This window comes from Paenibacillus solani (assembly GCF_050475945.1).
In the GTDB taxonomy this organism is placed as follows: Bacteria; Bacillota; Bacilli; order Paenibacillales; family Paenibacillaceae; genus Paenibacillus_AQ; species Paenibacillus_AQ solani_A.
Genome location: NZ_JBCMXJ010000005.1, coordinates 57,672 through 173,014 on the forward strand (window position 1 = coordinate 57,672; position 115,343 = coordinate 173,014).

Genomic DNA, 115,343 nt, shown 5'->3' on the forward strand with positions numbered 1-115,343 from the left:
AGTATCTGCCGGTCAGCCGCCATTTCATCGCTTCTGTTCCCCTAAGACAAGCTTATATCCCAGTCCCTTTACGGTCACCAGATATTGCGGGTTTGAAGGATCCTCCTCAATCTTTTCCCTCAGCCTCCGAATATGTACCATAACGGTGTTATCATAACCGAAGGATTCCTCCCCCCAAACCTGATCGTACAGGCTTTCCTTGCTTATAATCCTGTTCGGATGCTTTAGCAAATAGCTGATAAGGCCAATCTCTTTCGGTTTGAGCTCGATGATTTGGCCGTTCTTCTTCAGTTCGAATTTGTGTTCGTCAAGCTCGAAAGGCCCAGCTTTCACGGTGTGATCGTCCTTGTTCTCCTCCGGGGCAGCCTCCGTTCTTCTGAAACGGGCTTTGATTCGATAAGCCACTTCCTTCGGACTGAACGGCTTGGTGATATAATCGTCGCCCCCGATGGCAAATCCGAGTATCTTATCGATTTCTTCGTTTTTGGCTGATAAAAAGAATATCGGCACGTTTGAAACGCTGCGAATTTGTTTGCATACGTCATACCCCTCGCCATCTGGAAGCATAATGTCCAGTATGACGAGATCAGGCTGCTTGTCCTGAAACCGAATCCAGCCTTCTTCGGCGGAAGAAGCGGTATATACATGCCCGAAACCTTCCTTAACCAGCACGGTTTTCAGAAGCTTTACGATATCCTCTTCATCGTCCACGATCAATATTTTTTGATTTAGCGGCAATCGGTTCAACCTCCTTTCTGCAAGCAGGGAAAAAGACTGGCAGCCAGAAACTGCCAAGTCTTTAGTAATTATCTTCCCCGCTCTTCCATTACTATAACCATATATTGAAAAGGACGCACTGCTCAGAAACTCAATAATTCTTATTCTTCAGCAAAAAACTTCGCCATCGGGTTGGCCGTCTTTTTGCCGGATGCTATTTTGCCTGATTTGTCTAGTACGTAGTATTGATAAAAGTCGCCGCTAAAACCGAGCGATTGCAGCATCTGCTCCGCAAACGGCTCGACCGCATTTTCGCTCAAGGCGTCACCGTCCCAGAAAAAATGCAGCAGCAGGCGATTTTGATTGTAAGGATGCTTAATAACGTATGCGCCGGAAGTCGCTTTTTGGTTCATCTTGCTTTTCCAGTCGAAGCTGATTGCCTTCGATTTTTGTATGATGCCGGGTTTAAGCGCCTGAATGAGTCCGTTTGTTTTGGAACTGCCAATGGCGATGATGTTGCTAGTTCCGAGATTCTTTTTCAGCTTTTTCTTGAGCGTCTGTCGATCGGATATCACCTCGTATGGAATACCCATGATCCCTAGAGTCCCTTCAAGCTGTGTCAAGATTGTCTGCTGCTGCTTTTTCGCTAGGCTGCCAGCCTGATCACTCACCACGATCGTCAGCGGTTCGCCTTTCAGTGCCTTATCCATGATACGGCTCATCGTTTCCGCCGGAAGATTCGAAACTTGGGTTAGGGACGAATGGTACATGTCTTTGAACTGCTCATGCCAATATGCAGTCGTTTCCACCTCGGACAACTGATATTCGGGTTTCAGGACAAAATGCGGATCGTGCAGGATCTTGTCCATTTCCTTTCGCGCTTCTTCTCCTAGCGTATCCTGGATTGTTTGCAAAAGCCCACTGATCGTCGCGTTTTTGTACTCGTACCGTTTGAAATATTCTTTCATGAACATGTCGAATTTCTCTTCGCCCACTGTTCGGTACAGCTGGTAGATCGCCTGACGTCCTTTATTGTAAAAGGTTGGACTCTCCAAGTCTCTCACTTCCGTATTGGTTGCGGCAATCGGCTTGTCAACCGAAGACATATCATCGATTTGGATCGATTTAAACCCGTTCAGGTCGTCACCTTGTTTATCAGCGAAATAAACCTTTGAAAAATCGGCAAATCCTTCATCCAAAAACGATTCTGTCTCCGAGTTGTTGCCGATCAAGGCATGGAACCATTGGTGGGCGATTTCATGCACGAACACATAATCATGCGCAGGATCGCTAACCCGCGCGATTTGTCCCATTTGAATGACTCGGGCAAACTCGACCGCCACACCCTCTACGTACGACTCTGCGATTCGGAACTCAGGATAAGGGTATTTCCCGTATTTCTCACTAAAAAACGAAATGGCCGCAAAAGCCGTATCAATGTACTCGTCAACGAGTTTTTTCTTGTCTGGCATATTGTCAAAATAATAATATTCAACCGTCAGTCCATCACGGGTAACGCGCTCAACCTTATAATTCGGGCTGGCAAAAAAGACGAGCTCCCGGGTGTTATCGGCAACGGTGGTTACGATTTTGCGGCCTGCCTCCTTCGGATCGGTCTGCGTCGTTATGTTCCCAGGCATCAGCATCTGATAGGCTTCCGGCACGTTAAAATGCACTTCGAAATCCGATGAATCATAATAATCGGTCTCGAACGACTGGCTGTAAGGTGTTTTGTCCCAGGCATGTTTGTTCTCGTCGTAGACTGACATGACCGGGAACCAATGCGCCCCGTTGATGATGTCTTTGTAATAAGACAGGCGCTGCATGCCATACGGGATCTTCACTTCAAAACCGATTTCGACTGTGACTGTTTCGCCAGGTTTTAGTTCCTGCTGCAGTTTAACGGTCAAAGCCTGATTGCTGTTCGTAAAGAGCAAGGGTTGTCCGTCAGCCGCCGCACTTTGAATGTCGATGCCACCCAGATAGTCCTCCGGCTTTTTTTCGGGATTTTCCTTCCGGATCTCCTCATTGTTTCGCTTAAACATGGAAGTTTGAGTCGCTTTGGACCGGTTGGCGTCGGCAAACGTATGAAAGACGATTTCCCTCAGCGTATCGTTGGACGTATTACGGTAAGTGACGGTCTCGCTTCCTTGGATGCGCATATTCTTCTCATCTAGCCTTGCATTGATCAGGTATTGAACCTGAGCATGAGCTTGCGTCATTTCTATGAATTCAGCGGATACGGTGGTGGCTGGTTTTGCAAGCGCTTGGCCAGCAGCGATAACCGGACAGGCCATAAGCGTAATAGCCAGCGAGTAAGCCAGCGTTTTTTGTGATACTGATTTGAAGTTTATTCGATACATTGGATTCTCTCCCTCATACACATGTTTAGTTGACTACATTCGGGTTTCCATATAATAGTTATTGCTCGGAACCCTCGAGCTTTTGTTTTGCTTGCTCGGGCATTTCGCCGACCTGTACTTCCTGGTAGGAGCTGACGTCATTCCCCTTCACATAGACTCGAAGGTATGCGTCCTTACGCAGTTCCTTATTTGCTGTAAAAGTCAGGCTTTTTTCCTCACCTTTTGAATTAAAGCCCTCCAGGGTGTATTCGTAAGAAACATACTTCTCTCCACTATCCGACTTATTTTCCATTCTCTTTCCGTCTTGGTTAATCTGCACGTAATATTGGTTTGCACCGATACGGTTCAAATTCACGTTTTGGATGAATACAACAAATCCAACCAGAACGATCACTACAACCGCTAAAGTGATAATCGCCTTTTTCATTACAGTTCGACTCCTTATTTTGTATTGGTAACGATCTTGCAGTACGCATGTACAGTCAATAAATAATAGATCAGATAGATGCAGACATAGACACCCATGCAGCTCACGACGGGAACGACCAGATTGGTCATCATCAGCTTCGACAATGCCGTCAGAGCGACAGCACAGTGGCCGATGCCGAAGGCAAGCGGCAGGGCAAAAATGAACAGCACCTGTTTAGCGACGGATTTGCGGATTTCCCGTTTTTTAACGCCGATTTTATGCAAAATCACATAACGGGCTTTGTCACTGCCGGCTTCCGTTAGCTGCTTGAAGTAAATGATGCTGCCCGTTGCTGCCAGGAACACGAGGCCGAGGAATCCACCCATAAACATCAAGAGGCCAGAAGATTCCATTCCCTGTGAATATACGCTGTAAAAGCTCGAAAGCCCGGCTTTCTCCGGTAAAATCTCTTCCAGCTGCTTTGTCAGCTCTTTCGCCTTGTCCTGATGCGTGATGCTGTAAGCTTCGGCAGCCATGGACTTGACATTCGACTTAAGATCCTCAAACATGTCATCGCTGACGACAATGGTGGAGTAGACCGTTCCAAGATTCAGCACATTGTATTTTTTTAATGTTTTGAATTGGAGGCTTTCATTGATCCCTTCACCCTTAAGCTTGATCGTCGAACCGACATACTCTGGCGAAAATCCTTCCAGATAGGCAGGTTCGAGCGCTGCGGCCTCGCTGCCTTCAAGGCTTATGGTGTCGTCCCGCCCCTGCAGCTTGGCCAACCGGTTAAAATCTCTGCTTGATATGACGGTAAACGACTGCTCATCTGATCCTTGAGCATGATTTAGGCCGGAGGTGTCCGCATCTACCTCAAGGAGAGGAATGGACTCATGGTACAGCACTTTATGCCCCGCAGCCTGCTCGATCGCCTTATCAACTTTTTCTGTGACCGTACTGTCCACCCCGATAAACATATAGCTGTTCGGATTCGCAACTGCCGCGTTCGTCCGGGTGTTGTAATACGTGCTGTACGCCGTTCCAACTGCTGTCAGCGTCGTTGCGCTTAGCACAGCGATGATGGTGAGCGTCCGCGCGTTGCCTTTCATCCGATACAGCAGCTGGGAAGTCCCGATCAGGTTCAGGCCACGCCAGTAGCTCGTTTTGTGTCTGCGGGCCAGCTTCAGCAGTGTAACGGTCAAGGTATTAAACAGTAGGTATGTGCCCAGAATGACTGAGATCAAAATAACGAGCGGCGTGAGCATATACCCGATGGTCGCCCATGCCTTGGACGTAAGCATATTTTGCAGCGCAAGCCAGTAGCCGAACCCGATGAGCGCTATGGATAATAACGCAATGATCAGGGAAGACTTGGGCTCTTTCTCACGCTCTTGATCTGCCCTGAACAGCTCAATCAACTTGAAACGGTAAATCAAGCGATAGCCTTGGACCGACGTGATCAGCGAAATGATCATGAACACCAGGAACGTATTCAAGATCGCAGCCGGGGAAATGGAGAAGTTCGCCACGACGGCGTAACCCATCACCTTCATCAGAATCATCACAAAAAACCGGCTAAGCACCGCTCCAAGCGCGATTCCCACGATCAGGGCCAGAATGCCCATCAGGAAATTTTCATAAAACATCATCCGTCCGATCTGTTTTTTACGGACGCCAAGCAGCGAGTACAGCCCCACCTCTTTTTTGCGCTTGCGTGTGAAAAACGAATTCGAATACCAGATGAACACCGCCACGAAAACGATCAGCACGACCGCCGCCCCGCTGAAAGCCGAGCTAATCTTCTGCGATCCTTCCGATGCGGATGCGATGGTGCTGTCGTATTTCAAGGACACAAACGTAAAATATATGACAATGCTGAATATCATGGAGGCGAAATAAAGAAAATAATTCGTGAAGTTCTTTCGGATGTTCTTCCCGGCGATCTTAAATAGCGTCATGATGACCACCTCCGAGCGTCGCCAAAACTTCAATAATCTGTCCAAAAAAGTCTTGCCTTGTCATGCCTTCTTTATGGAGCTCTTTGAACAGCCGGCCGTCGTTGATAAAAATGACCCGCTTGCAGTAGCTAGCCGCGTAGGCGTCGTGAGTAACCATCAGGATGGTCGCTTGATTGTGCTGATTTAGCTTGCTCAAGCTTTCCAGAAGACCGGTCGCCGATTTCGAATCGAGCGCACCGGTAGGTTCGTCCGCCAAAATCAGGCTCGGATTCGACACGATTGCCCGTGACGCCGCTGCACGCTGTTTTTGACCACCCGAAATATGGTACGGGTACTTATCGAGAATCTCGCGAATGCCAAACGTATCGGCGATTTCCTCAACCCGCTTTTCGATCTCAGCCACAGGAACTTTGGAAAGGGCCAGCGGAAGCAGGATGTTTTCCTTGACCGTCAACGTATCTAGCAGATTGTAGTCTTGAAAAATAAATCCAAGCTTATTGCGGCGGAAATCGGACAGCTTTTCCTCGTTCATGGCAACGATGTTTTGTCCATCAATTGTGATCTCGCCGGTGCTCGGCGTATCAATCGTCGAGAAGATGTTCAGGAGCGTTGATTTCCCAGCACCGGATGGGCCCATAATGCCGACATACTCCCCTTCTTCAATGCTCAGGTTGATGTTTTGGAGCGCCGTATATAGATTTCCTTTTGTGCCAAAGGTTTTGTTTACGTTTATTGCTTGCAGTATGGTTTTCATGGTGTCTCTCCTTAATCCTTGGGTTTCATGAATGTAAATCCAATCTTAAAGGCCGAATCTTACACCGTCTTAATCCCAACCTTACAACAACCTTAAATTTATACAAAAAACCCTCAGAGAGCCTTTGCGGCAACCTGAGGGCTATGAAATCAATGCTATCCAAACTATAAGAAAAGTTATGTAATCTATGTAGGTAGTAGCAAGAGCTATAAACAGAAGCCATGGGTCACAGCGTGAAAAACAACGCTGCTCCCATGGCTTTCATTAGGAATTGTAATTTATTGTGCATCATAACGCGACAGCGTTTTTGTGGAATTCTCTACTGTTGCCGGATGCCCGGTGTTTACGGCTTCGGCGGCAAAACTACGGCTCCATTCACCTTGCCGTCAAGGCCAAGAATTTCAATTTCATCAAGGAAGACCCAGACGTCGACCGGAAATTCGACCTTAACGTAGCGGGCATACACTTTATCGGCTCCCGCTTTCCCCGGCACGCCGTCTACTGATCCACTCCATCTCAGGAATTCGGCCGAAGCGTCACCTTGTGCCTGCGGCGGAGAAACGGTTGCCAGTTTGCTCCACGTTTGACCGTTAGTTGAAACGGAATAAGTAACGTACTGAGGGAAATAGATGCCGGGACCTTGATCCTGAAGAAAATGAGCCCTAATTGATCCGATCGATTTGTTGCGGCCCATATCCAATGTGATGGTGCGGCTTCGTTCCTCTGGATAGGCGCTTCCCGCATGACCCTGCCACTGCTCGTTGCTGAAATCCGTTCCGCCGAATAGGCCGTTCGTCAGTTCATTTCCTGAATCGGGATAGCTGCTGTTAGGCGGTCGTGAAATGGTATAGCTTAGACCTTGAGCCAGATTACTAAAGCCCCAGTCGTCAGACCAAGTTTCCATGAGAATTTTGGCGTAAGTATCAATTACCGTTGCTGCCGGTGCCGAAATCAACCCTTGCGCTTGCACGGCCGGATCATGAATGTGTGCGAGGAAATCCTGCAAATATGTTACGGCGTCCTTCGGCTTATTTTGCCCTAGAAGCAGCTTAATGTTCTGCAAACGATACAACAACTCATTGCCAAAAACTGAATTGATTTCATTCGCCGTGATATAACTCTGTACAAGCTCCTCCATCGACTCCATCGTCGGGCTGCTGTCAATCTTGTACGTTCCGTTCACGAACTGGTACAGCCAGTCATACATTAGACGGAGGTCGGGATCCTTGCTTACCCCTAAATTATAAATGGCATTATTGCCTTGGTAATAAGCTCTAAATCCATTCTGCATCAAGCCAGTTTCAACACCGCTGTTCAAATAATCGATATAGCGGTTCCGGAATACACTGTCCGTCAGCATCCGATCATCAAACTCAAGCTCGTTTGACATCCCATATTGCTTAGCCAGGTTCGCGGCATCTTCCAAGCGGTCGGAATCCGTTCCGCCGAAGAAATAGTTAGGCTGAAGCGCCACAGCGTCAAACCCTACTTCTTTCCACATAAAGCTTTTATAAGCCAAAGAGTGAGGAATCCAGAAAAATTTCAAGTTCATGTCATGGACTTTGCTGCTTACAGCTTTGATCAAATCCGGACCTGTATCGCTTGTGCTAATTTGTTCTTCCAGCCAGTACATCCCGACAAGCTCCAGATTGGAATAGTTCGCCTCCTGCCACCTTTGACGGACCTGATCCAGCCACCACTGCATCACTTTTATCCGGTTTTCGAGCGCTTTCTCTTTGCCGACAACCGAGTCGTTAAAGCTTTCGGATACCCCGTCACCGTCAACGTCGCCAAAGTCATTTACGTATTCCCCCGGGTTCGGAATCATGAGCACAACCTTCATTTTATGATCAGGCTGGTTCAGCTTGGCTCCGACTTCCACTGTAGCCTCATTCAACTGCTGCATATCCCCCGCGGCTGCGAAGGTTTTATCCAAATACCAGTTCCAGTCCTCCAGGATCGTTTGTCCGACACCGAAGTCACGGCCGGCATGCGAAGCCAGTCCGAGATATAATATCCCGTCAAAAAGCCAGTCGACAGGCTCGCCATCTTGATTTACATAACTGATGTTAGGGATGATCCGTTCCTTGTTCCAATCACCTAAACCATTTGCATATTGTCCGTTATACAGCAAATTCAGATTTCGAATACCCGCGGTAGCTTCACTCGGCTCCAAAAAATGAGGCTGCTCGGCTGAAACCTTTACGGCCTCTTTTGCCTTGCCGTCTGTACCCATAATTTCGATTTCGTCAATGTAGCTCCATTGCGAAGGATGCATGGTAAAGGTTACTTTAACATAACGGGCATAAGCTAGCTTGCCGCCTGTATTCCCGCTCTTGATTCCATCCCGGCTGCCGTCCCATTCAAAGGTCTCCTGTCTTGGCGGTCCCTCCCCCCAGAGCAGCTGGGTGGCGTTATGGGATAACAGTCCCCAATGTTCTTTATCGTCGGAGACATACATCGATACCGTCAAAGGTACGAGGATCGAGTTGGTAGGATAGTCTTGAAAGAAATGAGCTGTGATCTTTCCGATTGACTTTTCCTCACCGAGATCAAAGACGACTTCCCGCGTTTTTCCACGCACATGCCCTACCCATGCCGGATCATTCATATCCAATGTGCCGTATTTTCCGTCCGTGAGCTTGTATCCGTCATCGGGATGCGAAGCTTCCGGAGCTTCAGACCATTCATAAGGGAGGTCGGCTGCAAGATTGCGGAATTGCGCCTCCTTCACAGGCGAAGATGTCGCCTGGTCTGCATCTCCCGCCTGCGCACTAACCGGAACAGGCGATTTTGCCTGCACCGTAGAAATCGGTGCAAGCAGCAATACAGCTGCGAACAGGGCGGATCCCCATTTCCTATTCGAAATCATCTGGGTCAACTCCTTTTTTATTCTCGAGTGTAGAACTACCTAAATCTTTAACCACTTTGTGATGAATACCTAAATGAATCCCCCCTTTCACATATTCGGCACACGCTTAACTTGTAATCGCTTTCATAAACCATGAAATCTCATTCCCCACTCCCTTCTTTGTCGCGAACTTGTGCGGCGTCCGGGGTACGCACTTCCCAACCCCCGACGCCGCGGATGTCCGCCATGGTTACTGCACGGCAAGTAATTCTGTTCTATTTTGTCTTTGCCGCATAGTTCCGCAGACTTCAACAATTAAACGCCCGCTTCTTCCTTCTCATACATCTCGGTCAGCTTGATGCTTCTGCCTTGCTGCAAACGGGATCGTTCGGAAGCGAAGGCAATTAAATGGCTTTGCAAGGAAGCTGTAGCCGATGTAAGGCCTTGAGACGGGTTACGGTCGAACTTATGTACATTTTTGAGGAAGGAGCTCACCATGCGCTCATCGCCTCCGCCGTGGCCGTCTCCCTGCACGCTGCATTTAATTTCAATCTCTTCACCCGTCGTATAGCGGTACAGCGTAAATGAGCCCTTATCCATGTCGCCAATGATCTCTCCTTGCGTGCCCATAATCTGCACACGGCGAGTACCGCTCTGGGTTAATCCCGACATAATAAAATTAGCGTTGGCGCCGCTGGCAAATTCCATATTGACGACCTGATGATCGACAACATTGTTATCGCAGCGATAGACGCAGCGGCCGAACGGTCCTTCCTTAAGCGCCCGGATAATGCCTTCCTGTGATAAATCGTGCGTCATATAGCGCGCCCAATGATCAGCAGGTTGCTCCAAATACATTTTAATTGCAGAAAAAGCACATTCCCTCTCCACTTCACAACCATCAATGCAGCGGTCGGCAGCACCCTCCGGCGCGTTCTCGGCTTTAAAATGAAGCAATGAGCCAAAGGAGCTGACCGCTGTGCACGGCTCATCCATCAGCCAGGAGATGAGATCCAGGTCATGGCAGGATTTGGCCAGAATCATCGGGCTTGTTTCCTCGGAATTGCGCCAATTGCCGCGAACGTAGCTATGAACCATATGGTGATAGCCTACGTTCTCTGTCAGCTGAATGGTGCCAATTGCCCCGAGCTCCCCATCCTCGATGCATTTCTTGATACCCGACCAGAACGGGGAATATCGAAGCACATGCGTAACCACCAGCAAACGCTTAAGCTTAAGGGAAGCTTGCTCCAATTCTATGCATTCCCGAACATTCGGCGACATCGGTTTCTCCAGCATGACATGGTAGCCAAGCTCCAGCGCTTTCAAAGTCGGTATATAATGCATACGATCCAGCGTGCAGATAATCATCACGTCGGCCATTTTTCCCTGCTCGAATACTTGTTCCCAAGAATCATAAACATGCTCTTCAGCGATTTGATGAATCTCTGCAAAACGTTGTCTGCGTTCATCATCCGGCTCGGCTACTGCAACAAACTTCAGCTCATTCGGAAATTTCTCCGCATATGGTCCATAGATGTATCTACCTCTACTGCCTGCGCCTAATAGTACAGCCGTTAATGTTCTCAATGTTAGTCCCCCTTGCATGTACAATTGCATCCTAATTTCATTGTAAGGGGTGACTCCGTGCATCAAAATAGATCATTGCTTACATTCCATATACATTTATTGACCTTGGTGCATGGTTTCGGTGCGAAGCGTTCGAAAATCCTGCGGCGTCATATCATTTTGCTTCTTAAAGAAGCGGATAAAGGCAAGCGCTGAATTATAGCCGAGCTTGGCCGCAATTTCATTGACCTTCATGGATGTATTGAGCAGCATGTCTTTTGCAATGACATTACGGTAATCATTTACGTATTTAGAGAGCCCAATTCCTGTGATCTGTTTGTAAAGCCTTGATAGATAGGATGGATTCAAGCTGACATAATCCCCAATAGCAGTTAGGGATATATCATCCGCAATGTGCTCCTCTATATAACGATGCACCTTATTGACGACCTCCATCGGAAGCTCGGTCCCTCTAATCGCATTCCATTCAAAAAAGCAGTCCGCAATTTGCCAATAGTATGGAATGAGATCTGTCCACGAAGCAGTCTCCTCTTGGCGGAACAGTTTATCCAAATTAATCTGAGTATTCATATACTCTCGCATATCTTTATTTTTGTGCAAATGCGCCAGAAATACGGCAGATAGAAAATGGTACAACTCAACCTTGCGCTCATAGGGGCTATCCGGATCGTTCCAGATGTCTGTCAATTCAACAAATAGATGATGAAACTGCTCGCGGTGATTATTTTCAAGACAGCTCATAAGCAGCTGTACGCGAGCGTGAAAAAAGCTGTCATGATAGCCTTTCGCCTTCTCTTTTTCAACGGACTTCTGAAGATCTTGATCTGTCATGATGACCTCATGGAACAAGCCATGACCTTGCATAAGGCCGTATTTCATTGTATGAAAACGATCCGACAGCCGATTCCATGGGACTGCCTCGCTGCCAATAAGAAAAGATATGGAGAGGCTCAGCAACTTTTTGCAGGTCGCCTGGATCGTCTCCAAATTCCCGCTCACATAGCGGTATGCTCTGGTCCATTCCATCGTACCGGTATCCGCCGTTAACTCCGGTCCGGCTTTAGGTTGAAAGATCCATACCATTTTGTTCATATCAAAGACGACGGAGAAGCAGCGTACATGGGCTGATAAATACTCATCGCTGATATTCTGAATAGCGTAAGCGAGCAAAGCCTTGTCCGGCGCCGTGAACATTTCTTTCCATGCATCAATCCGGCAAATCAGCAAATAGACAGGCAGCAATGCGTCGAGCGGTATGTCCATTTCCGCAAAAGCGTCCCCAAGCTGCGGCTCCGTCATCGTCTTGCCTTGAAGCAAGCCCCAAATATACTCCTTCTGCAAGGAAGGCATCGCTTTCCTCATTTTGGACTGGGCCCGCAAGATCATTTGCGCCTGACCCTGTTCCACTTCAATTTCATCTATCGCCCGTTCAACGGTATGTATGATCTTCTCATCGCTTTCCACTTTCAGCAAATAATCAAAGGCACCAAATGTAAGGGCGTTCTTCGCATAGTGAAAATCGTTGAACCCTGTCAATAAAATAACTTTGCACGCCGGCCACTGTGATTTGATTTCCTGCAGCAGCTCAATGCCTTCTATACCAGACATCTTAATGTCCGAAATCACAATATCCACCCGATGATGGGACAGCACCTCAAGCGCCTCTTCGCCGGAATAGGCCTTCATGACTTCAAGCTCCAAATGCTCCGTCTTCTCGAACAATTCCAGAAGACCATCTACAATGATCGGCAGATCATCCACGATTAAAAGCCTGTACATGGCGATTCCTCCTTAGTTCAAACTCAGTTTAATAATAGCTTGAAGCCCGCCAAGCTCAGAACGTGATACGGTAATCCCATACTCTTCTCCATAACGAAGCCGAATTCTGCGATGAACATTTAGGAGGCCGGTTGTCTCCTCCATCAGGTTAGTTGAATAACGAAGCCTCTTGTCAAGCGCTTCAATCTCCTCGTCCGTCATGAACTCGCCGTTATCTTCTACGTAAATGTAAAAAGCATCATTTCGCAGCTTGCTGTGCACCCATAGCTCGCCCGTGCCGCGCATATTACCGAGGGCGTACTTGTAAGCATTTTCAATAATAGGCTGCAAGATCAATCGGGGGACTTTAATCGGCTGGGCTTCGACTTCAAACAACACTTGGATGCGATCCCCGTAACAGATCGACTGCATCTCCACATACGTGCGGGAATGCTCAAGCTCCATCTCCAGCGGAATGTCGTCATCATGATGACGGGTAATGAACTGAAAATATTGCCCGATGTATAAGCAGAACTGGTAGGCTTTTTCCTTCTGGCTATCGGATTTAATCAAACGGCAAAGGACGAAGAAGCAATTATATAAAAAATGAGGATTAATTTGCGATTGCAATCGTTTCAGCTCCGAACGCTGATTGCGAATTTGCTGCTCATAATTTTCCTCAATCAGTGTCTTCAAAGATTTCACAGTATCGTTAAAAGCCTGGTATAAATAGCCGAACTCATCCTTCCTGCGGTCGATCAAGATCGGCTCCAGCTCGTTTTGCTGCATGCGGCGGAAAGAACGCACCAGCTTGATCAACGGACGGTATATCAGCCGGATTAAAAAATAAGTAAAGAATAAAAATATAAAAACAGCAAGCGCGCAAGCCCACCAAAACAATGCTTTATATACCTGCAGCGAACCGAGAATCATCTCTTCGGGTATGCTCGTTACCATGTATGAATTCCAGAGACTGGAATACTTGAATACGGTTAGATATCGTTTATTTTTATAATGGATGGTATCATAGCCTTCATCCACTTTCCCTGTCTGTTTTTCAAGAGCCAGCTGCTTCATCAATTCATGTAATTCAAGATCGGAACCGCTATCGATTTCCCAGCCGCGCTCCAGATTAAATAATACAGATTGGCCTCCCCTGTTATTGCCGATTTGCGCTAATGTTTCTTTCATTTTGCCGGTTGAGAGCTCTACGCCTACCACATAGAGCGGGTCTTTTTTGCTTGCAGGGTACTGCATCGTAATAAACAGCCGGTCCTTCCAATAAATAAAGGGCTCCGTATAAAGCTTCTTGTCTGACTGCATCGCTTCATATTCTTCCGAATTCAGCCTGGTTTCAAAGCTGTTGCTCAGCACGGTGCGCTCAATAAGCGGAATGTACGCCTTCGCCTCGCGAATAAACGGACTGGAATTTTTCATCAAATCCAGGCGGTGCTGAATATCCAATATTTTATACGACCGGTCATAGGAGTTCATCTGTTCGCCTGTCGCCGCCACCTCCATTAAATCCCTGTCCATGACGTAGTTAGGTAAATATCGGCTGATCCGCTCTACTTCCTGATCCAGAGAATCTAAATAAAACCGCGTCGTATTCAAAATCGAATCGGATATTTCACTCCGGATATGATTGGCTCCTTGCTCATTGATCATCCAGGTAATCGCCATAAGCGGCAGTAAGGCCGCCAAAAAGGCAGCCATGATCTTTTTGAATATAGAGGAATCCTGTAACAAGAATATACTTTTCATCGTTTGTTCTCCTGTGCCTGAGATCTACGACCTTCCTGTCTATTCTTTTACACTTCCCATCACAATGCCTTTGATGAAAAACCGCTGCAAGAATGGATAGACAATAAGAATAGGGAAAGCCGCAACGAAGATTTGTGCTGCTCTGCTTGTACGGTCAGACAGCTGGAGCATGAGTTCCACATTTTCTGATTTTAGAAATCGGAAGTCCATCTTAATAATAACGGTTTGCAAGAAGGTTTGCAGTGGATAATTTTCCGGATGATTCATATAAAGCATGCCATCGAACCAGCTATTCCAATGCCCGACCATCGTAAACAGCCCCGTTGTTGCCAGTGCGGGCAACGATAGCGGAACATATATTTTCCAAAGTGTTAAAAAATGTCCGGCTCCGTCTATCCGTGAAGCATCCTCAAGCTCTCTGGGCAAATTGCGGTAAAAGTTCAATAGCAGAATGACGTTGAACACGTTAATCGCCATCGGAAACACTAGCGCTCCGAGAGAATCAATAAGTCCCAAGCTTTTAATTGTTAAATAGGTAGGGATTAATCCGCCACTGAATAAAATCGTAAACACGAAGATCCAGGCATAAACGGTTCTTAAACGAAACGTATTGCTGTCTTTGGATAAAGGATACGCCGTAATAATCGTTAACAGCATGCTTAATGCCGTCCCGACAACAACCCGTTGAAAAGAAATGCCAAAAGCTCTTAAATATTCAGGCTTGCCGAACACGTTATCATAAGCTGCCGTTGTAAATTCTACAGGCCACAGCCCCACCTTGCCGGCTGCCGCAGCTGAACCCGAGCTAAAGGAAATTGCCAAAATATGAATAATAGGCATTAAGCATAAAAACGATATAAAGGCTAGAAAAATTAGATTGCATACGAGAAAAGCTCTTCTTCCGAATGACGGTTTAATGACCACGATCTGTCTCCTTTCTGAATCACCGACTTTTTCGCTATTAGAAAATGCGGTAATTCGCTAGTCGGTATGCGAGTACGTAGGATACGGAAATGAAAATAAAGGATACGACGGATTTCAATAAACCGACAGCTGTGGCAAATCCGAACTGAGCTTGCTGGATCCCCATGCGGTAGACAAAAGTATCAATGATATCAGCACTTTCATAAACCGGTGCACTGTACAGGTTAAATATTTGATCAAATCCGGCATTCAGCACATTGCCGATATTAAGCGTAAGCATAAGGATAATGATCGGCATCATGCCCGGCAGCGTCACGTGAAGCGTTTGTTTCCAGCGGCCTGCGCCATCGATTTGAGCGGCTTCATAAAGCGTAGGATTGATTCCTGTTAGCGCCGCCAAATAAACTATGGTGCCAAATCCAAATTCTTTCCATACATCGGAGATAACCATGACATAAGGAAACCAGTTATTATCGCCAAGAAAGAAAATCGGCTTCATGCCGAACCATCCAAGCAGTTGGTTCAATATGCCGGAGGAAGGAGATAAAATGTCGACCAAAATACCGCTCAGCAGCACCCAGGATAAGAAATGGGGCAGATAGACCAGGGTTTGGAACGTTCTTTTCATCCACTCTCTACGTAATTCATTAAGCAAAATAGCAATGGTGATCGGCACGAACAAACCGGCAAGGATTTTCATTACGGCAATATAGACCGTGTTAAAAAAGATACGACCGATATCCGGATAATCCATTAACAGCTGGAAGTTCCTCCATCCGATAAATGGAGAGCCGAACAACCCTTTATTCGGTACATATTTTTGAAAAGCCATCATGATTCCTGACATCGGAATGTAACTAAAAATAACAATAAAAGCTAAACCTGGCAGCAGCATCAAATGAAGCGGCCATTCCTTCTTCCATATGCGCGTCAGTTTCATATCTTCACCTCGCTGATTCACTTTTCATGCTGTGCATTCCTTGCTCAAGAACCTGATTGTTCTTGAAAAAAGGAGGGATTGCATAGAATCAATCCCTCCCACCGCCACAGATTCTATTGAAGCGATTTATACCACTCGTTCACTTCTTTCGTGATTTCATCGCCGCCAAGCTTCTTCCACTCTTCAACGAATTTATCGAACTCGTCTACGGATACTTGGTTCATCATGATCTTGATGAATATCTCATCACGTTTCTTCGTCAAGATTTCTTGACGATCTGCCATCGTCGGAGTAGGCGCGCCGTAGAACTTGTTTTGCAGGTATTCTTTATTTTGCAGGATTTTAGGGTTATGCGATACCGCACCGTTCGGACCCGAAATCAGGTACTCCCACCACATGGTGATATCGCTGCCGTCAACATATTTCATTGCACGCTCATAACGCGTTTTTTGGTCTTTTGTTTCCAAAATGCTAGCATCTTTTGTTTCGATCGCTTTCGGCAAGATCTCCCCATTATTATCGATTTGTCTACCTACACGAAGCGGGTTAAGCAACCAGTAGTTAGCTCCTTTTTCTACCCCATCTTTACCGTATTCGTAAACCTTTTGTTCTTCTGTTGGATTAGACTGCGTTAAAACGATGTATTGGTTCAGCAATTTGATAACGCCTTCCGGATGCTTGGCTTGTTTGGAGATTACATAGTACTCGTCAACGCCAAGGCCGATTTGATTCAAAGTAGGCTTATTATCGATTGAAGGGATCGGGAACGCTCCCCATTCTTGAACAACCTTGCCGTCTTTCACAGCGCCCTGCACAAGCTGCGCCGGTGTCCAGGAAGCGCCGAATACCATGCCGATGCTGCCGTCATAGATGAGCTCAGCGGCTTTTTCCGTATCTTTAACGGCAAACTCAGGATCGATCAACCCTTTTTTGAACATGTCTTGCAGCGCTCCAAGAGCCTGCTTCATCTCGGGCTGAATATCACTGTTCATCAAACCGCCGTTCCCGTCCTCCATCCAGATATTTTCATAAGCATGGTAGCCGTTCAAGAACGCTCTCAGACCGGTAACGCCTGTCTCTGTGCTAAATGGATTCTTGCTAACCGCAATACCGTAAGCTTGTTTTGTACCACCAGGATTTTTCGCTTTGAACGCTTCGGCAATTTCAATGAGATCATCCATCGTTTTAGGCTCAGGCAGGTTCAGTTCTTTCAGCCAGTCCGTACGAACGAACAAGTACTGATAGTTGAACGGGTTATATGAGCTTGGAATACCCATCATTTTTCCGTCGATCATCGCTGTTTTCATTTGCAGGCCGCCGTCAACGGTCAGAAACTTTTTGGTCTCTTCCGTAGCATGCTGATCATAAACCTCTGTCAGATCCATAATCATATCCGCTTCAGTTAGCTCTTTAAGCTGTGCTGCGTTGACAAGCATGAAATCCGGAATATCATTGGATGCAATCGCGATTTTCACTTTTTCCTTAAATTGACTTACATCGGCAATCCATTTATTAGTAATTTTGACACCGATATCTTTTTCATAAGCATCATAAACGGAGTTTTTGTCAAAGCTCTCCCCTTCGTCAAATTTCAAGTAAGGATCGCTTGGCGAAACCGTTGAGACCTCAATGACATCATTGCTGTTTCCTGTGTCTGTTGTTTCAATTGGTTCCTTGGAATTTCCAGATGGTTGGTTTGGCTCAGACGACGTTTTGAACCCGCAGCCCGTAATCGCCAATGCAAGCGTCAAGGAGATCATGACAAGTGCCTTTTTGCTCTTCAAATTTTACCCCTCCGGTACATTTCGTTATAGTTTTCGCTGCAAATGATACTGCAGTATTTCATATTTCAAGTATAAAAAGAAGCCCCACGCTGTTCTATATACTAGTCTTTACTTTCGTATACACCTCTTGACACCAGGCAAAAATACATAATTCCCATGATTGACGTATACAACGATGGCATTTACTTTTCATTTAGAAACACCTCAATATGTATGTATGAAAGTAAATAACAGTATCTGGTTGAATGCATCCCATGTCTATATACTTAGCATAGAAATTCATTATTGTCTGGAGGTGTTGGATCATAATGAAACTTCATATTGCCTATGACCATCCCATTGCTATCAATGCTTTCGAATGGACCCCTGCCACTTATCGGCAGCCGCCTCATGTGCACGCGAGTCTGGAGATCGGCCTCTGTTTAACAGGCAAAGGCTATTTTTTCTTTGGGAACAAACAATATGCAGCTAAACCTGGCGACTTATTTCTGGTCAATAGTGAAGAACGGCATATTGCCCAATCTGACCCCGACGACCCGAGCCACTATCTCTTTATTAACTTTGATCCCGCGCTGCTGCTAGCTGAGGAGCCTGGGCTGCTGCTGCCATTCTCCTATCGCTCCAATCATTTTTGCAATCATATCATTGGCGATTCCCCCCTCGCCAAACAGCTCACTCCTTGGGTACTGGCTATAGCGGAAGAACTGCGAGAGAAGTCCCCGGGGTATTTGGTCATGGCCAAAAGCGCGCTCATTCAGCTGTGCGGCCGTCTTCTTCGACATTACAACGGTTTGCTATCCGATGATGAGCGTCATCATATGGTGCATTCCGTTCTCCAGGTGCAATCGCTTGCCGCTTTGGTCGAGCATCGTTACAATGAGCCGGTTAGCTTAGGGGAATTAGCTGATGAACTTGGTTTAAGCATCTCGCGCGTGAGCCGAGCGTTTCTGGAAACGACGGGTTACCGTTTCTCGGAATATGTCTCCTTACTTCGTATCCAGGCTGCCAAGCGGGAATTGGCAGGAACGGACAAAGTTGTTGCTGATATTGCATTCGAATGCGGCTTTCAAAGCTTGCCGACCTTTTACCGCGTCTTTAAAGAGACTGTCGGCATGTCTCCGATCCGTTATCGGCAATCGATGGGAGTTATGGAATGAACAAAAAATGAGAATAACGCTTTCCTAATTTGAGAAGCCATTGCCGGCATGGCTGGTTATAATCAAGGCATACATTGATTTCATGTATTTCAGGAGGGCAACCGTTATGACGAAATGGATTGGAATGAGGGAATTAGTTCGGGATGAAATAAAACAGCGCGGAGAAGAAGGCTGTAATGTAGAAGGGATGTCCGAACGTCTGGAAGCGGCCGGCACAGACGAAGCAAAGCTAATGGAAGTATACCAGGCTTTAATGGCTCTTGAACCACGTGTGGATTTCAAGTATATCGAGCCGTCGGAATTGGAAGCCATTCGCGCCGAACGTCCGGATGGACCGAGATTACTGTCCGGAAACTGGGATGAACTTAAATGGCAGGATAAATTTCATGGTGCATGGCTCGGCCGTTCGGCTGGTTGTGCGCTCGGAAAACCTCTCGAAGCTCCTTCCTTCATGCAAGGTACCGGCGAAAGTCCCGGCTGGCACAATGTGAAGTTGTGGTTCGAAGGCGCGGGGCAATGGCCGATTCGTCACTACACACCAGGCGAATCAACTGCAGAAGCCGAGTACGGTATCGAGATAGCAAGATGGAGCAGCTTGGCCAGCTGCCGGGAAAACATTCGCTTTATGGAAACAGACGATGATATTCGTTATACCGTTCTTGGACTGCTCATGCTTGAGGAGCGCGGGCTTGATTTCAACTCCTGGGATGTGGGCAAGCTGTGGCATCGTCATTTGACATTCGGGCAGGTATTCACGGCTGAAGCACAGTCCTATCTTAATTTCGCTCGCGTCACTTCACATATTAGCGGCGATCGGCCAGACGACTGGGAGAAACATATCCATTGGGGTCGTTCTTATTTGAATCCCTACCGCGAATGGATCGGCGCCCAAATTCGTGTCGACGGCTATGCATACGGTGCTGCCGGCCAGCCCCAGCTTGCAGCTGAGCTTGCTTGGCGGGATGCTTCCTTCTCCCATGTTAAGAATGGTATTTACGGTGCCATGTTCTGCTCAGCTATGATTGCCGCCGCATTCATTGAAAGTGATGTAAAGCGAATTGTTGAGATCGGATTGAGTGAAATTCCGAAACACAGCCGCCTTGCAGAAGATATCGCATTAGCGGTCAACATAGCTGAGGAAACGAAAGACCAATTAGAACTGGTCAGTAAAATATGGGAAGCATTTAAGCACTATCACCCTGTTCATACCAACAATAATGCTGCATTATGCGCGGCTGCGCTCATTCATTCCGGCGGGGATTTTGAGAAAGGCATTACGACAGCCGTACTTGGTGGCTGGGACACCGATTGCAATGGCGCCACCGTCGGTTCCATTCTTGGCGCATCGCTTGGAGCGTCGTCACTTCCTGAGAAGTGGATCTCGCCGCTAAACGATACGTTGTATGCCGATGTCAGCGGCTTCCACCCCATTGCCATCTCCGAATGCGCTCAAAGAAGTTATAGAGTCTTCCGGAAATTGCAGCATTAAAATGATTTAGGATCGAGTAGGAGGAGGCTGCTAGCCCCCTCCTCTCTGTGTTAAGCTTTGCGTCTGCCATCGTGTACGGCATCGTTAAACCAAAAAAATCCGCGGAAATCCACGGATTTTAATACATAATAAATTATTTATTGAAAGTAACCTTCTCCAGACCGCCTTCAAGAATGATCGATGTGTCACGCGGCTTCGTTTCCGCGATTTTGCGTCCTTCTCTGAAGGAATACAGCACACCAGCTTGTTTGCGAATGGCTTCATATTCGTTCTCTGCTTCAAGAACGATAAAGTTCGCAGGTTTGCCCTCTTCTATGCCGTACTTATCCTCGATATGCAGCGTTCTTGCACTATTCTTCGTAATGAGATCAATCGAATTCACGATTTGGTCGTAGCCGAGCAGCTGTGATGCATGGATACCCATGTGCAGTACTTGAAGCATATTCCCCGTTCCTAGCGGATACCATGGATCAAAGATGTCGTCATGACCGAAACACACATTAAGACCGGCTTCCTGAAGCTCTTTAACGCGCGTCAGCCCTCTTCTCTTCGGATAGGTATCAAAGCGTCCCTGCAGATGGATGTTAACCAATGGATTGGAGACAAAATTCAGGTCAGCCATCTTCAGCAATCTAAACAATTTGTAAGTATAAGCATCGTTATAAGATCCCATCGCTGTTGTGTGGCTTGCCGTTGTCCGGGAGCCTAGCCCGCGTTCGTAAGCTTCTTTGGCGACAACTTCGACGAAACGGGATTGCTCGTCATCGATTTCATCGCAGTGGATGTCGATGAGACGATCGTATTTTTCCGCCAGGTCAAACGCGACCTTCATCGAATCAACGCCATACTCTCTCGTAAATTCGAAGTGAGGAATACCACCAACGACATCAACGCCCATTTTCAAGGACTCTTCCAGCAATTCTGCACCGTTCGGGTAAGAGTGAATGCCTTCCTGTGGAAAAGCGACGAGTTGAATATCAACATAAGGCGCCATTTCTTGCTTCACTTCAAGCATTGCTTTTACAGCAGTCAAGGTTGGATCCGTAACGTCCACATGTGTACGTACATGCTGGATACCCTGTGCGATCTGCCATTTCAATGCTGTTTTGGAACGTGTTTTGACGTCGTCATGTGTCAGAAATGCCTTGCGTTCTGACCAGCGCTGAATACCTTCGAATAGCGTACCGCTCAAATTCCATTCCGGCTCACCCGCTGTTAACGTTGTATCCAGATGAATATGTGGCTCAATAAATGGCGGCAGTACCAGAGATCCGCTTACATCAATGACTTCCTCATTCGCAGTTGCTTCCAGTGACTGCGTAATTTGCTCGAACTTCCCGTCTTTCACGACGATATTCCATAAACCTTCTTTACCCCGCAATTTTGCGTTCTGTATAATCATTGTTTTTCCCCTTTTCTGTGGATTCTTTGGCGGCAGGAACAATAAGCATCAAGACGATGTAGGTCACTGCCGTACCGATGAGTGCGTTCAATGGCGTGATTCCCGGTGCCAGTTGAGCGAAAGCAACGCCGATAGCCCAAGCGGCCATCGCTATCCAGTTTACATTCTTAAATGTCATTTCGGCAAACGGTTTGTAGTTTCTGCGCTTCACGAAGAAGTAATCCGCGATGATTATGGCACCAATGGACGGGATCGCTGCGCCGAGTACATTCAGGAAACCGACGAAATTGTTGTACATCCACATAGCGAATACGGTACCCACGATGCCGTTTACGATGACAAAGAACTTTTTCGAAATTTTAGTAATGTTGGCGAAACCCAGCCCAGAAGCGTAAAGTGCGTTATCGTTGGTCGTCCAGATGTTCAGTCCCAGAACGATGATTGCAGGGACGATCAACCCTTGAAGGAACATAACCTCTGAAATATCGGACAGATTATATGCCATTGCGCCGACTGCACCGAACAGGAACATGAGTGAGTTCCCAAGAAAGAATGAAATGACGGTTGCGGTAACTGCCTGCTTGGACGTCTGAGCGAACCGGGCAAAATCGGGTGTCAGCGTTCCACCACTAATGAAGGACCCAATACAAATGGTCAATGCCGCTGCCGCGGTGAGTGACTGAGTCGGCGTGTAATCTAGCAAACCTTGCAGGCCATCCAGTGTATTAACTCCTTTAAATACAGAGTAACCGCCGAGAATGGCAATGGCCGGAACTGCTACATAGCCCAGTATAACTAGCGACTTCATGCCGAAGATGGCCGATGCTGTCATGGCGAGACCAAACAAGAAAATCAGCAGGTACACGTTCCACCCCATCGCTTTCGCAACCGGTACTGCGAACATGGCTACACCGACACCAAACCAACCGACTTGTGTGAAGCCGAGTAGGAATGAAGGCAAGTAAGACCCTTTATTACCAAATGAATATTTCGCCAGCAAATGGGTGGATAGGCCTGTTTTCGCCGCGATATGTGCGAGTGCCCCCGTATAGATGCCGAGTACCAAATTACCTCCAAGCACAATTCCCATAAACTCCATGAACGTCAAGCTTACTCCAAGCGTCCCTCCTGCCAACATGCTTGCCGAGAAGAAAGTGAACGCCAACATGACGGAGAACGTCTTCCCAAAATGATTTCTCTGCGTTTTCGGTACCGCTTGCCACGAAAACTCCTTATCTTGTTTGCTCATCAGAATACCTCCAGTTAAAGTGTCCTGATACCAAAAAAGCAGAAAAAAGAGGCTACTCGTCAAGTCTCAAACTGACAAGTAGCCTCTTCTTTGCATCATAACCCGCGCGAAGACGCAGAACATTCCCTGACGGGATATGCCCTGAGTTACGCGTGATTATAAAAATCCGCTGCCCTTGCCAGCCTCTCTGGACTGATTTAAAGGTACCAGTATTCAATTACATTCTATTATTTTGGAAAAACCCTTGATTGTCAATGTCAGTATTATCCAACGGTTAATTCTTTACTTCAACAATCCCCGCTTTTTTAGGTTTTAAACCCTCAAAACTTTCTCAACAAACCGTATGTTGCAGGCTTTATGAACACAAAACTTGATGTCACGGTCTGACCGCAGCAGAATTAGGCACCTTTATCTGAATAGATTAATATCCTGAACTAGTTGATTTCTAAAGGAGTGTGTTGATGGATAAAAAAACAACTTACGATTACATTATCGTAGGCACAGGTCCAGCTGGGGCTGTACTCGCAGAGACACTAACTGATGACTTACAAACTTCCGTGCTTGTTTTGGAATCGGGCGGTAATCATGACAAAGACAAACCAATCAAGGATTCATCCATGGCACTTGAACTTGAGGAAAGTTTCTTTCCGAATTACTTTTGGCAGGGAGAAGGGATACCCCAGGAAGGACTTGATGGACGCGTTTTTGAATGGACAACAGGGCGGTTGTCAGGGGGCGGCTCTTCTATAAACGGTGAACAATATGTACGACCAACAGCTGCTGTGCTGGAAAAGTGGGAACGACTGCTTGGACCTCAGTGGTCACCTGATAAAGCCACAAGACGATTCAAAGCTCTGGAGAATTATAATGGTGAAACCACAGATCCCGCTGCTCGCGGGTATCATGGAAGAATTAACATCAGGCAAGCACCGGACACGCCAACTCCGATGGCTAACAAGCTGACAACTGCGATCGAGCGTGCAACAGGTTATCCTGCCATTCTTGACTATAATGATCCAAATACGCCCCTTGGACCGTTCACTCGTTGGCAACTATACCAACAGCCCGATGGCCGCAGGGAAAGCTCTTCCACAGCCTTCCTGTCTTTGGATATTATGACACCAACAGGTCGCGGAGTTCACAACCGAAAATTAACTGTTAAATTTCGGACTACGGTTCTCCGTATTCTATTCTCTGGCAAGCGTGCCATAGGTGTTGAATATTTGAAGGATGGCAAGTGTTTCCGTGCGTATTCGAGCAAAAAAGTTATCATATCGGCTGGAATCAACAGTCCTCAGTTATTGATGCTGTCCGGAATTGGATCCGCAAAAATCTTGAAAAAGTCGGGAATCCCGGTCATCTTTGATAATCCAAATGTTGGGCAAAGATTAAAGAACCATACTTTAAATACCGCTGTATTTGCTACCAATTCTAGAGACCATCCCCTCCCTGACTTGGATCCGAACGCTCTCTATACAGGAGGAGCTTTCCTGCCAGATCCATCGGGTATTCATGATCAAAGGGCGGTTCAACTTGTTGGCATTGGATCGGAAGAACATTTGACGTTGGCGATTCTATACTTGCAGCCGAAGAGTAAGGGATCCATCCGTATTCAGAGCAAAGACCCACTGAACATCGTACTCGCAGACGAAGGGTTTCTCTCTGATGAGGATGACATGGAAGCGATAAAAAGAATTTATCGAACGTATATCAAAGACATTGCGCTGGAGTTAAGAAAAATTGATCCTTCTTATCAACTCGTATCACCTTCAATTGACATCATCGACGATGAGAACAGACTTGAAGAATTTATTAAAGAAAATTTCGACCACAATCACCATCAGCAGGGCTTTCTGCGTATGGCTCCTTTATCAAAAGGAGGAGTCGTTGACCGTAAAGGGAATGTGCATGGAGTTAAAGATCTGATTGTTGCAGATGCATCCATCGTACCTTTTACAGTGGATGGAAACACCTCTTCTGCTGCATATCTTATTGGGTACACCATAGCGAAGCAACTTTGTAAGCGCAAGAGACGACCACGATCCGAAGCAGGAGAAGAATGAGTACTGCAGGGGCTACCCTAGTCCCTGCAACCAAATGAACACCAGAAAGAACCTGTTATTATGACTAATACATATAGGATACCAAAACCTGTCATCTAGCAGACTTGAAACGTAAAGCAGTATAAATTAAACTGCATCCAACATAAACAATCATTCCGATTATGGTCTGTAACATTCCAGATTCCGGTTGATGAGTGAAATGATTAACAACCATCATTAACGATATGATTACAAGTGCATCTATCATTAATCGGCTATAGTTTATCTTTTTCATTGAAGGGAACATAATAAGTAAGTTGCAACCCACTGCAATGATCTCCAAAATAAGTATTGCTATGCTTGCCCCCCTGTAATTTAGCCCAGGTATCGCTACAAGATAGTAATGAGCGATAAGTGAAACGCTGATACCCGTAAGCAAACCAATAAAAGGTACTCTTTTAGACTCTTGGACCCACAGTATGCTTGTGCTCATTTCCCGTATACCGACAAGCAATGGAATGATAAATAGAAATTGAATGGGTTTTGCAGCCTCCATTGTGCCAAACAGAATTAATGAAATTTCTGCGTTATAGACGTAAAGAAAGAGACTCGCTATCCAGCCCCATACCCAGCTTATCTTGAGTGCTACTCTGGTACGCAGGTGAAAACGCTCATAGTTTCTAGCCTGCCAGTCTGATACCATCCTCATGGTTAATGTATGTGAAAGCGCGGCAGTAACCAGGGTGGGCATATAGGCCACAAGTGCAGCCATACCTGTCAGGACCCCAAACATTGCCGTTGCTTCTGAGGATGAATAACCGGCAACTTGAAGCCGGCTAGGAATGATTATAGCGTCGAGCACATCAGAGAGAGGTATGAGCAATCTGGTTATGGAAATCAGGAAAGAACTGCGTAGGAACCATCTTAGTTCTTTTTGATAATTAATATTTATATTACGAATTGAGGATTTGTCACTTCGTCGATTCACATATAAATAATATGAAATTAATAATAAAAATGCTGATATCGCTCCAAAAGTTGTACTTACCATGCTGTTACCTGCTGCAATTGCTGGACCTATAGGCAAGAAAAGAGTAACGATAACCAGCATGAATGTCACTCGAACTGCTTGCTCAACAATTTCGGAGACAGCAATAACATTATATAATTCGATACCCTGTAAATAACCGCGAAGCAGAGTTAACATGGGGACGGTGAAGAAGGCTGGCGCAAGAAAGTGAATAAAATAACGTAGCTGCTCGTTGCCAAGAAACCTTGCAATGGCTTCGGAATAATAAAATGTGACCGCTGTTGCACATCCCCCAATGATGATCAAATAAACTGTAAAAATTTTAAACCAAACCCAGCCGTGTGGGGGATGCTTTGCAGTAAACAGCGCTAACGCAGTCGGTAATCCGCCAGTCAGCAACATTAAACCGAGTCCATAATATGAGTAAGCAATCTGAAACAGCCCGATTCCTTCCGCACCAATAAGTCTTGTGAGTGAAACCCTGCCGATCAAGCCGATAGCTTTAACTACCACAATCGCACATATTCGAAAAATCGTTTCTTTGATGAAAGAAGAGCTCATTCTTCTCCTCCACTACATAAGACTTGTCCGTACCATCTTATGATTGTGGGGACTGCGTTATGAATGGAGCCCTATAACTTTATGAACCAAACCGCACTAGTCATTGATGTGAATCAAAATATATTGGGTATGCTTATCCCAGCCCAAATCAAAAGGTGCTTGATAACGATCAGCACTATGCGAATTAACCAGAGGGTAACCATTATCATCGAATCCTGTTACTACAGAAAAATGGTCTACATCATTGTTCATAACGTGAGCAATTAAATCACCTGGTAACAGTTTTGAAAAAGCGGTTTCCGGATGTTTGCTTGTTGGTTTTGTAAGCTCAGAGAAACTTCCTGTCGCAATTACTTTCCCGTAATCGGAATGAACAATAAAGTTCTTGAAAGCATCCGTCTGAACCCAAGTTCGGCTCCCGCCTCCACCATAGCGATAACGCCATGGCCCCCTCATCTTTAGCCCTCCTCCTTCTTCCTGATCACCAATGACCTGGGAAGCAAAGTTCGTGCAATCTCCACCTTTGACATTATAATTCAAGTATTTGAAGTTATATCGTCCATTATTGCCTGCACCCCAAGCCGTGCCTGCGTATTTATTAGCATAGTCAACAGCTTTCTTCCTTTTGTATTTTTTACTATCCTTCACGATTTCATTGTGTCGTGGGAAAGACACTTTCCCACCCGGAGTCCCATCAATTTGTTTAGGATTTTCTTCTATGGGATCAAGATACCACTCTTTGAACACAGTCCAATTCCCGTTCTTTTTTTTCAACGTAACAGCATGCCAAGTGCCAATACCAAAAGATTGCGGAGGCAGTACTTGATCTACATATATGTAGCTTAATTTTTGGGAATGAGCTAACGTCACTTTCGCAGTATCCCCTTCAACTTGGATTCGGGTAACACGGATTTTACTTTGTGAATCCGTAAAATGAATACCTCTATAATCTGCCCATGTATTTAGATAAGTCTTTCTTTTTTCCTCAACTCGGTAGGCATTCCGACTTGAACTGTGGGCCTGATCGTAATACTTCGTCATGTTTGCAGTTTTATTCACTAAAAAATTTGAACGAACAGCAAATAACTCATTCATATACTTTTTTATCTCGTCCTCTGAATGATTTATGTTTGTAAACTGCGAGCTTCCGAAGAGCAGAGCTAATGTTGTGTATATACTAAAATAAAGAGCTTTTGCCATGTTTATAACCCCCGATTATCCCAACTTCGTATTTGTCATTTTAATAACCGCGTGTAAACGACTAGTCTCTTTTCATGTTCGCGCTTTTCTCTGTTATATTTCCCAGTACAAGTTATTAAATTTAATCGTTCCATATCGGTATCACCGAATATTTTGTCGACAGGCGCTTCTGCCGTAAGGTACGATTCTACAGCCAAGACCTTGAAGACAAGGTAATTCCCCTCATCGTCCGATAACACCACAGGTTGACCAGGTTTTAATTTTTTTAATGGGTAAAAAACAGCTGGTCCCGTGTAATTATCTACATGGCCTGCTATTATGGCACTTCCAATTTGTCCAGGCAGTACCCCTTCAGTAAGCACACCACCAACCTTGCTAGAAACCGGGGCTTCCATCTGCCCATTTTCCAATAGTCCTACGGGCTCAACAGGAGCCTTTATTCCAACCGATGGAATCCACACTTGAGTTGGAATTATAGATACAGATTTTTTTTCTGATACACTTTGTTCTTTTGCTTTTTGTTCTTTGCCAATTTGTTCTTTTGTTTCATTGGGATTTTCTTTAGGAGAAATGATTTCACTTTGTTGCAATGGGGGCTGCTCTATATTTTTCATTTCCGGAGATCGCGACGTATGACGTTGACAACCTGAGAACAACAGCATTGAAAGGGTAAGCAATACAATTAACATCAATTTTCGATTAACATTCATCAGTCTCATCCTTTTTAAAATGAAAAGAGGAAAAGTAATTTTCCTCTTTTCGATTTTAATTTACTCGCTCACGCCGCCATAACCTGTTTTCGGCAATGCTTTTGGTGTAATGCTCTTGGTGTGTATTTTGTTTCCTTTGCTTTTAGTACGCATTTTGTGTTCTTTAGCTTTGTGTTTGTGTTCTTTAGCATGCAATTTGTGTTCCTTAGCTTGGTGTTCTTTAACATGCATTTGATGCTCGTGTTTTTCTACTGGTGCTGCAGATGCAGTCATAGCTGAAGCCGCAAAAAACAAACATGTTGACAAAGCGAATACTGTTGCCTTTTTCATGTAAATCCCTCCTTTGTTTTTCCCCGGTTTCATTATCTACATTGTCGTTTCAAGTTATTGATGGTAATTTTGACCTCTGCAAAGGACCACCACAAAAGTTGCTTATAACATCATGATTTGAACGATAAAAAAGCCGCCATATAGGCGGCTGGAACTGGCACACTTATTCCATAATATTGTCTGGCTCAGCAACCTGCTCAATTTTTCTCTCTACATGCTTCTCGCTTCCCAGATAATATTTTTCTATTGGATATAATCGGTCATCAAGATTATATACAAGCGGAATGCCCGTAGGCAGGTTCAAATCAATGATTTCTGTTGGACTCAGATTGTCCAGAAACATAATTAATGATCGCAAACTATTGCCGTGTGCAGCGATAATCACATTTTTACCAGACATGATTTGTGGTGCAATTTCCCTATCCCAATAATCCTTTACTCGAACAATGGTTTCCTGCAGGCTTTCCGATAACGGGATAAGCTTCTCATCCATATTGCGATATTTAAGATCATGCTTTGGATAGCGTTCATCGTCCTTTGTCAAAGCAGGAGGCAGTACATCATAACTTCTGCGCCATAATCTAACCTGCTCTTCTCCATATAACTCAGCTGTGGTTTGTTTGCTTAAACCTTGAAGCGCACCATAATGACGCTCATTCAGCTGCCAAGTTTTATATACCGGGATCCACAGCAAATCCATTTCTTCAAGCACATAGTCCAATGTTTTGATCGCTCGCTTCAAATATGAGGTATACGCTATATCAAAGACGAACTGTTCTTCCTGAAGCAAGCTGCCAGCATGCTGAGCCTCTTGAATGCCTTTATCCGTTAAGTCTACATCCGTCCAGCCTGTAAATAAATTTGCTTTGTTCCACTCACTTTCTCCATGTCTAATCAAAACCAGCTTAAACATATCTCCCGTCCCTTCCTGATGAATTCGATTGTAACCCAGCGAACGCAATGATAGCGTGAAGCCTGGCTTAGCATGGTTGTATATTGCGTGCGGGAATAATGTCATCTCGATAATTCCATAAATAGGTTTCCCCTTGCTCACTGATTAATGCGGAAACATGCCTGCAAAGTCCCCTCCCTTATTATATAAACATGAATCCATTTAGAAATTCGATCCCAGGAAAGAAAGGTATTGTCTGAATTGAAACTTTTGCTAGGATGATGTAATCTTTCATTTATGTCAATAAATGCAATAACTGCAACATAGCAATCCAAAAGAAAATATTATATTCATCATATGTTAGCATAAGCATTAAACATTAATTTTTACAGTTAGAAAGGAGTAGGCAATGGCAAATAGGGCTGTCGGAAATATGGACCAATGAACTCAATCCATTATTTCCTTTGATATTCAAGAGAAGAACGGGAAGTCTTATATTACTTTACGTCATATGAACTGGAAAGAAGTAACGCCATTTTATCGTTCATGTAACTACAACTGGGCTATTTTACTTTATAGTCTCAAATCCTATTGTGAAGATGGCGAAGGTATCCCCTATCATAAGCGTAAATTTTAATAATTTAAGTTATACTGATCGCTTTACTGAGGGGAATGAAAACTTAATAAACCGCCTTTTCACCAAGGCGGTTTTCTTATGCTCAAATATCAACAATAGACTTTAACATAGCCATTTCATAAAAATTTCGAGTAAATCAGGCCAACATGCACTTTTGACAATAACGATATAATATCTGGGCTATCAACTTGATTAAAGTCTGTTCTTATTATGTATACTTAACCCTTTTGTTTACTAATCATTTCTTTCTCACGAATACGTATACCATAAGTGGCACTGGAGCAAAATTCCGATCCTAATTTATCGACCAGATGTTTTACGAATTCTGCTGAACCTGCGTATTCCGTAGGTATGGTTATGGCCTTTCTAGAATCTCGAAGAATGATGCTCCCACCCCAGAGGGCACTATGTTGTATTGCCTTTATATCGCTCAGTTTCAACCGTTTCTTTCGAAACCACTTATAGGAGACTATTTCCTGTTCACTAACAACGAACTTCGAACAAAGTAATGAAACTACCCATAACGCAAGGCATATAGTTAAGAGTCCTATAAAAGCAGCCAATTCCAAGTCTTGATCAGCATAAAAAAGAATGGTGGTTCCTATTGCGAAAACTACCAGGAGAATGACCATTACAAACCGAATAAACCATGATTGTCTCAATACCATGTCACCTGTTTGTTTCTTTTAGCTTCTTTAAACATATTTTGCAAATTATATGCCACCATTTTATTGATGATTGATTTGCGAGAGAAACTCATGCTTATCACCTTTTCACAATTTTTATAAAAATAGAATACTTATTTTATTTATCGGTTTTATTGTGTTAATTTTTACCTTTTAGAGATATTATGCGAAATTTTTAAAGACGCAGGGAAATGTCCCCTGCGCCTGGATTAATCATACATTTATGTTACGATCCAACTGAATTTTTTCACCTATAAACTTTCTGCAGCTTCCATCAGTTTCTCTTTAGTCATCGAAGGCGAATCCGTTCCAATCCGATAAATAATCGCTCGCCCATCTTTTTCGGTCATCCATCTGATTTCTTGGTAGAAATTGTTGTCGTTATAGATATAGGAATCGTTACTATAATAATGCGCAGCTTGCCCCTTTAGAGCTATTTCTTCATTTTTTGTCGACGGTGGAGTTACCAATTGTACCTTGATCGAGGAATCAAGGGCGGCTTCCATAACCAAGTACAACGTTTCCTGTTCTGCGTTTCGGTATGTCGTGGTGTAAGACAACATTGGTAATGAACTCGGCGCTTGCGTCAAACGCCATACCATGTCTTTTCCACTCGCTTCACTCTCATCCTTCATTTCCTTCTTCAGTGTTGCCACGTCCGTATCAGAGCCCCAAAAATCGCCAAAAGGTGACAGCTCCATTCCTCCTGCAAATCGATACGATCCAAGCAAGGAATCCGGAGGTAGAACATTGAATTGGTGAGCCATTGCCTTGCTCCAGTTATCCAGATCCTCGTTCACTTCCGGCTGAGAAACAGGAATGAACGGTATGTTCGCGACTTTATCCAAATCCGTTAAATAGACAACGGCGGTCTCTCCGGGCTTCAACTGTGCTTTCACCTCTTTTCGAGCTTCACGAATGCTTTCGATCTGGGTTTTACTTAACTTGAACTCCTCAGACTTTACGGCGGACATCGTCATATTACCTTTCGTCTCCTCATACAGTAAGGTTCGACCCGCATAAGCAAAGCCACTTACGACAGCGATCAATAAGATGAGCATTATCGCTTTAGACCATTTCCCTCTTCTTCTCATCGGTTGTACTCCCTTCTTCTCCAGCATCTGCTCCCTGCAGGCGTTCATTACACGCAAATCTATAGTAGGAGGACACACCATATTTTTAGCGTTATGTTTAAACTCTTCTTTCAATTGTTCTTCAATAGACATAGCCGTCCCGCTCCTTTCTGTGGTCCCGCTGACTATACATAGAGCGCAGTCGCTTCAGGGCATGATGGTGCCTGGATTTAACGGTACCTAACGGAATCTTTAACAATTGGGCGATTTCTTCAAGTGAGCAATCCTCATAGTATCTGAGGACGATAACCTCTCTGAGCTTCAAAGGCAGATCTTCTAGCATCGGAAGTAGCTCAAGACGGTCGCTAAGATGAGAGGCGCGATCTTCCATATGGGGTGGTTGAAAAGACATCCCTTTCATTCTTTCCATAATGCGAATTCTGCGCCAGCTCCTTCGCTTCCAGTTTCGAACTTGCCGAATAATCAAGCCATTGAACCAAGAACTGAATTTCTGCTCCTGCTGATAATTGTTCAGACTCTTGAATAATTCGATGTATACTTCACTCATAATATCCGGGACATCGTGCTTGTTGGGAGCAAGGTAATAGATCAAACCGTATGCCTGATCACGCGTTAGATGATAGACTGCCTGGAATGCTTCTTCATCTCCCTGGCTCATCCGGATAAGCCAAGATTTTACATCCATTTCATTCATAAGGCCGGCCTCCATTTAAGACTTACATATGTTATTGGCCCGATAGCCCAATAAGGTTCAATAAAAATGATAAAAAATAGATATACGTTATAAATCTTCTTTTTATTGTAACGGTAACCTTGAGAATATTCTTCTTCAAGAACCTAAAAAACGCAGCCTTTTGGCTGCGTTTCGTGTTATTTTGCTATACTCTTGGGTTACGGACTTCCCATTTTACTAATATAGTTAGGAAATTCCCTTGATTTTTGTCAGATCCCCGCTGCAAAGCATCTCAAGATTATCAAAAATTTTACGAGCAGGCCAATCCCACCATTTCATGGTGAGGAGATGAGCGATGAGTTCGTCATCAAATCTTTTCTTAATGATTTTGGAGGGATTCCCACCTGCAATATGGTATGGTGGAACATCTTTTACAACAACTGTATTAGCCGCAATGATTGCTCCATCACCAATATGCACACCGGGCATGACGGTGACATTTTGACCGATCCAAACATCATTACCAACTACAGTGTCACCTTTAAGAGGTAAGTCATCCAATGTTGGAGTCGATTTCTCCCAACCATTGCCCATAATGTTAAATGGGTAGGTAGTGACGCTGTTCATTCTATGGTTAGCACCGTTCATTACAAATTCAATGCCCTTTGCTATTGCACAGAACTTACCGATAATCAGCTTATCTCCAATAAATTCGTAATGATGTGTCACATGCTCTTCGAACTTTTCTGGGCCATTAATGTCGTCATAATAGGTGTAGTCACCAACCATAATGTTTGGGCGTGTTACAACGTTTTTGATATAGCATATACTTCTAATTGCCTCGTTTGGGTAGATCGCATTAGGATCAGGTCCATATTGCATATGATAAATCCCTCCTTCATGTCGTATATAATTTCAACTACTATGATACAATGAAAAACTTCAATACTGTCGTTATCATAATATTTCGATGTACCCATCTGTTCCATGCACGCGAATCCGCTGCCCGTCTTTGATCCGTTTGGTGGCATGATCTACGCCTACAACAGCAGGCAAACCATATTCGCGGGCGATGACGGCGCCATGAGTCATCAGTCCACCGACTTCGGTAACTAACCCTTTTATGGATACAAACAATGGTGTCCAGCTAGGATCAGTAAATGCCGTGACTAAAATATCCCCGTTCTCCAATTCAGCATCCTCCATGCTTAAAATGACGCGTGCCCGTCCTTCGATCACTCCAGATGAAACAGGCAGTCCTACAATCGCATCGTCAGGGAGATGGTCTCGTTTGTACTTACCTGAAATGATTTCACCGTCAGATGTCATGACTCGTGGTGGCGTTAGTTTTTCATATAATCTGTACTCGGCTTTTCGCTGGCTTATGATCTGTCTGCTCGCATTCGCTCGCAACTCGACCATGCTACCCGGCTCATCCCGTTCATTTGAACGTACGACTTCGCGAAGTTCTTCAAAAGTGAAATAGTATATATCTTCTTTCTCTTGAATAACCCCTGCTTGCACGAGTCGCTCAGCTTCTCTTAATAATGCCAGTTTATATATAAAGTAGCGATGAACCATGCCGTACTTAGGATATTCCCTGTATCCGCTGAAGTTTCGGATGAGATCAATCATTCGTTTGGTTTCTATGGCTTTATGTTCGCCGTCCGGCAATTGCTTTAATCGGCTTAGCAATTCTTGTTCTTTTGCTAGTGCGGCGCTCTGACCTTGCTCAAATTTTAGATGACTGGCATTAGGCGGGGTGTTTTTGATGTTGCCAAGAATTAATGGGACCAGTGTAATGGGTTGTTCACTCCACCGAGTTCTGGTGATATCGATCTCCCCGGCACATCGCATGCCGTAATTGTTGAGGTAATCATTGATCGCGTCCCGGGTCTCCAGTCCACCTTCCAGCTTAACCAGCTCATCCAAGAACTGATCATCTTCTACTTGTTCCAAATATTCAATGACTTCCGGATATGGACGAATTACATCTGCGACATCCAGCAGCGCCAGGCCCATTTCCGAAGTAATATTACCAGGGACTGATTGAGAAAGCGTATCTGCTGCGTTCTTTTCACCCAACCACTTGTACATATTTTCATTGATCCATATTGAAGCATTCATAGCAGCCATAATCACGGCAGAACTCTGTGGGTCAAATAATATTTTCTTGAGCTGCTGTATATCTTCCAGAATAAAATCGAGTAAATCTTCTCCTGTTTTTCTCTGGATATGTTGTTTTAACTCTTCGATCGATGTTTGACTACGCTTGATCAACTTAGATACGATGGTCAACTCGGTTTCAATCTGTGTTTGAATACCAAGAGATGCTACTCTTTTGCTGCTATGGTTAGGCTGCGCCTCTTCCGGTCCAACAGTTTCTAATTGTAGAAAATCTCCTCGGTCGATTATGGTCATAAGCGCGTCTTTAGTGAGCGGATCGGACTGTCCCAAAGTATTTAATATCGCCTCTCTGCTGACTGGTGAGATCAGCTTAGGTGTAACATCCACAAACAATCTTCCCCCAGCAGTGCGCATAGGCGCCGGAGTTGTAAGGAGAAAGAAGGACAATCCCAATGGTTTGATCGGATCGGTCATCATTTGTTGGTGACCCACAGATAAATAGACGCGATTCTCTTGATCACTCTCTTCAGGGATCGGATATAAAGTCGTGATCGGCCGACTCTGGACAATATAAAATGAATTATCAGACAAACACCATTCGATATCCTGCGGCTGGCCAAAATGAGCTTCGATTTGTCTGCCAATGCTAGCCAATTCAATAATTTGCTGATCCGTCAGCGCTTGGGTCTTTTGCTGGTCGGGATCAAGCTCGCGGGTCTCTGTACCGCCTTCTGCGCGCGCATCTATAGCTATTTTTTTGGCTGCTATTCGTTTATCGATAATCCTCTCTTCCTGGACTGTATAGCCATCAGCAGATACCAAGCCAGAGACCAGCGCTTCTCCCAGACCATAACTGGCATCAATGGATAGCAGCTTTCGATTAGAGGAGATCGGATCAGCGGTAAACATGATTCCAGACGCTTGGGGAAAGACCATCCTTTGCACGATTACAGAAATATAAACTTGACTATGATCAAATCCATTTTGCATACGGTAGATGACTGCACGTTCCGTAAATAGGGAAGCCCAGCATTTGCTGATATGGCTCAGAATACCTTCTGTACCGATAATATTTAGATAGCTGTCTTGTTGACCAGCAAAAGAAGCATGCGGCAAATCTTCAGCTGTTGCACTCGAACGTACGGCATAAGCATGCTCTTCACCATACCGTGAGAGATAATGAGTTACAGCTTGCACTACATCAGGAGGTATTTCCGATTCTAAAATGAGCTGTCGAATTCTTCTGCTGACTTCAGTAATTTGCTCCCGATCTTCTGCTTTTAGCTTAGTTAATTGACTCAGCAACACATGATGCATTTCGTTTTGTTCGATGGCTTTTTGATATCCAACCGTAGTAACACAAAATCCTTCGGGCACCTGTATTCCTTCGATATGTGATAACTCGCCCAGATTTATTCCTTTTCCGCCAACGAGCAAAAGCTGAGTCTTATCCGTTTCCTGAAAACCCAAAACCAAGGAATTCACTAAGCATCTCTCCCAACCATTCAATTTGCGAAAAAACATTTGACAAGAGATTGATCCACGTGTTATCCTTAATATATAAGATGAAATAATTATGCCTAAATGTTAGAGTCGATTCGCTTTCTGATTGTATCATTGACTCTGTACATAAGCAATAACAAAGAATCTGATGACTTTGCACAGGTTCTTTTTTTGTTGGACTTTTTTCTGATATAGAGATAGAAAAAAGCGCGTACCACAGTCGGCACGCACCTATGAAATCTAAATGTCTTTTATTTATGTATAGACGACTCCGTATATTTTTTAAAATTGTCCAGAATCGCTTGCCATCCGGCTCGCTGCATTTCAATTTCGTTGCTGTCTTCTGCATCGAACGATTCGACGACACGTGTGTCATTATCTTGACTGAAAAACTCGATTTTTACTTTTCTGCCGTCAGGAATCGTGTACGATATTCTTTCGTTCTTAGTCACTTCGTCGTAGACTCCGGTAAAATCAAACCCAAAACTCCCGTCTTTCGCTTCCATTCTCGAGACAAATGTTCCACCAACCTTTAAATCATTCTCCGCATATGGGGTGTGCCAATCTTCCGAAGCAGCATTCCACCCTGTAATATGCTTCGGCTCCGTCCAATATTCCCACACCTTCTCAATAGGGGAATGAACAACGGTTTCCACTGTAATCGTTGATGCCATAATACAGCCTCCTTTAAATTTGGTACGATTGATATTACTTTAATATAAAATACAAAGAACAATTTGCCTGCTTACATTTTACCAGAAAATTGCATCTGTGATTTGTTTTTCGATTGCTATTATATATAAAAAAGCCTTTCATAGCCACCCCTAAGGATGATTATGAAAAGCGTATCTGCTATGCAACTTCTATCTTAAAACTTTTCAGGAAACTGTAATAAGGCTTGATCACATTGCCAATATCCTGCTGGTTTTGCAGCAGCCGATCCAATACATCCTGTTGATCCGCACGATTAGAAATGGCGCTGACAATGTAGCTTCTGGTCCAGATCGTATGATCAATCCACACTTTTTGCATATCGGTCTTTAGCTGTATCATCTTGGAAGTTAGGCAATTGGGATCCTTCTTCCCTGCCTTTGCCTGTACAGAAGCAACGGGCAAGAGGCTAAGAACGAGCACCAGGAGTAACGCTAATAACCTTTTGCTTTTCATATTTATCTGCTCCTCTGTATGTTCGAAATGATCTGACTGTCTTATTATGAATAAGGATGCCAGTTTTATACAGGGAGTGTACGTTAATTCTTAAGTCAGATCCTAATGTTAAGACTTAAAACGAGAGGCCGCTGCTTGGTATACGCTTTTCGGTCTAAGTCCTATAATTTTATCTTGAGGCTCACCATCATGATATACAATTACAGTCGGCATCGACATGATCCCAAACTCAGCTGCAAGCTCCGGTGATAGGTCACAATCAACCTGAAGGACTTCCAGATACTCCTCTTCATTTCTCAGCTCTTCAAGAATAGGCTTAAGCACTCTGCAAGGCGGGCACCAGCTCGCACCAAACTCAACTAAAGTGATGGACTTTTCATTAATAGCACTTTGAAAACTTTCTTGATCAATCATAGGTAAACTCATCAGTATGACTCCCCTTCAATTGTATTTTGTTCATCCAGAATGGACTGGATGCGTTCCTCTAAATTAGACTTGATGTTATTTAGCAACTGAATTTGTGTCTCAATTTCATCAAGCTTTTGGCGATAAATAGGAAGCACCTCTCGGCAGAAAGCTTCTTTGTTTTTTAAAACACACTGTAAAAAGCCAGCAATTTGTTCTGTCGATAATCCAAGATTAAGGTACAATTTGATACTCTTAACCTGCTCTTCCGCAAAAGGAGAATATTCGCGATAACCGTTCTCACTTCTTACCGGTGTAATTAATCCTTGCTGTTCGTAATATCGGAGAGATCGAATGCTGACACCGGTGCGGAGGGATAATTCCCCGATTTTCATACTTTAGCACCTCCTTGATGAACGATTCGTTATCATTGTAAACCCTGACACTAGTGTTAGAGTCAAGTGATTTTTAAAGAATGTAACTTGGTATTAAACTTTCCTGCTTGCAAGTAAGTAAAAAAGAGCCGTGATAGGCTCTCTTTTAGTTATTTTAGCTTTTAAGGACACGTACTGCATTCAAAACAGCTAGCAGTGTCACACCCACGTCAGAGAATACCGCCTCCCACATGGTTGCAATCCCAAATGCACCAAGGATCAGGAAAATCGCTTTTACTCCCAATGCAAAGATAATATTTTGCCATACAATTTTTCTAGTGCGCTGTGCAATATGAATTGCAGAGGAAATCTTGGATGGTTCATCAGTCATAATCACGATATCTGCTGCTTCAATGGCTGCATCGGAGCCAAGCCCACCCATGGCAATCCCGACATCCGCTCTCGCCAACACTGGTGTATCGTTGATCCCATCACCGACGAAAGCGATTTTCTCTTTCGGGTTCTTTACACGATCCAGTTTTTCAATTTCTTCTACTTTATGCTGTGGGAGCAGTTCAGCATGAACCTCATCCAGTCCAAGCTGACGTCCAACCGCTTCTCCAACCGTCTTCGAATCCCCTGTAAGCATGACCGTTTTCTTAATGCCCAGTTCTTTCAAGGATCGAATAGCTTGCGCCGAGTCCTCTTTTACTTCATCGGAAATAACAATGTAGCCTGCATATTCTCTATCAATACTAATGTGAACGACCGTCCCCAAATCTTCTGGCTGCTCAAATCTGATTTTTTCTCTGTTCATTAATTTAGCATTACCGGCCAGCACTTCCCTACCGCTTACCCTTACCTGAATGCCGTGACCCGATATCTCATTGTAGTCTTGGAGCTCTTGCTCCTGTATATCTTGGCCATATGCTGTTCTTATGGACTCGGCAATGGGATGGGTCGAGTGCATTTCGGCGTAGGCTGCAAACTTGAGCAATTCCTCTTTTGTCATGGTTCCCTTTGGCTGAATACGGGTCACGGTAAATGCACCTTTTGTAAGTGTTCCCGTCTTATCAAAAACAACATATTTGACATCGTTCAGTGCCTCAAGATAATTACTGCCTTTCACCAATACACCCTTCTTTGAGGCAGCTCCAATACCTCCGAAAAATCCAAGCGGTATCGAAACAACTAAGGCACAAGGACATGAAATGACGAGGAAGATGAGTGCTCGATATACCCATTCAGAAAATGTAGCTCCATTAATAACCAATGGTGGAATTACAGCAAGAAGCACTGCAACGATAACGACTACCGGAGTATAGTAACGTGCAAACTTTGTGATGAAATTCTCTGTCGGAGCTTTCTTATTGCTTGCATTCTGAACCAAATCGAGAATTTTAGAAACTGTTGATTCACCAAACTCTTTAGCAACCTCGATGGTCAACACACCGTTTTTGTTAATGAATCCACTTAATACATCATTGCCGGGCTCCACTTCTCTCGGAACGGATTCCCCGGTTAATGCTGATGTATCCATTGCGGATATACCTTCAATAACCTTACCATCAAGCGGTACTCGTTCACCAGGTCTGACGATGATAAAGTCGCCAACTTTCACTTCCTCTGGAGAAACACGCTTGGTATCATTCCCTACCTTCAAGTTCGCATAATCCGGTCGAATATCCATCAAGGCGCTGATTGACTTCCTAGAACGATTCACCGCAATGCCTTGGAACATCTCCCCTACTTGATAGAACAACATAACAGCTACACCCTCGGGGTATTGTTGAATTGCAAAGGCGCCAAGAGTGGCAATAGTCATAAGGAAGTTTTCATCGAATACTTGTCCACGAACGATATTTTTCACAGCCCGCAGGACGATATCTCCCCCGACAATGATGTAAGCCACAGCGAAAATTGCGAATTCTGTATAGCCTGAGAATGTGGTAAAGAAACCTATTGCGGTTAAGACAGTACCGATCAGTAATCGAATAACCAACCGTTTAATATTTTGATTCCCATGATCATGAGAATGGCTATGCCCATGATCGTGTTGATCCTCTTCCGATTTCATGGTGCCAGCTCCGGCATTTCCTTTTTCGATCACACGAATATGGGGTTCCAGAATGTTTACTTTCTCCTTGGCTTTAGTTACGGCACTTTCCTCGTGCCCCGCCTCTGTTTCCAAGGTTAGCGTTTTCGTTACGAAATTGACAGAGCAGGTTGTAATTCCATCAATTTTCTTTACGCCATTCTCAATCTTCATTGCACAATTCGCACAATCTAATCCTTCCAGGATCAATTCTTTTTTTGCTTTTGATGTAGTTTGAGCATTCATTCCTTATTCTCCTTCCCATCAACAATACCGTAAACACTTGAACACTTATTCATATATTAATTAAACCCATTATATTCAAATGAAAAGTCAGATGTCAATGATTTCGCATATTCTTAACAAATAAAACGAGAAAAATGCTCACTGACATAAAAAAAAACACCCGCAGTTTGCCTGCCGGTGCTTTTATACTTTTATCCATGCATGGTATGTTCTAAGGTTTGTGTGAAGATTTGCTCGATATGTGTATCATCCAAAGAATAAAAAACTGTCTTGCCTACTTTACGACGTTTCACAATCCTCATATTGCGCAGATACCGCAGTTGATGCGAGATCGCGGACTGCCCCATCTCAAGTAGTACAGAAAGATCATGGACACATAGTTCTTTCTGTAATAGAGCATTGATTAATTTAATACGAGTTGGATCACTGAAAGCTTTAAACCAGTCTGCCACTTTAATAGCTGCCTGCTCATCGATCATGCTTGATCTAACTTGCTGCAAATCAGCATCAGTACCAAAGCATGATCCATCACAATCTTCAACCAAGGGATTTTTATGCTCCATTTATGTTCCACCATCCTATTTGCCATTACTACTTATTGTATAGCAAAGGCAAGAAAAACGGAAGGATTACGATTAAGAAACCCTAATTGGTGAAAATATACATATTCATAGTCTCGTTATCGTTATCTATTATATTAACATATAATAAGCTCGCATACTTTGTTCCACTTTTCATCCAATAGTCAACGTATTTGGAGTCTTTGGACTTCCATCTGAGCTCTGCTCACTTCATATCGCTTTCACTTTTCCCTTGGTAACTTCAAGCCCATATCTTCCATAACTACCTTGGCCTGTTACAGGAGTTTTGTAATCAACAGCATTACTAGGGGATACATACGCATATTCTGTTGCTGCGAAAGCAGATGAAATACTAATCAAACTCATAACCAAATTTTGATTTGGGTGTTAATCGCCATTTGGCTCGATTAAGTCCCGCAAGAGTTCAGCTTCGAGCATGACCTATTAATCCTTAAGCACTTCCTTTACTTTTCAGATGTCAGCATAAGATTATATATTTTGCGAGTTGTATTTACGTTTCTCACCGTTATTTTGCGATAAATATTGGATCCGATAATTTTTGACATGCCGCTTCTAGTAACATTTTGCTTGTCAACCGACCATATTATTGCTCCTGAAACGTATATCACCGTATCAATATCTGGTTTGATGACCAAGCTGTCCAGCGCGGATTCATTATTGATTTCGTCCCATAAAAAAATCACATCGCATTTCATTTTAGCATCGTTTGTCCACGTCTCTGGAAGCACGGACATGATTGTCTTCATATCATCAAAATTTAGAACCAGTACTTTGATTTGTAATCCAAAGTTCTCTTGAATAGATAATTCCAGAATGCGGGATATTTCTGCTTTTGTTCCTGTATTGCATGTGAAAACAATATTGCCTGAATTGATATATGTAACGACATTGTTCATACCGGCCTGCTCGAAAGACTTTTTTAGATGCTTCATATCAATTTTATTATTTCCGCCTACATTGATCCCGCGGAGTAATGCGACATAGACCATAGTTACCTCCTAAATGATATTGTTTGATACTTTGGTGTATCTCCCCTCCCTTAATTATTCACGCGAAATGGGAGATTTCCTTTTAATTAAGTGTGCGATTCTAACTAAAAATGTTCCTAAACTATTCATTTTGTACGTAGAAATTTTCGCTTATGATATCATGGTATCGGTGTGAGCTCATATACAAAGGAGAATATATCTTTGATAACTCGAGAAAAACTGGAACAAAATCAGATTTGGATTTATGTATCTACTTTGGTCGCAGCTGCCGCACTTGGCTTATTATATCCGGCACTGATGTCAAATTTAGATCATCAAATACTCATTTCAGTCATTATAGGTGTTTTAATGTTTGGCATGTTTACTCAGATCCCCTTTACGTCCATAAAAGAATCCCTTGGAAATCGGCGATTTATCTTTGCTATACTAACGGCAAATTATATCGCGGTACCCATTATCGTCTGGTTATTATCTCAGTTATTGCCTCAGCAATCACCTGTATTACTGGGCGTCTATCTTGTTTTACTGACACCCTGCATTGACTATGTTATCGTATTTACTCATCTGGGCCGGGGAAATGAAAAGGCAATGCTTCTATCAACGCCTATCCTTTTTGTGACACAAATGCTTCTATTGCCTGCTTATCTGTGGATGTTTATGGGCAATAAGGCATCTGACATTGTTAATCCTGGTCCCTTCGTTGAAGCTTTTCTTACCATTATAGTATTACCGCTTCTATTGGCAGTCGTTTTACAACTGTTCTCTAGAAAAAAACGAAACGGTGCTCAGCGACTACTGGATGTGTCTGCCTGGATTCCTGTCCCATTGATGGCTCTCACACTTTTTATAATTGTATCTTCACAAATCAGCAAGCTATCCGTCTACTGGGATACCATCATCTTAGTTGTTCCTATCTATATAGCTTTCATGTTCATCATGCCGTTTATTTCTCGCCTTATTGTCAAGTGGTTTGGACTGGATATTAGGTCGGGAAGAGCTGTCATTTTTAGTGCAGGAACTCGTAATTCTCTTGTAGTTCTACCGCTTGCCCTAGCTTTGCCCGAGAATTGGAGTACGCTGGTAGCAGCAATTATCGTTACACAAACGATTGTTGAGCTCGTGGGAGAGTTGATCTATATTCACGTCATACCAAATGTGATTCTAAGAGACACCGCTTTTGGTGAAAATTCTGATAAAAACTAAAATACACCTTCTGCTCTGACAATGCCTGCCATTGAGTCATTCTTTTCGCATCTATAGACCGAGAAAATTTATCTAGTTCACCCGCAAACTTTCCCGGATGTGGAACGGGCCACTCATGAATATGTCTTATTCTACAACAATGAGCGTTTTCAGAAAAAACTAAACGACCGCTCCCCGGTTGAGTTCCGAGAAGCGGTCGCAGCTTAAGATGTCTTTTTATTCGTGTCTACTTGACAGGGGTATGACCAATTATGCGGCTTTAATATATTCTTGTTATTCAGGTTAAGCTTTGCCTTTGTATTGAACTGGTATCCATATCTCCCCAGTTTCATAACCTGCACGCCCGTAATACATTTCGAAACTTGGGCCTTCAACCTGTTCGTACTCAGATGTCGGAAACCACTCCGAATATATTCGCTCCCATAGTTTTTGCAATTCACAATGCGGTTCCGGGAATATAGCCCATGTCAATGCTGGGACAGCTAGTTTTGTGAATCTCTCCGGGATTTCAAGTCCTTTAGGTAGATGATAACATATCATGTACTTAAAAGATTCTCCTCCTTGATCATATAATGCAGCGTGCAATACAGTATTACTAAAGCGTCCGAGTAATTCGTTCATTAGGACAACACTGCCATCATGATCACATTGTTTGCGGAATTCAGGCACTTCAGAGAAAGCTATTTTCCTATCCGAATTTATTAGTCCATAAACACCAAACATCTCAAACTCACTTTTCTGTTCAACCCGGTAATTCATTTCGATATCTCCTTTAATTGAAATATGAAAGGACATACGAGGATAGGCTTTTAGGGAAACACCTTTATCGCGCGCAGATATCGGCATGATCCCATGAAGAATCTTAAACGCCCGTGCGAAAGCCTCTGGCGAATCATATCCATACTTCATAGCAACATCAATAACCTTTATATCTGTTGTCTGCAGTTCAAATGCTGCCAGTGTCAACCGTCGACGTCGAATGTACTCAGATAATGTTACTCCCGTAATAAACGGAAACATTCGTTGAAAGTGATAAGTCGAACAACAGGCTCTCTGAGCTATTTCATCGTATGAGATATGGTCAGCCAGGTTTGCTTCTATATACTCCATGGCGCTATTCATTCTGTCCAGCCAATCCATCGTCCACCCTCCCTTTAAGATAAATGTTATTCCAGATATGAAATGAATACCGTGCATTATGTGCACGAAAAAGTCAGATCCAAACCGATATTACCAAACTGTTCGCCAGCCGTCATCCGGCGGAATGCTTCCGCGGTCTCATTCAGCGGATAAATCCGGTCGATCAGAGGCCGAATGGCATGCTCTTCCATGAACCTTAGCATATCTCCAAACTCCTCACGGCTTCCCATCGATGTCCCGATCCAGGAAAGCTGTGGATAAAATAAAGCCCTCAACGAAACCTCTACCGAGTCACCAGAACTGGCTCCAAAGCTGACAATCCGCCCATTTGGCTTGATCACATCCAAATATTTAGAGAATGTAGCTGGTCCAATGCTATCCAGGATCACATCCACCTTCTCCCCTTTCAGATCTTCATTCCAATTCCCACTGCTGGACAAAGCTCTATGCACAGAAAAGCGGCGCGATTCTTCAAGCTTGGTTTCGTTACGGGAAGTGACGCTGACGACAGCGCCTACAGCTTGAGCCATGAGCATGGCATAGGTAGCAACCCCCCCTCCTATACCCGGGATAAGCACATGTTCCCCAGCCTGGAGCTTCCCTCTTGTGAACAGCGCACGATAGGCTGTTAATGCGGATAATGGCAGTACTCCGGCTTCCTCCCAGCTCAGGTATTCCGGTTTGCTGAAGACATTCTTCGCTGGAATTACGACGGTTTCTGCAAATGTACCGTTCGTAGGTCCGCCAAGGATCTGCGGTACATACGGTACCTCCTCAGTTTTATTCCAACCGATCGTCGGAAGGATGATGACGTCTGAGCCGACAGCCCATCCATCCACTCCTTCACCCACAGCATCAATGATGCCTGCACCGTCAGAACCCAGAATGAGCGGCGGATCCAATGAACTTCGACCCTTCATGATAAATAGATCACGGTGATTTAGTCCGGCCGTCTTCAAACGGACCCTGATCTCACCGGGTCCTGGTTCTTCCATATTCATTTCACCTACCCGAAGTCCGTCAAGCCCGCTGCGACCATGATGAATGGCTGCTTTCAATTGAATTCCTCCCATTCTCTTGAACTTTAAGCTCTTTTGTTCATTGTATAGCGGGCGTGGGTGCATGTAAATTTCGCCACAAAAAAATAACCTTCTGATAAATAATCAGAAGGCGTAACAACTTCAATAGGTAAGATAATTAGAAATTGTGCAGATGTGGTTCCACGGTGTTGTGCTGAAGACTACTGAAGCCGTTTGTTCGCTACGTGTTGATCTCCTTCTTCTATTTCGTTAAATAAGGTTGTTTCTTGATTAGGCAAGTTGGGGGTTGCAGCTTCACTTCCATCCTCTGTAACGTTGAAGTATTTGGATAAGAGGCTTTCCAATTGCGAGACGGTTACCGGTTTGGCCGAATCCTGAAGTTCATAACCAAGTTGGCCGTTTGGTTCAATCGTCGCAGTCTTAACATCACTTATTTTCGATATCCCTTGCAACCGCAGCTTCATCTCCAGAGCATCCACGGTTAATCTCAGTTTTTTTAAATTACGCTCCTCTAATTGCCCACCTTCAATAACAATAATGGCAGGCCCTTTAATCCACTTCTCAAAGCGATTCCAACGAACCTGCAAAATCTCAACAAATATTAAGACTGATATAAAAGCGATTGCGGCAACGCCAGTAAGGAGTATACTTTCTTCAGCGATGGGCTGAACAATGATGGTACCAATGGAAATCATGGTAATCGTTGTCGGAATGGTCATCTGCGATATGGATTTTCTCCCGGCTATACGAAGCAACATCATCCCGAATGTAATTAATACAAGTGATTTCCAAATCTCGTCCCAATATTGACTCATAAGAACATATGTCCTTTCTTTTCAAGTACCCTTTACTCTGTACACTTTATACAGCATTTATTCGTTAAAATCTGCCGACTGTAAAGCAAATGAATCAGATGTGCACCGAGCAGGCGTTACAAGTTCCGCCATATTGACATCGCTGTTCCCCACCGTCATTTCTCATTTAGACCATTAATGTCAGTTATATGTATAGCAAAAGCATAAGAAGTAAACCCTGCCTCCCAATCTGAATTAACTAAAATATGATAAATACCCGGTTCCTTCGGTAGCTGCACGCGATTATGAAGGACCACTAATTCCACAGACTGCTCCGCTCCATTGCCCAATTCAACAACGTTGAAAACCGTCATTCTATCGGGTTCCATTCCAGCTGGATAAGTTATAACAATATCGGATCCAGGCTTCACGCGGACCGGCGGATACTGAGCTTCAGATAACCACTTCCCGATCGGTTGGGTCACATCCAAGCATCCATTCCAGCAAGAGCTTCCCTGGAGCAGTGGAATCTCCTGCAACCATACGGTACCATCCTTATACTTATTCTTATAAGCAATGGATGGAATAGGTGCCTCAACGATGTCATCGTATTCTAAACTTTGCTGCTTTATCGTGATTAATTCTTTGTTCTCATCGTAATCAACCTCGGCATACATTTTTTCACCAACAAGGCGAGGTGGGACGTAGACATTTCCGTTGTAGTTTATTACAGGAAACCTGAAAGACTTACCATTAATCACAAATTTACTTGAAGTCACAAAATCGATCGAGGTGCTAGCACCGTAAGCGATCAAGCCCATCACCACCAACACACCGAACATTATCAATGCCAATACATATTTTCGCAAAAGCCCAATAAGCCCCCCTTCCTTAATCACTCATACCTATAATCAGATATTTGCATTCCTCGCGGCAGCCGTACTTCAAAAAAAGTCCGAATCAAGCTGCTCTCAGCCTTAATCGTCCCATTATGCTGCGTCACGATATTTTTCGCGATAAATAAGCCGAGGCCAGTGCTGCCCTCCTGATGAATCCGGGATTTATCACCGGTATAAAACATATCAAATAGATGCGGCAGCTCGTTCTGATCGATGGGGTTGCCATAGTTGATCACCTGAACTACGGCATCTTCTCCGTCGAGAAAAGCATGAATATCTACAAACTTACCATCGTTGCCGTACCGAGTGGCATTGGTCAACAAATTCTCAAACACCCGAGCCAGCAAGTCACCATCGGCTGAAATAATCAGATTCGGAGTAACGTGCAGCCTTGCTTCCAGCTTATTTTTCTCAAAAAGAGGAAGTAATTCTTCGCCTAACTGTGTAAGTAACTCACTTAAATCGATCGGTCGTTTCTCGACAGGAAGCATACCATAATTCAATCTCGTGATTTCAAACAATTCATCAATCAATTTCTCCAGCCGACGCGACTTTGCATAAGCAATGCCCGTATAATGCCGAACCTGTTCATGAGTCAATAACTCGTCCCTAAGAATAAAGTCCAGGTAACCGATAACCGAAGTCAGCGGTGTACGCAAATCATGGGCCAAATTCAATATCAGGTGATCTTTGCTGCTCTCGGCAAAATCTCCTCTGGCCACTGCTTGCTTCAGCTTCTCCCTGGTCAAATTGATATCTGCCGCAATATCTCCAAACTCGTCCCGTGAGGCAACCGAAACCCGCTTATCGAAATCGCCGCTGGCGAGATGGCGAATCCCCAAGGAAATCTCATTGAAATAAGCAACATAAGGCTTTGTTAACAAGAAGAAGAACAAAACCGCCAACGGAATAAAAAATATCAGAAAAAAATTAATATCACCAACCGCCCTTATGAACAAGCGAACATAAGCTAGCGGATCCTCGAATTTGACCTGTGTACGGTAATAATATTGCAATATTTTATATAGTGCGAACATGAGGATTCCGGATATGAGCATGCTTAATCCGAAGAGCACGATCATTTTGGAACGGAAGCTCCGTATCAAATTAGCCATTAAACGTATAGCCTACCCCCCATACCGTTTTGATCAGCTTGTTTTTGTTCGTATCGTCATGTAGTTTTTTCCGTAATGTCCGGATATGTACCATAACGGTGTTGCTTGTTTCATAGTAGGCCTCACCCCATACATGTTGAAAAATATTTTCTGTACTAAATACCTTCTTCGGGTAACTTGCCAGTAAATACAGAATGTCAAACTCTTTAGGCGTCAGCTCGATCGTTTCGCCGTACAGGGTCACCATACGTTGATCAGGATGTATGACCACCCCTCCTGATTCAAGTGCGGGTTGGCCGGAACTTGCCTGACTCATCTGCATATAACGGCGGAGGTGGGCATTCACGCGGGCGATCAGCTCCATTGGGTTGAAGGGCTTTATCATATAATCATCAGCACCTCTCACCAGCCCAGTAACTTTATCTAAGTCGGACGTTTTAGCACTTAAGAAAATGATCGGCATCTGACTCTCTCCCCGAATTTGTTGGATAACTTCATAACCATCAAGTTTGGGCATCATAATATCTAATATTGCCAGATCAACGGAATGCGTCTGAACTGCTTGTACCGCTTGTTGTCCGTCCCCCGCTTTAAGTACATAATAACCTTCCTTTTTCAAATGGAGCTCGATCAAATCCGCTATTTCCGCCTCATCGTCCGCAATAAGTATTGTAATTCGTTTCATCATATCCATCCTCTACCTAGGTCCTTATTTCATATTTATTGTGAAACTTAAGGTTAATCGAAGGAGGGTTGTTAATCATTCCCTAAAGCTGGTTAGCACCTCTTGACTGTTAGCTTACATGGAATATATTAAAAATTCTTTTAGATTCCTTAAAGAGTTATTAAAAATAACAAACCAGCTAAATCAAAATATAAATTCATCTCTCGTCATGATTGTTAAGATTGGAATGAAAACAGCCGACCCTTAGGCCGGCTGTTACTGTCATATAATAAGAGCTATGGTTGTACTCCCTCGAATTCTCCGTACCCTTCAGGTGCGGGAATCGCTTTTTCAGCAGCACGGCTGACCGTCTCCCACTGCTTCCAAATGTTAATACGTTCTTTGTAAGTGTTAATCGCTACATCAAATACCATACTGCCGAGAATCAGACGTAAAGGCGGGTCATCACTTTCTATCAACTTTAAGAGTGCTTGAGCTGCTAATTGGGGATCGCTGTCTACAGAACCTTCCGAATATTGTTTAGTCATTTCTTCCCGAAGAGGTCCATAAGCTTCGATGGGTTGACTTAAGCTCATCGTTGTATACATATCCGTCCAGTATCCCCCAGGTTCGACCATGGTAAGTTTTACTCCAAAGGAAGCAGCCTCTTTAGCTAATGCCTCACTTAATCCTTCCAATGCAAATTTAATTATTAACAATGATATCCAATCTCCCGAAATGTTCGACCGCTGCTTTCACTACTGTAAAAACCGATTCCCTACTCCTAACATCAAGCTCCATAGGCAGTAGTGAGTCAGGATATTTCTCTTTTAACGTATCCAAAGTGCTAATGGTCCTGGCCGCTGCTACAACCCGATCACCTGCCTCCAAGGCAGCACGGGTGAAGGTATATCCCAGCCCCTTGCTTGCACCGGTAATGAACCAAATACGATTATGTTTTGTCAATGCCATCCTCTCCCTCAGACAAATAAAAAAACACAGACATGGGTTGCCTGTGCTTAGAATAATCGGATATATATGTCTCTATACGCCCAAATAAGTAACCATAAAGAAATAAACCAACTCCTGAACGGCTGGAGAAAGGTTGGGATCACTTAAACTCCTGTAGGGGCACATGGACAGACTATTCCCGATTACTCTGCATACAGGCAGAATAAAAAAGATAAGAAACCAGTAATTGAATTGGTTTTCTTTATCGGGAAGAATCAATCACACGTAACCCTCCATTCGCTTTAGATAAGTGGATTGTAGCATTAGAGGAATAATATGTAAATAAACCCGGCTCTATCTTTGATATAAATATAGTTGCAGCTTCTTTACTGGTTTGTTTGTTGTTTCTGCGAGCGCACAGCCAGCAATAAAGCAATAGCGATGAGTACAAACGCAGCAAATGCCAGCATCGGTATGGTCAACCAGCCGAACCAATTCAAGTAGTCATTCAAGCAGGACACCGGTCCGCATGCTGCACTATCTGATGCTTGGGGAAGTTTTTGAATGATACTGTGATAAGTAGATATACCTCCACCAATAATGACAAGGGGTAGGATGTACGGGACAATGTCCGTCTTTTCACGATATGCTGCAATTCCCAATACTATAACTAATGGGTACATGAAGATCCTTTGGTACCAACATAAGACGCATGGCGTAAAATGCCAAACCTCGCTAAGAAACAAACTTCCGCTAGTTGCCACAGCAGAAACAGTCCATGCAAAAAACAACCAAATTCCCGTTTTATTCATCTTTCAATCTTCCTCCCTTCTATCTTTGTCTAACCACTGTAAGAGATATAATCACTATTAATCTGGTTTTCTCTCATTTTCTCTTAGATGTCTATATATGAAAATGGCTCTTTCGGGCTATGTTGGATCAGTTCATTTACTTGGACTATTCAAGAGTTACGTGAAAGCTTGGATCCCTTGTGCGAAAATGTTTATAACATAAAAACAACCCTGAAAAATATCCTCAGGGTTGTTATCTTTTAATAGCATGTATTATGCATGTCGCTGATCTGATTAATCGCTATCCGTTCTTTTGACCTGGTCCTCGTCATATTTAAATGGATAGCTTTGACTTCCAAGCAGCATTCTTCGCCCTTGAAACTCATCATACAGATTGATTCGAATTGCGCCTCCACTTGTGATATTACTGAAGTTGCTATTCAGGTTAATGGAATATGACTTATTGTTGCCGATTGTCAAATCGGTTCCGAGTGTTAATGTTTTCTCTGTGGACTGTCCGGTTGGATCAATCAGCTCCATGATGAGTTTATGGTCATAAGATCCTGTCTCGTAGTCTCCGTTCCGAGAGAGATTATAGTGAAAAATTGTATTAAGCATATCTTTCCCTGCGCTAAGTGTACCTTCTCCTCTTGTTATGGTGAGATGGTACGGAAACAAATCCACATTTTGCAGATTCGTTGCTGGCTCTATAATTCTAGGGCTAAGTGCTAAACCTACGGTATTAATGGATCCTGTTGATTCTTCACCTATATCTGTCATCTTTCCGTTAGATACTCCTTCCCCGACATACAATACAAGCTGTGAAGGACTCACACTCTTTGGAATTTTGCTCCAAACGGTTACCAGGTTTTTTCCTTTTGGACTTGTTTTATCCGATGATTGGCTGATCTCAGCCTCAAATATTTCGTTTTCTGGTGTTTTATAGTATACAACAAGCTGCGCCTGCTTGGATTGGCGTGATTCCTGACTCGTCATCTCCAATTCCGTATAAATTAAGTTAGAACTATGATCTTGATAAACGGTCGTCAGGCGTTCGCGTACCTCCGCTTTCTTACCGGACGTATGGATTAGATAAGACTCACCGGCAGCTACCTGTTTCATAACAGTGTTGAGCGAATTGGTATTCAGCGACAGGAATTTGTGATTTTCCTCGCCTGAAGTTTCCTGAAGATCGACCTTGAATTGATTGTATGAATAGGAATACGGTACATTGGCAAGTACATACAGCTCCAAGGTTTCATTCGGTGCCAGAGTTGATTGATCATTAGGTATGACTATTTGAGCCGTACTGCTGAGATCACGCATTCCTGCCTTAACTGTTGCTTTGAGTTCAGGCAGCTGTACAGTCGATGATTTGGTATTGCGAATAGTGATTTGGGCTACTATTTGATCAACATCTCCAAGCGGCAACCGCTGATATGAGCTTAGTTTGACACCGAATGTGCCATATACATTCTCGATGATGTTTTCTATACCCAGATGACTTTTACTTTCCGGAACATAAGGGATTTTATAGTGGGCTGTAGGGAAGCTGATCTTCCCCTCCATAGCAGGCTCTGTCAATTGCAATTGCAGTTTATTCTGTTTCATATGCAAAGGCACATCAGCATTGAGATCAATGAGCTTCTCTTCCAGCGGCTTCAATGTAACATTATCAAATGCTTTCGTATTTACCGGGATGTTGTAGCCTTCATCCGTGAGGATAGAAACTTCAAATGCCGGCAGCTTCAATGATTTATCACCAAGGTTTTTAACGCGGAATTGAAGGTTCCATTTACCGATATCGTTCTCACCAGCTACGGAAGCATATTTCAGCTGCGTCTCCATAGTTTGATGGTTCACCGATAATTTTTGGATGGCATAGTCCGCCGCAGGCACATCAGCGGTAATGGCCGGAAGTTTGAAGGTTCTTACAGGCAGCATCATGTTCAAAGCTTCATCTTTCTGTGTGAATTGCATCGTCATATCCTCTGTTTTAAGTTGGGACGGTACCTCTGCCAGATAATAAATCGTTCGTTTCTGTCCTGGCTGGATCTTGAAGCTTCCCCCTGTCTCATCCTCTGGCATAAGATCGAATACTGAGCCGCCGGCTGACTTCAGTTGCACTTTATATCCGGGATCACTCAGTACCTTCTTGCCTCCGTTTGCAAATTGAATCCCCACTCTCAAATATACTTTTTCATTATGCTTCATTCGTTTCACACTCTCTGCCTTGACCGTAACTGGCTGCTGTTTCATAATCAGCTTTGCGCTTTTGCCCTTAGCTACAGCAATATCTGTGGCAGCCGCCGGAAGCTTGAACGTTTGCACTGGAAGATGTATCTTCAAGGCTTCGTCTTCCTGCGCCAGCTGCAGTGTCATGCCATTCGTCTTTATCGTGGAAGGGATCTCCGACCAATAGGAGATGACGCTGCTTTCCTGAGGCTGAAGCTTGTAGCCAGTGCTGGCTGAATCGGTAATAAGCTCAAATACCGAGCCACCGGCCGACTTCAGATATGCTTTATACCCGGGGTCACTTAGTGCCTTGGTTCCTCCATTCGTGAGCCTGAGTCCTAATTTTATATATACTTTTCCATTGATGGTATACCTCTGCAATGTATCCGCCTTGGCCGTAACCGGAAGATGATTCATCGTGATCTTCTTGCTCTTGCCTATCGGAACTACCGAAGAGTAATCGGCCGGAACTGTGATCTGCCCCAGTTTTTTCTGATAATTCGCGCTGTCAAAATCCCATCCGAACAGGGAAACCTTGGTCCCGTTTACCTTAGTTGATTTTCCAACGTTCACATAATACGTCACGGAGAGGCTGCTGTTCGCCGGCACCGTTCGTTTAACAGCGTCACTCGTAACTTTCTTGCCTGTTCCCGTTGCCCCGCTTGGCGTAGAGACTTGGGAAAAATAATCGATAAGATCTACTCTACTGCCACTGCTGTTACTATAACGAAGCGTATAGACGAGAATATTCCCGTCTGGCTGAGTGAAAATTTCCATTCCCGTAAGCCTCACACTGACGTTCTGCTTCAATATAACCGAGCCCAGTTTATCTAGTGCCAGGCTGGACGCGACTGCAGCTGCTGATTTAGAAACAGAGTAGCCTGTTGCGGATGCCCCATACGCATCAAGGACAAACCCATGACTTAACATCGCTGCACTAAGCATGATGACCGCGCATGTCTTTTTTGGTCCGTGCATAATGTACCTCCTGTATAAAAAGAAAATCAAAAAGCCTATTCTCCGTTGTCCCTCTTCTGTATAATTAGGAAGCAGCGCACAAATGTGGGCTGCTTCCTGGATGATCTTCCTATTCGTTTAAATAGGTGGTGACCCGGTTCTGGATCAGCTTCGCCACTTCTTCTGCCGTTTTCTGTCCGCTGAAGTACGCCAGAGACTCTTCACCGGCAATTGATATCACTTTACTGTCTAGATCCACGTATTGATCCGCGGACTGAACAATTTGTTTAAACACGTTGAATTGTTCGTCAGATACTTTGGCCGGCTGCCCATTCGGAAGTTTATAATCGCCGTTCCCCACTTTTTCCTGAAGGTCATTGATCAGCTTTTCATTCACGGATTTAAGCATCGAGAACCCTTCTCTTTCCTGCAGTAATTGTGCTTCTTCAGACAATAGGAAGGAAATAAACTTCCAAGCTTCTTCTTGTGCTGGCGATTTGGCATGGATAGCGAACCCGGATGATGTAAAAACCCTCGCGCCTTTTTGACCTGCGGTTTCTCCAGCTCTGGGTAACAGCATGATCTTTGGATGATCAAATAGCATATAAGGGCCTTCGATAAAATTAAGCGGTGACATAATCGGGGTGGAACTGAACAATTGATTGCCCGGCTTTGCTTCATCGGATGTAATGATCTTGTCATCATTCATTTTCATGGCTTGCTGGAGCAAATCCACAAATTCTGGAGAGTCGAACGTTGCCTCTTTGGCTGTAGTATCAACAAATGCAGCGTAGTTTTCATAAAGCATCTCCTGAAAGAGGTATTCCGGCGGGTAGGACGCTAATGCATAAATCTCATCGGTACCGCTCTCCTTTGCCTTTTGGATAACTTCCTTTGAAACCTTCTCGAACTCCTTCCAATCCCAGGTTTTATCATCGAACGCCACATTGGCGTTACCCAGCATGTCCCCATTACTAACCAATACTCTCAAGGAGTATCCCAAAGGGATGGTATACACCCCGTCATTCAGTTTCAGACCGTCCAAAATATTCATTTGCAAATCGTCTTTATGGAGTGTCTGGTCTTGCTCCAGCAAATCATTCATATTGAGTAGGAAACCTTTGCTCACATATTCTTTAACAGGCAAGCCGCCAACTTCAATGATATCCATCCCTTTGCCCGATAACATGGCTGTATTCGTTGCAGTACGATACTTCTCGAATTCCCCAGGTCCCCATTGTTCACCCATGCTTTTATATGCATGGATCTGCAGGTCAATATCCGGGTATTTCTCTTCGAACTTTTTTTCCAGCGTTTGATAGAACGGAGTCGACTCTGTCAGTGACAGGGTAAGCACCGTTTTTCCCTCTTTCGTTGCGGACTTATCCACGTTCCCGCTTTCTCCTGAGCCGCAAGCGGTTAAACTCGCGATTAAAGCGCCCATAGAAATAAGTAGAAGCCATTTTTTCATCGTTTGATTTCCTCCTGTTCTGTTCTGATTACAATGCCGCCTCACTATTCCAAGCGAACCCGGTTACCATCCTGCAGAGGCTCGCTGCTTTTCAGAATGATCTTATCTTGTTCATAGATGCTATCCGTTTGGATCATCGTTTCTTTGTCATTCCGCTCGCTGAACTTGATGTTGACTTTTCGGGCGACAAAAACATTACCGAGTGCACCTGGCTGCTCTTCGACTACAAAAACATACATGCCTTCCCGGTCCTGATGAATAGCTTCATTAGAAACAAGCAGCCCTTGATCGAGAGAGCTTTTCTCGATGTTAATCCGAGCCTGCTCACCTCCCTTCAGCTTGGCGTTGATGAGTTTAATACGAATCATCTTTTGAGGGACGGTTACCGTCTCCGCTCCTTCGGTTGCCCCCTCAATCATCGGCTCCGCATTGGTGATTTCTTCAATGATGCCTTCAATGATACTTGCTTGCTGCTCTTTATCTGTGTGTACCTCTACTTCGATCCGCTCTCCAACGGATAACCCCATGCTGGACAAGCGCTTTGCATCCGCACCAACGTCCAACCTATAGCCTTGACTGCTATTTGAAACAATGATATCCGGCTCGCCCGCAGATGCCAGTCCTTCTACCGCATTCAGCTTCGTAATAATACCGTCGAAGGGAGCGGTAAGCACCTGATCGTTTGCCAACCGTTCTTTCATCTCGTTGATCTTGCGTTCCTGCGTTGCAATATCAAGTTTCCCTTTTTCAATTTCACGTTTTGCACTGCGCAGCTTAAGCTCATCTTCTTCAATGGATGATTGAATAAACTGATCTTGAAGATTTTGCTGCTCGATTCTTTGCTTATCCAGATTTGTTACTTCAAGTTCGATTTCTTGTCTTGCCGCTACGTTGTCATAAGCGATAAGCTTCTGTCCCTTCTTCACACGTTCACCTTCTTTTATGTGAATCTGCTGAACCTTCCAGTCGTTTGAACTGGATAGCTTAGCTTCGGCGATCGGCTGAAGTATTCCGCTTCCCTCGATCGATAGCGCAATGCCTCCCTGTTTCGGCTGTTCCGTGGTCACCTTGGGCAAGGTCAACGACTGCAGCGTGTTACTGAACAAGGTAAACAGCAGCAACACCCCCATAAAACCCATGAACACCAATTGAAGGATTCGCTTTCGTCTTTGGTCAGCTAACCCTTTTCCTAGCTCCATATCCTTTCTTCTCCTCCTAAAAACCGCCCTGAAAAGTTACCCCTTAACACCTGACAATTGAATACCCTCTATGAAATACGATTCGGCGTACAAAAATAACATCAACATTGGGGCCATATAGAGCATCGATGCAGCAAAGGCAATCCCTCGCTCGCTATCTGTGATCCTGGATAAAAAGACGGACAACGGCTGCTTGAACGGGTCGTCCAAAAAGATAAGCGGTTGTTCCACCATGTTCCAATAATCAACGAACAGCAATATTACAAGTGCCGCCAGTCCCGGCTTGATCATCGGAACAATCATCGTTATGAAGATCCGCAAATGTCCGGCGCCGTCTATTTTGGCAGCTTCAATGTAGGCGTAGGGAATGTCCAGCATGAATTGTCTTAGCATAAACACGCCAAACGCTGCGAATATGCCAGGAACAATGATGGCGCCCGTACTATTCAGCATGCCAAGCTTATCGACCATAATATAGTTGGGTACCAGCGTGACTTGGAATGGCATAAGCATCGTCATGACATACACAAGAAACATCGAATCCCGGCCACGGAATTTCAACTTGGAGAATGCATAAGCAGCCAGTGCTGCCACGATAGTCTGACCCACAATGATCGGCACCACCATGAACACGGAGTTCCAGAACATCGTCAGATACTTCGGGTTGTCGATGAATACCTTCTCATACTGTGCGAAAGACACCTTGTCCGGAATCAGTTTCAGATTTGCAAAAGAACCGTCTCTACCTGGAATCGCTTCTTTCATTTGACCGATGAGACCGTAATTGATCTGAATCTCCTGTTCTGTCATCAATGAATTAGTGAATGTAATCACAATAGGCGATATCAAGATGATGGCGATAACACCCAAGACGAATGTTAATACACTTTTTTTCAATATGTGGACGACTCGCACGGAACTTCGCTCCACCTCCTTCTATTCCATGTACTGCCGATGTCGGCGCTCAATTGCAAACAGCACCAGGACAAGCAACAGAATACAGACAAACATTAAGGATGCTGCAGCGGTCAGCTTCTGAATGTCGAGTGAAATGAACATATTATTCATATAGTGCTGCATCATATAAATGCTGTCATGGGGATAATCCCCTGCGATCAGATACGTTTCCCGGAACACTTTGAATGAGTTGATAATGGACATAATCACAACAAAGAACATGGAAGAAGTCAGATAGACCAGCGTAACACTTCGGAATTGCCTTACACGACCAGCTCCCTCAATCCGGGCCGTTTCGTAGTAATCCTTCGGAATTTGCTGTAGTCCTGCCAAGAATAAGATAACGTTGTAACCGATGTTCTTCCATAGATACACCATAATCACGACCAAACGTGCCGATTCCGTCTTCATCCAGTCCACGCGCCCATATCCAAAGCTGTTCAGCCAAGCGTTCAGGGAGCCGTTCCAGTCAAATAGCATTTGCCAGATCATGATAATGGAGGCAACGGGCACAACAAGCGGCATGACATACGCGGTTCGAAGCCATTTTTGAAAATATGTATTTTTATGGAGCAGCATCGCTAACCCGAGTGACAGCATAACCATAAGCGGAACACTGACCGCGCTAAAAAATAACGTGTTAGATGCTGCCTTGCGGAATGAAGCACTCCCAAGCAGCTCCATGTAATTATCGAGACCCGCAAAATGGCCGTCTACCGATTGGCTCATAAAGGAATAGTACACACCCATGGCAAATGGAATAAGGTAAAAGAGTGCAAATCCGATACCGCTTGGCACGAGAAAGAATATGGCCGCCGAAGCATCCTTACGGAGCCATTTGTTCATGATATTCTTGATCCATCCTTTCACAATTTAGTTCGTTCTCATTTTCTGATCCATGTCACTTCCCCCTGATGCATTAAGATTAGATAAGAATGCTTAAGAAAAAAGTGGGTAAATATTAAAAATATCTAAAATATCGCCCAGATAAACGTAAAAAAAGCCGCATTTCTGCGGCTTTCAATGTCTAATCTTTTTTACTACTAACTCGTTGTTGCAGGACGGGACATTTTGTTTCTAAGCAGAAGGTAGGATTCCCACCCATACGATGTATTGAATACCCAATTCTGATATAAACAATCCGCCTGCTGCTGCGCCAATGGTTGTTCCTATATTGCAAGATGATAAAAATAGACCATTCGCGAAATCAGGAGCTTCGGGTGCTGATGACTTAATCCAGTATTGATTCACATACCCTCCTGCTATTTTTGGGAATCAAGAATGAACATCGATGCATCTTGCCCCATGAATAGCTTAGTCCCGTTATAAAAGGTTTTGGATTGAATATGCCTATACCCTATTTCCTTCATCATGTCAGTAAGCTTGACTCGATCAAATCCGTTATGAACCATATCGGTTACTATATTCTCATTTTTATTAAAATCAATGATCAGTAAATGCCCTCCATCATTCAGGACATGGTACAGCCTGGATAACACCAATTCAATATCTTGAATATGGAGCAGCACCTGAGCCATGAATATATAGTCAGCATGTACACCAGTTAGATCTTCCTTTTCCATGTCGAAGCATAATGTATCAGCATTCTGAATATGCAGTTCAGAAATTTTACTCTCTATTTGCTGAATCATCTTTGGGGAAGTATCCAGAAACAGCATCGAATCAAAATCATCTATCAAGTTTATTCCGACTAGGCCTGTACCACACCCGAAATCAATGGCTTTCTTACTCTTGGCATCAACGATATATTCACGTAGGGCATCAGAAGCTGCCTGTGCAGTTTGAATTCTTTCTGACGTGTCATAGGTATTAGCGATCATTTCAAACTTATCTGTATTTCCCATTAGGTTCCACCTCTCTAATTTGCTTTAGAATACATGGAATGACATTCTATCAAAGTAGCAGCCTATAGTCCACATTCTTATTAGTGCTTTTGGAAGAGTAAAACTCTGTATGAATGGAGCGTTACCGTATAACGATGAAATAGAAGATAGCTGCTAAGACAAAACGGTATAGAGCAAACCATTCCAATCGAAGCCGCTTAATTAGCTTAATAAACGTAGCTACCGCAATCAATGCCACAAGAAAAGATGTTATGAATCCAATTACCATCAGAATGAGATCATCGGCATTCAGTAAATTGCGGCTGTCGTATAAATCCAACAAACTTGCTCCAAACATAACAGGCACAGAAATCAGGAAGGTAAAATCTGCGGCGGCTCTTTGGCTAGTACCAAGCAGCAAGCCAGCAGAAATGGTTGTTCCCGATCTTGAAAATCCCGGCCATAACGCCAAACATTGAAACAGACCAATCCCGAAAGCTTGTTTGTAATTGATCCCATCCATCGTATCCGCGATTATTGTTCTCTTACTCCTCGCTGCCAGGATCATCAATACCCCTCCTGCAACTAGCCCGATCAAGACAGGGGCCGGACCGAATAAGCGGCTCTTTATCGTGTCCTTTAAGATGAGGTATACAATTAAAGCTGGCAGCATCGCCAGGATCATATGAATGACATTTAACCCTTTACTTTGGGCAAAATCCATTCTAATCAGATTAGTCCCAATCTCCATATATCTTTTCCAATATAGGATCAGAACAGCCATCACGGCTCCCAATTGAATCACAATTTTAAAAGTTATGGCAGCGTCTCCTTCAAAATTGAGTAAATTGCCCGCCAAAATCAGATGCCCGGTTGATGATACCGGTATAAATTCAGTTAAACCTTCTATGATGCCAAGGATTATTGCTTTCACTATATCCATCATCAGTCCATTTCCCCCATCGGAATTAAACTCTGTTGCCATATTCAGTATAAGGGGGACATCCATAAGTTTCCCATCGATGTACATAACATTATTTCGATCGGAATGACATATTTGTCACATTGGTATTTGTATCTGTTTTTTACTTCAAGGCGGCTGGCTGGTAGAATAGACCCTATAACAAACATAATTGAAATGGGGCTTTATGTGATGTCGTCCAGTGTAATTGATATACTGCAGCTTGAATATCAACGTTTTTCTGCAAAGGAAAAAGAAATTGCTGATTACGTCATGCGAAATCGATCATCCATTAACAATATCAATATTAAAGAATTAGCTGCACATACGAATACATCTACATCGACGATCACTCGATTTTGCAAAAAGGCGGGCTGTGATACGTTTGTCGAATTTAAAATCCGCCTGAATCGTGAGGTGCAAAAACCTCGTAATGATGCAAACTTTTTTATGAAGACCCAACATCTATATAACGATATCGTCAATGCTACGGCCGAGATGCTAGATACCGAAAGAATTGAAGAAGTCGTTAACCTCATTAAAGTATCCCGCAGAATCTACATTTACGGGCTGGGAAGTTCAGGGCTATCCGCCACGGAGTTTAAATACAGGCTCTCCCGGATGAATATCGTCGTAGATGCGATAACGGATGCACATATGATGATGATGAGCGCTTCCCTTCTGGGGAACCATGATCTTGTCATTGGGATATCTAATTCGGGGCTTACCACAGAGGTGAGTCACGCTATGGAGGAAGCCAGAAAAAGAGGCGCCACCACGATTGGAATCACAAATTTTGACCATACCCCCCTATCTGAAGTTTCGAATATTTGCCTATTTACACCAGATATTGGGCGATCGGGAGATGTAAATTTCATCAATAGCCAACTCGCTATCATTTATATCCTGGACATTATGTCCCTCCTCCTGCTTGAAGATGAGAAATTGTTAGGAGCACGGCAGCAAACCCTCAAGGCATTGTACCCGGAAGAATGACAAAACAGCCAACTTGATCAAGTTGGCTGTTTCGTCTTTTAATGATTTATATTTATTTTTCTGAAGTTGCCGGATTTAACTTCGATATCTCTGACACAAAACGTTCCGTTATTTGCTGCGGACGAGTTATTGCTCCACCAACAACAACGCAATACACGCCTGCTTTAAGGCAAGCTGCCGCCATTTCCGGTGTCATCACATTACCCTCTGCAACGACCGGTGTCTTTACACTCGACACGATCTCTTTCAGTATGGCAAAATCCTGAGCATAGATCTTCTGCCCTGCCGTCTCCTCTGTATAACCAACAAGTGTGGAGGATATCAAATCGAAACCGAGTTGTTCCGCATAAACGGCTTCCTCTGTTGTCGAGATATCTGCCATCAAATAGAGATGAGGGTATTTGTTACGAATCTCGCTAACGAACTCTTTCAATGTCTTGCCGTCAGGTCTTTCGCGCAGCGTAGCATCAAAGGCGACAATCTCTGCCCCTGTCTCGGCAAGCTCATCAATTTCGCGCATCGTCGGCGTGATAAATACTGGGTTGGTTCCGTAGTTTCTTTTTACAATCCCTATCACGGGTAAATTAACCTGGGTTTTAATTTCTTTAATATCCTGTGCCGAGTTTGCTCGAATCCCAATGGCTCCGCCTTCTGCAGCGGCAACCGCCATTCTGCTCATGATATACGGACTGTGCAGCGGTTCATGCTCCAAAGCTTGGCATGATACAACAAGACCGCCTTTTAAGCCTAATTTATCTATATCCATCATTACAATTACTCCGTTTCCAAATATTCTTCAATTTCATTCTTGATTACCGTTACCTGCGGTCCGTAAATCACTTGTACACCATTCCCGACAAAAACAACTGCTTTCGCCCCTGTTTCCGTAAATGCATCCTTCTGCACCTTATCCTTATCAACAACGGAGACCCGAAGCCGTGTAGCGCAGCAGTCCAAATCTGTAATATTGTCCTTTCCTCCCAGAGCGTTCAGAATAGCAATCGATCTGGCATTTCCTGTTTGCACAGATGCGCTGCTATCTTCTTTCGAACCTGCTTCTTGATCAGAAACGGCTTCTTCCTCACGTCCGGACGTCTTCAGATTCATCTTGACGATCAAGATTCTGAATGTGAAGTAATACAACAAGAACCATACTACGCCGATGATCGGCACGAATATCCAGTTCGTTTTATCATTACCCTGCAATATTCCGAACAAGATAAAGTCGATGAGTCCACCGGAGAATGTCTGGCCGATGGTAATTTCAAAGATGTGTGACAACATGAACGCCAGTCCGTCAAATACGGCGTGGATGACATACAAGATTGGAGCTACAAACAAGAAGGAGAATTCCAAAGGCTCCGTAATTCCCGTTAAGAATGAAGTCAGAGCGGCAGACAGCATAAGCCCGCCAACCACTTTTTTACGTTCCGGTTTAGCTGTATGGTAGATAGCCAGTGCTGCACCCATGAGACCAAACATCATCGTGATAAAACGACCTGACATAAATCTTGATGTTCCGGAGAAGAATTTCTCGGTTGTTGGATCCCCTAGTTGTGCGAAAAAGATATTCTGTGTTCCTTCGTAAACTTTACCGCCAACTTCCATAATGCCGCCGATTCCAGTTTGCCAAAAAGGAAGATAGAAAATGTGATGCAGTCCAAGTGGTCCAAGCATCCGTAACAAGAACCCATATATGAAAGTACCAATATAACCTGTTTTGTCGACCAGATTTCCAAGCCCTGATATTCCGAGCTGGACTGTTGGCCAGATCAAGAATAGAGCGATTCCAATGAAAATGGCGGCAAAGGATGAAACAATCGGAATAAATCTTGAACCGCCGAAAAATCCGAGGAACTGAGGAAGCTCAATTTTGTTGTACCGATTATGCAGCCACGCTGTAACTAATCCGACAACGATACCTCCAAGTACGCCTGTCTGTAACGTTTGAATTCCTAATACCATGCCTTGTCCCGCACCTGCGAGATTATCTACGGCAAGCTGTCCGGTATTGACCAGCATGGCATTGATGGACGCATTCATGACTAGGTAGGACAAACCCGCAGCCAATCCCGCCGTTCCTTTATCCGCTCTTGCCATCCCCACTGCAACGCCAATGGCAAAGATCAAAGCCAAATTATCAAATACAATGCTTCCGGCGCTGCTCATGACGGTGAAGACTTGCTGCAGCCATTCTATTTGCAGAAATGGATACGTTTTGATCGTATTCGCATTCGATAGTGCTCCGCCGATCCCTAACAATAAACCCGCAGCCGGAAGCACGGCAATCGGAAGCATGAAGGACTTACCAAACTTCTGCGCCTTCTCAAAATAACGTTTCACTTAGGCGACCACCTTCCAATAATCATTTTCACAACAATATTAATCATGAAAATGGTTTTCGTCAAGACAAAATTTAAATCGCTTTCCTCTCGTATTAGAAACTTACGATCCTTTGTGTTGAATATTCCCTTTTTGTCTCTCCTCTATGCGATGCTGTAGCTTTGTTTAAGGCTGCTACCTCGGATGGCTTTATTACCTTCTATACTCAAGTTTCTAATGACTTGATTAAAGTTCAGGAAATGGTTAAGGATTTCTTCGAATATCAAACCAATTTACTCGAAAAACTATTATCTGAAGCTATTCAAAATAAAGAATTACCGGAAGAAACACCCATCAAACAAACAGCATGCGAATCCTAATGAGATTGATTTGAACAAGCTCAACATCCTTTGGGGAGATAAAGATTTGGAGTATTCTGTTCCAGATGAATGGAGCCACAAACCAATCACTCACTTACCGTTAGGACATCAATTTCCTTTTTCTCACCTGGAAATAATTGCACAATGGATTCGAAAATGGATTCAATAAAAACTGGACCTTAGTCGAGGTTTGCTACCAGCCGAAGACGGTTTTCGAATCCCGGAGCTCATCGTACAATAAAGGGAAGACTTATGGAGGAGCGATTGATCATGGACTATGAACAAAAAATACAGAGGGAAGTTGCCGATTGGGAACAAGCCATGTTCAAACCACCGGGATGGCTGGAAAAAACTTCGAAAAGCATCGGCAATCGAATCAATCATTGGATTCCCCCGAAGGTGCACAGTATCATTACGACCACTATTCGATCAATCGTGCGTACGGCATTGTTCGGTGCGGAGTATATGCCTAGTCGGCAGGTGGAGCGTACTCTGGAACTAGAGGCTGCGGATCTAGAAGCGAAGGAATTATTTGCCCTGTACCAAAAAATTGCGGTTGCCGAAGGGGCTGGAACTGGAGCTGGAGGCATCATGCTTAGCATGGTGGACTTTCCCGCTTTAATTGCGATCAAGATGAAATATTTATTTGAGCTGGCGCATGTTTACGGTTATGACACCAAACACTTCTCCGAGCGTGTATTCATTCTTAAGGTATTTCAGATGACTTTCTCTGGGCCGGAAAACCGTGCACGGCTGCTCGATTCTATCAAGCGTTGGCATGTTGAGAAGGAACAATGGTCTTCTGAAGCGGAGTACTCCAAGAATATGGACTGGGAGACCTTTCAGATCGAGTATCGCGACGCCATGGACTTTCGGAAAATGCTGCAGATGGTGCCAGGCATCGGTGCCATCGCAGGCGCATGGGCAAATTACTCCATTCTTGAGGAGCTGCGTGAATTCGCCATGAATGCTTACCGCCTGCGCAGATTGCACGATGATCTCGGGTTTATGGATTAATTATAGAGGGATGAAGTGCTCCCTTGCATGGTCTGCATCATGGCATAATAATATGCTTTTTCGATAATGGGTGTATGTTCGGGATTTAACCATAGGTCTGCCCCCGGCAAGAGCAATATAGCGGAGCTTTCAAGGGTGATCTCTTCTATCGTTGTATCAGGCAGGATGGTCATTCCGCCCTTGGTTGTTATGGGAGATTTGGCAGCTGCCACCGTTTTAACGGGAATACGCGTCTCTTTACTTAAAATATTGACCTGAGTTGAGCTCTGCAATGACATATCCAAGCTCCCAATCGGCCATCGAATCCAGCACATAAACATAAGCGTATTTCATCTATTCATCCTTAATGATTTAGGACATCATCGTTATCTATCCGAATTATAATCCGATTTTGCGTGTTGTTCTCCCTCCTACATCTGAAAATACAGGTCTAATGTAGACATCAGTATGTCGGTGTTCCTCAGGATTGCCTTTCCTTCTATCGATTTCAAATAAAATTTGTTGCAATTCTAGATTGTTCAGCTCCAGATTATGGGATATGATAGATGTACTACTTATCAGAGGTGTAATACATATGAAAAAGACTTTAGCCCTACTCATCATGTTGGCATTACTTATTCTGCCATCGCAGGCCTTGGCCGCACCCCAAGTCAAAATGTCTACTTCCGAGGTAAACAAAATCTACTTCGAAGAGTACAATGTCAGGCTGAAACAGGTGAAGAGCAACATAAGCAAAATTAAAGCTCCAGCGTGCCAAAACGTGGCCTCTCTCTCGAGCCAGTACAAGCAATTAACGACGAATTACAATAAACTCAAAAAATCCAAGGCCGATAAAACCGCTTTAAGCCAAGCCAAGGCAGCACTTGATAAGTCCAAGAAGAGCCTTAGTGAAGCAAAGAAGGCCTGCAGTATCAAGACTGCTGAGCTAAAAAAGGCTGCCAATAACGACTTAAAAGAGATCACCCAATTAAAAACTTCAACCGTCAAAGCGCTGATTAATGAGTACAATAAAGGTACCATTACTTCGAATCAGTTCAATGAGCGCATGCTGAATCTCGCAAAGCATGTAGATGATTATTTCTCGGCTATTCTGGAAGGGCTTAAGTAGATCTATAGCAGTTTACTATCTTTCTATTTCGCGAGCATATACTTAAACAATCTCATTTGATCTCCGTGGAAGCCTTGTCCTCAGATTGGGACAAGGCTTCCATCGTTCAATAACAAAAAGCCGCGATTCCCTTCGCGACTTCTGCCCCTTATTATCCTAGTAATCCACGTTTAGTACAGCATTTATATTACGGCTGCTATGATCTTACGATTTTAATACTCTCCTTTTATTACAAAGAACGAGCCCCGAATGGTTCCAGCTAATTTAGATTTCTGTCTGGCAAACTTAAACTTCCCTTCCAGCTCCTCGGGTACCTCCATCCCTTCCGAAAGCTTAAAACCCACGGCCCGCTTCTTGGGATCATCAACCGTATACATGACATTGAGTCCGAGACCATCCTCATAAAAAACATAGGAAAATTGAATATTTTCCACTTGAAAACGGGATGTTTCTAATGGTTTGGCCGCAAACGCAAGATCACGTTCTTCTTTCAAAATGCGGTTAACATAATCAAGGGTTTCTTGGCTCTCGCTGGCGGGTAGAACTGTAAATTCATGCTTATATTTGTTCATAAAGTAACGGGCTTCATTCGCTCGTAAACCAGCAAGTGCTTCTGCTACAGGCGATGACTCTAAACCAACCGTAGATACATTCTTAAAGTCAACGATATAGGACATATTCATTCATTCCTCCTAAAAGTTTTGCGAGTTTTACTTCTTAGTCGTACTTCGAGCAAAACACGCCTTGGTCGTATTCATTAATTCATTATTTTTTTACGACAGGAATCCACAATTCACCAATGACCAAGCCATTTTGGTGATCCATTTCAACGGTTGCATTCGGCCCACCAACATACGCGAAACTTGTGGCTTCCGGCAAAACTTGACCAAAGGCAATGCCAGTCAGCTTGTTACTCAACTCTTCGGCAGACTGCCCTTCCCCTTTCACAACGAGATATTCCCCCTTAGGAAATTGAATGACTCTGGTAGCTTCCGGTAACGATGCCTGAGACATGACACCAGCATAAAACATCATCTTGTTATTCACCGCTTCGTTCACTGCGAAAATGTAGTCATTGTCGGCCACACTTTTTAAAGTGTCAAGCGTTCCATCCTCTTTGACGGCCGACCAAAAGTCTGCCTTCTCCTTGTTAATTCCAGCATAGTCTGTGTAGTGGCTCTTAAGCTCAGTACCAATTCCTAATACGATAAAGCTGTCTTTTTCTTCAAGGGTATATTCTGCCATTTTCAAAACCTTCCTTTGTTTTAAATTTACCAAATGATTTGTCTTTACACTTGATAGGTTTATAATATCCTTAAATCATGTCAAATAATGATACTGTTTAGGGGGCTCCAATGAAAAAAGTTGAACGGATAAACGTCATCATGCGGTATATCAACAACCGCGCCCACTTTACCATTTCTGAAATCATGCGAGAATTTAACATCTCTCGTTCGACAGCTATTCGGGATATCCGGGAAATCGAAGCTATGGGGATGCCGCTAGTCGCAGAAGTCGGGCGGGATGGAGGTTATTTTGTCATGAACAACTCCGTTCTGCCTACGGTCCGCTTTACTGACACTGAAATTAAAGCTTTGTTCATTGCCTTTATGGCAACAAGAAATCAACAGCTCCCTTATTTAAAGAGTCGGCATTCTTTAGCTGAAAAATTACTTGGCCTCATTTCAAAAAACCAGCAAGATGACCTGGTACTATTAAATCAAATATTACTTTTCGAAGGGACCAATCCCAATAACCCCGACTTGCTTGATCTGTCGGATCTGCCCCATCCGCTGTTAGAGAAACTCATCCAAATCATACTGCTGGACAGCTATTTATTAGTTTCCATTCAAGAAGAGAAGGAAATAAAGTCGTATCCCATTTATCTTCTGCACCTATATCGTGAAAAAAGCTTATGGTTAATTGAAGGCTTTGACTTAGAGGAAGAAAAGAGACGGATTATTTCTGTCGATAATCTTACCCAGGTAGAACGATTCCAGACGAAAAAAAATGTAAGCAAGAAAAAGATCTTAGAGCAGTTAAGCAAACAGGAAGAAGCCACTAACCTTGTCCTTGAGCTTGGACCTAAGGCGATTGCCCAGTTCAAGAAGTACCATCCTTTAAAGTTTTCAATTGCATATACCAATCCTTACCAAACCACTGCCATCCTTAAGACCTTTATCCATGTTGATCAAGCAGAAGAATTAAACGAAATCACCAATTGGCTGCTTTTTCTAGGTAACGATATTACGGTCAGGGAGATGCCGGATGCGGTCATAGATGCTTTACAGAAGAGATTAAACCTATTCTGCCCATAAAATGGCCAATGGAACCCATTTGCTTGCTGAATACTTAAAAATGCCGTGATTTCACAATTCATTCTTCCACGTGCAAAATATAGGGTTTTATCGTCAAACGTGTAACAAGGATGTATCCACATAAAAAAAGAGCCCGGTACATGACCCGACTCAAATAAACAAGAAAAACTAATCTATATGTAACCTACAAGATTCTTAACAAATGAAAGCGAAATTTATGAGAACTACGGTTTCGCTACGGATACGAGAAGCTCGTTCCCGCCTGAGATAACCGTCAGCTCAGACGGCAAATCCAGGTCCTTCACAAACAGTGTATCTCCGACTTCCATCGCGCTGATATCCAGCTCTACGGAAGATGGCAGGTACTTCGGCAATGCTTCAACTTCCACAAAAGGGTCCTGAATATGCACAACGCCGCCCGTTTTTGTACCAACAGGGGTGCCAATAAACTTCACTGCAAGTTTCGTACGAATGATTTCGCCCGTTTGAACAAGCTGAAAATCGACATGCAAAGGAGCTCCAGTCACAGGGTTCCGCTGAAGGTCTTCCAGCAATACCGTCAGAGATTTGTCGCCATCCATCTTCAGTTCGATGAAACCGGACTCCCCTTTTTTAAGCCATTTCTCAAACTCTATGGTGGAAATGTGTATGATCTCGTTGTCTACGTTCTTTCCAAATACAACCCCGGGCAAACGCCCCTTCTGACGCAAATTACGCAGTCCGGAAGAATTCAATCTCGGACGTCTTTCTGTATGAATGCATGCAGCCATGCTCTACCTCTCCTTTATATGAGTGATCTTAGCGCTGTAACAGCGGCCCTAGAACCTCCCCTGCCAGGGGACAAATAGAGAAACATAGCATCACGACCCTCCAAATCCTGTCAGATAGTTAGCAATACATTAAATGTAAAAAACCCGGAAATACAGACGAAGGCACCCCACTCAAAAAGAGTGGAATGCCCATGGGTTTCATACATCATATCATAGATTCGTAACCTTGTCGAAGTTACTGCCGTGTTGCTTCATTTTGTAACAACATCCTCAAGTCTGTTTCACAGTGAACTTACAACCAAAGCATCGCAAGTTTCAGAAATTGTATGGAGCCTATTATTTCAATAATTCCAACTTTCATCGGCCGTATGACTTTTCCGGCATATAGGGCATGAAATAAAGAACATTGTACAGGATAATGAGAACCATCATGCGGTCCCATCCTCCGCCAAGCAGATAAGCAGCTGCACCTCCTAACGAAAATATGAGAATTGCACATAAATCGTTAAATACTGCCCGCTCCTTTTTCCTCCTAACGTTCCATATGTTGACCATGAGAAGCAAGAGCAGAAGGGTCCGAATAAGGCAAGCTGCGGCAATGTCAGCAGCGGTGGAATCAAACTTAGAACAGCGATCGCCCCATAAATTGTCCCCCACTTGATCATGCGGGCGATCAGCACGCTTCTTAAATGACTGTAGAAACGGATAGGATGCCCAATAAAGAAATAACCATGCTACAAATGAGAATACGTGCATCCCATTCGGCTTACCGGATAACATACCGATCACGAATGGAATGCTGACCATCGCCCAGCCGCCATGTTCATGGGGAATGACCATCCCCTGCTTCTTCACAACTCATGCCCCCTCTCTACGGGTTACCTATCTACCCGCCGATATAGGACATGTTTATTTTATTGCGCCGTTTCGCCGTCTGCTCCGTTCTTTCATCAGAGTAACGATCTGCTCTCTTCTCCCATACGCCGCGAATCGCAGCCAGAATCTGTTCGTCTGTCGCCCCGCCGCGAACAAGTTCACGTACATCATATCCCTGTGAAGCGAACAGACAAGTATACATTTTTCCATCCGAAGATAATCGGGCTCGTGTACATGATGAACAGAATGATTCCGATACGGAAGTAATAAAGCCGACCTCAGCTCCATTGTCTTTATATCGATAGCGCTTAGCCACTTCTCCATAATAATGCTGCTCAAGCGGCTCCAATTCATAAGAAGAGGCCAGTCGTTCATAAATCTCCTTCTTCGTGACAACATGCTCGAAACTCCAGCCGTTGTCATTGCCAACATCCATAAACTCGATAAAACACAGCATAATTCCCTGTTCCTTGAAATAAGCCGCCATGGGCAATATTTCCTGATCATTCAAACCTTTTTGCACGACCATGTTGACTTTGACTTGAAAACCTACATCACGAGCATGCTTGATATTTCCCAAAATATGATCCGGTTTAATCCCACGGCCGTTGATACGGGCAAACAATTCCGGGTCGAGTGCATCAAGGCTAATGTTGAGTCGGCGTAAACCTTGATCATACAGCGGCTGGGCATACTGCTTTAATAAAAGACCATTAGTCGTCAGTCCGATGTCTTCGATTCCCTCAACCTCAGTAAGCATACCTACGAGCACCGGCAGGTCTCTTCGCAATAGCGGTTCGCCGCCAGTTAAACGGATCTTCTTTACTCCAAGTGATGCGAACAGCCGTGCTACTCGGCTGATCTCCTCAAAAGACAGCAGCTCCTGTTTCGGGAGGAATGGGAAGTCATCGCCGAATATTTCCTTCGGCATGCAATAGGTGCAGCGGAAATTGCAGCGATCGGTCACGGATATGCGCAAATCGCGGATCGGCCGTTGCAGCTGATCCCGCATGGGTATGGTTGTCATATATCCTCTTCCTCTCTTGTCATGCTATTCCGGCGTATTCATATTCCGAAACACCAAGTCTGTATTCACGGTTAATTCGTTTGCTTGAATCCATGTTGTCTTAACTTGCTTCAGTAATCTCATCACGCTGTATTGACCAAGTTCCAGCGATTGGCGAATCGTAGATTTAATTCGTTGATCAAAGATGGCAACCAGAGGATGGTACATACCGTCTGCTTGTACAGCAATCACATCTTCGTCTGCACAATATTTCACAAGTGTTTCCATCACTTCAGGATGCATATAAGGCATATCACAGGGTAATACGGCATACCGCAATGCGGGGTAGAACGTCATCGCTGAATAGATACCGGCAAGTGGTCCACATCCGCAAAAGGGTTCAACATCCGTCACCACGTTCGTTTCTGGATGATAACACTCCCGGTGTTCCTCACGCGCTACAATGATAACTTGCGAACTTATGCCTATAAGCGCATTGACCGCAATCTCGTAATAAGCCATGCCGTCCGCCTGGGCGAAAGCTTTGGGGGAACCGTAGCGACTGGACAGTCCACCTGCCAGAACGATTCCAAGCGTATCCATCATCCACCACTCACCGGTGGGATAAGTGCCACGATATCACCGGAATGTATAACATCTTCCTGGCTGGCGTACTCCTCGTTCACAGCAACAAATACCGTCTTGTTTCGAAACGCCGGGTAGGTCTCTTCTACCCAATCAAGAAGATCTTGCACCTTCCAGTTCTCTCGATCGATTGTCTCTTCGGCCTTTCCGGCAGCATCACGCAGGCCTGCAAAATAATAAACCTGAATCATACCATCGTTCCTCCCTGATTAGGCTTCTTCTTCTGATCTCCTATCCATTCCTCGCCATCTTCCCATATTTCCTTCTTCCATATCGGAACCATTTCTTTAATCCGTTCAATCGCATATTCATTAGCTTCATACGCTGCTTTGCGGTGCGGCGATGATACCGCAATGACAACGGCGATATCCGAAATATGCAGTTCACCGATCCGGTGGGCAATCGCTACGCGTGCACCCGGCCATTTCTCTTCAATCTCAAGACCTACCTGAGCAAGCTTCTTCTCAGCCATCGGCACATATGCCTCGTAAGCCAGATACAAGGTCCTGACTCCATGCGTCCATTCACGGACATGACCTGTAAACGTGGTCACCGCTCCTGCTCCTGGGTGCAGAACATAATCAATGTAATCCTGGACATTAATGGTCTCCGTTACAATTGCATATGGTTTCATCTAGTGATCACCTTCTATATAATCTAGCATCCATTGATTGATCAAAAGCTCCTGCACATGATTCTGGGGCATCGTCTCTCCCCACAATGGAACATCTACTCTATTATAAACGATCCCAAGCCCAATGTACGATAAAAAAGAGACTTGCATAGCTGACTTCACCCGAACAGCTTATGATACAGGCTTCAAGCAGCATTAACATCACGCAGCCCATGGATAATAAGCCTGCCGGTATTAAATAGCATCATGCGGTATCCTTCTACGTAAAACTCTACAAAATAAGGCGTTCGCTTGCACGTGGAACCGAGTCTCCCAGCAAGCTGCACCGCATCATCCATGCTAAGACTGCGGCCATGGTGAGCTAAGATCTGAACCGCATCTCGTCCGCATAAGACCGCGTATTTCATGTGTTCATGCTTAATAAGTGACGGAAATGTAGGATGGTTTCGGCATGTTTCACAAGCTCTTTCTTTTCCTATTGTGTACTGCGCTGCGGATTTCGCCAATATATTTTAAAGGAATGCTATCTCGATGGGCTTTCTTCTATGTTAAGGGAGGAAGATAAGTATATGCCGATACGTCCGCCAATCTTGCGGAGGGGCGACACCATTGGAATCGTTACCTTGGGCAGCCCGCTCGCTGCAAGTATCATTGATGCCCGAATCGAATTTTTGAGAGCGTTAGACTTCAATATTGTATTAGGAGAATATGTATATGCACAGAATGGATTTCTTGCTGGCACAGACGAACAGCGAGCATCCGATTTGATGAGGATGTTTCAAGACGATCAGGTAAAAATGATACTACCCACCCGAGGCGGTACAGGAGTGGCTGGAATTCTACCCTATCTGGATTATCGTGTGATCCGAAACAATCCAAAAATCGTTACAGGCTACAGCGATATAACCGTGCTATTAAACGTACTGCATCAATATGTGGATTTAATAACATTTCATAGCCTGCTGCTTATTGATTTCAAATCCCAAACGCCCGATTATAATTTTGATCAGTTTTTTTCCGCGACTTCAGTATATTCATTATCCCGGACCATCTTGAACCCGCCAGGGATGCCGCTGATAAGCCGTATTCCCGGCAACGTTACAGGGCAGCTTGTAGGCGGTAATCTGACATCGTTTGTCGATACGCTCGGAACGCCATTCGAAATCGATACACGCGGTAAGATTCTGCTTCTTGAAGAAACACATGAACCGACTAATACAGTGTACAGGTACTTGAATGATTTGAAGCTTGCCGGGAAATTTCGTGATTGTATCGGAATTATTATGGGAGAATGCACAGGCTGCTTGGCGGCTTATGGCAAATCCTATGAGGATGTAATTGCCGAATTTCTATTACCTCTTGGCAAGCCGATGATCACAAACCTTGCCAGTGGACATGGTATCTATAAAGCCGCTTTGCCGATTGGCGCGACCGTGAATCTTGATTCGATCAACACCAGAATAACGATAATTGAACCTACCGTCAGCGTTAGCCAATCGATATGATGAACTTCTTATGCTTGCTCGATTCGGCACATAAATACGCATTTGACTAATCGAACCCGTCAACTTCATGCGATCTTTTTTTTATGTAATGCGACCAACATAAAAAAACTGCACCTCCAACTGTTAGATGTGTCTAACAATTGGGGTGCAGTTCATATCCTGCGGCTTTTTATGCTGTATGCTATTCTCTTTGTCTCGTAAGAAGCAGCATAATAAACGAAATAATAATCATCGCTCCCGTCCAAGCCCAAGCCATCGTCATATTCCCCGCATCAACTGCAACGAATATCGCTGTAGGGATGGTCTGGGTTTTACCCGGAATATTTCCTGCAATCATTAACGTCGCTCCAAATTCACCCAGACCACGGGCAAACCCTAGAATATAGGCTGAAACTAACGAACGATATGTCAAGGGAAGCGTTATGTGCCTGAAAACCTGCCATTCATTAGCGCCGGTTGAACGAGCAGCTTCCTCCAGTCTTCGATCAACTGAAGAGAATCCTACCTTCATCGTTTGGTACACGAGCGGGAAGGCCACCACAATCGAGGCGATCACTGCAGCCCACCACGAGAAAATGATCGGAGCGGCAAAGAGCCATTCCACCCATTGTCCAAACCAGCTTTTTCGCCCCAACAAAACTAACAGTATAAAACCCACCACGGTTGGGGGAAGTACTAGCGGCAGCATAAATGCTGTCTCAAGTAAGGTTTTTCCTTTAAAGGATTTTTGAGACATCCACCAAGCAGCAGCCACACCAAGCAGGACAACGATTAGACTCGATAACACGGACACCTGCAGTGACAGTTTGATCGGAATCCAAAATTCGTTCCAGTTCATAGGGCCTCTATTAATGTATAACGGAGAATCCGTATTTCACAAACACGTCCAGCGCTTCTTGTGTCTGCAGATAAGCGTAGAAATCTTCCGCCTCTTTACTATGCTTCGTTGCCTTTACAATCCCTATTGGATATTCAACCGGCGTATAGGTGGTGGGATCCACGGCGAACGCAACTTTTACTTTATCCGAGGTTAATGCGTCTGTTTTATAGACAAAGCCGATATCTGCATTTCCTGTTTCTACATATTGAAGCACTTGTCTTACATCTTTAGCTTGTACCATCTTGGATTGGAGCGAATCCCAAAGCTTCGCACTAGTAAGCGCTTCTTTAGCATAGCCCCCCGCGGGTACACTTTCAGGAATGCCAATCGCAATATTCCTCACATCAGACTTGGACAAATCGTCAACCCCTGTAACAGATACTTGCCCATCTGTAGAAACAACAGCTACCACTTCATTGCTTAGTACGTTTTTTTGTTGGTCTGCATCTATAAGTTGTTTCTCTACGAGTGCATTCATATTCTTGGTTGCAGCAGAAAGGAACAAGTCCGCCGGCGCCCCCTGCTCAATCTGCTGCTGCAATGCTCCTGACGCGCCGAAGTTAAAATTCAATTTAATATTTGGATTTTTCGTTTCATAAGCCAGCTGAATTTCCTTGAGTGCATCTGTCATACTTGCTGCAGCAGATACAATCAACTCCACCTTTTCAGCCGTTTCCGGGCTTTGTTTCTCCACGCTTGAAGCTTGTGAACCAGTATTGTCGTTCGCTGCAGTACCGCAGCCTGCTGTGATTAGCAGCATGGCCAACACAAGAGTTAATAGCGCACTAATCTTTGTCTTTTTAAACATGGTTTCTCCTCCGAAGTTATATCTAGTTATAATTGAACATAAACATTATACTTATATGAAGTTGAGATTGTAAACTAAATATATTTGTTTATATCTATTTATAATCAAACATGTCTATTCTCCGCACTCATTCGCGGAATGATTAGCAGCCCGCCTGCCTTCTTCTAGTTATGATATAATTAGCCATAGATAGATGTAAACCAACTTATATAGCTAACTGGGAGGATCATGATATGTCCAGCGACATGTCTTATACAACTGAAGAAATCGCCAAACTATTAAAAATATCAAAGCTCACCGTGTATGATCTCATCAAAAAAGGAGAGCTGGCCTCCTATCGGGTCGGTAAGCAAATGCGTGTGGACGCCGCTGACCTGGAGGCTTACAAACAACGCACGAGAATGGTTCCGGTGCTTGGCCAGTCGATTCAGACTCATTCTCCTGCACCAGCACAACCTCTGGCTTCAGACAATGTGAACCGTCCAATCGTAATAACCGGGCATGACATTAGTTTAGATATCTTGGCTAAGCATATGGAGAAGGCCATCCCCTCCATTCGCCCTTTGCGTTCGTTTGTTGGTAGTCTCGATAGCTTAATATCCATGTATCGAGGCGAGGCAGATATCGTTAGCACCCACCTCTTGGATGGTGATACCGGAGAATACAACCTGCCGTATATACGAAGGCTGCTTGTCGGATCTTCATATGTGGTCGTTAATCTGCTATCCAGACATGCAGGACTTTATGTCCAGCCGGGCAACCCTTTCGCTCTGAAGCAGTGGTCCGATTTAAGCCGCCCAGGACTGCGATTTGCCAATCGGGAGAAAGGATCAGGTGCCAGAGTACTGCTTGACGAACAGATCCGCCTTCACGGAATCAAGCCAGAACAACTCTCCGGTTATGACAATATTCAGACTAATCATCTCGGTGTGGCGATGAAAGTCGCTTCCGGTGAAGCCGATGTCGGCGTAGGCATAGAAAAAGCCGCCTCGATCGTCGGGCAAGTTGATTTTATTCCTTTGATTCAGGAGCGTTATGATCTTGTGCTGCTTAAAACAACCTGGTCCCAGACTTGGATTCCTACCCTTTTGCAAATTCTGCAATCGGACACCTTCAAGAAGGAATTGCAGTCGATTCCAGGGTTTGATTTGTCCCGCACAGGGGAAATCTTATTTGAGACATGAACAAGCCATAATCAAAGTTTGCTTTTACCCTGATACAATAATAAATGCATCGAACCTGTTAAGTTCGATGCATTTATTTGTACACCTTTTAGATATGATTGCTATTTATTAATAGCTCCAGACCAAGAAATAGAAGCAGACCGCTAACACTTGCATAAGCACTGAGGAGATATCGCTTGGAGTTCTTTTCAAAACGTCTTTCAGCAACGGATCGGAAAGCGTGCAGTATAGCCAGTACAAGAATAATGTCATGATAAGCCGATAATCTCCATTTCATCACAAATCTCATGTAAAAAATGGCGATTAGGGAAATAGCTACAATGATGAGCTCCCCAATTAGATGAAATCGATTGATATGCTTATACAACGGACTATCTGAATTGTCAGATACCCTCAGCTTTTTTTTGATCCATAGGTACCCGACAATGACTACAATCGCATACAAAACGATACCGATGAGCAACATTTGTAAAGTCACCCCTCTATTTGATTAGCGCCCGTATTATTTAAAATATAAGCTCTCCAGGGTGTTTACAATTGTGCTTAATAGCTTATATTAAGGCCTTATCCAGTTACAGTATTCACGATTTTCAGAACAGCGTTCCTCGTTAACTTGCTTCCCCCCGCAGAAATGACCTTGACCGTAGCATGAGCTAACGCTAATGGAATCTTGCAGAATTTTAATGCCGGTCCATTCTTCAAGTCTGCAATATAAGAGTCGGCGATTTGTAAATTGCGACGGGTGTACTGCTGCATCTCTTTAAATCCCCATCCATCCGGGAAGAAGTCAACGCCACGCTTAATATCTTCATCTCTGTTACGGAGGATATTTACCGCTTGGAGCCCTCTTCCGAAAGCAATCGCCTTGATTGAGTCAGATTGCGTTCCATCATGCCAGAACCAAAGCTCTGATAACATTTCTCCAACCATTCCAGCAACGCTATAGGTATATCCGTCCAAATCCTCTTCCGTATGAATATTCCACCCGTTCTTCACCCATTCAGCCATATGCAATGACATCTTTGCAGTATAACGATATACAATTGAGGCTGCAGAAGACGGACAAAGAAGTGCCCAGTCATCCAGTTGCATAGAAACCGCTGGTAGTACCGTCCGATACGGTGATAGAATTTTATGTGTTTGTGGTGCTTCATTAATATCTTGTGATTCGAATATTTCGGAAATGCCAAGAAGCAGTTCCACCTTCAATTCGTCACTGAGATCATTATGGTCCTCGATTTCATCTATTGCACGCATACATAGGTAGGCAGATGCAACGGCCTCTTTTATTCCTACATCCAGATAACTAATCGGTATATAGAAAGTACGGCTTGTGTCCTTCAACATGGTCATTGCTTCATTCAGGGCGATGTTATTAATGACGATTCCCTCCAAGTAGTAGCTCAGCATTATATTATTTAACCCAATGATAACACAAATTGATAGGGTCAATCCAAACCAATCACCGCTATCGATTGACACGCCAAAAAAGCCGTGGATTTCCGACTTCAATCCGATATATGTGTATGAATGCTGTCGTTGATACCTCCTTTAATCATCACATACTAATCAGTTTAAAAGTGAATTATAAAAGAACAAATACCGGGCACGCAGAGCATGCCCGGTGTTTGTCTTATTCAGCTTCCGCTGACGTTTATTTCACCAGCCACAGGGCCGGAACATTTGGTGGCTCCCATCCCGTTAATGAAGTATGCGGCTGACGGCATATATAAGTTTTCCCGCCATATGTGACCTCGTCATTCGCTTTATAACTCACATTGGGAGCCCATGCCTGTGGGCCACCCGGAGACGCATCTGTTGTTACACTTATCGTCGTGCCGGGTGAGATATTGCCTGCCGCATCCTTCGCTTTTATCGTGAATTGGTAGGTCGTATTGGCTGACAGGCCGCTGATCACAGCCGTTGTCCCGCTCACATCAGCATTATTGGTCCCATAAGTTATTGTATATCCTGTAACGCCAACATTATCTGTAGATGCCGTCCAGCTTAAAGTTACACTGCTCGCCGATTTATTCGTTACTTGGACATTGCTTGGAGCTGTAGGGGCTACCTGATCCCCTCCACCCACCGCAGATGTGGTGACAGTTACGGAATTGCTGGCAGCCGACTGGTTACCTGCGGCATCCCTGGCTTTTACGGTAAACACATAGGATGTTGAAGGACTCAAACCGGTAATCAATGCACTAGTACCCGTTGCGTTCACTGCTTGAGAACCAAAGTATACGGTATAACCTGTCACCCCGACATTATCAGTAGAAGCATTCCAACTTAAATTCACGCTGTTCGAGGTTACGGCATTCGCGACGACATTCGTTGGTGCTGTTGGAGGCTGCGTATCTGGTGTCGATGGTGTCAAGTTATCTAGATATGCACGATGACTATTTGAGAATTCAAAATTGTTAAATTTGTCCCAGTTGATCGACCAGGTCATGACTCCGCGGAAGCTCGGATATCCATTCGTACTGCCTCGTGTTTTGTAGCTTGGTAATTGTACCCCTTTTATCAGCGCATCCAGCGCTTTCTGCACTTCAGCTACCGAGGTAAAGCCTCCCCCTGCATTCGTGTTGGCCGGTAAGCCCAGCACTACTTGATCTGGCCGAAGAGCCGGGAATTGATAATTCGGATTTTTAGCTACCGGAAAACCCGTTAGCAGCATATCTGCCATGGCTACATGGAAATCGGCATTACCCATCGTATGATATTGATCGTCAAGTCCGGTGATCGGTCCCGAATTGTAATTCTGTACCTGAATCCAATCCAGGATATCGCGTGTCGCATAGATGACGGGTAAATAAGACCCGGCACGATTGTCACAACTGATGCAGCTGCCGCCGTAGAAGCTATAACCCAACTGCACGAAGAAAGTTTCCGGCGCCATCGTTAAATAAAATTTCTCGGTACCAAAATGATTATTAATTGTTCGCAGTGCGGAAATCAGATTGACGATGACAGGAGTTGTAGGATTCCGGAAATCACTGTCGCCTGCATTAAGGAACAGGGAATGACCTTCAAAATCAACATCCAATCCATCAAATCCATAAGTTTCAATAATGGAAGTTACGGAGCTAACAAATTGATCCCTCGCCGCCGTTGTAGGAAGCTGTACTTGCCCGTTCGCCCCTCCTATGGAAATGAGGACCTTCTTGCCTTGACTTTGCAGATAAGCCACATCGGCTTTAAATTCAGCAACCGTATAATTATAAGGCGTAAATCCAATCACCCCGCTGCTTACACCCGAAGTAGGTTCTGCAAAAGACACATTGATGACATCAAACTTCGGTGACACATCACGCAGCTTAATAAACCCGGAACCATTGTCAAAGTTGTGCCAATAACCGACCATTGTTTTGCTTGCTACTGCAGCACGAGCCGGAGTTGTAAACAAATGAACTTGAAATAACGACAAAATCAGGACAGTAATCAGAATCATCACAATCGGCTTGCGTAACGCTTTACCATTCATAGCCATTCTTCATTTACCTCCTTCGTATTACGCCTTATGATGGCGTTTACATAAATTCCAAAGTCTGATGAGATTCGTCCCCTCCTTTATGTGTTGGATTGTGCAGGACGGCAATAGTTATTACTTGACGCTCTCCTACTCTTCCATTATCAGGATAATAGGTTGACCACATAAGGGATAATATCGAACAATCAGGGAGAATATTTGTTAATGTAAATAGAACGGTTTGATTGTCAAAACAGCCGGACACTAAAACACCCCCGTGATTCAATTTCACAAGGGTGTAATGGCTTCTAATTTTTATAAATTTCATAGATTCCAAGACGATACTTATTTTGGGATATAGACTTTATATATATTCAGCCTATTCAATTAAAGGAATCTCAACTTGAAAAGCCTTTTCTAGCAGCCCAACAGGCACGAGTAAGTTTCCTTGCTCTCCGAGGAAAGAGGGTAAAGCATCTGGTAACAGGACTCCGTTCAGAAGAACCTCCTCTCCCCAATGCTTCAACTCTAACACAGTATCCCCTTTTGAAAACACGACCCGAGAGTTTGATGCATCCCATGAAATTTCAGCTTCAATCCTTTCGGCAAGTTCCCTGGCGGGAAGACGGCTTTCATTAAAAGGTTTAAGGTCTTCTATTGTATGGATATCCTTCAACTTTGCCCCCGGTATCTTATATTCGACGCGGTAGGACTTGTCTTCTGGCTGCAGCAGGAATAAGATGATGCCGAATCGTGGCTGTTCGTAGGGTTTTAAAGCCGTTAGGATATGAAACATTTGCTCCAGATCATTTTTTTGCAGGGCCCGTTCTAGTTGAAATATTAAATCGAATTGCAAGTTTGACTGGGTGTAAGATGGGATCGTTCCTTCGACTACTTTCATCTGGTCCTTTATTTCTGCACAACAAGTGAAATCTATAAAAGGCTGACTCTTGAGATCGCTGTCAATGTTCAATAAACGGTGTTCCACATCTTCTTTGACTTGATAAACCCATAATGTTTCTGCATAATCATCCCGATATCCGGTGGGCGTATCCTTGCTTGGATAAACACTGAATTCCAGGTTGCTCGAGCTTTTGGGGTGCACTCGTGCACTGATAGGTTCAATATTATCCCATAAATAGGTGACTTTTTTGATAACCATCGGCTCGTTATATGTTTGTTCGAGATAATGTCTCACTTTGGATGAATAAACTGTTTTTTGAATCATGCCGTATTGAAATTCCAGCACGCCTATAACAAGCACCAGCAGAAACAAACTAATCGATCCTACAACGATTCTCCCAAGAAGCCTTCCTCTTCTCATCTTGGCCGCCATCTCCCTTCAAAAATGTAGACGCGACAAATATTAAATAAGTTTCATATCTTACCAGTTGAGTCTATTGATGGACTACAAAAAGCCGCAGTGTACCGGCGGTAATACCGATACATTGCGGCAACAGAGATCTTCGTTTAGTGGTTCAGCTCATCGGCCGAAAGACCGTACATGCCCGGCACCGGAACATCTAGCAACCGTAAATACACCCCGAGCTGTGCCCGGTGGTGAATCATATGACTCAATCCGAAGGTACGCAGTGCCATTGCCCTCGGTTGGCGCAGGATGATATGGTCCCCGTTTCGCAAGGTCCATTCCTCGCCCAGTGTTTTCTCATCGCAATCGGCTAACAGCTGTTCCATCTTGACGAAGTTCACATCGAATTCTTTCAGAACATCTTCACGACATGTCAAAGCTTCCCGCCGGGACGGTACGGCCGATAGATCGAGTACCGGATATTGGAGGATCGCCATTTGCCAGTTCAGCAGGTTAATTAGATGAGTGGCTAACCCGCCCAATGTCATCGATTTTACATGCGGCTTCCACGTCATATGCTCCTCGGGTAAACATTCCAGTATACGTCGCGTCGCGGCAAGCTCCTGCATGGCATCCCCGATGATTAGTTGTTTCTGCATAAAGACCTCCTACTTTTTTTATGGATTTCCCATTTCAAAGACAGAATCGTTCCATGCCAGTTTGATGGTTCGTACCTTACAATAACTGAGGTGTCATTATTTGAACTTCCGTATACATAGCCTTATGAATCCACAAAATTCTCTCCAGCCTGGACAAGCGATCTCTGAGATTGGTGTTATGCGGGTCTGTCTCAAGCTGAGCCAACATGGAGAAAAATTGAGGAACTTCCCATACGCTTCTTAAAGCCGTGCTTAAACAGAATCCATAGCGAACAAGCCGCTCGTCCCCCTGCCAGCCTGCTGCCCGCAGCCCTTCCAAATATGATCGATAAAGTACGGTTTGGAATTCCTCATACTGATCAGGCTGAATAATTCCCAGACTCATATTTACGCCATACAACTTGCCTAAATCCTCCCCGACACCAGAAATACTCATAAACTGCCAATCGATCAATGCAAGCTGTGCAGGGTGATGATGATCTGTCACAAGAAGCATATTCATTTGACTCAAATCTTGATGTGCCAATACACGAGGCAATTGCTGAAGGGATTCCAGCATACAATCAAGTTCCGCAATTAGATTTTGATACCAAGACCATAACATTTGCAAATGATCGTTAGAGATTCTTTCGGCATATTCAGCAACATCAGGCGCGTAGGTTCGACTGGCTGTCGTCCATGATGTAAGCCATGCCTCGCATAACCAATCATAGCAGGGCAATATCTTGTCTCCGGTTAGATAAACACCATTAAACCGTCCTATTTGTTCTGCGATAAAAGAAAACTGCTCTAATGTATCTGCATATTTGCCCTTAATATGCTCCATCCATATCCAAGTTGTAGCGTCTGTTAGCTCTTCTACACCAAAACATCTTGTAACCTTGATATCATTCGGCAGATCATTCAAAATACCCGACTCGAATACATGCGCTTCGCGCCGCCAATAATTGTGATGTGTGGCAGAATTCTTCTCTTCGCTGTCCGGTTTAATCACCTTAACGATCATACTCCATGTTTTTTCTTCGCGGTTCTGGATTCTTGCGGACCCATGTATACGATAAATGCCGGATGTCGTGAAGTTTGGTGTTTTATATCCGATATCGTCGCAGCACACATTCAATAACTCTATATCTTCTTCCTCAAGACATTTTTGGACACAGGCAAGGATATGTTCAATCTTCCCTTCAAAATCCATCGCTGTATTGTTAGTTATCGTTACGCTGGCCACCGCTCGTTTCACCTCCTCTTATATATCAAATTCCTGATGGGTCGCGGGCTCGTCCAACTCGTAGATGCCGCTACATCCCTAGCGATAGTCAGACATACTGACTTGGGAGTAGTGCGATAGCCTCCCGAAGAATCAGGGTATACCGCACTACTGAGTGTTTCTCACTCTAAATCAAGCCTGACTTCTGTCTCTTCTCTGCTGAAACTCTGGCGCTAGTGCTAACAAGAACTTGATATTCCTTCTTAGCGCTGCTTATGTTATCCACCATTAATGATTCCATATAATAGGGAATTCTTCTCGCGAAAAGATAGTAATCGCTCCAGCGCTTTTGCTTCGCCTCATTAATGATCTCAGAGAATTTGGACACGGTGACTCCCTTATGCCTGCAAGAATGCAGCATTTTGTTATCTCCCAGGAAGATGGCAATATGTGCTACCCTCTCGATCCCCTTCTTTTTGCAACGCATGCGATTCGTAAAGAATAATAAATCGCCTCGTTTCAGTTGATCTTTTTCTACTTTTTCGCCAAGCAAACATTGTTCTCGTGATGTTCGCGGAAAAACAATACGAAACCGACCATGTAAAAACTGAACAAATGAGCTACAGTCAAATTCATCAGTCTGAAATGGCTTTGCTCCCCAACGGTAGGGTGTAGATAAATACTTATAGCCTTCTTTTATGATTTTTTCACCGCTAGCTTTGATGGTTAATTGGGGCTTCTGTTTGACTTGAAGATTCATGTATTCACTCTCCCACAATAAAGCCAGAGATCAGGCTTCATCATATTAATCATCCGCAGTTATAACACCTTCCTGTTTAAGAACTCGCAATATCTCTTTCGCTCTGTACTAGTACATATGCTTTTTGATAGTGAATTGTCCTTGAAGCTGAATAGCCTTTCTTTCAGCCAGATGATTTAGATAGTATGTCAATTATTTTCTACATTTCTTCTTTATTTCCTGCCGTTACCAAGTCCTCCCTTGGAGAAACTATCGATTGAGTTCCTTGGCTGCATTCGTTTTCCATGGACTCACATACTCGACGCGGTATACTGAATCTTGAACCCCATAGGCAGCCCATATATCCATAAGGGATGACTTACTAAAAATAAGAAAAGACATTCCCGATTGCATTATGATCAAGTATCCCTCACAGATTATGCAAAAAATGACTGTAATGTCATTCATCAAAGGGATTTAGACATAAGTCATGATCGACCGATCTTCTGATTGATGCATAGGTTGCCATTACTTTTTCAGGTGATACGGAACGGTTGTGACAATGACATCTTTGCGATACAACAAATAAGCACGAAGCATAAAGCTGGTTTGGTTATGAAGTAGATTTTGCCAGCTTTTTTTAGGGATAAATTGCGGAATGACTACTGTTACTTGATATTGAGACTCCGTCGCTTTGCGCTCTACCGTATCAATAAACTTGCTTAATGGATGAATGATACTCCGGTAAGGCGAATGCAATGTCACAAGCCGCACATCGGGGCGCCATTTTTTCCACTTTTCTTCAAACCGAGATAATTCCTCCCGTTCAAATGGAATGTATACCGCAATAATTTGATCTGCCGATAACGACTTCGCATAATTTAAGGAATGCTCGACGACATGTGTAATACCGGATACCGGCACAATAACAACATTACCTTTAATCTCGATGGAAGGTTCACAAGTTGTAATCCTCAATTGTTCACCAACAGCATCATAGTGCTTCTTAATGGAATAGAACAGATACACCATAAAAGGTAAAAATATAAAGAATGGCCAAACCTGCATAAATTTCGTCATGAAGAACATCAAAAACACCGTCAGACTAATCAAAGCACCCGTTGTATTAATCACTAGTTTAGGGACCCAGCCTGCCGGTTTCTCACGAATCCATTTGATCATCATGCCCGTCTGTGAAAGTGTAAAAGGTATAAATACGCCAACCGCATATAACGGAATGAGATGCTCCGTTTGTCCGTGAAATGCAATGATCAGCAAGATGGATAATAGACCGAGAATTAAGATGCCATTCGAATACCCGAGCCGATCTCCCCGCACCGTGAACATTCTGGGAATGAACTTATCCTTAGCAAGATTGACAGCAAGCAGTGGAAACGCTGAATAACCCGTATTCGCTGCAAGAATCAAGATCAGAGCTGTAGTACCTTGAATAAAGAAATACATTATATTACGTCCAAAGGTTTGATTGGCGATCTGGGATACAACAGTTTCTTGTGCCGAAGGCGATATCCCTAAATAATAGGCAAGGAATACAATACCAGAGAATAACACGGCAAGCAGAATTCCCATCGCCATTAACGTTCTGGCTGCGTTTTTGGGAGCAGGATCTTTAAAGTTCGGGATTGCGTTAGATATAGCCTCAACACCTGTGAGAGCTGAACTTCCTGAAGCGAATGCTCTTAAGAGTAAGAACAAACTAATACCTGCCACCGGTGTCCCAATTGGAGCATGCAGTTCCGGAGAAACATGCCCTGTGAGAATATTATATATCCCTACCAGAATCAGCAGGAGTAACGCGAACACGAATAGATAAACCGGATAAGCCAAAACGGTCGCAGACTCGGTAACCCCTCTTAAATTCAAAATAGTAAGCAAGATGACAAACGTAACCGCGATCGCCACTTTATGTTCATGCAGGGCCGGGAAAGCTGAAGTTAATGCGTCCGTACCTGCTGAAACACTGACAGCCACGGTTAAAATATAATCCACAAGCAAAGAGCCTCCGGCAATGAGCCCAGGAAGGACACCCAGATTTTGCTTGGATACGACATATGCTCCTCCACCCTGCGGATAGGCGTAAATGATCTGACGGTAAGAAAGCACCAGCGCCGTTAATAGAACCAATACTCCAATTCCAATCGGTATGGAATACCAGAGAGCCGCTCCACTGATTGTGATCAGAACAAGCAGGATTTGTTCCGGACCATAAGCAACGGAAGATAAAGCGTCGGAGGACAGGATAGCTAACGCCTTTTTCTTGTTAAGCTTTTGTTCTCCCAATTCGTTAGATTTCAGTGGACGACCAATTAATAATCTTTTTAATGCTGCCATCGTTAGCTCACCGCCAGTGTATAAAATATAAGTCGATGTGTACTAAGAGCGTCCTGCCCGCAATTTAGACACAACAAAAAAGCCACAGGAAAGCTGGACTTTCCCGTGACTTTAATAAACAAAGCTCACGACAATTTCCTCTTTCTTAACGCTTACGAGGTTAGCTGACGGATTCGGGATAGAAAGTATCCCTACACTTGCAGTAATAGCTAGTGATTCACCCCTGAGATGAAAGTGACCTTCATCTTATTGGTTCCCCCGCTTCTGGTTTCAGAATTAAGCGATCTAGGAATATTCAATTTATATACGGTCTTGTAATCCCATTCATGATTACGAATGAATCTTACTCCTATCTGGCACTTGCTGTAAAGAACCATAGAAGCACATATGAGTTTAAAAATGTTAAAAATAAGTTCATGATACCGATTACAAATGGTGTACTCGATTATTATCATGCATTATCGTGAATTCACTCGCATTTTCATTTTATGGTGAACTCCAGTGCATTTTCTTTAGCTTCCTCTACAGATCCGAATGATTGCCGGTATTCTGAATACAACCTCATTACCATAGATTGAGGAGCATCCAGCATATTGCTGCCAAATATATACTGAATTCCGTCTTTAGTTCCGCTTCCTGACACGCTAGATGATTTGAACATCCGCCCATCATCCGTTGTTGATACAATTTCATACGGATTTAACAATTCGCTTATTGAAATCCTTGTTTGAAAGTCATTTTTCTTGCCCGGATCGAAAACGAACGTTGCTTTTGTCATAAGCGGAGAAATCTCAACCCTGGATAACAGTACCTGATGACCGCCAAGCATGATGACTTCATCAGGTTTATAGGTTTCTGTCTTCATTGATGAGAATTTTGAATCCAAGTCGAACTCTATTCTCATTCTCTCAGAGTAATTCATCTCCGACCGGACGGTCCCCGTCTTCGGATCGGACATTTTTCCGGGCTCTACGGATGCAATTTGAAAGTCGGCTTCAATATGACCCGGTAATGGATTGTTTCGATCAAGCTCTAATGTTGCTCGTCCATGCCAGATTTGATTATCCGCAGAGCTCCCTATTTTTGATGTGTTTCCTAGATAACGGCCTGTTTGTACATCTGTCATGCGAACACTATTCACGTTGTAGATTTCCTGACTGGAATCCGTCGTGGCCGTATATAGCAATATTAACTTGTTCTCGTCAGCCGTTACGGCATTAATCTTAATCTGGTAAGGTCCTGATTTGGCTGATTTGTTGACCATCTGAATGTAATCGTTTCTTATCGCCGACTCTAATGTGCTTCCGTCGATATCATGTAGAGCCAACTGCTTAAAGTCATTTAGCGCTCCCCAATCCAAGGTCTGTTCTTTAGCTGTCTGAACTGTCTGTGATGTGATGGATTCCCTAATCGGATTGAACAATAATAGACCAGCAGCCATGATCATGGTGAGTGTTACTGAAGCTATTTTTATAGAAAAGGCTCGTGATTTCCGACTATTCCTTCCCATCGCTAATCCACGCTGAATGGCATATGTAGCATCGATTGTCTGCAACTGCTGCTTCTGCTGCTGTCGGATCATGGCCGCCTCAGTATACATCGCTTGCTCTTCAGGACTAGTCATCTTGCCATACCCCCCGATTAATCATTAATTTTCGTAATTGCTCCAGCCCCTTGTGCTGCCATGTCTTTACCGTACCCTCTGGCTTGCGGAGGATTGCAGCGATTTCCGAAAGTGTCATGTCATTATAGTATTTCAGCAGCAGCACATGTCGGTATTTGGGCTTCACCTTCTGTAACACAGACCACATAGCAAGTTTGTCATCATTGATTTCTTCAATAACAGGTTCATTTATTGCTTTCTCCAGCTCAGCATCTGGAAGCGGGACAGCCCGCTTTCGGCGTCTCTGTTCGTCAATGCAAACATAGATTAGGATGCGAATGATCCAAGATTTGAATGCCCTCTTATCTTTTAATGATGCATGCTTAATCCATGCTCGGCATGTCATCTCTTGCACTGCTTCAAGGGCATCATGTCGATTGCGCAAGTAACTATAGGCAATATTCATCAAAGTATCCCGGTGTTCCATAATGGATTGAAAGAAATCGGTTTCGTCATCCGATTCTGCGAGCAATACCCTTTTCATCTCGGCTTTGGAGGCCATGCTCTCCTCTCCTTTTCTCGTCTCTCTATTGCTGTTCTGTGGTTTAAGACGGATTAATAGAACAAACAGTTTTTTTATTTTTTTAAATAAGAAAAACCCGCTTTACAGCGGGTATGGTTCGTTTCAACCTGGCAGACCTAAGCTGCTTTTTATTTAGTTACTTGAGTGGGAACTCTATATCTTGATATGCTCAAGCTCTCCAATTTTCACGAATACGCTCTGCGTCCTTCACCATTCTGTCAATCAACTCCGACACAGTCGGGATATCATGGATCATCCCCGTTACTTGACCGGCCCAGCCCAAGCCTTCGTCTTTCAGATCTTTGTAAATCCAGCGCTTGTTAGCTTCACCGCTGATATAGTCTTTTAAAGACTCATACGTTGGTGACGTGCGCTCCACTGCCAGAATTTCATCAGCATATTCATTACGTAATACCCTCGCGGGAGCATGAATCGAACGTTTAATGACAACTGTATCACTTTCCGAACTCTCCAATAATGCTTGTTTATAAGAAGCGGCGGCATGTACGCATTCCTGCGTAGCAATGAACCGCGTCCCCATCACGATTCCTTCGGCACCGAGGGCTTGGCAAGCCATCCAGCCCCGACCATCGCCGATTCCGCCAGAGGCGACAACGGGAATGGAAACGGCGTCGACGACCTGAGGTACAAGCACCATAGTTCCAACATCGTCTCGTCCTATATGTCCTCCACCTTCTTGTCCTACAACGATTATGGCAGACGCGCCGAGCTGTTCCGCTTTCTGTGCCTGTCTTCTTGAAGAAACAAGTACCAGTGTAGGGATACCTGTAGGTTTCAGCTTCTCTAATATCTCGGCCGGATTTCCGCCAGTAATTGTCACCGCGGACACTTGCTCGTCAATAGCGACCTGCACACGGTCCATATAAGAAGCACCATGCATGCCTATTGCAAAGTTCACCCCAAACGGCTTGTCTGTCAATTGCCTTACCCGTTCAATTTCTTCACGAAGTGCATCCGCATAAGGAAGGCTCAGGGCTGTAATCTGTCCCAATCCTCCGGCATTCGAAACGGCAGCGGCTAGGTCTGAATATCCTAAATATGCGAGTCCGCCTTGTAAGATAGGATACTGAATATTCAATAATTCGGAGATTCGGGTATTCCATTTCATCGAGCGCGCCTCCACTATAAGATCATTTATATTCCGGATATCTTTAGTAAGAGTGGGATCAAAGCAATTAGGATGGCAATTCCCAATACTTGATAATCAATTCTGCGAAGCTCCAGTTGATTAAAGCGGATTCTTCCTCTGCCATTACCGTAAGCACGTGCATCTATGGCGTAAGTCAGTTGTTCAGCACGCTGAATCGTCGTAAACAGTAAGGGAATTAGAATTGGAATGTAAGACATGACACGTTTAGGTAGCGATAAACTTGGTACATCAAAGCCTCTAGCCTTCTGCGCGAGAAGGATTCGATCCAGCTCCTGCTGGATGGTCGGGATAAACCGGATGGCTATGACAATCATTAACGAAAACTGCTCCACGGGTACGTTAAGCTTGGATAGCGGCGACAGTAATTTTTCAAGTCCATGAGCTAGTGTTAGAGGCTTAGTTGTTAAAGTTAATACGGATGCCAGCAAGACGAGTAATACAATCCGCCACACGAATCGAATCCCATTATACAGCCCTTCCCGGGTTAACTCGATGAAAGACCAAGACCAAATGACCGTTCCTTTGGTGAAGATCACATGATATACAAAAGTAAATGATAGAATAAATAAAATAGGCCTGATTCCTCTCCAAACCAAGTGAGCGGGAATCTTCGATAAGATCAATAAGCCAGCAACAAATACGGTAGCGAATACATAACTTAGAAGCGAATCTAACAACAGAAAGCTCAGCAGTATGACAAATATGCCTATAAGCTTCGTCCGTGGATCCAACTTGTGAAATAAGGAATGCGTCTCTACGTATTGACCTATTAATACGGTATTAGCCATTTAAGACAACGCTCCTTGTTTTCCATATGGGCATGATCGCACGCATGATATCTTCTTCTCTACAGCTATGTACTTCAATCTTCTTCCCAGATAACTCTTCAAATAGATTGAGCAGCTGAACCGGCTCAGGAAGTGACAATCCAGCTTCCTCTACTACGTGTGGCAGCTCCAGGAACAAAACAGCTGGATCATATTGTCCCAGCAGATGGCCTTTATGAAACAGAAGGATTTCATCGGAATACTCCGCGACATCTTCCATCTGGTGTGATACGAATATTAGAGTGCGACCCGGTTGTTGCTGCTGCCAATTCTTTAGCAGCTGTAACATTGCCGTACGACTGATCGGATCAAGACCCGCTGTTGGCTCATCCACGATCAGCATTTTGGGCTCCGTCATTAAGACAGAGGCGATGGCGACTCGGCGCTTCTGGCCTCCACTCAATTGAAAGGGCGCCATGGAAAGGATCTCCTCTGATAAACCGACTAGTGGCAATATCGTCTGAATTCTCTCCAAAATCTGTTGATCCGAGCACCCTTGGTGCTTCATAGCAAAGGCAAGCTCCTTATGAACCGTTGTTTCGAATAATTGATGCTCAGGATATTGAAACACGTAGCCGATGTCCGGGATGACCTTGAGCTGACCCTTGGTATCGCGCTGAACAGGCTGTTGATCAATCGTATATGCTCCTTCAATGTGAGATACCAGACCCTTTAATACCTTCACAAAGCTGGTTTTTCCTGCACCGGTTTGTCCTATAACTGATATCCATTTTCCCTCTTCGATGATGCAACTAACTTGGTGCAAAGCCTCTTGATCAGAATAATGAACACTAACTTGGCTTAGTTGATAGACCATTGTGAGCGGATCATCTCCTTCCAATCGGCTTTGAGCGTGGTCTCTTGGCCAAGTTTTTGATGAAGCCGCACGGCAAATGGTGATTGCAGCTGATAGTCTTCAGCAGGCATCGTTTCAAAAAAACGCAGTGGATCGCCATCATATTTGAGACTACCCTGATGAATAAGAAGCATACGCTTGGCAGCCAGGGCTTCTTCCATATGATGAGTGATATGAACAACGGTCATGCCCTGCTGATGCAGCTCATGCATGATGGATATGATTTGCCTTCTCCCCAGTGGGTCTAGCATGGATGTAGCCTCATCGAAAATAATCATTTGAGGGCGCATCGCAATGATGGCTGCAATGGCTACGCGCTGTTTTTGCCCGCCGGATAACTCGTGAGGTACAGCCTCTAAATGCCCCTCCATATGAACAGCACGCAATGCGTGCTGAAGGCGATCCAGCATCTCTTCTCTTGGTACGCGAATATTTTCCAAACCAAATAATACCTCATCCATAACAGTGGTCGTAATGAATTGATCCTCCGGATTCTGGAACACCAGACCGATTTGTTCATGAATGGTCCTCAAATCTGCCGGAATGGATGTATCCATGTCATTAAACTGTACGCTGCCCTGCTTCGGAAGTACCAGTCCATCCATCAGCCTCGCTATAGTAGATTTCCCGCTCCCGTTTGCCCCCACAATCGCTACGAACTCACCGGGTTTGATGGTGAAGCTGATGTCTTCCAAGACAGGCTGACCCTTTTTATAATAAAAATGAACTTGATCGAATGTAAGCATCTAGTTACTTCCCTTCTGTCGGTACCATGTTGTGAAGAATTCGTCGATATGATGTTCAGAAAAGGAAGGCCGGGGCTTCTCCCATCTCGTTATTTTCGAACCATTCACGCCAAAGATTTCACCAGTTAAGCTTGAATCTCGCTGTCCAAGTAAAGCAGAGACGAAGCGGGCGATATCCTCAGCTTCACCTACCTGCCAGAATGCAGGAAATGGCTCATGACGACGGGCATATTTCTCTCTCAGATGTTCAATGACAGGCCTCGTCATATCCGTTAAGGCTGCCGGTGAAATAGCATTGACCCTGATGTGATACTTCTTTAGTTCAGCTGCAAGCGTCCATAGGATGCCGAGTATTCCCGCTTTGGCTGCGCTATAATTCACCTGCCCGATCGAACCGGTTAAACCCGCGGTAGAAGTCATCAGAATGATGTCGCCTCCATTCATAGTCATATGGGGCAGAACTCGCGAAATCGTATAAAAGGCACCATTCATATGAACATCAATCACGGATTGCCATTCTTCATCGGTCATGCGAAGACAAGTTTGATCACGTAAATTACCGGCAGTATGGATCAAGACATCGATTTGCCCGTACCCAGCCACAGCGGTGTCGATTAAGGCAGTAACTTGCCTCGGATCTGCAATATTGGCACAACAGCCGAGCGCATCGCCGCCCGCATCATCAATCTCCTGTAGGACCTCGTTGATTAGTGATTGGTTTGTCCCGTTCACGACGACTCGATATCCGCTCTGTGCAAGAAACACAGCGATGCTGCGACCAATTCCCCTTGTCGATCCTGTTATGATTGCTACTTTATTCATAACAGCCCCTCTTTCAATGTTAAAGTGCCTGATGCAATCAATTCTCCATCCTCTCCCGTAACCGTCACACAAATATCTCCGTTTGTTTCTGTAAAATCAAAAACCACATCTGAATCAACGTATAGTGGATTTATGAATTTCAATGCATACGCTGTGATCCATTGCTGAGGGTGTTCGCTGATATAAAGGGATTGAGCTAAGCCCATCATATACATGCCATGCACGATAGGCCGTTTGAAGCCTGAATTTGCTGCTGCTTCAGCATTCAAATGTATAGCTGAATCATCTTTAGAAACGTAAGCATATTGCCGGATCGCTTCCGCCGTTATACGTCTCTTCAATGCTCATTACCTACCCGAATTAACACCGTCTCAGCGGTGACAACAGACTCGCCGTCGCAGGTACAAGTAAGCGTATGGGTGAACAATGTAAGCCCCCCTTGTCTTCCTGCTTTTCTTTCTACTTTTGATAAGGCTAGCTCACAATCTAAAACCATACCTTCCCTGATCGGTGTTACGTATGAGAAATTTTGTGAACCGTGAATGTATGGTTTATAGGGTTCCAACCAGGGAATATCAAATTCTTGCCAGAAAATAATAGGCATCGTGGCTGGAGCTATAAGATCACCATCTATCCTCTGCAAGGGAGCTTCGATACACTGTGAATACTGAGTAATCCACTGCGCCGTAATATACAATCGCTGCTGCACTTGACTCATTTCACAGCCTCAACAAGAGTAGCAATCCCCATGCCTCCGCCGATGCCGAGCGTCGCAAGACCTCTTGTATAAGGATTATATAGCATTTCAGAACATAACCGCGTCATTAATATAGCCCCTGATGCACCATAAGGATGTCCAATAGCCAAAGCACCGCCCCCCGGATTAACCTTATCCTCGGGAATTTGCAACTCCCTCAAGGAAGCTAACACTTGCGAAGCAAAAGCTTCATTAAATTCCACCAAATCAAGATCATCTACACTGAGCTGCTGACGATGAAGCACTTTTCGCACGGCTGGAACTGGACCTATCCCCAGTATATTAGGATCTACACCGGACGCTTGAGCATCGATGATTCGCAGAATTGGCTTGAGCTTATATTCTTCACATTTTTCACGAGACATGATGAGTACTAGTGCGGCTCCGTCATTGAGCGGGCAAGCATTGCCAGCCGTAACCGTCCCCTGTTCGAGAAAAATGGGCGGCAGCTTCCGCAGCTTAACGAGACTGGTATCAGCTCTGGGACACTCATCAGTTGTAATCCACTCACCCTGAACTTGAAGAGGTATAACCTCCTGCTGATATCGGCCCGTTCGCTGCGCCTGCACTGCTTTTTGATGGCTTTTAAGTGCATACTGATCTTGCTCTTCTCTAGTAATATGGTACTTAGTAGCGACATTCTCCGCGGCAATACCCATATCGGGATCGCCATAGGAGCCAGGAGTAAAGGGAGCTCGTGAATAGAGCTGCGGCATTCCCATCAGTGTCTCAGGCTTAGCCATTCTCCATGGCGCACGGCTTGTGCTCTCTACACCACCTGCTAAATAAATCTCACCTGCTCCGCTTTGAATCAATCTGGCCGCTATATTAATAGCTTCGAGTCCCGAACCGCATTGCCGATCGATCGTTACGCCTGGGACATTGACTGGCAGCCCTGCTTCAAGCGCTGCTACTCTTGCTATATTTCCACCGGGACCAACGACATTGCCAATGATCACATCATCAATGCTCTCCTGGGGCAATCTCGTTTCAGCCATAATATGTCGTATAAGCGGTGCTAATAGTGACTCCGGTTCAACCCGGCTCAATACACCGCCCATTCTGCCAATCGGGGTGCGTTTAGCCATAACGATTACAGCTTCTGTCATGTGATCACTCTCTTTACATAATCGGCCATAGCATGGCGCGCTATCTTGCCGCTGCTGGTATATATAAATTCATCCACCGTGATGAGCCGCTTGGGTGCTTTGTAACTTGCTGTATGTTGACTGCAATAATGCTTCATATTTTCAATGGATAATCGCTGTTGTCCTGTCCATTTTACGAGTGCCGTTATCTGATCTCCCCAGTATGGGTCTGGGACCCCTAGCACCATGACTTCATGAATTTCCGGAAGTTGCAGCAAGATCGATTCTACTTCCTCCGGGAATACATTAAGCCCTCCGGTCACCATCATATTCTTGGCGCGACCTGCTAGATACAAATAGCCGTCCGCATCCCTGTATACAATATCTCCAAGGACTAACCAACCGTCTTGAATCGTTTTACTCGTTTCTTCGGGTAATCCATAATATCCAAGGAACATCATCTCACTTCGTATGTAGAGCTGACCAGCAGCACCTTCAGGAACTTCCTCTCCGTTTGCGTCTCGGATGGAGACCTCTACACCTGGAAAAGGTTTACCTAGTGAATTCAGTTTACTTTCATCGTGAATATTCAAATAACTGATGTAACTTGCTTCAGAGGAGCCGTAATATTCATAGATTTTAGCCCCGCTAAATACTTCCTTGCTCCTCTGCTTTGATGCTTCAGTCCATTTCCCGCCAGAACTCATAATCGATTGAATCTTCAACTTTCCGGGAATAGCCAACTGCAGCATGGCCTCAATCATGGTAGGTACAACAAACAAGGTTGCGTGTGGGAAGCTCTGGCAGAGCTCAAGAACTTCGCCAGCATTAAATTGGTGTACAACATGAAAGGTTGCTCCACTGGTTAAGCTCTGCATCAATGCGAATAATGACAAGGAATGAACAAGTGGCCCCGGTGCAATCATATGTTTCATGTCATCGAGTTCAAATGCAGCTCCTGTCGCCTCAAAGCTTTTGATCCATGATCCATGCGTACGCATAAACCCTTTTGGCTTACCTGTTGTTCCCGATGTGAAACCAATAAACAACAATTCGTTCGTTTCACCCATATCAGCTTCCGCACTCAAAGCCTCGAGCCAGCGTTCGTAGGAACCTTCACCTTGATCACCCAATGTTATAATTACGGACTCCGCAGTGGGAAAGACTAGATCCTTGACGAATCTAGTCTCTGTAAAGATCATTCTCGGCTGGCATTCTTGAATAACCGAATGTATCTGTGTACTGCTCCATTTCGGGTCCAGAGGCACGGGAACACATCCCGCATAAATAGCACCGAGAAAAACTTCGACGAATTCAATGCGATTGGCAGATAGAATAGCAATCTTATCCTGGATAATTCCTTCAAGTTGAAGTCCCTTGGCGATTCGCCTCATACGCTGTACGAGTGCCGAATAGGTTCGGCGCTCATTACCATGGGATAATGCCACTTTGTTCGGATACTCACTAGCATAACTTAGCAAGGGTTGTACAATATTCATCTCAACACATCCATCTAAAAATTTATGTAATGAACCGTTTTGAGAAGGTCGATTTATGTACGATTTACTTTATCGTCAATCGGGCTGAGTGTTTTTAATTGAACCGCTACGATCGATGCAACCACCGCTTTTAACAAATCCCCCGGCAAGAAGGCTGTTGCACCCACAAGACCTGCCCAGATGGATGTTCCTGTAATAAGAGCCATTACTGGAGCACCGATTAAACTAATCAGCAATACACCGAACACAAAGTTGATCACAATCAATTTCCACAAACTTAACTTCGACCAAATCTTCTCCGTTACATAACCGATACACAACACGGCCAGAGGCCAGCTCAAAAAGTATCCAACTGTCGGCGACACAAATACGGATGGCCCTCCTCGTCCACCGGATAACAACGGCAAACCAATGGCTACCAGAATGATAAATAATAACAAACTGATGAAACCCGTCTTCCTGCCCAGGAAACACCCTGCCAACATTACGCCGAGTGTCTGCAATGTAATCGGTACGGGAATAAATCCAAGCGGAATGGGCGGAATCAATCCCATTACAGCAATTAACGCGGCAAATAATGCGGCAAATACAATCTCTTTAGTCTTCATGGTTTCCTCCGATACGTGTTACGATTTAGAATATACTAGAGTCGACTTCTAGGTATGGATAAATGATATACTGATCTTTTTCTATTGTAAACCAAAATTTTCGTTATTTCGGTTGACAATAGAAAGTAAACAAGAAAAAAGCCGCGATTTCCGCGACTTTGCATGTGCACTTTAACCAAAATAGACCCTATCCGAATGATTCAAGCTCTTCATATAAAGGAAATTGAGACGTTATCTCACGTACAGCTCCCTTTATCTGGTCTTTAATGGTCGAACTGTTGGAATTCTTAAAGGCAAGTCCAATAAGCTGACCAATCTCTTTCATTTCCTTGGGTCCTAGTCCTCTTGATGTCATAGCTGGAGTCCCGAAGCGAATACCACTCGTTACTAACGGGCTTGCTGTTTCATAAGGAATTGTGTTTTTATTAGCCGTAATCCCCACTTCATCAAGGATAGTTTGAGCTTCTTTGCCTGTTAGTCCAATCGTGCGTAAATCAACCAAAATAAGATGATTATCCGTTCCTCCCGATACAACGGTTAACCCTTCATTCACTAGTGAATCTGCCAATACGCTGGCATTTGCGATAACCTTCTCCATATACGTCTTGAATTCCGGCTGCAATGCTTCGCCCAGCGCAACTGCTTTAGCTGCGATGATATGCATAAGCGGGCCGCCTTGTGTCCCAGGAAATATCGCTTTGTCAATGGCTTGTGCCCATGGCTTACGGGTCATGATAAGACCTCCCCTTGGTCCTCGCAGCGTTTTATGTGTTGTTGTCGTAACAAAATGGGCGTGAGGCAGCGGGTTAGGATGCAAGCCTGCCGCGACAATGCCTGCAATATGTGCCATGTCTACGAAGAAAAGCGCTCTGACCTCAGCCGCAATTTGGGCGAATTTCTCAAACTCGAGCGTTCGTGGGTAAGCGCTGCCGCCCGCCACGATCATACGCGGAAGATGCTTATGGGCAAGCTTTCTCACTTGGTCAAAGTCAATGCGTCCGGTTTGTTCTTCCACGCCATAAGAAACAAAATTATAGAATCTTCCGGAAAAATTTACCGGACTCCCATGAGTAAGGTGGCCCCCATGGGATAAATCCATGCCCAAAATCGTGTCACCATGCTTCACAGAAGCAAAATAAACCGCCATATTCGCCTGTGCACCGGAGTGAGGCTGCACATTGACATGCTCTGCACCATAAAGCGCTTTTACGCGTTGAATGGCAACCTCCTCAATCCTATCGACATACTCACATCCGCCATAATATCTTTTCCCTGGATACCCTTCAGCGTATTTATTGGTGAGTACCGTTCCCACGGCTTCCATGACAGCCTGGCTAACAAAATTCTCCGATGCAATCAGCTCTATTGTATCCCTTTGCCGTGTAAGCTCTTGTCGAATCGCTTGGGCCACGGCCTTGTCTTGTTGATCCAAATGTTTCACGATCATCTTCCTTTCGCTCTATTGTCATGCTAGTATATCAATCAATGGAGTGCTATTTAACATCCAATGATCTGCATAGCATGCAATCCATAATTCATGCAGAAACACTGGTGATGAATGTAATGCTCAAAGTTAACCGAGATGACAAACGCCCCATCTGGCAGCAGCTTCTGGACCAAGCAATCTATAATATTACGACCGGAAAATGGCCACCTGGAGAATTGCTGCTCCCATCCCGTGAACTTGCTTTATTGATTGGCGTTTCCCGTTCAACCATACAAATTGTTTATGAGGAGTTATTCAGCCGAGGGTATACCGTAACCTCTCGCCGCGGCGGGACAAGAGTTAGCGAATGGACCTATGTTCCTCGTCCTTCTGAGGAAGTTCCGTCACAAGGACCCATCCCCCCTGAATTGCCTATATTAAACGATTCAATCGGCCATTTACATCGTTGGTTCGGAGACAAGAATAATCGAAAGATCGATATCGATTTCAGCCCTCATGTGCCTTATTTAGACGAACATTTTAAGAAAAATTGGAGGCACTCATTTTTACAGGCTTCTACAGAAACGGATCTGGACAGCTGGGCTTACGGCGATGCATATGGATACCTGCCGCTGCGGGAGCAGATTAAACGTTATCTGTCACTTGAACGAGGGGTACATGTGGATACCGATCAGATCATGTTAACCTCCGGCGCACAACATAGCATCGATCTAATCGCTCAAGCCCTGTTACAAGAAGGGGATACGGTTTCGGTCGAAGATCCCGGCTTCCCGGCTTCCTGGATCGCCATGAAGTATCGACGTATGCAAGTTGTACCGGTTCCGGTCGACGAATATGGATTATGCGTAGACGAAGTTCACCCTCAATCCAAACTTGTGTTTGTTACACCATCGCACCAGTGTGCCGTGGGCGTCATTATGTCAGAACCACGCAGACAACAATTGCTGCATTTGGCTGAAGGACATCGGTTCTGGATTGTTGAGGATGATTATGACAGTGAATTTCGATATCGCGGTGACCCGCTTCCAACCTTGTTCAGTAAGTCACCTCAGAATACGTTATATATGATGAGTTTTTCTAAAATGGTTGCTCCAGGTATTCGATTATCAGCCATCATTGGTCCTAAAGAGGCGATTCGTCAGCTTGCAAGAGTCCATGAATTAACCTATCGACATCTACCGATCATGGAGCAAATAACACTGACTCATTTTATCGAACATGGCCACTTCATGCGCCATATGAGACGAGTTCGAAATGTGTATCGACGCAGACACGAAGCCATGACGAAGGCGATCATCAAAACAGGACTTAGTGAACACTTTACGTTAAGCGGTGTAGAAACGGGGCTTCACATGCTTCTTGAGGCCAACCCATCGTTTGATGAACAAGCCGTGACAAACATCGCGCTCGAACAAGGAATCCGTGTTTATCCACTCAGTCAATATTGCTTGGAATGTGATCGAAAAGGATGGGTTTTGGGTTTTGCCCAAGTTGACGAAGATGCAATTGATGTAGGCATTCATCGACTGGCGGAGATGCTTGGATAAACCAGCCTTCACCGCCAGTTTTTTTTCTATTAGCGTCTTCTTGCATTTCCGCCGTCCCCCTCTTCAGCAGCTCAGTTATCTGCATTCATTTTACAACTTCTATTGTTTAGGTTCGGCTTGCTGAACTCCAATCGTTCTGAATTGCTTCTTTTGAAATTTCCCATGGATAAGTAAATGTGCTGCCAAACCCGCGACAAGCCCCCAAAATGCACCTCCGACACCAAGCAAGTTCACATTCGCAGCTGTTGCCAAGAACGTAATTAATGCGGTCTCACGTCCCTTCGGATCCGCTAAAGCTCCCGCAAGACTTCCGCCGATGGTGCCAAGCAGTGCCAAGCCCGCTAGCGTAGCGATAAAAGTTGCTGGAAGAATCAAAAATAGAGAGGCCAGTGTCACGCCAAAAATGCCAACAACGATATAGAAAATACCGCAGGCTATGCCTGCTATATACCGTTTGGTCGAATCCGCATGTGCGTCTTTTCCTGTACATATCGCTGCCGTGATAGCTGCGACATTAAAAGCGTGTGACCCGAATGGAGCGGCTAGGAGCGAACCCAATCCCGTTATGGTCAAAATGGGATTTGCACTCGTCTTGAAGCCGTCATTTCGCAGTACAAGCATTCCAGGCATGTATTGACCCGTTAAGGTTATGATAAACAGCGGTAATGCAACGCCTAGTAAAGCATGAAACGAAAACTCCGGGACGATAAATACCGGTGATGCAATCGCCAATTGGATTGAACTGAAATCCACTTTTCCCATACTAATCAAATAAATCAGTCCAATGGCGAGGATGCCAACAATCGCATAGCGGGAGGTAAACCTTCTTAACACGACATAAGCGATAAACAGTACAATGACTAGCAGTGGATCAACTTGTGCTCCTCCAAAGGCAGATATGCCAAACTGCAGTAAAATACCTGCCAGCAATCCCGATGCGATGCCCGGTGGGATAAACTGTACAAAGCGTTCAAACATCCCGGATATTCCCAGGATGATAAATCCTATAGCAGAGACTATGTATGCACCTATAGCTTCGGGATAAGGGGTTACCGCTAAAGACGATACTAGAAAAGCGACGCCTGGTGTTGACCAAGCTGTAATAATGGGCTCTCGGTAGCGATAACTTAGCCATATTCCGGTGATCCCCACACCAATGGAGATCGACCATATCCATGAAGCGGTCATTTCAGGACTCAAACCAGCAACTTTAGCTGCCTGAAACACAAGAATAAAGGTACCTCCGTAGTTAACAATGACCGATATTAGAGCGGCAATGGTCGGAGATATTATATCTTTGCCGCGCAGCGATGAGTTGATTGTATTCATAAGCATTTTCCTGCCTTTCTCTTAATCTACCTGGCGTACATTCTCGTTCCAGTAATAGTTGTCCGGCAAGTAACGCTGGCCAAATATGCTTGTTCCTACGCGGATGATGGTAGCTCCTTCTTCGATGGCCACCTTGAAATCACCGGACATGCCCATCGAGAGGATGTCCATTTCTACACGAGGAAGGTTTTTCTCCATTACTTGTGTTTGAATTAATCTTAATAAGCGGAAGCAATGCCGCGTCTCATCGTTAGTAGCATTCAATTTGCCAATTGTCATTAAGCCTTTCACGTTTAACGTTTCCAAGTGGGCTAATTGTTCCACCAGCTCCACTGCCGTTTCTGGAGCAGCACCAAACTTACTCTCTTCGTAAGACGTGTTGATTTGTACCAAAACATCCATGGTCTTGTTCTCTTTGAGGAGCTGTTGGTGCAGCGCCTGCCCCAGTTTTAAACGATCCAGCGAATGAATGAGCGTAACATATTTAACAACTTCCTTTACCTTATTCGTCTGCAAATGCCCGATAAAATGCCACTCTACCCCATTGTCCAGCTGTATAAGTGGGAATTTATCCCGAAGCTCTTGTGCTTTGTTCTCTCCTAATAAGGTTTCGCCCGCTTGGATTGCCATTTGTATTTTCTCAGGCGGTACGGTTTTGGTTGCAAGCAGCAATTTGACGTCCTCTATTTTGCGACCAGAGGCTTGGCAAGCCAACTCCATCTGCTGTCTTACCGTTTTGAGATTTTCTTCAACGAGATTGCCCATGACTTCACCCTCTCTCCTCCAAGTTTGTCTTTAATAACGTAGAGCTTATCGCACATTGGATTGCTGTTGAAGATCCATAATTTTATTTTTGACAAGTCCATAATTGCAACAAAGCCTTCTGATCAGTAATAGCCTGCTACCATAGAGCTCGCGGAGAATAACTTATATGCATAAAAAAAAGCCGCATAAAATGCGGCCTTCAAATCCATTTATTTAAGATTAACACCTTACATATTTGCGTTTAAAACCTAGTCTTCCTTTGTCTACTTCTTTTTGAATATTGTTATAAGCGTTCAAAGTACTGCTCTTCTTCTCGCCCCGATTCATTTCGACTGGCCCCACGGCTTTTGCTATTTCAACTGCCTTGTCATGTAGCGGTAAAAAAGAAATTCCTACGGTATATACAAAATTATTCATTGATGATTTCGTTCGTTCGGGAGATTGGTGGATCGTTTCTTTCACCTGCTCAAGCATACTGGCAATCTTGTTTGTTTCAAATTCAGTATCCTTGCGATTTCCCAAAAGCCAACAGTAACAGCTCCACCCTGCCGACATTCTGTATTCTTCACCGCTTGCAATCCATTGATCGGCCACTGCTTGAGCAATATCTGCTTCTGCTAAAGTCACGGCAACCACATAATCTGACAGCATATAAAAATACGCTCCATCGATCCATCGATCAAAATCTGCCTTTGTCATGATTTGTGGGTCCGCAATAACGCCGGCAAAATACATAGCATCATAGTTCCCGGTAGCGTACAATTGCTCGGCTAAGGGTTGGTTTTTCTTGATTTGCTTTGCGAGTGGCTTCATAGCACCTGTGGCTACTCCAAAAAGCGGCTCATGTGCGCCATTGCTTATGTATATCTTTTTTGTTCGTTCTTTTCCGAGTGCTTCCAATTCGTGCATTACTGTTTCAAAATCCATCGCTTCGCACACTTCCTTCCTCAATATTCATCCCCGTTTTATTGTAACCATCCAGCTTATATCCTATATTCCAAATGTCATTAATACTAATTATACTTTAGCAGTATAGGGATTCAAAAGGAATCTTGTCAATTTGGGAAAGTAAGGACTTTCATCACATTAGATATTTGCAACTATTGCCTACGTGAGGCGTCTATGGAGTAAGGGGGGATTTTCTATGCGTAAGTTGGTTGTAATTATGGCATTCGGCCTTGTTTTGTTAGGCTGTGAGAGCAAATCGAATTTGCCTGAAGTGAAGGCTCCTTCCGTACACATGGATGCGACAGTCGCTCATTTAACTGATACAATCGGCAATCCGGATAAAGTATCTATCTCAGTCAAACTTCCTCAAGAAAAAGTGTTATCTGCCGCGAAAGATTACCACCCCACGACTGGAAAATGGTTTGATGCTAAGAACGGATATAACCTCATCGTGAGCTCTACGGCGGAAGAAGTGGAAGCCGGAAGCAGGGTCGGTGCGTCTATAGAAAAGATCCCAGCTGAACGATCTGCACGTTTTCAAATTACAAGTCGTGACACTGAAGGAGAGCGAGTCCAGCTGATAACAGAGTACACGGCAGATATTAATAATTCAATTGATGGACGCCTTGATTTCTCATACAAGATCCCAGAACACCCGAATACAAACTATTTTCTTAGTATTGAAATTCTCTCTCCTCAGGGTGATGTCGAGGACACCATGATCTCCCGTATCTTTGTGCCGTCGAATGAACTCAACGCTCGCTTGACTGTTAAAGAACCTCTTCAAAGTTCAAATCAAACCGAGCTAACTCTTTACAATGCAGGTCCAACAGATCTGTATTTTGGCTATGGGTATTCTATCTATCAGAAAGTTACCGAAGGATGGAAACTTTTGCCCGATGACAGCGCCGTTCCTTCGATTGCGTTCCAGTTAAAACCCGGTGAATCACATGAGGAGGGGGTTAGCTTCCCCCAAAAGCTTGAGCCAGGAGTATATCGGATCGTAAAACAGATCGAAGGATACATGACCGACGTATCAGCACGATTAGCTGCAGAATTTGAGATTAAAGATACAGATGGATCTTAAGCCATAGCCACTATTTATTTAGTTTTTCTTTCAAATTTATACAGTGTTTTTTTTGATTTGTCACGATAAAACAAGAAGGACTGCCGGTAAATCCCTCCGACAGTCTTCTCTTCTAGCGGTATACTCCTCTTCCTATTCGCTGGACAACTCCTTGAGCGATTTGACTTTACCATGAGGGTGCTGTTCTTGCTTTCGCGACTTCCAGGCAGCTTCTTTCCTTCTCTTCTGGTGAGCCATGCAGAGGTCCTCCTTTGGTAATTAGGATGCATACCATTCCCTTATCTTGTCATACCATGGTTCCGATCATACAAGAAACAAAGTGTTAATTATAATGCCTCTCCCTTTTCCTCATACCAGCGAAGAATTTTCCACGCTCCGTTAACTCTTTTCCAAACTTCGAGTGAAATGGCGCGCATCATTTTAGAATCATTCAAGTGGGTAACCTCATATGAGACTGCAGCCTGATCCTCTGATTGGGTAACGATAGATAATCCCGAAAAAATGAACTTTATATTCTTCCCTTTGTAATAGTGAGCGGCATCTGCGTTGCCTTTTTTGATTTGTTCAGCATTATAGATCTCGATCTTTCCCGTTGAGGGCATATAGAGAAAACCCTGAAATTCGTCTGAATATAAAGAATTCATCTCTTTGTAATCACCGTTAGCAAAATCATTATGCAATTGCTCTAGCCGGTATATTTGAGATGAGAGTTCCGATTCAATACTCAAGATATGAACCTCCTAAAGTGCAATCTATACATTCATAATAGGCGAGCCAATTTGGGTGGGTATGTTCTCTCTTTGATCTAGGGCATATGGCTGATTATAGCACACAAGGTATTTTATTAATTTGTGATTACCAAGATGATAGTTCTGTCCTTTTCCAGCTGTTTTGAGCAACACAAACATATACATATTGGTCGTCCCAAGCCATCTGTCCTTGGCTGCAAGCAGCACTGGAGGAAGCGGGAGTATACTTGTTGCGGATACGCAGCTTGTCACCGTCTATATCGAGTTTAGTATCTGGATCATTTGTGCCTATCCCGACATTTCCGTCACTTCGCTGCACGGTTAACGGGGAATCGAGCACTTCACCCTCATCACTGTAACGGATGAACTGCAGGTCGGCGCCTGTATTTTTCCCTGATTCCTGCGAGCTATCTGCCCGAATCGCCCATCTTGGTGTCGTCTCATTATCTTCACCGGATACACTGAACTGAATGTCCCGATTAGTCTCACTTTCACCCGCTACCCGTAAGATTCCACTCATTACATTGAAGTTGGACGAATGAGTACGTATCTCGCTAATGTCCGTATCGAAAGGAATCTCAAAACGGGTGAATAACTGATTGGCATATTGACCTGTCGGCGACATCGTCGTCTCGAAAGAAATATGCTTATGATCATGCTGCTCTGGATTATTAGCCTTATCATGGGAAATAATTGCGGTCTTGTCCTTACCTTTCTCGTCCATCCAGACGATCGCAGGCTTGGCCCTTTCAGCTGTCCATTGCAGCCGGATCAAATCGGATTGATGACCTTCCTGCTCAATCCATTTCTTGTCGGTGGATAAATGCAGTCGTTCATTATGTGGAATGCGAATATCGTCGCCGTTTTTCTCGCTCTGCCCAAGTGTTACCTCCGGCTCTGAATTCCGATCTGTGCAGCCCATCCCCATCAAGCATAAGCCTCCAAATACAACTAACATTATCTTTAATATTTTCACGGATTATCCCTCCATTTAACGTTAAGATCACGCCTTAACTGATGTTGATTAACAAAAAATTCTTTGTCTGATCGTATTATATACAGCACTCGGCGTATACCCATTTCAGCAAATTTCCCGGAAAAATGATTCTTTTCGTCTATAAACTCTTAAAACGTTTTTTCCGATTAATTTGATCACTTCAATTAGGCCTTTAGTAACCTAACATAAACTATTAATGTCATTTATAGGTAAAAGGCAACTTTGTCCTTTTCAAGAGGTCAAAGTTGCCTTTCATTTATATTGGGATACTAATGCCATAAAACTGTAGAAGGTATCCACGCTGTATTTAATAGTTCGATGTTATATTTGGTATATATTTCCTCTCACTATTTTCGAAAGGATGCTTTTAATTATGACTAAAACCCTATTCAGTATATTGGTAATCAGCTTTAAGGTTTAACCATTTTATATAAGAAAAATTGAAACACAGTTTGGAAGAATAAGAAAATCAGAACGCTACACATGGAAACAAGAATGTAGTGATAGATAAAATGTATTTTATAAAAGAAAATGCTGACTATTGCACCTCCACCAACACCCAGCAACAAATAAGCCACTAAAATGGTAAGAATCCCTCTAATCCCTTTCAACCCAAACTTTTTATAAATAAAGCGATCAATCATCGGGGATAAGATGACACCTAATATGATAAATATGATAAAGATGGGCGCAAAATTGATCGCAAATAGACTGCTAAAAGAAGAATAGTCCGTGCCCGGCAGCCTTTCGGCCAGTGGTGTGTAAATTTTCCAAGAGCTATATAAGGTGTATGCAATGGCTGAAACAATAGCTGCGAATATTTTAACAAAAACGATGATATATCCATTATTCGTCATTTCAACCCCTCGCTTTCTGTTGCTATGTTGGTATCTTATATACTTATAAACTTCCCTATATTTACATAAACGGATTTCTTTTGATTTTAGTTGCACTCCATGATTACAATTTTGATTATCGGATCAATTGAATACAAAAAAGCCGCCTATGAAGGCGACTTTGTATACTCTTAATGTTTTTATTATCCATCAGCAACTTATTATCGATGGTAACACCGTGTAAGACCCTATAAGTCCTTTCTGGTAAACAGATGGATAGTTAAGAAGTATGAAGCAATGAATAACAGTAAAACGCCTGCTGGAATAAGAAGCCATGTTTGAGCGCTGACAACATGTTCGTTCATCATGTTTATAAGCTTGGCAGCGGGCTGGGCCAGAGTAATTAAGGTAACCAAGAATACTGCGTTGATAATGCCAGCTCCTTTTTTGCTCAGTGTGTAAAATAGCGGCATATAGACTGCAATGAGAACAAGCACGATTCCGACTGAGATCAAGATAACCCATAATGAATAGTCCGGTTTGTCAAACTGTGGAAATGCAACTTTTGCGAGCCAGTGAATCCCGTAAGAGGCTACTACAGCCAAGATGGTATACAGGATAGCTGTTATGTATTTAGCTTGCACGATCTGTTTACGGCTAATCGGTAGTGTGATCAGAAATTGATGGTTATGGTTTTTGATATCGATCATTGTTGTGAGAATAATGGCCCCAAAAGCAGTATAAATACCTACAAAGTATATAGACATTTCAACATTTGGTATGAAAGTGAAGCTAAAAACAGCCAGGTAGAGAAGAATTGTCCATAGTGAGCTTTTCAAAGCGATAAAGTCCTTACGAAGTAAATTAAGCATGAATATGACCTCCCTTGGCAGTAAAATACATGATATCTTCTAGGGAAGGCTGGTCCAAGACAGCATAACGGCCAAACAGCTGTTCAGCCTCCTCCTTATCATCCGATAAGCCTTCAAAACCGACCGGTGTCTCACGGATGCCGATAAATGTACTCCGTATATCCTGATCGAGCAGCTGCCGGTCTCCTTTAACGATGACGTATTTTTCAAACACCTCTTCTTTCGCTTCATGAAATACGAGTTTCCCACGATTTAAGAAGGTGATGTAGTCAGCGATGCGGTCCAAATCCGTCGTAATATGCGTCGAGAATATAATGGTATTTCTCTCGTCTTGCATCACATCTGTTAGCAGGTCAAGCAACTCCCTTCTAAAGATGGGATCGAGTCCAGAGGTCGGCTCATCCATGATTAATAGCTCCGCCTCATGGGATAATGCAAGAGCAAGTGATAGCTTGATTTTCATGCCTTTAGACAGATCTTGAACCTTCTTCTTAGGGGATAACTCGAATTGATCAAGATAGCTATGAAATCTCTTATTGTCCCAATTCTTGTAGAAAGGTGAAATCATCTTCATTGTGTCGCGAATCGTAAGATGTTCATAATAGAAGCAATCATCTGAGACGATGCCGACACGTTGCTTAATGTCGATCTCATGTTTAGGCATCTCGCAGCCCAGAATCTTTACACTTCCCGAGTCGGGACGGACGATGCCAAGCATCATCTTAATCAAGGTGCTTTTGCCTACGCCATTCGGTCCAATAAGACCTGTAATATAACCTTGTTTCACATCCAAAGACACATCCTCTACTTTAAATAACGGATATGCCTTCGTTAAATTCCGTATTTCGATTGCATTCATAGCGTTATTCCTCCTCAAACAATAAAGTCAGGTGGTCGATTACATCCTGCTTGGTCATTCGCAATTCCTTACTCTCACTAATAATGTCCATCATCTTCTCTTCCAAGCGTTTCATGCGCTGCTCACGTATAAACTCCTTATTTGCCCCGGACACGAAACAACCCTTTCCAACAACCGAGTCAATAAGCTTCTCTTTCTCGAGTTCTTCATAGGCACGCTTCGTCGTAATGACGCTTACCTGTAAATCCTTGGCTAGCTGGCGAATGGAAGGCAGACTATCTCCTGCAACCATTTCACCGCTCAAGATGCTTTGTCTGATCTGATTCATAATTTGTATATAGATAGGATCGCTCGACGCGTTGGATAATATGATGTTGATGTCCTTCACCCCACTATCATCATTCAGTGCATACCGTATATATATAATATATACACTTAACCAGCAGTTCGTCAATTATGTATTTTCTATACATGCAAAAAAAGCCGCGGTATCGCGGCTTAACACACCTTCTATCGTAGTCGGTTTATTCCCGATCATTTAGCAATACGGACCAGTCCGGGTCTTTATATCGTTTATCCACCACTTCTCTTACGAGAGTAAGTTCCTCTGGAATCTGTTCCAGACCCTGAACCCGGAATTCAATAGGTTGCTGCATGTAGCGATCCCCCATGCTGAGTAACCCCTCTCTCCAATTATCTGGCAGCGTGTTTAAGAATGAAATCCCACCCCTCATGCTTATTTCATACGGTCTGCCTGCTGGATCATATGCATACCACACTTCATATGTGGCTTCGTTTTCCAATTCACCGTAGAGGGTGATAACCGTTTCATATGTTCTGTTGTTACTTAGCGATGCTTCAAGCGAAGTTCCAACCAGCTCCAATCTATCTTTCAATATCTCAAAAGTTCTAGGCACCGTCAGCTCTGAAGGTTTAAACGAAATCCTACTTCCGTCCTTTTCTGCCACCGAATATCCATCTAGGACAAAACGGTACGGCTCATGTTCAGGCAGATACTTAAAGGTATAGCTCCAACGCATCTTCCCTTTACCTATCACTTGATGCTCTGATGTCATCAGGCTATCACTGTAACCTGATTTTCTCGGGTTTACCGAATGAATTTCTTCTCCTTCCGGTGTTTCGAAATGAAAGCTCAGCTTCTGCTTTTCCCATAAGTCACCAGGGGATCTTGCCATAGCCGTATCATCCAGTTCAGTCTCCAATTCGAAACGTACGCCTTGTACCATTCTCGTCAGCCTTTTTAATGTGATGCTCATGCCATGCGGCGATGTATAGCTGCCAGACAGTTTTTCTATTTGTGTCTGCCTATTGGCTTCTTTCATATCCATATCGAAACTAAAATCCCAATTCCCCGCTATTAAAGGTTCTTTCTGATATCCAAGCGTTCTAATATTTCCTTCTATCGTGATCTTGTCGGTTTGCAGTGGTTCACTAAAGAAAGCAACCATATAATAAAAATCATTCGTGAGCCCCATATCGTACATGCTGCCTACTACATTACCATGATCATCTTTGATCGTAATATTGTTTGGATCAACAAAGACCAACTTGTTACGATCATGCTCCCCTTTTTTATTAAAAAGTTGAAGAGCCATCGTCACTCGTGTAGGGTCCGCAACAGCTTCGTTTATCTCCAACTTGTAGCCTGCATCCTTCACTTTAATATGAGGATCATATACCAGCCCCAATTCCTGTGCTCGCAGAAGTCCGATATCTGAGTAGTGGTCCTTAGCGAATAAAGACCTGACCATTTGGGCAAATGTCGGCACTGTAAAGAATGAAACTGTACCCAGGAGAACAAAGAGCGCCATTATTGCCGTAGCCCATCTCCAACGTTTAAGGGGATATCTCTTTTTGGCATTTGGCTCGGGTAGTGACGAAAGTGCGTTGTCCACCGCGTGCTGTACGGTATCTGGGATAGCCATGTTTTGTGATTTCGTCTTTAAGAATTGTTTAAGATCACGGTCAACTCGTTCATGATGATCCATATTTGGCGTCTCCTTCCCCCAGGGCGAGCTTGGACAATTGCTGTCTGGCCCTGTATAAACGTGATTTTACGGTCCCTTCTGAAATTCCCAGCACTTTGGCTATATCCTTGACAGATAAATCCTCTAAATAATATAGCGTTACAATCGGCTGAAGCTGTTCATCCAGCTCATCAATAACTTCAAACAGCTCGATTTGTTCATATTCGCTGGTATATGTTGTGTTTCTCATATCATAAGGGACGGGATGCACACGCTTCTTTTTTCTAATCATCCGATTACACTCGTTGATCAATATTCGTATAATCCAAGTTTTAAAATAAACAGGCTCTTTCAATGTATGTATATTAGAAAAGGCTTTGGCTATGGTCTCCTGCATCGCATCAGCACAATCAGCCTCATTTTTAACGATAGACCTAGCTACAATAAATAAATTCCGCTCAACAGCTCGAATCAAACACACAAAAGCTTCCTTATCTCCTTGTTTGGCAAGCTGTGCTTTAACTGATATATTCACACATGGACCCCCTTTCCTCTCAAAGCTATTTATAAATTAGATCATCTAAGAACCGGTTTGGTTCACAATAAAATTAAAAAAGCTTAATTCTCTTAACCAACAAAACAAACCCAGCGATAACTTCCACTGGGTTTGAACGCAAAACGATCAAGACTTTAATTTTCGAGCAATCTAATCAGTTTTTTCAATAAAACAGGCTCTTCATCTCGGAATTGCTCGAACCTGAGTCTTATCCTCTCAAACACTTCCTTGTCTTCACGAATTTCATGCCGAATGTACTGATCCCTCAGCTTCATCGCTCTTTTGGTTATATCCTTGTAACCCTCCACAAGCTCTTCATCGTAGGGGATCATCCCCTCTTCGACCAAGTATTCGATCCGCTCACTCATCATTCTCTTGTGCTCCCAGAGTACATGAAGATGTCTTACATCATTTCGCTCACCGAGCCTTGGATCATTGCTCTCTACCGCATCAAAGTACATTTGCAAATAGCTGTAAACATTAATTCCGAAAGCTTCCCTATTGTCAAAATTGTAATTGATCCGGTTTAAATGAGTCTCCCCGTTAAGGTAATCGCGCAGCTGGTCGATCGCGGCCATCTTATCAAAAGAATAATAAACATGGGGTTCGTACTTGTAAAAATACGTATGATGATCGGCCGTGGGGTTACCCTTCAGAAGTTGTCTCATCGATTGGACCGCATCCTGGAACTCCTGAAATGTGATCTGTAAATTACGATAAACTCCGGTATGGTCAAACATGGAGGCATAAAAGACCTGTTCCTCCCAGTCGAAACCATGTAACAAAAGATGATGTGGAAACGATTCTCTCTGATAGGAGGCCGCTGGCGACAGCTTGGATTCGTCCAGAAACACGACACAGTAATATCCGCTGCGGATCTGATCCGCAAAGAATTGTGGCCAGGCGTCTAATGCCAAATTTTCCAGAATCGTATAATTGACGGAACAGGTAAGGAGAAAGGGGTTGTTGAAATTCAGTTCATTAGGTTTACCACGAAAAAAATCAATATAGTACTGCCTGCCGTCCTCTAGAAAATCCTTTTTGCAAGATAACTGGATAAAATTGCTGTAATACCAAGGAATCGTTTTTTCATGGGCACTGGTGATCGAAAGTGTATAAGCCCAGCGCAAGAACCCTTTAAGCGGTGGATTCTGGATCGGAAGCTGAACAGCATTCATCGGATTGTCCTCCTTCTGACAAGTGATTCGAAAACCCATTTAACTGCTCGCGCTGCTGTACCCCTTTACAGCCTGATTCCAGAGCAGGCGAACAGCTACAAAGAGCAGAAGCGAAGCCGTCAAAGCGAGTCCCCCATAGAGCCAGTTAAGCTGCCCGAGCAGAAACATAGGTCCGAAATTGGTAATGAGGAACAGCGGAATAATAAAGGTCCCGATTCGGCGGACCCAGGCCGGGTATATCGCCATGGGGAAGTTGTTGGCGTCCCAGACGGAATGGGCAATCTCTAACACAGAGCCCGTCTGAACAAACCAGAATGAAAGCAGTGCCGGGATGATCATCAGGCAGTAGGTGATGATAACCCCGATGAATAATAGCAAACCAAACCCAGCAAGCTGCAAGAACGTTAGCGGAATATCCATCGCATGCCATCCAATGCCGATCATGACGAACCCAACCAGAATATCAGGAATGGGCAGTGCAAGATCAACGTAACGCAAGGAAGCCATAAACTGGAGGGAAACCGGCTTCGTCAGCATTAAATCAAGTGAACCGTCCTTAATATATTCCGGAATTTTCATGAAATTTGTAAAAAACACGCCCACATAAATTCCGGTCATTACGGTATGCATACCAATAAATAGTAACAGTCCTTCGGGCGGTATGCCGTCTACATGAAGATCGGTGCGGAACACAACGAGAACATATAGCAGCTTGGCGAGCAGGTAGACGGATTCCACAATCAGGCTCATCATAAAATTACCGCGAAACTCCATCTGGGCGATGAGGCAGTTTTTGATGAATATGCCGTACAGACGCATGTATTTCCGCGTGATTTTTAATATATGTATTGTCCGCTACCCCCCTACTGCCGAATATTTCTTCATGGAAACATGCCATGCAAGACGGGATAGCAAGAAGAACAGCACAATCCATCCGCACTGAATAAGCAGCCCTTGATACATCGCGGCTGCTTCCGTTTTGCCGCTGAGGACATTAACCGGAAAATAGATCGTATATGGGAACGGTGTGTACTGGAGCGCCTCTACCACAGAGTCTCCGAAAATCTCGAGTGGAAACATCCCTCCGCTCAGAATGTTGACGAGCAAACTTGAAATAACGAAAAAATACGAGATTTCATGCAGATAAAACGCACTCGCACAGATACAGTAAGCGATCAGAAAATTTAGCAGCAGTGCCCCCCATAGTGTGATCGCAAACAAGATCAGCCGTATGGTCTGGACCTCGAGCACGCCTCCGGTAGAAGCGAACCAAATGATCCCGACGAGCAGCATAACTGTGATTCCGTAATAGATCACCTTCTGGCCGAAAAAGGAAAGCAGCCGATAACCGAAGTAGCTAATCGGTTTGATCAAATATTTGTTAAGTCCGCCGTTCTTGATATCATCGGCAATCTGATGCTCGAACTGAGTCGCGATAAGCTTAGACACCAGCCCTGCCAATATCGTATACATAATAATTTGACCATACGAATACGAGAACAGCGCATCCTGACCGGAATGCTGGTACACCGCAGTCCAGATGAAATACTGGACCAGAATGGGAAACGCCGCCCCGATCAGACCGAGAAAGAAGTGAACCCGGTATTCCATCGAATGCTGAATGCCCATCGAAAAAACAGCCATATACAATTTACGTCTATTCATCCGACAGATTCCTTGCGATAGAGCATCGAAATGCTTTCCTCGATCGGTACGTCCTCGATCGTCCAGTCAAGGATGGGAAACGAATCGAGTACTGCACGCGACACTTCCTTTAGACGGTGCTTCGGCAACTCCAGGACAGCATTGTATTCGTCGCCGCTGACGATTTTACCGAATTTGGTCAACCGCTGCTCAGCAACCGGCTCGGAGAAATGCAGTCTAATAATTTTCTGCTCGTTAAAGAGATCATTGATTTTGTGAAGCTCTCCATCATACAGCAGATTTCCCTCGTTAATGATGATCGTACGCTTGCACAGATCCTCTACATCCTTCATGTAGTGGCTCGTCAGCAGGATCGTAGCGCCGAACTGCTCATTATAGTATTTTAGAAACTCTCTGACCTTCTTCTGAGAAGGGAAATCAAGGCCAATCGTTGGCTCATCGAGATAAAGCAGCCGGGGGCGATGGATCAGGGCGGCGATCAGCTCCATTTTCATCCTTTCACCCAGGGACAGTCGACGCACCTGTACATCTAGCAGCTCCTCCACCTCAAGCATTTCAGAGAGTTCAGCAAGACTCCTTCGGTAAACATCATCCTCCACATCGTAAATACATTTATTCAAATAGATCGACTCACTGGCGGGAAGGTCCCACCAAAGCTGGTTTTTCTGACCCATAACAATCGAGAAAAGCCGTTTAAACTCGTTCTTTCGCTCCCACGGGACATAGCCGAGCACATTTGCCTCCCCGCTAGTGGGATACAGAATGCCAGACAGCATTTTGAGCGTAGTGGTCTTACCCGCTCCGTTGGGACCGAGAAATCCGACGCACTCACCAGGGCCAATGTCGAAGGAAACGGATTTAACCGCTTCCTTCACCAACGCCTTGCGAACAAATAAATTTTTCAGCGAATTCTTAAGCCCCGCCCCTTTCCGGTAATACACGAACGATTTGTGCAGCTCCCGTACACGGATAAAGTCCATTCCCGTCCTCCTGAAGGTTCGCCTGTTTTGCCTGTTTGGCCGGCATAAAGTCTAAACGCTTAAATTCCATTATTGTAAAGCAGCACGCATTTCGAGC

Annotated in this window: 113 protein-coding genes, 2 pseudogenes and 1 riboswitch (2 of these 116 cut by a window edge); of the genes and pseudogenes, 14 read left to right on the plus strand and 101 right to left on the minus strand. The window is 44.2% G+C overall.

The features are described 5' to 3' along the window. From ABEQ74_RS01910 to ABEQ74_RS01970, 13 genes are all read right to left on the minus strand, one after another. A protein-coding gene (locus ABEQ74_RS01910) for an ATP-binding protein (protein WP_430118879.1) crosses the window boundary here: on the minus strand, nucleotides 1-28 show its 5' portion. It extends 1,427 nt beyond the left edge of the window; 28 of the gene's 1,455 nt are visible here — the first part of the coding sequence; it begins with the start codon at nucleotides 26-28; its stop codon lies beyond the left edge, outside the window. After that, on the minus strand, nucleotides 25-738 hold the full coding sequence (locus ABEQ74_RS01915) for a response regulator transcription factor (RefSeq protein WP_430118881.1): 714 nt from the start codon (nucleotides 736-738) through the stop codon (nucleotides 25-27). The genes ABEQ74_RS01910 and ABEQ74_RS01915 overlap by 4 nt, the downstream gene beginning before the upstream one ends. Nucleotides 739-878: 140 nt before the next feature. Continuing rightward, complete coding sequence (locus tag ABEQ74_RS01920; protein ID WP_430118883.1) at nucleotides 879-3,080, minus strand: M1 family metallopeptidase; 2,202 nt, start codon at nucleotides 3,078-3,080, stop codon at nucleotides 879-881. Nucleotides 3,081-3,138: 58 nt separating this feature from the next. Beyond that, nucleotides 3,139-3,507 carry a YxeA family protein gene (locus ABEQ74_RS01925; protein ID WP_430118885.1) on the minus strand — a complete coding sequence of 123 codons (369 nt, stop codon included), beginning with the start codon at nucleotides 3,505-3,507 and terminating at the stop codon, nucleotides 3,139-3,141. Between the two features lie 14 nt (nucleotides 3,508-3,521). Continuing rightward, a complete protein-coding gene (locus tag ABEQ74_RS01930; protein WP_430118887.1) occupies nucleotides 3,522-5,453 on the minus strand; it encodes an ABC transporter permease in 1,932 nt (643 codons plus the stop codon). Then, a complete protein-coding gene (locus ABEQ74_RS01935) occupies nucleotides 5,440-6,207 on the minus strand; it encodes an ABC transporter ATP-binding protein (RefSeq protein ID WP_430118889.1) in 768 nt (255 codons plus the stop codon). Before ABEQ74_RS01935 ends, ABEQ74_RS01930 begins: the two co-directional genes overlap by 14 nt. Nucleotides 6,208-6,550: 343 nt before the next feature. Then, nucleotides 6,551-9,079, minus strand: a complete 2,529-nt coding sequence (locus ABEQ74_RS01940; protein ID WP_430118891.1) for a DUF4855 domain-containing protein — start codon at nucleotides 9,077-9,079, stop codon at nucleotides 6,551-6,553. Between the two features lie 294 nt (nucleotides 9,080-9,373). After that, nucleotides 9,374-10,648, minus strand: coding sequence for a Gfo/Idh/MocA family protein (locus tag ABEQ74_RS01945; RefSeq protein WP_430118893.1), 1,275 nt, complete (start codon nucleotides 10,646-10,648; stop codon nucleotides 9,374-9,376). A gap of 96 nt (nucleotides 10,649-10,744) precedes the next feature. Next, nucleotides 10,745-12,427 (minus strand): response regulator transcription factor, encoded by a 1,683-nt coding sequence (locus tag ABEQ74_RS01950; protein WP_430118895.1) that lies wholly within the window; start codon nucleotides 12,425-12,427, stop codon nucleotides 10,745-10,747. Between the two features lie 12 nt (nucleotides 12,428-12,439). Then, nucleotides 12,440-14,170, minus strand: a complete 1,731-nt coding sequence (locus tag ABEQ74_RS01955; RefSeq protein ID WP_430118897.1) for a sensor histidine kinase — start codon at nucleotides 14,168-14,170, stop codon at nucleotides 12,440-12,442. Between the two features lie 39 nt (nucleotides 14,171-14,209). Continuing rightward, a complete protein-coding gene (locus ABEQ74_RS01960; protein ID WP_430118899.1) occupies nucleotides 14,210-15,094 on the minus strand; it encodes a carbohydrate ABC transporter permease in 885 nt (294 codons plus the stop codon). Between the two features lie 37 nt (nucleotides 15,095-15,131). Further along, nucleotides 15,132-16,034 (minus strand): ABC transporter permease, encoded by a 903-nt coding sequence (locus ABEQ74_RS01965; RefSeq protein ID WP_430118901.1) that lies wholly within the window; start codon nucleotides 16,032-16,034, stop codon nucleotides 15,132-15,134. A gap of 113 nt (nucleotides 16,035-16,147) precedes the next feature. Continuing rightward, nucleotides 16,148-17,818: an extracellular solute-binding protein gene (locus tag ABEQ74_RS01970; protein WP_430118903.1), complete on the minus strand. Its 1,671-nt coding sequence runs from the start codon at nucleotides 17,816-17,818 to the stop codon at nucleotides 16,148-16,150. Between the two features lie 308 nt (nucleotides 17,819-18,126). On the opposite strand from ABEQ74_RS01970, the gene ABEQ74_RS01975 reads away from it, so the two are divergent. Together ABEQ74_RS01975 and ABEQ74_RS01980 are read left to right on the plus strand one after the other, a co-directional pair. After that, nucleotides 18,127-18,975, plus strand: coding sequence for an AraC family transcriptional regulator (locus ABEQ74_RS01975; protein WP_430118905.1), 849 nt, complete (start codon nucleotides 18,127-18,129; stop codon nucleotides 18,973-18,975). A 106-nt stretch (nucleotides 18,976-19,081) separates the two neighbouring features. Further along, nucleotides 19,082-20,464 carry an ADP-ribosylglycohydrolase family protein gene (locus ABEQ74_RS01980; protein WP_430118907.1) on the plus strand — a complete coding sequence of 461 codons (1,383 nt, stop codon included), beginning with the start codon at nucleotides 19,082-19,084 and terminating at the stop codon, nucleotides 20,462-20,464. A gap of 133 nt (nucleotides 20,465-20,597) precedes the next feature. Here ABEQ74_RS01980 and ABEQ74_RS01985 read toward each other — a convergent pair whose 3' ends face one another. Together ABEQ74_RS01985 and codB are read right to left on the minus strand one after the other, a co-directional pair. Further along, nucleotides 20,598-21,866 carry a cytosine deaminase gene (locus tag ABEQ74_RS01985; RefSeq protein ID WP_430118909.1) on the minus strand — a complete coding sequence of 423 codons (1,269 nt, stop codon included), beginning with the start codon at nucleotides 21,864-21,866 and terminating at the stop codon, nucleotides 20,598-20,600. Then, nucleotides 21,835-23,115, minus strand: coding sequence for a cytosine permease (gene codB / locus ABEQ74_RS01990; RefSeq protein WP_430118911.1), 1,281 nt, complete (start codon nucleotides 23,113-23,115; stop codon nucleotides 21,835-21,837). Before codB ends, ABEQ74_RS01985 begins: the two co-directional genes overlap by 32 nt. A 461-nt stretch (nucleotides 23,116-23,576) precedes the next feature. Here codB and ABEQ74_RS01995 point away from each other — a divergent pair, with 461 nt between their 5' ends. Continuing rightward, complete coding sequence (locus ABEQ74_RS01995) at nucleotides 23,577-25,178, plus strand: GMC family oxidoreductase (protein WP_430118913.1); 1,602 nt, start codon at nucleotides 23,577-23,579, stop codon at nucleotides 25,176-25,178. Between the two features lie 91 nt (nucleotides 25,179-25,269). Here the strand turns inward: ABEQ74_RS01995 and ABEQ74_RS02000 are convergent, their stop codons facing one another. The 17 genes and pseudogenes from ABEQ74_RS02000 to ABEQ74_RS02080 all read right to left on the minus strand — a co-directional run bounded on the left by ABEQ74_RS02000 (nucleotide 25,270) and on the right by ABEQ74_RS02080 (nucleotide 42,478). Next, nucleotides 25,270-26,748, minus strand: a complete 1,479-nt coding sequence (locus tag ABEQ74_RS02000; protein ID WP_430118915.1) for an oligosaccharide flippase family protein — start codon at nucleotides 26,746-26,748, stop codon at nucleotides 25,270-25,272. Nucleotides 26,749-26,844: 96 nt separating this feature from the next. Further along, nucleotides 26,845-27,948, minus strand: a complete 1,104-nt coding sequence (locus ABEQ74_RS02005) for an amidase domain-containing protein (RefSeq protein WP_430118917.1) — start codon at nucleotides 27,946-27,948, stop codon at nucleotides 26,845-26,847. Nucleotides 27,949-27,983: 35 nt separating this feature from the next. Beyond that, complete coding sequence (locus tag ABEQ74_RS02010; RefSeq protein WP_430118919.1) at nucleotides 27,984-28,658, minus strand: sortase domain-containing protein; 675 nt, start codon at nucleotides 28,656-28,658, stop codon at nucleotides 27,984-27,986. 60 nt (nucleotides 28,659-28,718) lie between these two features. Then, nucleotides 28,719-28,988: a hypothetical protein gene (locus tag ABEQ74_RS02015; protein WP_430118921.1), complete on the minus strand. Its 270-nt coding sequence runs from the start codon at nucleotides 28,986-28,988 to the stop codon at nucleotides 28,719-28,721. Nucleotides 28,989-29,151: 163 nt separating this feature from the next. Continuing rightward, nucleotides 29,152-29,901, minus strand: a complete 750-nt coding sequence (gene gpmA / locus ABEQ74_RS02020; RefSeq protein WP_430118923.1) for a 2,3-diphosphoglycerate-dependent phosphoglycerate mutase — start codon at nucleotides 29,899-29,901, stop codon at nucleotides 29,152-29,154. An 834-nt stretch (nucleotides 29,902-30,735) separates the two neighbouring features. Then, nucleotides 30,736-31,179: a hypothetical protein gene (locus ABEQ74_RS02025; RefSeq protein WP_430118925.1), complete on the minus strand. Its 444-nt coding sequence runs from the start codon at nucleotides 31,177-31,179 to the stop codon at nucleotides 30,736-30,738. 275 nt (nucleotides 31,180-31,454) lie between these two features. Continuing rightward, entirely contained in the window at nucleotides 31,455-32,429 is a 975-nt protein-coding gene (locus tag ABEQ74_RS02030) for a hypothetical protein (protein WP_430118927.1), read from the minus strand. Beyond that, a complete protein-coding gene (locus tag ABEQ74_RS02035; RefSeq protein ID WP_430118929.1) occupies nucleotides 32,419-32,991 on the minus strand; it encodes a sigma-70 family RNA polymerase sigma factor in 573 nt (190 codons plus the stop codon). Before ABEQ74_RS02035 ends, ABEQ74_RS02030 begins: the two co-directional genes overlap by 11 nt. Nucleotides 32,992-33,216: 225 nt before the next feature. Beyond that, complete coding sequence (locus tag ABEQ74_RS02040; protein ID WP_430118931.1) at nucleotides 33,217-33,852, minus strand: Vat family streptogramin A O-acetyltransferase; 636 nt, start codon at nucleotides 33,850-33,852, stop codon at nucleotides 33,217-33,219. 75 nt (nucleotides 33,853-33,927) lie between these two features. After that, nucleotides 33,928-36,582 carry a phosphoenolpyruvate synthase gene (gene ppsA / locus ABEQ74_RS02045; RefSeq protein WP_430118933.1) on the minus strand — a complete coding sequence of 885 codons (2,655 nt, stop codon included), beginning with the start codon at nucleotides 36,580-36,582 and terminating at the stop codon, nucleotides 33,928-33,930. A gap of 269 nt (nucleotides 36,583-36,851) precedes the next feature. Further along, the gene (locus ABEQ74_RS02050; RefSeq protein ID WP_430118935.1) at nucleotides 36,852-37,274 is read right to left on the minus strand and encodes an SRPBCC family protein; all 423 of its coding nucleotides are present in this window, start codon (nucleotides 37,272-37,274) and stop codon (nucleotides 36,852-36,854) included. A gap of 214 nt (nucleotides 37,275-37,488) precedes the next feature. Further along, nucleotides 37,489-37,767, minus strand: a pseudogene (locus tag ABEQ74_RS02055) (glycosyltransferase); the annotation flags it as partial. A 108-nt stretch (nucleotides 37,768-37,875) separates the two neighbouring features. Beyond that, entirely contained in the window at nucleotides 37,876-38,193 is a 318-nt protein-coding gene (locus ABEQ74_RS02060; protein ID WP_430118937.1) for a thioredoxin family protein, read from the minus strand. Then, nucleotides 38,193-38,567, minus strand: a complete 375-nt coding sequence (locus ABEQ74_RS02065; RefSeq protein ID WP_430118940.1) for a MerR family transcriptional regulator — start codon at nucleotides 38,565-38,567, stop codon at nucleotides 38,193-38,195. Before ABEQ74_RS02065 ends, ABEQ74_RS02060 begins: the two co-directional genes overlap by 1 nt. A 154-nt stretch (nucleotides 38,568-38,721) precedes the next feature. Further along, the gene (locus tag ABEQ74_RS02070) at nucleotides 38,722-40,887 is read right to left on the minus strand and encodes a heavy metal translocating P-type ATPase (RefSeq protein ID WP_430118942.1); all 2,166 of its coding nucleotides are present in this window, start codon (nucleotides 40,885-40,887) and stop codon (nucleotides 38,722-38,724) included. Between the two features lie 191 nt (nucleotides 40,888-41,078). After that, nucleotides 41,079-41,450: an ArsR/SmtB family transcription factor gene (locus tag ABEQ74_RS02075; protein ID WP_430118944.1), complete on the minus strand. Its 372-nt coding sequence runs from the start codon at nucleotides 41,448-41,450 to the stop codon at nucleotides 41,079-41,081. A gap of 482 nt (nucleotides 41,451-41,932) precedes the next feature. Further along, nucleotides 41,933-42,478, minus strand: coding sequence for a DUF1697 domain-containing protein (locus tag ABEQ74_RS02080; protein ID WP_430118946.1), 546 nt, complete (start codon nucleotides 42,476-42,478; stop codon nucleotides 41,933-41,935). A gap of 201 nt (nucleotides 42,479-42,679) precedes the next feature. Here ABEQ74_RS02080 and ABEQ74_RS02085 point away from each other — a divergent pair, with 201 nt between their 5' ends. After that, nucleotides 42,680-43,681 carry an arsenic resistance protein gene (locus ABEQ74_RS02085; protein WP_430118948.1) on the plus strand — a complete coding sequence of 334 codons (1,002 nt, stop codon included), beginning with the start codon at nucleotides 42,680-42,682 and terminating at the stop codon, nucleotides 43,679-43,681. Nucleotides 43,682-43,747: 66 nt separating this feature from the next. Beyond that, a complete protein-coding gene (locus tag ABEQ74_RS02090) occupies nucleotides 43,748-43,888 on the plus strand; it encodes an IS3 family transposase (protein WP_430120867.1) in 141 nt (46 codons plus the stop codon). Between the two features lie 75 nt (nucleotides 43,889-43,963). On the opposite strand, the gene ABEQ74_RS02095 is transcribed toward ABEQ74_RS02090, so the two are convergent. From ABEQ74_RS02095 to ABEQ74_RS02175, 17 genes and pseudogenes are all read right to left on the minus strand, one after another. Further along, nucleotides 43,964-44,821 (minus strand): AraC family transcriptional regulator, encoded by an 858-nt coding sequence (locus ABEQ74_RS02095; protein WP_430118950.1) that lies wholly within the window; start codon nucleotides 44,819-44,821, stop codon nucleotides 43,964-43,966. 56 nt (nucleotides 44,822-44,877) lie between these two features. After that, nucleotides 44,878-45,879 (minus strand): zinc-binding dehydrogenase, encoded by a 1,002-nt coding sequence (locus tag ABEQ74_RS02100; RefSeq protein ID WP_430118952.1) that lies wholly within the window; start codon nucleotides 45,877-45,879, stop codon nucleotides 44,878-44,880. A gap of 182 nt (nucleotides 45,880-46,061) precedes the next feature. Further along, complete coding sequence (locus ABEQ74_RS02105; protein WP_430118954.1) at nucleotides 46,062-46,676, minus strand: DUF421 domain-containing protein; 615 nt, start codon at nucleotides 46,674-46,676, stop codon at nucleotides 46,062-46,064. A gap of 155 nt (nucleotides 46,677-46,831) precedes the next feature. After that, nucleotides 46,832-47,524, minus strand: coding sequence for a stalk domain-containing protein (locus ABEQ74_RS02110; protein WP_430118956.1), 693 nt, complete (start codon nucleotides 47,522-47,524; stop codon nucleotides 46,832-46,834). Between the two features lie 26 nt (nucleotides 47,525-47,550). Further along, complete coding sequence (locus ABEQ74_RS02115) at nucleotides 47,551-48,669, minus strand: ATP-binding protein (protein ID WP_430118958.1); 1,119 nt, start codon at nucleotides 48,667-48,669, stop codon at nucleotides 47,551-47,553. Continuing rightward, nucleotides 48,662-49,354 carry a response regulator transcription factor gene (locus tag ABEQ74_RS02120; protein WP_430118960.1) on the minus strand — a complete coding sequence of 231 codons (693 nt, stop codon included), beginning with the start codon at nucleotides 49,352-49,354 and terminating at the stop codon, nucleotides 48,662-48,664. Before ABEQ74_RS02120 ends, ABEQ74_RS02115 begins: the two co-directional genes overlap by 8 nt. 275 nt (nucleotides 49,355-49,629) lie before the next feature. Further along, nucleotides 49,630-50,052, minus strand: a complete 423-nt coding sequence (locus ABEQ74_RS02125; protein ID WP_430118962.1) for a hypothetical protein — start codon at nucleotides 50,050-50,052, stop codon at nucleotides 49,630-49,632. After that, nucleotides 50,039-50,299 carry an SDR family NAD(P)-dependent oxidoreductase gene (locus tag ABEQ74_RS02130; RefSeq protein WP_430118964.1) on the minus strand — a complete coding sequence of 87 codons (261 nt, stop codon included), beginning with the start codon at nucleotides 50,297-50,299 and terminating at the stop codon, nucleotides 50,039-50,041. The genes ABEQ74_RS02125 and ABEQ74_RS02130 overlap by 14 nt, the downstream gene beginning before the upstream one ends. Before the next feature lie 371 nt (nucleotides 50,300-50,670). Further along, nucleotides 50,671-51,096: a disulfide oxidoreductase gene (locus tag ABEQ74_RS02135; protein WP_430118966.1), complete on the minus strand. Its 426-nt coding sequence runs from the start codon at nucleotides 51,094-51,096 to the stop codon at nucleotides 50,671-50,673. Nucleotides 51,097-51,369: 273 nt separating this feature from the next. Next, on the minus strand, nucleotides 51,370-54,288 hold the full coding sequence (locus ABEQ74_RS02140; protein ID WP_430118968.1) for a hypothetical protein: 2,919 nt from the start codon (nucleotides 54,286-54,288) through the stop codon (nucleotides 51,370-51,372). 109 nt (nucleotides 54,289-54,397) lie between these two features. Beyond that, nucleotides 54,398-55,738, minus strand: coding sequence for an ABC transporter substrate-binding protein (locus ABEQ74_RS02145; RefSeq protein ID WP_430118970.1), 1,341 nt, complete (start codon nucleotides 55,736-55,738; stop codon nucleotides 54,398-54,400). Between the two features lie 44 nt (nucleotides 55,739-55,782). Further along, on the minus strand, nucleotides 55,783-56,937 hold the full coding sequence (locus tag ABEQ74_RS02150) for an efflux RND transporter periplasmic adaptor subunit (RefSeq protein WP_430118972.1): 1,155 nt from the start codon (nucleotides 56,935-56,937) through the stop codon (nucleotides 55,783-55,785). Between the two features lie 36 nt (nucleotides 56,938-56,973). Beyond that, nucleotides 56,974-57,852 (minus strand): carbohydrate ABC transporter permease, encoded by an 879-nt coding sequence (locus tag ABEQ74_RS02155; protein ID WP_430118974.1) that lies wholly within the window; start codon nucleotides 57,850-57,852, stop codon nucleotides 56,974-56,976. Nucleotides 57,853-57,873: 21 nt separating this feature from the next. After that, nucleotides 57,874-58,740 carry a carbohydrate ABC transporter permease gene (locus ABEQ74_RS02160; protein WP_430118976.1) on the minus strand — a complete coding sequence of 289 codons (867 nt, stop codon included), beginning with the start codon at nucleotides 58,738-58,740 and terminating at the stop codon, nucleotides 57,874-57,876. A 231-nt stretch (nucleotides 58,741-58,971) separates the two neighbouring features. Continuing rightward, nucleotides 58,972-59,154 (minus strand): annotated as a pseudogene (locus tag ABEQ74_RS02165) (MFS transporter); the annotation flags it as partial. A gap of 2 nt (nucleotides 59,155-59,156) precedes the next feature. Further along, nucleotides 59,157-59,759, minus strand: a complete 603-nt coding sequence (locus ABEQ74_RS02170) for a class I SAM-dependent methyltransferase (protein WP_430118978.1) — start codon at nucleotides 59,757-59,759, stop codon at nucleotides 59,157-59,159. Nucleotides 59,760-59,880: 121 nt separating this feature from the next. Next, nucleotides 59,881-60,684, minus strand: a complete 804-nt coding sequence (locus tag ABEQ74_RS02175; RefSeq protein ID WP_430118980.1) for an undecaprenyl-diphosphate phosphatase — start codon at nucleotides 60,682-60,684, stop codon at nucleotides 59,881-59,883. Between the two features lie 207 nt (nucleotides 60,685-60,891). Between ABEQ74_RS02175 and ABEQ74_RS02180 the strand changes: the two genes are divergently transcribed. Then, nucleotides 60,892-61,695, plus strand: a complete 804-nt coding sequence (locus ABEQ74_RS02180) for a MurR/RpiR family transcriptional regulator (RefSeq protein WP_430118982.1) — start codon at nucleotides 60,892-60,894, stop codon at nucleotides 61,693-61,695. A 52-nt stretch (nucleotides 61,696-61,747) separates the two neighbouring features. Here ABEQ74_RS02180 and ABEQ74_RS02185 read toward each other — a convergent pair whose 3' ends face one another. Both ABEQ74_RS02185 and ptsG read right to left on the minus strand, forming a co-directional pair. Further along, nucleotides 61,748-62,461 carry an N-acetylmannosamine-6-phosphate 2-epimerase gene (locus ABEQ74_RS02185; protein ID WP_430120869.1) on the minus strand — a complete coding sequence of 238 codons (714 nt, stop codon included), beginning with the start codon at nucleotides 62,459-62,461 and terminating at the stop codon, nucleotides 61,748-61,750. 8 nt (nucleotides 62,462-62,469) lie between these two features. Next, nucleotides 62,470-64,038: a glucose-specific PTS transporter subunit IIBC gene (gene ptsG, locus ABEQ74_RS02190; protein WP_430118984.1), complete on the minus strand. Its 1,569-nt coding sequence runs from the start codon at nucleotides 64,036-64,038 to the stop codon at nucleotides 62,470-62,472. A 161-nt stretch (nucleotides 64,039-64,199) separates the two neighbouring features. Here ptsG and ABEQ74_RS02195 point away from each other — a divergent pair, with 161 nt between their 5' ends. Further along, on the plus strand, nucleotides 64,200-64,397 hold the full coding sequence (locus ABEQ74_RS02195; RefSeq protein WP_430118986.1) for a hypothetical protein: 198 nt from the start codon (nucleotides 64,200-64,202) through the stop codon (nucleotides 64,395-64,397). A gap of 270 nt (nucleotides 64,398-64,667) precedes the next feature. Next, nucleotides 64,668-65,414, plus strand: a complete 747-nt coding sequence (locus ABEQ74_RS02200; protein ID WP_430118988.1) for an EcsC family protein — start codon at nucleotides 64,668-64,670, stop codon at nucleotides 65,412-65,414. Here the strand turns inward: ABEQ74_RS02200 and ABEQ74_RS02205 are convergent. Beyond that, the gene (locus ABEQ74_RS02205; RefSeq protein ID WP_430118990.1) at nucleotides 65,411-65,692 is read right to left on the minus strand and encodes a DJ-1/PfpI family protein; all 282 of its coding nucleotides are present in this window, start codon (nucleotides 65,690-65,692) and stop codon (nucleotides 65,411-65,413) included. The two genes, ABEQ74_RS02200 and ABEQ74_RS02205, sit on opposite strands and share 4 nt — an antisense overlap. Nucleotides 65,693-65,988: 296 nt before the next feature. Between ABEQ74_RS02205 and ABEQ74_RS02210 the strand changes: the two genes are divergently transcribed. Then, entirely contained in the window at nucleotides 65,989-66,522 is a 534-nt protein-coding gene (locus ABEQ74_RS02210) for a hypothetical protein (RefSeq protein ID WP_430118992.1), read from the plus strand. A 212-nt stretch (nucleotides 66,523-66,734) separates the two neighbouring features. Here the strand turns inward: ABEQ74_RS02210 and ABEQ74_RS02215 are convergent, their stop codons facing one another. Beyond that, nucleotides 66,735-67,199, minus strand: a complete 465-nt coding sequence (locus ABEQ74_RS02215) for a phage tail protein (RefSeq protein WP_430120871.1) — start codon at nucleotides 67,197-67,199, stop codon at nucleotides 66,735-66,737. A gap of 88 nt (nucleotides 67,200-67,287) precedes the next feature. Continuing rightward, nucleotides 67,288-67,767, minus strand: a complete 480-nt coding sequence (locus ABEQ74_RS02220; RefSeq protein WP_430118994.1) for a GyrI-like domain-containing protein — start codon at nucleotides 67,765-67,767, stop codon at nucleotides 67,288-67,290. Between the two features lie 110 nt (nucleotides 67,768-67,877). On the opposite strand from ABEQ74_RS02220, the gene ABEQ74_RS02225 reads away from it, so the two are divergent. Beyond that, on the plus strand, nucleotides 67,878-68,840 hold the full coding sequence (locus ABEQ74_RS02225) for a helix-turn-helix transcriptional regulator (RefSeq protein ID WP_430118996.1): 963 nt from the start codon (nucleotides 67,878-67,880) through the stop codon (nucleotides 68,838-68,840). 224 nt (nucleotides 68,841-69,064) lie between these two features. Here ABEQ74_RS02225 and ABEQ74_RS02230 read toward each other — a convergent pair whose 3' ends face one another. From ABEQ74_RS02230 to ABEQ74_RS02260, 7 genes are all read right to left on the minus strand, one after another. After that, complete coding sequence (locus ABEQ74_RS02230) at nucleotides 69,065-69,610, minus strand: 50S ribosomal protein L25 (protein WP_430118998.1); 546 nt, start codon at nucleotides 69,608-69,610, stop codon at nucleotides 69,065-69,067. A gap of 357 nt (nucleotides 69,611-69,967) precedes the next feature. Next, nucleotides 69,968-70,465, minus strand: a complete 498-nt coding sequence (locus ABEQ74_RS02235; protein WP_430119000.1) for a YwiC-like family protein — start codon at nucleotides 70,463-70,465, stop codon at nucleotides 69,968-69,970. Nucleotides 70,466-70,496: 31 nt separating this feature from the next. Then, nucleotides 70,497-71,513 (minus strand): GTP 3',8-cyclase MoaA, encoded by a 1,017-nt coding sequence (gene moaA, locus ABEQ74_RS02240; protein WP_430119002.1) that lies wholly within the window; start codon nucleotides 71,511-71,513, stop codon nucleotides 70,497-70,499. A gap of 24 nt (nucleotides 71,514-71,537) precedes the next feature. Further along, nucleotides 71,538-72,098: a molybdenum cofactor guanylyltransferase gene (locus ABEQ74_RS02245; protein ID WP_430119004.1), complete on the minus strand. Its 561-nt coding sequence runs from the start codon at nucleotides 72,096-72,098 to the stop codon at nucleotides 71,538-71,540. Next, nucleotides 72,095-72,328, minus strand: coding sequence for a molybdopterin converting factor subunit 1 (moaD, locus tag ABEQ74_RS02250; protein WP_430119006.1), 234 nt, complete (start codon nucleotides 72,326-72,328; stop codon nucleotides 72,095-72,097). The genes ABEQ74_RS02245 and moaD overlap by 4 nt, the downstream gene beginning before the upstream one ends. Next, complete coding sequence (locus ABEQ74_RS02255) at nucleotides 72,325-72,771, minus strand: molybdenum cofactor biosynthesis protein MoaE (RefSeq protein ID WP_430119007.1); 447 nt, start codon at nucleotides 72,769-72,771, stop codon at nucleotides 72,325-72,327. The genes moaD and ABEQ74_RS02255 overlap by 4 nt, the downstream gene beginning before the upstream one ends. 185 nt (nucleotides 72,772-72,956) lie before the next feature. Next, nucleotides 72,957-73,178 carry a hypothetical protein gene (locus ABEQ74_RS02260; protein ID WP_430119009.1) on the minus strand — a complete coding sequence of 74 codons (222 nt, stop codon included), beginning with the start codon at nucleotides 73,176-73,178 and terminating at the stop codon, nucleotides 72,957-72,959. A 162-nt stretch (nucleotides 73,179-73,340) separates the two neighbouring features. Here ABEQ74_RS02260 and ABEQ74_RS02265 point away from each other — a divergent pair, with 162 nt between their 5' ends. Further along, complete coding sequence (locus tag ABEQ74_RS02265; protein WP_430119011.1) at nucleotides 73,341-74,276, plus strand: S66 peptidase family protein; 936 nt, start codon at nucleotides 73,341-73,343, stop codon at nucleotides 74,274-74,276. Between the two features lie 181 nt (nucleotides 74,277-74,457). Here ABEQ74_RS02265 and modB read toward each other — a convergent pair whose 3' ends face one another. Together modB and modA are read right to left on the minus strand one after the other, a co-directional pair. Beyond that, nucleotides 74,458-75,114 (minus strand): molybdate ABC transporter permease subunit, encoded by a 657-nt coding sequence (gene modB, locus ABEQ74_RS02270; RefSeq protein ID WP_430119013.1) that lies wholly within the window; start codon nucleotides 75,112-75,114, stop codon nucleotides 74,458-74,460. A 10-nt stretch (nucleotides 75,115-75,124) separates the two neighbouring features. Continuing rightward, nucleotides 75,125-75,964: a molybdate ABC transporter substrate-binding protein gene (gene modA, locus ABEQ74_RS02275; RefSeq protein ID WP_430119015.1), complete on the minus strand. Its 840-nt coding sequence runs from the start codon at nucleotides 75,962-75,964 to the stop codon at nucleotides 75,125-75,127. A 233-nt stretch (nucleotides 75,965-76,197) separates the two neighbouring features. Between modA and ABEQ74_RS02280 the strand changes: the two genes are divergently transcribed. After that, complete coding sequence (locus tag ABEQ74_RS02280) at nucleotides 76,198-77,148, plus strand: substrate-binding domain-containing protein (RefSeq protein WP_430119017.1); 951 nt, start codon at nucleotides 76,198-76,200, stop codon at nucleotides 77,146-77,148. A gap of 88 nt (nucleotides 77,149-77,236) precedes the next feature. Here ABEQ74_RS02280 and ABEQ74_RS02285 read toward each other — a convergent pair whose 3' ends face one another. From ABEQ74_RS02285 to glyA, 21 genes are all read right to left on the minus strand, one after another. After that, nucleotides 77,237-77,614, minus strand: coding sequence for a DUF4181 domain-containing protein (locus ABEQ74_RS02285; RefSeq protein WP_430119019.1), 378 nt, complete (start codon nucleotides 77,612-77,614; stop codon nucleotides 77,237-77,239). A gap of 98 nt (nucleotides 77,615-77,712) precedes the next feature. Further along, nucleotides 77,713-78,558, minus strand: coding sequence for a squalene/phytoene synthase family protein (locus tag ABEQ74_RS02290; protein WP_430119021.1), 846 nt, complete (start codon nucleotides 78,556-78,558; stop codon nucleotides 77,713-77,715). A 244-nt stretch (nucleotides 78,559-78,802) separates the two neighbouring features. Continuing rightward, nucleotides 78,803-80,638 carry a fibronectin type III domain-containing protein gene (locus ABEQ74_RS02295; protein WP_430119023.1) on the minus strand — a complete coding sequence of 612 codons (1,836 nt, stop codon included), beginning with the start codon at nucleotides 80,636-80,638 and terminating at the stop codon, nucleotides 78,803-78,805. A 358-nt stretch (nucleotides 80,639-80,996) separates the two neighbouring features. Then, complete coding sequence (locus ABEQ74_RS02300) at nucleotides 80,997-81,941, minus strand: stalk domain-containing protein (protein ID WP_430119025.1); 945 nt, start codon at nucleotides 81,939-81,941, stop codon at nucleotides 80,997-80,999. Between the two features lie 146 nt (nucleotides 81,942-82,087). Then, nucleotides 82,088-82,585 (minus strand): DinB family protein, encoded by a 498-nt coding sequence (locus ABEQ74_RS02305; RefSeq protein WP_430119027.1) that lies wholly within the window; start codon nucleotides 82,583-82,585, stop codon nucleotides 82,088-82,090. A 76-nt stretch (nucleotides 82,586-82,661) separates the two neighbouring features. Further along, nucleotides 82,662-83,813, minus strand: a complete 1,152-nt coding sequence (locus ABEQ74_RS02310; RefSeq protein WP_430119029.1) for a phosphotransferase — start codon at nucleotides 83,811-83,813, stop codon at nucleotides 82,662-82,664. Nucleotides 83,814-83,979: 166 nt separating this feature from the next. Next, on the minus strand, nucleotides 83,980-84,552 hold the full coding sequence (locus ABEQ74_RS02315) for a C40 family peptidase (RefSeq protein WP_430119031.1): 573 nt from the start codon (nucleotides 84,550-84,552) through the stop codon (nucleotides 83,980-83,982). Nucleotides 84,553-85,059: 507 nt separating this feature from the next. Then, entirely contained in the window at nucleotides 85,060-86,883 is a 1,824-nt protein-coding gene (locus tag ABEQ74_RS02320) for an APC family permease (RefSeq protein WP_430119033.1), read from the minus strand. Nucleotides 86,884-87,016: 133 nt separating this feature from the next. Next, nucleotides 87,017-87,176: riboswitch (cyclic di-AMP (ydaO/yuaA leader) on the minus strand. Between the two features lie 188 nt (nucleotides 87,177-87,364). Beyond that, complete coding sequence (locus ABEQ74_RS02325) at nucleotides 87,365-88,507, minus strand: DUF4179 domain-containing protein (protein WP_430119035.1); 1,143 nt, start codon at nucleotides 88,505-88,507, stop codon at nucleotides 87,365-87,367. Continuing rightward, nucleotides 88,500-89,048, minus strand: a complete 549-nt coding sequence (locus tag ABEQ74_RS02330; protein ID WP_430119037.1) for a sigma-70 family RNA polymerase sigma factor — start codon at nucleotides 89,046-89,048, stop codon at nucleotides 88,500-88,502. Before ABEQ74_RS02330 ends, ABEQ74_RS02325 begins: the two co-directional genes overlap by 8 nt. Nucleotides 89,049-89,238: 190 nt before the next feature. Continuing rightward, nucleotides 89,239-90,198, minus strand: coding sequence for an NAD(P)H-dependent flavin oxidoreductase (locus tag ABEQ74_RS02335; protein ID WP_430119039.1), 960 nt, complete (start codon nucleotides 90,196-90,198; stop codon nucleotides 89,239-89,241). A 26-nt stretch (nucleotides 90,199-90,224) separates the two neighbouring features. Next, the gene (locus tag ABEQ74_RS02340) at nucleotides 90,225-91,028 is read right to left on the minus strand and encodes an energy-coupling factor transporter transmembrane component T family protein (RefSeq protein WP_430119041.1); all 804 of its coding nucleotides are present in this window, start codon (nucleotides 91,026-91,028) and stop codon (nucleotides 90,225-90,227) included. Beyond that, nucleotides 91,021-91,884: an ATP-binding cassette domain-containing protein gene (locus tag ABEQ74_RS02345; protein ID WP_430119043.1), complete on the minus strand. Its 864-nt coding sequence runs from the start codon at nucleotides 91,882-91,884 to the stop codon at nucleotides 91,021-91,023. Before ABEQ74_RS02345 ends, ABEQ74_RS02340 begins: the two co-directional genes overlap by 8 nt. After that, complete coding sequence (locus ABEQ74_RS02350) at nucleotides 91,869-92,669, minus strand: ATP-binding cassette domain-containing protein (RefSeq protein ID WP_430119045.1); 801 nt, start codon at nucleotides 92,667-92,669, stop codon at nucleotides 91,869-91,871. Before ABEQ74_RS02350 ends, ABEQ74_RS02345 begins: the two co-directional genes overlap by 16 nt. Next, on the minus strand, nucleotides 92,670-93,491 hold the full coding sequence (locus tag ABEQ74_RS02355; protein ID WP_430119047.1) for an SDR family NAD(P)-dependent oxidoreductase: 822 nt from the start codon (nucleotides 93,489-93,491) through the stop codon (nucleotides 92,670-92,672). Next, nucleotides 93,488-93,832, minus strand: a complete 345-nt coding sequence (locus ABEQ74_RS02360; RefSeq protein ID WP_430119049.1) for a MaoC family dehydratase — start codon at nucleotides 93,830-93,832, stop codon at nucleotides 93,488-93,490. The genes ABEQ74_RS02355 and ABEQ74_RS02360 overlap by 4 nt, the downstream gene beginning before the upstream one ends. After that, nucleotides 93,829-94,209, minus strand: a complete 381-nt coding sequence (locus ABEQ74_RS02365; RefSeq protein ID WP_430119051.1) for an FAS1-like dehydratase domain-containing protein — start codon at nucleotides 94,207-94,209, stop codon at nucleotides 93,829-93,831. The genes ABEQ74_RS02360 and ABEQ74_RS02365 overlap by 4 nt, the downstream gene beginning before the upstream one ends. Beyond that, complete coding sequence (locus ABEQ74_RS02370) at nucleotides 94,206-95,357, minus strand: thiolase family protein (protein WP_430119053.1); 1,152 nt, start codon at nucleotides 95,355-95,357, stop codon at nucleotides 94,206-94,208. The genes ABEQ74_RS02365 and ABEQ74_RS02370 overlap by 4 nt, the downstream gene beginning before the upstream one ends. Beyond that, nucleotides 95,354-96,835, minus strand: a complete 1,482-nt coding sequence (locus ABEQ74_RS02375; RefSeq protein WP_430119055.1) for a class I adenylate-forming enzyme family protein — start codon at nucleotides 96,833-96,835, stop codon at nucleotides 95,354-95,356. Before ABEQ74_RS02375 ends, ABEQ74_RS02370 begins: the two co-directional genes overlap by 4 nt. A gap of 53 nt (nucleotides 96,836-96,888) precedes the next feature. Further along, nucleotides 96,889-97,443 carry a biotin transporter BioY gene (locus ABEQ74_RS02380; RefSeq protein WP_430119057.1) on the minus strand — a complete coding sequence of 185 codons (555 nt, stop codon included), beginning with the start codon at nucleotides 97,441-97,443 and terminating at the stop codon, nucleotides 96,889-96,891. A 187-nt stretch (nucleotides 97,444-97,630) separates the two neighbouring features. After that, complete coding sequence (glyA, locus tag ABEQ74_RS02385; protein ID WP_430119059.1) at nucleotides 97,631-98,884, minus strand: serine hydroxymethyltransferase; 1,254 nt, start codon at nucleotides 98,882-98,884, stop codon at nucleotides 97,631-97,633. A 122-nt stretch (nucleotides 98,885-99,006) separates the two neighbouring features. Here glyA and ABEQ74_RS02390 point away from each other — a divergent pair, with 122 nt between their 5' ends. Beyond that, nucleotides 99,007-100,437 (plus strand): PLP-dependent aminotransferase family protein, encoded by a 1,431-nt coding sequence (locus ABEQ74_RS02390; RefSeq protein ID WP_430119061.1) that lies wholly within the window; start codon nucleotides 99,007-99,009, stop codon nucleotides 100,435-100,437. A gap of 99 nt (nucleotides 100,438-100,536) precedes the next feature. Here ABEQ74_RS02390 and ABEQ74_RS02395 read toward each other — a convergent pair whose 3' ends face one another. From ABEQ74_RS02395 to ABEQ74_RS02405, 3 genes are all read right to left on the minus strand, one after another. Beyond that, the gene (locus ABEQ74_RS02395) at nucleotides 100,537-101,766 is read right to left on the minus strand and encodes a benzoate/H(+) symporter BenE family transporter (protein ID WP_430119063.1); all 1,230 of its coding nucleotides are present in this window, start codon (nucleotides 101,764-101,766) and stop codon (nucleotides 100,537-100,539) included. A gap of 21 nt (nucleotides 101,767-101,787) precedes the next feature. Then, the gene (locus ABEQ74_RS02400) at nucleotides 101,788-102,531 is read right to left on the minus strand and encodes a YggS family pyridoxal phosphate-dependent enzyme (protein ID WP_430119065.1); all 744 of its coding nucleotides are present in this window, start codon (nucleotides 102,529-102,531) and stop codon (nucleotides 101,788-101,790) included. Nucleotides 102,532-102,750: 219 nt separating this feature from the next. Beyond that, nucleotides 102,751-103,458 (minus strand): DNA alkylation repair protein, encoded by a 708-nt coding sequence (locus ABEQ74_RS02405; RefSeq protein WP_430119067.1) that lies wholly within the window; start codon nucleotides 103,456-103,458, stop codon nucleotides 102,751-102,753. A 217-nt stretch (nucleotides 103,459-103,675) separates the two neighbouring features. Between ABEQ74_RS02405 and ABEQ74_RS02410 the strand changes: the two genes are divergently transcribed. Then, entirely contained in the window at nucleotides 103,676-104,566 is an 891-nt protein-coding gene (locus tag ABEQ74_RS02410; RefSeq protein ID WP_430119069.1) for an immunoglobulin-like domain-containing protein, read from the plus strand. 132 nt (nucleotides 104,567-104,698) lie between these two features. On the opposite strand, the gene ABEQ74_RS02415 is transcribed toward ABEQ74_RS02410, so the two are convergent. The 14 genes from ABEQ74_RS02415 to ABEQ74_RS02480 all read right to left on the minus strand — a co-directional run. After that, on the minus strand, nucleotides 104,699-104,803 hold the full coding sequence (locus tag ABEQ74_RS02415) for a DUF6254 family protein (protein WP_430119071.1): 105 nt from the start codon (nucleotides 104,801-104,803) through the stop codon (nucleotides 104,699-104,701). A gap of 89 nt (nucleotides 104,804-104,892) precedes the next feature. Beyond that, nucleotides 104,893-105,294, minus strand: coding sequence for a nuclear transport factor 2 family protein (locus ABEQ74_RS02420; protein WP_430119073.1), 402 nt, complete (start codon nucleotides 105,292-105,294; stop codon nucleotides 104,893-104,895). A gap of 127 nt (nucleotides 105,295-105,421) precedes the next feature. After that, a complete protein-coding gene (locus ABEQ74_RS02425; protein WP_430119075.1) occupies nucleotides 105,422-106,291 on the minus strand; it encodes a hypothetical protein in 870 nt (289 codons plus the stop codon). A 431-nt stretch (nucleotides 106,292-106,722) separates the two neighbouring features. Beyond that, nucleotides 106,723-107,169, minus strand: a complete 447-nt coding sequence (locus ABEQ74_RS02430) for a hypothetical protein (protein WP_430119077.1) — start codon at nucleotides 107,167-107,169, stop codon at nucleotides 106,723-106,725. Nucleotides 107,170-107,396: 227 nt separating this feature from the next. After that, nucleotides 107,397-108,020 (minus strand): ABC-2 transporter permease, encoded by a 624-nt coding sequence (locus ABEQ74_RS02435; protein WP_430119079.1) that lies wholly within the window; start codon nucleotides 108,018-108,020, stop codon nucleotides 107,397-107,399. Further along, nucleotides 108,013-108,879, minus strand: coding sequence for an ABC transporter ATP-binding protein (locus tag ABEQ74_RS02440; protein WP_430119081.1), 867 nt, complete (start codon nucleotides 108,877-108,879; stop codon nucleotides 108,013-108,015). The genes ABEQ74_RS02435 and ABEQ74_RS02440 overlap by 8 nt, the downstream gene beginning before the upstream one ends. A gap of 4 nt (nucleotides 108,880-108,883) precedes the next feature. Beyond that, the gene (locus ABEQ74_RS02445) at nucleotides 108,884-109,258 is read right to left on the minus strand and encodes a GntR family transcriptional regulator (protein WP_430120873.1); all 375 of its coding nucleotides are present in this window, start codon (nucleotides 109,256-109,258) and stop codon (nucleotides 108,884-108,886) included. Nucleotides 109,259-109,403: 145 nt separating this feature from the next. Further along, on the minus strand, nucleotides 109,404-110,888 hold the full coding sequence (locus ABEQ74_RS02450; RefSeq protein ID WP_430119083.1) for a DUF4179 domain-containing protein: 1,485 nt from the start codon (nucleotides 110,886-110,888) through the stop codon (nucleotides 109,404-109,406). Then, the gene (locus tag ABEQ74_RS02455; protein ID WP_430119085.1) at nucleotides 110,875-111,402 is read right to left on the minus strand and encodes a sigma-70 family RNA polymerase sigma factor; all 528 of its coding nucleotides are present in this window, start codon (nucleotides 111,400-111,402) and stop codon (nucleotides 110,875-110,877) included. Before ABEQ74_RS02455 ends, ABEQ74_RS02450 begins: the two co-directional genes overlap by 14 nt. 155 nt (nucleotides 111,403-111,557) lie before the next feature. After that, on the minus strand, nucleotides 111,558-112,601 hold the full coding sequence (locus tag ABEQ74_RS02460; RefSeq protein ID WP_430119087.1) for a hypothetical protein: 1,044 nt from the start codon (nucleotides 112,599-112,601) through the stop codon (nucleotides 111,558-111,560). A gap of 39 nt (nucleotides 112,602-112,640) precedes the next feature. Next, nucleotides 112,641-113,420 carry an ABC transporter permease gene (locus tag ABEQ74_RS02465; RefSeq protein WP_430119089.1) on the minus strand — a complete coding sequence of 260 codons (780 nt, stop codon included), beginning with the start codon at nucleotides 113,418-113,420 and terminating at the stop codon, nucleotides 112,641-112,643. Between the two features lie 36 nt (nucleotides 113,421-113,456). Next, nucleotides 113,457-114,266, minus strand: coding sequence for an ABC transporter permease (locus tag ABEQ74_RS02470; RefSeq protein ID WP_430119091.1), 810 nt, complete (start codon nucleotides 114,264-114,266; stop codon nucleotides 113,457-113,459). Further along, nucleotides 114,263-115,246: an ABC transporter ATP-binding protein gene (locus ABEQ74_RS02475; RefSeq protein WP_430119093.1), complete on the minus strand. Its 984-nt coding sequence runs from the start codon at nucleotides 115,244-115,246 to the stop codon at nucleotides 114,263-114,265. The genes ABEQ74_RS02470 and ABEQ74_RS02475 overlap by 4 nt, the downstream gene beginning before the upstream one ends. 59 nt (nucleotides 115,247-115,305) lie before the next feature. Continuing rightward, nucleotides 115,306-115,343, minus strand: partial view of a radical SAM protein gene (locus ABEQ74_RS02480; protein ID WP_430119096.1) — the final stretch only. The gene runs 1,138 nt beyond the window's last position; 38 of the gene's 1,176 nt are visible here — the last part of the coding sequence; its start codon lies beyond the right edge, outside the window — the gene reads right to left on this strand; its stop codon occupies nucleotides 115,306-115,308.

Coding starts and splice junctions, on each gene's coding strand:
- ABEQ74_RS02080 (WP_430118946.1), bottom strand. CDS start 42,478: ATGGTCTATGTCGCATTACTCCGCGGGATCAATGTAGGCGGAAATAAT.
- ABEQ74_RS02225 (WP_430118996.1), top strand. CDS start 67,878: ATGAAAAAAGTTGAACGGATAAACGTCATCATGCGGTATATCAACAAC.
- ABEQ74_RS02245 (WP_430119004.1), bottom strand. CDS start 72,098: ATGATGGATACGCTTGGAATCGTTCTGGCAGGTGGACTGTCCAGTCGC.
- ABEQ74_RS02430 (WP_430119077.1), bottom strand. CDS start 107,169: ATGACGAATAATGGATATATCATCGTTTTTGTTAAAATATTCGCAGCT.
- ABEQ74_RS02325 (WP_430119035.1), bottom strand. CDS start 88,507: ATGACTAGTCCTGAAGAGCAAGCGATGTATACTGAGGCGGCCATGATC.
- ABEQ74_RS02205 (WP_430118990.1), bottom strand. CDS start 65,692: ATGTCATTGCAGAGCTCAACTCAGGTCAATATTTTAAGTAAAGAGACG.
- ABEQ74_RS02135 (WP_430118966.1), bottom strand. CDS start 51,096: ATGAATAAAACGGGAATTTGGTTGTTTTTTGCATGGACTGTTTCTGCT.
- ABEQ74_RS02335 (WP_430119039.1), bottom strand. CDS start 90,198: ATGAAATGGAATACCCGAATCTCCGAATTATTGAATATTCAGTATCCT.
- ABEQ74_RS02290 (WP_430119021.1), bottom strand. CDS start 78,558: ATGCTGAGCTACTACTTGGAGGGAATCGTCATTAATAACATCGCCCTG.
- ABEQ74_RS02280 (WP_430119017.1), top strand. CDS start 76,198: ATGTCCAGCGACATGTCTTATACAACTGAAGAAATCGCCAAACTATTA.
- ABEQ74_RS02180 (WP_430118982.1), top strand. CDS start 60,892: ATGTCGTCCAGTGTAATTGATATACTGCAGCTTGAATATCAACGTTTT.
- ABEQ74_RS02010 (WP_430118919.1), bottom strand. CDS start 28,658: ATGAATGTTAATCGAAAATTGATGTTAATTGTATTGCTTACCCTTTCA.
- ABEQ74_RS02065 (WP_430118940.1), bottom strand. CDS start 38,567: ATGAAAATCGGGGAATTATCCCTCCGCACCGGTGTCAGCATTCGATCT.
- ABEQ74_RS02075 (WP_430118944.1), bottom strand. CDS start 41,450: ATGGAGCATAAAAATCCCTTGGTTGAAGATTGTGATGGATCATGCTTT.
- ABEQ74_RS02015 (WP_430118921.1), bottom strand. CDS start 28,988: ATGAAAAAGGCAACAGTATTCGCTTTGTCAACATGTTTGTTTTTTGCG.
- ABEQ74_RS02350 (WP_430119045.1), bottom strand. CDS start 92,669: ATGCTTACATTCGATCAAGTTCATTTTTATTATAAAAAGGGTCAGCCT.
- ABEQ74_RS02375 (WP_430119055.1), bottom strand. CDS start 96,835: ATGAATATTGTACAACCCTTGCTAAGTTATGCTAGTGAGTATCCGAAC.
- ABEQ74_RS02060 (WP_430118937.1), bottom strand. CDS start 38,193: ATGAGTTTACCTATGATTGATCAAGAAAGTTTTCAAAGTGCTATTAAT.
- ABEQ74_RS02285 (WP_430119019.1), bottom strand. CDS start 77,614: ATGTTGCTCATCGGTATCGTTTTGTATGCGATTGTAGTCATTGTCGGG.
- ABEQ74_RS02410 (WP_430119069.1), top strand. CDS start 103,676: ATGCGTAAGTTGGTTGTAATTATGGCATTCGGCCTTGTTTTGTTAGGC.
- ABEQ74_RS01965 (WP_430118901.1), bottom strand. CDS start 16,034: ATGAAACTGACGCGCATATGGAAGAAGGAATGGCCGCTTCATTTGATG.
- modB (WP_430119013.1), bottom strand. CDS start 75,114: ATGAACTGGAACGAATTTTGGATTCCGATCAAACTGTCACTGCAGGTG.
- codB (WP_430118911.1), bottom strand. CDS start 23,115: ATGAGCAAACAAGATAAGGAGTTTTCGTGGCAAGCGGTACCGAAAACG.
- ABEQ74_RS02300 (WP_430119025.1), bottom strand. CDS start 81,941: ATGAGAAGAGGAAGGCTTCTTGGGAGAATCGTTGTAGGATCGATTAGT.
- ABEQ74_RS02465 (WP_430119089.1), bottom strand. CDS start 113,420: ATGCGTCTGTACGGCATATTCATCAAAAACTGCCTCATCGCCCAGATG.
- ABEQ74_RS01925 (WP_430118885.1), bottom strand. CDS start 3,507: ATGAAAAAGGCGATTATCACTTTAGCGGTTGTAGTGATCGTTCTGGTT.
- ABEQ74_RS02105 (WP_430118954.1), bottom strand. CDS start 46,676: ATGAGTCAATATTGGGACGAGATTTGGAAATCACTTGTATTAATTACA.
- ABEQ74_RS01935 (WP_430118889.1), bottom strand. CDS start 6,207: ATGAAAACCATACTGCAAGCAATAAACGTAAACAAAACCTTTGGCACA.
- ABEQ74_RS02345 (WP_430119043.1), bottom strand. CDS start 91,884: ATGGTCTATCAACTAAGCCAAGTTAGTGTTCATTATTCTGATCAAGAG.
- ABEQ74_RS02295 (WP_430119023.1), bottom strand. CDS start 80,638: ATGGCTATGAATGGTAAAGCGTTACGCAAGCCGATTGTGATGATTCTG.
- ABEQ74_RS02255 (WP_430119007.1), bottom strand. CDS start 72,771: ATGAAACCATATGCAATTGTAACGGAGACCATTAATGTCCAGGATTAC.
- ABEQ74_RS02440 (WP_430119081.1), bottom strand. CDS start 108,879: ATGAATGCAATCGAAATACGGAATTTAACGAAGGCATATCCGTTATTT.
- ABEQ74_RS02040 (WP_430118931.1), bottom strand. CDS start 33,852: ATGCAATATGGACCTGATCCTAATGCGATCTACCCAAACGAGGCAATT.
- ABEQ74_RS02070 (WP_430118942.1), bottom strand. CDS start 40,887: ATGAATGCTCAAACTACATCAAAAGCAAAAAAAGAATTGATCCTGGAA.
- ABEQ74_RS02370 (WP_430119053.1), bottom strand. CDS start 95,357: ATGACAGAAGCTGTAATCGTTATGGCTAAACGCACCCCGATTGGCAGA.
- ABEQ74_RS02230 (WP_430118998.1), bottom strand. CDS start 69,610: ATGGCTGCATGCATTCATACAGAAAGACGTCCGAGATTGAATTCTTCC.
- ABEQ74_RS02305 (WP_430119027.1), bottom strand. CDS start 82,585: ATGCAGAAACAACTAATCATCGGGGATGCCATGCAGGAGCTTGCCGCG.
- ABEQ74_RS02395 (WP_430119063.1), bottom strand. CDS start 101,766: ATGAATACAATCAACTCATCGCTGCGCGGCAAAGATATAATATCTCCG.
- ABEQ74_RS01920 (WP_430118883.1), bottom strand. CDS start 3,080: ATGTATCGAATAAACTTCAAATCAGTATCACAAAAAACGCTGGCTTAC.
- ABEQ74_RS01980 (WP_430118907.1), top strand. CDS start 19,082: ATGACGAAATGGATTGGAATGAGGGAATTAGTTCGGGATGAAATAAAA.
- ABEQ74_RS02355 (WP_430119047.1), bottom strand. CDS start 93,491: ATGAATAAAGTAGCAATCATAACAGGATCGACAAGGGGAATTGGTCGC.
- ABEQ74_RS02315 (WP_430119031.1), bottom strand. CDS start 84,552: ATGAATCTTCAAGTCAAACAGAAGCCCCAATTAACCATCAAAGCTAGC.
- ABEQ74_RS02175 (WP_430118980.1), bottom strand. CDS start 60,684: ATGATGGATATAGTGAAAGCAATAATCCTTGGCATCATAGAAGGTTTA.
- ABEQ74_RS02475 (WP_430119093.1), bottom strand. CDS start 115,246: ATGGACTTTATCCGTGTACGGGAGCTGCACAAATCGTTCGTGTATTAC.
- ABEQ74_RS01985 (WP_430118909.1), bottom strand. CDS start 21,866: ATGATTATACAGAACGCAAAATTGCGGGGTAAAGAAGGTTTATGGAAT.
- ABEQ74_RS02390 (WP_430119061.1), top strand. CDS start 99,007: ATGCTCAAAGTTAACCGAGATGACAAACGCCCCATCTGGCAGCAGCTT.
- ABEQ74_RS02405 (WP_430119067.1), bottom strand. CDS start 103,458: ATGGATTTTGAAACAGTAATGCACGAATTGGAAGCACTCGGAAAAGAA.
- ABEQ74_RS02150 (WP_430118972.1), bottom strand. CDS start 56,937: ATGGAGCTAGGAAAAGGGTTAGCTGACCAAAGACGAAAGCGAATCCTT.
- ABEQ74_RS02050 (WP_430118935.1), bottom strand. CDS start 37,274: ATGGCATCAACGATTACAGTGGAAACCGTTGTTCATTCCCCTATTGAG.
- ABEQ74_RS01995 (WP_430118913.1), top strand. CDS start 23,577: ATGGATAAAAAAACAACTTACGATTACATTATCGTAGGCACAGGTCCA.
- ABEQ74_RS02170 (WP_430118978.1), bottom strand. CDS start 59,759: ATGGGAAATACAGATAAGTTTGAAATGATCGCTAATACCTATGACACG.
- ABEQ74_RS02115 (WP_430118958.1), bottom strand. CDS start 48,669: ATGGCTAATTTGATACGGAGCTTCCGTTCCAAAATGATCGTGCTCTTC.
- ABEQ74_RS02415 (WP_430119071.1), bottom strand. CDS start 104,803: ATGGCTCACCAGAAGAGAAGGAAAGAAGCTGCCTGGAAGTCGCGAAAG.
- ABEQ74_RS02185 (WP_430120869.1), bottom strand. CDS start 62,461: ATGGATATAGATAAATTAGGCTTAAAAGGCGGTCTTGTTGTATCATGC.
- ABEQ74_RS02005 (WP_430118917.1), bottom strand. CDS start 27,948: ATGGCAAAAGCTCTTTATTTTAGTATATACACAACATTAGCTCTGCTC.
- ABEQ74_RS02450 (WP_430119083.1), bottom strand. CDS start 110,888: ATGGATCATCATGAACGAGTTGACCGTGATCTTAAACAATTCTTAAAG.
- ABEQ74_RS01950 (WP_430118895.1), bottom strand. CDS start 12,427: ATGTACAGGCTTTTAATCGTGGATGATCTGCCGATCATTGTAGATGGT.
- moaD (WP_430119006.1), bottom strand. CDS start 72,328: ATGATTCAGGTTTATTATTTTGCAGGCCTGCGTGATGCTGCCGGAAAG.
- ABEQ74_RS02260 (WP_430119009.1), bottom strand. CDS start 73,178: ATGAAATACGCGGTCTTATGCGGACGAGATGCGGTTCAGATCTTAGCT.
- ABEQ74_RS01955 (WP_430118897.1), bottom strand. CDS start 14,170: ATGAAAAGTATATTCTTGTTACAGGATTCCTCTATATTCAAAAAGATC.
- ABEQ74_RS02215 (WP_430120871.1), bottom strand. CDS start 67,199: ATGTCCTATATCGTTGACTTTAAGAATGTATCTACGGTTGGTTTAGAG.
- ABEQ74_RS01930 (WP_430118887.1), bottom strand. CDS start 5,453: ATGACGCTATTTAAGATCGCCGGGAAGAACATCCGAAAGAACTTCACG.
- ABEQ74_RS02365 (WP_430119051.1), bottom strand. CDS start 94,209: ATGAGTCAAGTGCAGCAGCGATTGTATATTACGGCGCAGTGGATTACT.
- gpmA (WP_430118923.1), bottom strand. CDS start 29,901: ATGTTTAAGCTGGTTTTGATTAGACATGGAGAAAGTGAGTGGAACAAA.
- ABEQ74_RS02160 (WP_430118976.1), bottom strand. CDS start 58,740: ATGAACAAATGGCTCCGTAAGGATGCTTCGGCGGCCATATTCTTTCTC.
- ABEQ74_RS02320 (WP_430119033.1), bottom strand. CDS start 86,883: ATGGCAGCATTAAAAAGATTATTAATTGGTCGTCCACTGAAATCTAAC.
- ABEQ74_RS02330 (WP_430119037.1), bottom strand. CDS start 89,048: ATGGCCTCCAAAGCCGAGATGAAAAGGGTATTGCTCGCAGAATCGGAT.
- ABEQ74_RS02340 (WP_430119041.1), bottom strand. CDS start 91,028: ATGGCTAATACCGTATTAATAGGTCAATACGTAGAGACGCATTCCTTA.
- ABEQ74_RS02380 (WP_430119057.1), bottom strand. CDS start 97,443: ATGAAGACTAAAGAGATTGTATTTGCCGCATTATTTGCCGCGTTAATT.
- ABEQ74_RS02470 (WP_430119091.1), bottom strand. CDS start 114,266: ATGAATAGACGTAAATTGTATATGGCTGTTTTTTCGATGGGCATTCAG.
- ABEQ74_RS02210 (WP_430118992.1), top strand. CDS start 65,989: ATGAAAAAGACTTTAGCCCTACTCATCATGTTGGCATTACTTATTCTG.
- ABEQ74_RS02435 (WP_430119079.1), bottom strand. CDS start 108,020: ATGCTTAATTTACTTCGTAAGGACTTTATCGCTTTGAAAAGCTCACTA.
- ABEQ74_RS02145 (WP_430118970.1), bottom strand. CDS start 55,738: ATGAAAAAATGGCTTCTACTTATTTCTATGGGCGCTTTAATCGCGAGT.
- ABEQ74_RS02140 (WP_430118968.1), bottom strand. CDS start 54,288: ATGCACGGACCAAAAAAGACATGCGCGGTCATCATGCTTAGTGCAGCG.
- ABEQ74_RS01975 (WP_430118905.1), top strand. CDS start 18,127: ATGAAACTTCATATTGCCTATGACCATCCCATTGCTATCAATGCTTTC.
- moaA (WP_430119002.1), bottom strand. CDS start 71,513: ATGACAACCATACCCATGCGGGATCAGCTGCAACGGCCGATCCGCGAT.
- ABEQ74_RS02220 (WP_430118994.1), bottom strand. CDS start 67,767: ATGGCAGAATATACCCTTGAAGAAAAAGACAGCTTTATCGTATTAGGA.
- ABEQ74_RS02095 (WP_430118950.1), bottom strand. CDS start 44,821: ATGGATTGGCTGGACAGAATGAATAGCGCCATGGAGTATATAGAAGCA.
- ABEQ74_RS01940 (WP_430118891.1), bottom strand. CDS start 9,079: ATGATTTCGAATAGGAAATGGGGATCCGCCCTGTTCGCAGCTGTATTG.
- ABEQ74_RS02035 (WP_430118929.1), bottom strand. CDS start 32,991: ATGAATGAAATGGATGTAAAATCTTGGCTTATCCGGATGAGCCAGGGA.
- ABEQ74_RS02400 (WP_430119065.1), bottom strand. CDS start 102,531: ATGGGCAATCTCGTTGAAGAAAATCTCAAAACGGTAAGACAGCAGATG.
- modA (WP_430119015.1), bottom strand. CDS start 75,964: ATGTTTAAAAAGACAAAGATTAGTGCGCTATTAACTCTTGTGTTGGCC.
- ABEQ74_RS02200 (WP_430118988.1), top strand. CDS start 64,668: ATGGACTATGAACAAAAAATACAGAGGGAAGTTGCCGATTGGGAACAA.
- ABEQ74_RS02120 (WP_430118960.1), bottom strand. CDS start 49,354: ATGAAACGAATTACAATACTTATTGCGGACGATGAGGCGGAAATAGCG.
- ABEQ74_RS02000 (WP_430118915.1), bottom strand. CDS start 26,748: ATGAGCTCTTCTTTCATCAAAGAAACGATTTTTCGAATATGTGCGATT.
- ABEQ74_RS02460 (WP_430119087.1), bottom strand. CDS start 112,601: ATGAATGCTGTTCAGCTTCCGATCCAGAATCCACCGCTTAAAGGGTTC.
- ABEQ74_RS02265 (WP_430119011.1), top strand. CDS start 73,341: ATGCCGATACGTCCGCCAATCTTGCGGAGGGGCGACACCATTGGAATC.
- ABEQ74_RS02030 (WP_430118927.1), bottom strand. CDS start 32,429: ATGTCTATTGAAGAACAATTGAAAGAAGAGTTTAAACATAACGCTAAA.